We start from the raw sequence: 113,897 nt of genomic DNA on the forward strand, positions 1-113,897 counted from the left end.
AGAGAAGATCACCGTGTTCCGCTTCTCGGACTACGGCATGAAGTCCTACGGCAACGGGCTGGTGGCCAACCGCAAGAGCATGACATCCGATCCGGAGGTGATGAAGGCCTTCGTCAAGGCCTCTACCCGCGGCTGGCTCGACGCCATTGCCGATCCCGCCGCGGGCGGTGCCGCGGTCAAGGCGCGCGAGCCGCTGGCCGACCAGGCGCTGGAGACTGAGCGCCTGCGCCTGATCGTCGACGGCACCATGAAGACGCCCGACACCCGGCGCGACGGCTGGGGCGCGGCCACGCCGGCACGGCTGCAGGCAACGCTGGATGAAACCGTCGGCGCCTTCGGCATCAAGGCGCCGCTGAAGGTGGCGGACATCTGGACTGACCAGTTCCTGCCAGCGCCATCGGACCGCCGCCTCAAGGCGTAAGGAGAGCACGCCCGTCTCTATATCGTCCCTGGCCTGAGCGATGCGCCGGAGCCCCGTGGCGCGCCACCACTTCCCGCTCCCGGTGCGTAATTAAGCCCGCGGCCCGCGCGGCATGGCAACATGGCGGCATTGCCGTAACGATCGGACCCCGCGAGGGGCCCGACAGGACCCGCCATGCCATCGCCGACAGACGCCGCGTTCGCCCCCCACCGCCGCCTGCGTGCCAATTCGCTGCTGCTGTGCTGTGCGGCCCTGCTCGGCGGCTGCGCCTTGCCGCCGCTGGATCCCCGCACCGAATCCTTTGCGCTGACGCCCGCCGAATCCCAGGCCACGCCGCTGGGCCAGGCGGTGGCCGGCGAAGTGGCGCGCCATCCGGGCCTGAGCGGCATCCATCCGCTCGAGAATGCCTACGCTGCCTTTGCCGCGCGCGTGCATCTGGCGCGCACCGCGCAGCGCACGCTCGACGTCCAGTACTACATCTGGCGCGACGACCTGACCGGCACCCTGCTGCTGGAAACGTTGCATGAAGCCGCCGACCGCGGCGTGCGCGTGCGCCTGCTGCTTGACGACAACGGCATCGCCGGCATGGACGAATGGCTGGCGGCCATGGACGCGCATCCGCAGGTCGAGGTGCGGATATTCAACCCGTTCGTGATCCGCCACCCCAAGGCGCTCAATTTCCTGACTGATTTCCGGCGCCTGAACCGGCGCATGCACAACAAGTCCTTCACCGCCGACGGCGTCGCCACCATCATCGGCGGGCGCAATGTCGGCGACGAATACTTCGGCGCCGCCGATGGCGTGCTGTTTGCCGACCTCGACGTGATCGCCATCGGGCCCGCGGCCGGCGACGTGGCGCACGATTTCGACCGCTACTGGTCCAGTGCGTCGGCCTACCCGGTGGACCGGCTGGTGCCGCCGGTCAGCGTCGAACGGCTGCAGGCGCTGGTCAGCAATGCCCGCGCAGTCGAGCAGAACCCCGCTGCCGCCGCCTACCTGGCCGCGGTGCGCGACCTGCCTGACGTGCAGCGGATGCTGGACGGCACGCTGCGCTTCCAGTGGGCAAGAACGCGCATGGTCAGCGACAACCCGGCCAAGGCGCTCGGCGAGGCATCGCGCGACACCCTGGTGGCGCACCAGCTGCGTGAAATCCTGGGCGACCCGCAGCGCGAGCTTGACCTGGTCTCGCCCTACTTCGTGCCATCGACGGGCGGCACGTCCTATTTTGCCGACATGGCCAGGCGCGGCGTGGCGGTGCGCGTGCTGACCAATGCGCTGGAAGCCACCGACGTGGCCGCCGTGCATTCGGGCTATGCCAAGCGGCGCAAGGCACTGCTGGAAGCTGGCGTGGACCTGTATGAGCTGCGCCGCTCGGCCGCGCCCGGCAAGAAGGAAGAGCGCGCCGGCCCCTTTGGCAGCTCGGGCTCCAGCCTGCACGCCAAGACCTTTGCCGTCGACGGCACCCGGGTCTTCGTGGGCTCGTTCAATTTCGACCCGCGCTCGGCCACGATCAACACCGAACTGGGCTTCGTCATCGACAGCCCGGATCTGGCCGGCCGGATCGAATCCACCTTCGCCAGCGTGGTGCCGCGCGCGGCCTACCAGGTCAAGCTCGATGAAACCGGCAAGCTGTACTGGCTGGAACGGCGCGACGACGAAGTCATCCGCCACGACACCGAGCCGAACACCAGCTGGTGGCGCCGGCTTGGCATCTGGTTCCTGTCGATCCTGCCGATCGAGTCGATGCTGTAGAACGGGTTCCCGGGAGCACCGCCCCTCAGATCTGGTCGAGCAGGCTGCGCACCACATCGGCCAGCCGGCCGGCGCGCTGGCGCCCCTTGGTGTCCAGCGCCATGCCGCTGCCGCCGGCCAGCGCCTTCAGGCCAAACAAGGCATCGCCCACGTCGCGCCAGGCCGGGTAATCGGCGTGGATTTTTTCCAGCGCGGCGGCACCGGCGGCCACCTGCGCGGGTGCGGGGGTGCGGCCGGCGGCCAGGTCTTCCAGTGCCGTGGCCGCGTCCAGCAAGCCTTTGCGGTTCATCTCTGTCTCCCCCTGGTCTCTATTGTCATGGCCGCCGCATGCGGGCAGCCATGACACTGTAGCAGGCTTGCCGGGAGGGGCAACCGGGCGCCGGCAACGCAGGCCTGGCGGCGCCGGCTCAGTTGCGCCCGATATCCTGCAGGATGCGGGTCATCAGGTAAAGGCGCGGCACGATCGAGTCCAGTTCGATGTACTCGTCGCGGGCGTGATAGCCGAAGCCGGCCAGCCCGAAGCTTTCCACCACCGCGGGCTTGCCCGAGCGCGCGGCATAGCTGGCGTCAGTGGCGCCGCCGGTGCCTTCGGCCAGGGCCAGCGTGCGGCCGTCCAGCTCGGCGTAGATCTCCTGCGCGCGCTTGGCCAGCGCGCGGCCGCGCGCGTCGGCCACGAACGGCGGGCGGCCCTCTTCCATCGTCACCGTGGTCTGCGTCTCCGGCACCAGCTGGCCGGACTTGACCTTGTCCTGCAGCGCCACCTTCAGCTTCTCGGCGGCGCCGGCCGCGGTGGTGCGCACATCGCCGTAGGCGACAGCGCTTTCCGGGATCTGGTTGCGCACCGTGCCGGCCTGCGCCTGGGTCCAGTTCAGCTGCGAGCCCGGCACCAGGCTGGCGGTGTCGCGCGTCTGCTGCAGCTGGTGGGCGAGTTCGATCAGCGCATTGCGGCCGCGCTCCGGCGCGGCGCCGGCGTGGGATGCTCGGCCCTTGACCTGCATCGTGGCGGTGGCGGTGCCGGAAGCGCCCAGCAGCAGCGACTCGGCCTTGACCACGTCCTTGGCCGCGGTCGGCTCGCACGACAGCACCACGTCGTGCTGCGCGGCCAGCGCGGCGATGGCTTCGCCGGAGCCGACCGAGCCGACCTCCTCGTCCGGGTTGAACAGCACCGTGATCTGCGCATAGTCGCGCCAGCCCTGGTTCTTCAGGATCTCCAGCGAGTGCAGTATCACGGCGATGCCGCCCTTGTCGTCGGCAATGCCCGGCCCGTACAGCCGGTTGCCTTCCTCGCGGATGGGCTGCGTGGCGAGGGTGTTGTCCGGATACACCGTGTCCATGTGGGCAATCAGCATGATGCGGCGCTTGCCGGTACCGGTGAAGGTGGCCTTGACCATGGTGCCCGGACCCTTGGTGACGGGCATGCGTTCAACCTTCGCGCCCAGCGCATGCAGGCGCTTCTCGGTATAGCCGGCCATCTGCGCCAGCCCCTTCGCGTTGGCGCTGCCGGATTCGATCGACACCATCTCCTTGAGCGACTGCACCAGCGCGGGCTGGGCCGACTGCGCGGCGGACAGCAGCGCGGCATCGGGCTGGGCGGCACTGGCCAGGGTACCGGCCCCGGCAAGCGTCAGGGCGGCGGCAACGGCAACGTGGCGAACGGAAAACGGCATGGAATCTCCTCGGATTGGTCTTGTTGGTGCCATGCCCCGGCGCACGGGCGGCGCCGCGGCACAACGGCACGATGCTAGCCCTTGCCAGAACCTTAGGGGAGGATCAATATCGCCAATCCGGATGCCGATCCCGCCACGGCATCCTGCCAACTCTTCGCGCCATGCACCCGACCACGCCCCCAGGCATGCCCGCCGCCATCGCGCCGCCGTCACAGAACATCCCGCTGCATGTCCGCCTGCTATGGCTGCCGCAAGCCATGCCGGGCAGCCTGTTCACCACGCTCGACGTGCTCCGCACCGTGGCCGGCGTCGCCAGCCTGCAGCGGCCCGACGCCGCGCCCACGCTGAGCTGGCAGCTGTGCGGCAGCAACGGGCGCACGCTGGCGGCGGACCTGCCGGGGCTGGTGTCCTCCACCCGGCGCGCACGGGCCGCGGACCGCCGCACGCTGCTGGTGATCCCGGCCCTGCTGGCCAGCAATGCGCTGCAGCTGGGCGAGATCGTGAAGCGCGATGCCGCGGCGCTGCGCCTGGTGGAACGCCATGCGCAGGCCGGCGGCTGGATCGCGGCGTGTTCGTCGGGGATGGTCTTTCCGCTGCAGCTGGGGCTGCTCGACGGCGCCAGGACCGGCGCGCCGTGGATGTACCAGAGCTGGATGATGCGCCAGTATCCGCATTGCGACCTGGGCAGCGACCAGGCCATGAGCGTGCACCAGCGTGTGTTCTCGTGCGTGGCGCCGGCGCTGCAGGTGGAATTCATGCTGCGCGTGCTGGGCCACCTGCACGACCCGGACCTGGCACAGGCGGCGTCGCGGCTGATGCTGTTCCAGCCCGAGCGCCAGCGCAGCGTGCCGGCGCTGGTGTCGCAACGCTGGCTCAGCCGCACCGCCGACAGCCCGGTGTATCGCGCCATCCAATGGCTGCAGGATCATGTGTCCGAGCCCTACAAGCTGGCCGCGGTGGCCCAGGCGGCCGCGGTCAGCGAACGCACGCTGCTGCGGCATTTCCGCCAGGTCACCGGGCTGAGCCCGCTGGACTACCTGCACACCCTGCGCGTGGAGCGCGCACGCATGCTGCTGGAAGTCACGCTGCACGGCACGCAGGGCATTGCCGAAGCCTGCGGCTACAGCGACGCCGCCGCGTTCCGGCGGCTGTTCCAGCGCACCACGGGCATGTCGATGTCAGACTATCGCGCCCGCTTTGCGCTGCGGGCGCGGCGGCGCTACTGGCGCATGGAAGATGCCGCGGTACGGCGCGGCACCGGGGAGTGACCGCGCCCAGGGCAGCGCGCTCAGGTGCGCAAGGCGATGTGGTTGACCACGTTCTCAACGCCCTGCACGTACCATGCGTCGCGCTCGGCCTGGCGCCGCGTGTCCTCGCTGGCGACGCAGCCTTCCAGCGTCACCACGCGGTTCTCGGTGCGCGCGCTGACCTGGCCGGCATCGATGAAGGGATCAGTCTCCAGCACCAGCATCAGTGCCTCGGTGATTTCGTCGTCGCGGTCGGCTTCGGCGGGCGCTACCACCAGCTCATTGACCACGCAGCGGCAACCGCGCGACCACCAGGCCAGCACCCCTGCCAGGCGCATGTGCGACAGGCTGATTACCTGCCCCCACAGCGTGACCACGCCGTCGTGCACTTCCACTTCAATCCAGCCGCTGCGTTCGCCCACGGCTTCGCGCATGGCCTCGGGCTTGCCCTTGACGCGCGCGCAGATCCTGCAATTGCGGAAATCGATGGCGTTGAGCAGGCGCTCGCACACCGCGTCGCGCAGTTCGCCGTCGCCTACCTGCATGCCGCCATTGGCCACGCGCAGGTGATCAATCACGCTGGTTACACCGTCCACGCGCCGCACCGTCGCCGCGGCCCGGGTCTTGTCGACGATATCGGCCACCTCGCCTTCCAGGATCAGCGCGCCGTCGGAAAGCCGCAACTGGATGGTGGGATGGAGGACATGACCCTGATAAGGCACATGCGCCAAGGCTGCGCGCGCCTGCGTCAGCACCGCTTCGCTACTCTGCATTTTGTTCGCCTCGCCCGATTGGTCTGGAGATGGAAGACGCGCGCCCCTGCCTGCAGGCGCGCCTTGCGCGGCGCCGCAGGCTCCTTCACCCCCGGGGCCTGGCAACCGCTTCCTCATTATAGGAAGCGGTCCGGGAACGGCTCAGGCCTCAGGCAGCGGCCGCCTCGCGCGCGCGGGCCACTTCCTGGTTGCGCAGGATAAAGCGCTGGACCTTGCCGCTGGGGGTCTTGGGCAGCTCGGCGACGAACTCGATCTCGCGCGGGTAGGCATGGGCGGCCAGGCGCTTGCGCACGTGCTGGCGCAGCGCCTCGGCCAGTTCCGGCGCGGCGCGATATTGCGGGTCCAGCACGACAAAGGCCTTGATCAGTTCGGTACGCTCCGGATCGGGCTTGCCGATCACCGCGGCCTCGACCACGGCCGGGTGCTCGATCAGCGCGCTTTCCACGTCGAACGGACCCACGCGGTAGCCAGAGGTGGTGATGACGTCGTCGGCCCGGCCTATGAAGCTGATGCTGCCGTCGTCATTCAGCTCGGCGGAATCGCCGGTCAGGTAGTAGCCGCCGGCAAACCCGCTGGTGGGCGTGCCGTGATAGCCGCCGAACCAGCACATCGGCGAGCGCTTCAGGTCCAGCGCCAGCGTGCCCGGCCGGCCCGGCGGCAGTTCGCGCTGCTCATCGTCCACCACCACCACGCGGTGCCCGGGGCTGGCAAAGCCGGCCGCGCCCATGCGCACCGGATGCGCCAGCGCATGGTGGTTGCACAGCACCATGCCCAGCTCGGTCTGGCCGTAGTGGTCGTGGATGGTCACACCCAGCTCGCTGGCAAACCAGCGGATCACTTCCGGGTTGAGCGGCTCGCCCGCGCTGCTGACCGCGCGCAGCCGCCCGCGCAGCGGGCCTGACACGGCCTCGCCCGCGGCGATCAGCAGCCGGTATGCCGTGGGCGAGCCGGCCAGGTTGGTGATGCCGTACTTGCGGATCACACGGCATGTGCTCTCCACGGTGAACGGGCCATCGTAGAAGGTGGTGGGATGGCCCAGCGCCAGCGGGCCCGTGACCGCGTAATACAGGCCATAGGCCCAGCCCGGATCGGCCAGGTTCCAGAAAGCGTCTTCCGCGCGCAGGTCGACCGCGTCGCTCATATAGCCGGCAAACGCGGCAATGGCCTTGAGCGGCACCAGCAGCGGCTTGGCCGGGCCGGTGGTGCCGGAGGTGAACATCATCAGGAAGGGGTCGTCGCCCCGGCGCGGCACCGGCTCGAACGACGCCGGCTGGCGTTCCAGTTCGGCCCAGAAGCTGAAGTCGCCGCGCACCAGGCCGCGGCCCTTGTCGCCGGCCACGGTGACGATGGCGGGACAGCCATCCACGTCATCCAGCTTGGGGCGGTTGGCGCCATCGGTGACCGCCACCTTCGCGCCGGACGCATTGAGCCGGTGCTCGATGGCCTTGGGGCCGAAGGCCGTGAACAGCGGCTGGTACACCGCGCCGGCGCGCCAGGTGCCGAGAATCGTCACCAGCAGTTCCGCATTGCGCGGCAGCAGGCCCGCCACGCGGTCGCCCGGCTGCACGCCCTGCGCCTTCAGGAAGCCGGCAAACTGCGCGGACAGTGCCTGCAGCTCGGTAAAGGTCCAGCTGCGCGAATTGCCGTCTCGCCCTTCCCAGAACAGCGCGATACGGCCCGGCAGCGCGTGGCGGTCGCAGCATTCGACGCAGGCGTTCATTGCCTCCAGGCTGCCGTGCAGTTGCCGTGCCACGGCGTCGTCATAGGAAAATCCGTCGAAGGCTTGGGCGTAGTCGCGCATGATGTCTCCTGTATTCCGGCTGGTGCCTTTTGGTAGGTGGCCGCTGCGCGCGGGGTGCCGGCGCGCAACGGCTGCCGCAAGAGTGTGCGCGAGCGCCACGGGAGCAGGCAATAACCGATTCCGCCAGCGCGGCTGACGGTTTTTGCCATCCCTGCCGTGAACCCTGACGCACCTCCGGGCACCCTTGACGCGGCACCGCCCGGCGCCGACGATACGGGCATCACCGCCAGGAGACAGCGCATGTGCACCAACTACGCCCCGGTCCAGAGCCGGATCCTGCGCGAGATCTTCGGCGTGGAACCGCCGCCGGGGCTGTACAAGGCTGAAACCTATCCGGACTACGCGGCGCCGATCGTGCGCGCCGCGGACGATCGCACGCGCAGTGGCGCTCTGGCCTCGTTCGGCATGGTGCCGCGCCCGCGCATCCCGCCCGGCGCACGGCGCTTTGACACCACCAATGCCCGCAGCGAGACCGTGGGTGAACGCCCCGCCTTTGCGCGCTACTGGCGCCAGGGCCAGCTGTGCCTGGTGCCGGCCACGGCGTTCTATGAGTTTGCGTATCCCGAAGATGCAGCGCCCGGCGGCCCGCCCGGCAAGCCGGTGCGCTGGCGCGTCTGGCTGCCCGGCGAGCCGGCCTTCGGCATTGCGGGCCTGTGGCGCAGCTGGCCGGACCAGTCGCTGTCCTTCGCCATGCTGACCATCAACTCGGCCCAGCACCCGGTGATGCAGCGCTTTCACAAGCCGGGCGAGGAAAAGCGGTCAGTGGTGATCGTGCCGCGTGAACAGTGGGACGACTGGCTCGCCTGCCGCGACCCCGAGGTCGCGCGCACCTTCCTGACGCTCTGGCCCGCAGACGCCATGCGGGCCGAACCGGCGCCCAAAGTGCAGGGAGCGCCAATCCCCGACTCGGAGTAAGCGCGCCGCTATCGCCGCCCCGGCCGCAGGCGCGCTTCCCTGCAAGGCGGCTCAGAAGCGATAGGTAACGCTGCCCACCACCGTGCGGCGCGCGCCGAAGTAGCAGTCACCGCGCGCCAGGCAGGTGGTCAGGAATTGCTTGTCGAACAGGTTGCTGGCATTCAGCGAGACGCGCAGCGGGCCGTGGTCATAGGCAATCATCGCGTCGTAGAGCGTGACGCCGCCCACCCGGTTCTGGTCGGCACCGTCATAGCTGGGACCGACATAGCGCACCCCGCCGCCGGCGACAAAGCCCGGCACGCCAAACAGCTTGAAGCGATAGTTGGCCCACAGCGACGCCATGTTCGACGGCGTGCTCGCCAGCTTCTTGCCCACCTCGGCCGGCGTGCCGTCGATCACGCGCGCATCCAGGTAGGTATAGGTTGCGATCAGGTCCAGCCGGCTGGACAGCGAGGCCAGTGCCTCAACCTCGATGCCGCGCGTACGTGCCTCGCCCACCTGGACTGAATCGGGAATGCCGTTGACCACGCCGGCGGTCTTGCGGTTCTTCTCGCGCATATCGAATGCGGCAATGGTCAGCGTGGCGTTCTTGCCCGGCGGCTGGTACTTGATCCCCGCCTCCCACTGCGAACCGCGCAGCGGCTTGAAAGCCTGGTTGGCCTTGTTGAAGCCGGCCAGCCCCTGGAACGACTCGGAATAGCTGACGTACGGGTTGAGGCCGATGTCCGAGCGGTACATCAGGCCAGCACGCTTGGTCAGCTCGCTGTCGTCGCGGCTGGCCGAGGGCGTGTTGTCCTGCGCGGCGCGCGACCAGTCATAGCGCAGCCCCAGCATCAGCAGCCACTTGTTCCACGACAGCTGATCCTGCACGTACAGGCCGGTCTGCGCCTGCGTGGCGGGGTTCAGGTCGCGCGTGCCCGGCAGGGTGAAATTGCCGTAGACCGGGTTGAACACATTGAGCGGCGCGGCCGTGCCCCCCACCCCGGCGCGCCCCGTGATCTCTGAGTGCTGGTAGTCGACGCCGGTCAGCAGCGTGTGCTGGACCGGGCCGGTGCGGAAGTTGGTCTGCGCCTGGGTATCGACCGCGAACGAGTTCAGCGTGGGCTGGTTCAGGTAGACCGTGCGGCGCATCAGCGTATCGCTGCCCGGCACCCAACCGTGGCCGGCGCCGTTGAAACCGGCCGCGTAGATGCTGCGGTAGTCCACCGTGCTGTGCGAATAGCGCAGGTTCTGCCGCACCGTCACGGTGTCGTTGAACTTGTGCTGGAACTCATAGCCCACCGACGCCTGCTCGGCGTTGTAGCGGTCGAAGCCGGGCTCGCTGATAAACAGGTGATCGGGGATCTGGCCGGCCGGGTTGGCCTGCAGCGTGCCCCGCCAGGGGAAGAAGCCGACCGAGGTCCCGCTTTCATCGCGCTGGAAGTTGGCCAGCAGCGTGAGCGAGGTGTCCTGGCTCGGGCGCCACGTCAGCGAAGGCGCGATCAGGTAGCGGTTGTCCTTGACGTAGTCCACCTGCGTGTCGCTGTCGCGCGCCAGCGCCACCAGCCGGTACAGCCACTTGCCGTCCGCATCGAGCGGGCCGGTCAGGTCGGCCTGCACCTGCTTGCGGTTGTAGTTGCCGAACTGCACCCCGATCTCGCGCGCCGCCTCAGCCTGCGGGCGTTTGCTGACCAGGTTCAGGATGCCGCCGACCGCGCCCTGCCCGAACAGCATCGACGACGGCCCGCGCAGCACGTCGATGCGTTCCAGCGCGTAAACATCGGGCCGCACGTTGTTGTAGAAGCCGACCTGGTTCAGCAGGCCGTCGCGGTACTGCGTGAACTCGGTGCCCCGGAACCGGCCCCAGTCGCCGCGGGCGTCGTTGCCGAACGGCCCGGCATAGACGCCGGCGCTGTAGCCGATGGCCTGCTGCACGCTCTGCGCGCCTTGCGCCTCCATCCGGTCGCGCGTGATGACGGTGATCGACTGGGGCGTCTCCATCACCGGGGTGTCGGTCTTGGTAGCAGTGGCGCTGCGTTTTGCCACGAAGCCATGAACCGGGCCGGTGGCGGTTTCGTCGTCGCTGCCGGCGCGGATCGTGACGGCCGGCAGTTCTGCCGCGGCACTGGCCGTTGCCGGCGCAGGCACTTCGCCGGATTGGGCAAACACGCCACCGGCCTGCAGGCTCAATACAAGGGTGGTCAGCGAAAGGCCGCGCGGGGTGACAAGCGCGGGGCGGGCAAAGCGCGGCTTTGCCTGCTTGGTCGGGTGGAAATACATCACTCAGGGATCGGAAGGTAGCTACCCCGCAGGCGCGGCGTGGCAAGTGGAAAATTCTGATTACGAATGCGAATAATTCGTAATTACAACAGAATTGTAGCCTGAATGTGTCAAAAGCGAGACATTTTCTATTCGCACCGGATGCTGCCTCGGCGCTAAGCCAGACGAAGGAAGCGTTGGGCAGTCCCCGGCCTCAGTGGCCAGCCCCCCAAGCCAATCAGCCGGCCTGCAGCCGGCCCAGCAACCGCCGCCCCGCCTCGATCACCGCCGCATCCGGCTGCATCTGGTAGCGCACGATCATGCCTTCGATGCACAGCATCGCTTCCTCGGCCACCGCTTGCGGCTGGTCCAGGCCCAGGCGCGTGGCGATGTCGGCGACGAATGCGGCCAACTCGGCCTTGTGCGCCGCGGCCTGTTCGGCCGCGCGCGCGTCGCCGCCCGCCTCGGCCACCACGTTGATAAAGGCGCAGCCACGGAAGTCTCGGCCGAACCAGTCCGCCAGCGCGTCGGCAATCACGTCCAGGTGCGGGCGCGCGGCCAGCCGGGCTTCCACGTCCTGCCGGAACCACGTCATCCACTCGTCATGGCGGCGGTCCAGGAACGCCGAAATCAACTCGTTCTTGGAGGCGAAATGGCGGTAGAGCGACATCTTGGCGACGCCGGATTCGGCAATGATCTTGTCGATGCCGGTGGCGCGGTAGCCCTCCTGGTAGAACAGGCGGGCAGCGGTGTCGAGGATGCGGTCGCGGGCGGAAGGCGTGGCCATGGTGGCGGCGTAGTCGGTAAAGGTGCGCGGCCGGACAGCGCCCTGCGCCGCCCTGCCTCTCTATAGGTCGATACTATGACAGACAGACCTGTCTAGCAAACCTGGCCCGCTCAGGCCTCCAGCTTCGCCTCCGCATCACGCAGCGCCGTACGCAGGCCCTCTTCCACCACCGGGTGGTAGAAAGGCATGCCCAGCATCTGCCCGATGGTCAGGCCCTGCTGGTACGACCACGCCAGCAGGTGGGCGATGTTCTCGGCACGCGGGCCGGTCCATTCCGCGCCCAGGAAGCGGCCCGTGGCCTTGTCGGCATAGACATGCATCAGGCCGCGGTTCTTCAGCATCACGCGGCTGCGGCCCTGGTCCTCGAAGCTGACCTCGCCGGTCACGAACGTGCCTTCGGCCAGGTCGGCGTAACGCTGGCCGACCATCGCGATCTGCGGGTCCGTGAACACCACCGCGATCGGCGCGCGCCGTGCCAGCGGCTTCACTTGCGGATAGCTGGCGGCGTTCTCGCCCGCGGCCTTGCCCTCGTCCGCGGCCTCATGCAGCAGCGGCAGGATGTTGTTGGCGTCGCCGGCAATGAATACCGGTGCATTGCCGCACTGGAGCGTGCGCGCATCGAACAGCGGCACGCCGCGCGCATCCAGCGCCAGGCCGGCATTTTCCAGGCCCAGGCCGCGCACATTGGGCACGCGGCCGGTGGCGACCAGCGCATAGTCGAAGCGCTCGGTCACGCTGCGGCCTTCGCGGTCCAGGTAAGTCACCACCACCTGGTCGCCGTCGCGGGCCATGTCGGTCACCCTGGCGTCCGGATCGAGATAGAACTCGCCGTTGAAGGTCTTCGCCGCGTAGGCGCGGATCACGGGATCAGTCAGCGGCCCGAGCGAGCCGCTGACGCCGAACACGCGCACCCGCACGCCAAGGCGCGACAAGGCCTGGCCAAGCTCCAGCCCGATCACGCCGGGGCCGAACGCCACCACGCTGGCGGGCAGGTCTTCCCAAGCGAACACATCGTCATTGACGATCAGGCGGTCGCCGAACACCTGGAACGGCGCCGGCAGCATCGGCGTGGAGCCGGTGGCGATGACCACGCGGCTGGCACGCACGGTGGTGTGCCCATCCACTTCCAGCGTGGTGTTGTCGATAAAGCGGGCATAGCCGCGGACGCGGTCGGCTTCGGGGATGTTCTCCACGCCGCGCACCACGAAGCCGACAAAGCGGTCGCGCTCGCTGCGCACGCGGGCCATCACCTCGCGGCCATCGATGCGGACCTCGCCATCCACGTGCACGCCGAACGGCGCAGTGTGGCGCAGTTCGTGCGCGGCCTCGGCGGCAGCGATCAGCAGCTTGGAGGGCATGCAGCCCACCCGGGCGCAGGTGGTGCCGTACGGGCCGCCTTCGATGATCACGGCGCGCTTGCCCGCGGCAATCGCGGCACGGTAGGCGGCAAGGCCGGCGGTGCCTGCGCCGATCACGGCGACGTCGGTCTGGATGGTGGTCATGGCGGTCAATTCCTTTGTCTTGATGGCGTCAAGCTGGTGTCAATCAGCGGGCTGGATGGGGCCGCCATGCCGGGCAAGGCGACCCCATCGGGTCCGGCGACTGCCGGTCCCCGGGTGCGGGATGAAGGCAGAATCGGCTTACTTGCCCAGGTACTGCTGCAGCGCCTCGGCGCCGCCGATGAGCTTGCCGTTGATAAAGACCTGCGGTGCGGTCATCTCGCCCGACACGGCGCCCAGCACCTTGCCGCGCACCTTGTTGTCCAGCGGCACGTCGATATAGTCGAAGCCGTTGTCGTCAAGCAGTTGCTTGGCCTTGGCGCAGAACGAGCAGCCGACCTTGGAGAACACCACCACCTGGTCCGGCTTGCGCGCGTCCGGGGCGATATGGGCCAGCATGGTGTCGGCGTCGGACACCTTGAACGGGTCGCCCGGCTCTTGCGGTTCGATGAACATCTTCTGCACCACGCCGTCCTTGACCAGCATCGCATAGCGCCAGCTGCGCTTGCCGAAGCCCAGGTCGGCCTTGTCCACCAGCATGCCCATGCCTTCGGTGAATTCACCGTTGCCGTCGGGGATCATGGTGATGTTCTCGGACTCCTGGTCCTTGGCCCATTCGTTCATCACGAAGGTGTCGTTGACGGACACGCACAGGATGTCGTCCACGCCGTGCTTCGCGAACACCGGGGCCAGCTCGTTGTAGCGCGGCAGGTGGGTCGACGAGCAGGTCGGCGTGAAGGCGCCCGGCAGCGAGAACACGACCACGGTCTTGCCGTTGAACAGCTCGCCGGTGGTGACGGTCTTCCACTCGTTGTCTTCACGCATGCGGAAAGCGACATTGGGAACGCGTTGGCCTTCACGGGATTGCAGCATCAGTTCACTCCTTGGTCTGGATCGGGTTGGTTTCGGCTGCGGGTTGCAGCGAAGGCCCCATTCTGTAGACCGGGATGTGATTTGTACAATTCATCGTTTTAACCACGACGATTGCCTTACGCTATTGACTCGGCATAGCCATCCCCTAGTGCGCCGGCCCTTGCACTTCATCCGCGGGCACGCAAAAGCATATTTTTTCGGCAAATACCGGCGAGTGCCCTATCATGCGGCATCCACTCAGACTCCCGTTTTGTCCGCAATGACCCGACCTTGCCGCCTGCCGTCTCTCTGCCGATGGGCCCCGATGCTCGCGCTGTCGCTGGTGCTGGCGCACCCCGCGCAGGCGCAAACCCTGAAGAAACCGGCGCTGGATGCGCTGGTCTCCGGCACCCGAACGGCGGCCCAGGCCGACCTGCAGGCATTCATGGCCGCCGCGGCCAGGGCCGAGCCTTCCGTGGCGCCGGCCGTGGCGGCGTGGCAGGCCCGGTCGCCACTGGCCGGCGACAACCTGGTCAATATCGGCCGCCTGCTGGGCGTCTACAACCGCGTCCGCAACGAGGCCGCGGTGATCGACGCCATCGGCAGGATGGTGGCGCTGCGCACCGTGCGCGACGAGAAAATCCCGCAGCACGAGAACCCCGCCATCATCGAGTTCGGCAAGATGATCGAGGCCATGGCGCGCGACTTCGGGCTGGCCTACCGCAATGTCGACAACCGGGTCTTCGAGGTCACGCTGCCCGGCGGCGGCAAGGATACCTTCGGCATCCTGACCCACGCCGACGTGGTGCCCGCGGTGGCCGAGGAATGGGTACTGGAGGACGGCACCAGGCTGGATCCGTTCCGCATGACGCGCGTGGGCGACACGCTGTACGGGCGCGGCACCATCGACGACAAGGGCTCGATCGCCGCGGTCATGTATGCCATGAAGACCGTCAAGGAAAGCGGCGTGCCGCTGGAGCGCACCATCCGCCTGATGATCGAGACCACCGAGGAAACCGGCGGCGACGGCATGAAATACTACCGCCAGCACACCACCCTGCCCGAGTACAACGTCGTGCTCGACAGCAAATACCCCGCGGTGGTGGCGGAGAAAGGCGCGGGCACGCTGACTGTTTCCTTCGGCATCAAGGCGGCGGACGACAAGAGCGCGCAAGGCAAGTCCGACCGGAAGGGACCTGCCATCGTTGCCATGCGCGGCGCGGCCTCGGCCAACGCCATCCCCGAGACCGCCACCGCGCGCATTGCCGGCGGCGATGCTGCCGCCGTCGCTGCCGCGCTGGAACAGGCACGCGCTGAATTCCTGCGCCGCCACACCCCGCGCGGCAAGTTCTCCATCGACGTGAAGCGCGCCGGCAACGACGTGGAAGTGAAGGTCACTGGCGCCTCGGCGCACGGATCGCGCCCTGAGGAAGGGGTCAACCCGCTGCCGCGGCTGGCGCTGTTCCTGCAGGCCAGCGGCGTGCAGTTTGCCGAGAACCACTACCTGAACGCGGTCCGCTACCTGAACGACCTGTACGGGCTGGATTACCTTGGCACCAGGATGGAGGTGGCCTACCGGGACCCGTTCATGGGCCCGCTGACCATGTCGCCCACGCTGGTGCGCGAGCGCGGCGAATACGTCGACGTGGTCACCAACGTGCGCATGCCGCGTGGCCGCACGCCGGACGAGCTGGGCGGCAAGATCACCAAGCGCATCTTCGGCTGGGCCGCCACCCATGGGCCAGTCGAAATCAAGTACGACCAGGGCAACTGGATGGCGCGCGATCCCAAGGGCGCGTGGCTGTCCACGCTGCTGAATATCTTTGGCGATACCACCGGGCTGGAAGCCAAGCCGGTTTCCACCGCCGGCAGCACCACCGCCAAGCTGATGCCCAATGCCATCAACTTCGGGCCGGCCATGCCGGGCAAGAAATACACTGCGCACAACGCGCGCGAGTACAAGGAAGTGGCCGACCTGAACCTGGATATGCAGATGTTCACCGAGATGCTGGTGCGGATCGGGAACCTGGACAAGATGCAGTAACGAGGGTTTCAGGCGTGTCCCTCTACGCTTGTGTGCTCCCTCTCCCCTCATGGGGAGAGGCCCGGGGTGAGGGGTGGTCCAGCTAGGAACCACATCAAGCGGGGCCTTCGGTTTTAGGACCCAACAGCTTCACAACTCCAGTTCACTCAACCCCGCATGTTCATCCGGCCGCCGGCCCAGTGGCCAGTGGAACTTGCGGTCCGCCGCCTTGATCGGCGCATCGTTGATGCAGGCAAAACGCCTGCGCATCAGCCCCGCCTCATCGAACTCCCAGTTCTCATTGCCGTATGACCGGTACCAGTTGCCGGAATCGTCGTGCCATTCATAGGCAAAGCGCACGGCGATGCGGTTGCCGTCGTGCGCCCATAGCTCCTTGATCAGCCGGTAATCCAACTCCTTCTGCCACTTGCGCTGCAGGAAGGCGACGATGTCGGCACGGCCATTGACGAATTCCGCACGGTTGCGCCAGGCGCTGTCGACGGTATAGGCCAGCGCCACGCGCTCTGGGTCGCGGCTGTTCCAGCCATCCTCGGCGGCACGGACCTTGGCGATGGCGGATTCACGCGTGAATGGGGGCAACGGCGGACGGATTTCGGCTTGTGCGGACATGCGGAGGCTCCTTTGCTGAAACAGGGTGAATCAGATGGAAGAACAGGCTGCTCAATATGATACAGACCTGTCTCATTATTGATAGACAGATCTGTCTTGTCAAGGCAGGAGACCGGGCAGAATTCAAAAGCAAGACCCGGAGTGCCAGGTGCACGCGGGCGGCCTAAAGTTGGCACCATGCAAGCGAGAGAAAGGAGACCCGCGGTGAGCATCAGCCAGATACAGCGCCCCGAAATGGCCGTGGCAGGGCCGCGCCGGCCAATACTGCCAGCGCGCGGCACGGCGCGGGGGCATAGGCACGAAGCCGATATCGCCACCCGCGTCGATGGCACCGACTGGGCCGCCATTGCACGCGAGCTCGACGACTACGGCTGCGCCGCGATCCGCGGCCTGCTGTCGGCAGCCGAATGCGACGCGCTTGCCGCCGGCTATGCGCAGGACGCGTGGTTCCGCTCTCGCATCGAGATGCGCCGGCACGGCTTTGGCCAGGGCGAGTACAAGTACTTCCGCTACCCGCTGCCCGACACCGTGGCCGCAATGCGCACGGCGCTGTATCCGCACCTGGTGCCGGTGGCCAACCGCTGGAACGCCGCCATGGGCATCGATGTGCGTTATCCCGCCGCGCACGCCGATTATCTTGCCCGCTGCCACGACGCCGGCCAGTTGCGCCCGACGCCCCTGCTGCTGCGCTACGGCCCCGGTGACTACAACTGCCTGCACCAGGACCTGTACGGCGAGCACGTATTCCCGCTGCAGGTCGCCATCCTGCTGTCCGAGCCGGGCCGCGACTTTACCGGCGGAGAATTTGTGATGACCGAGCAGCGGCCGCGCATGCAGTCGCGGGCCGAGGTGGTGACGCTGCACCAGGGCGATGCCGTGGTCTTTGCCGTCAGCCAGCGCCCGGTGCAGGGCAGCCGCGGCAGCTACCGCGTGAACCTGCGGCATGGCGTCAGCCGGCTGCACGCGGGCCAGCGCTACACGCTGGGCATCATCTTCCACGACGCCACGTGAGGTATCCCATGACCCGTCCCACACAACAACCGGAAGTCAGCACCATCGAACGCGACCCGCGCTGGGCTCGCGTGCTGGCGCGCGATCCGGGCGCCGACGGTGCCTTTGTCTATGCGGTCAAGACCACCGGCGTGTACTGCCTGCCGAGCAGCCCGTCGCGCCTGCCGCATCCGGCCAATGTCGAGTTCTTCGACAATGCCGCCGCGGCCGAAGCCGCCGGCTACCGGCCCAGCCGACGTGCCGCCGCGCCTGCGCTGGCGGCCCGGCACGCAGCCATCGTGGCCGACGCCTGCCGCCGCATCGAGGCCGCCGACACCCTGCCCACGCTGCCCGAACTGGCCAACGCAGCGGGCGTCAGCCCCTATCACTTTCACCGCCTTTTCAAGGCCGCCACCGGCCTGACGCCGCGTGCCTATGCCGCCGCGCATCGCGCCAGGAAACTCCGCGAGCAACTGGGCACCAGCGACTCCGTGACCGAGGCAATCTACGACGCCGGCTTCGGCTCCAACAGCCGCTTCTACGAAACCTCGGACGCAGTGCTGGGCATGACCCCGTCGCGCTACCGCGCGGGCGGGGCCGACACCGAAATCCGCTTTGCCATCGGCCAGTGCTCGCTGGGCGCGATCCTGGTGGCCCAGAGCGAGCGCGGTGTCTGCGCGATCCTGCTGGGCGACGATCCCCAAACGCTGTTGCAGGACCTGCAGGACCAGTTCCCGCGCGCCAACCTGATCGGCGGCGATGCGCAGTTCGAGCAACTGGTGGCGCAAGTGGTGGGCTTTATCGAGGCACCTTCAATCGGCCTGGCGCTGCCGCTGGATGTGCGCGGCACCGCGTTCCAGCAGCGTGTATGGCAGGCCCTGCAAGAGATCCCCGCGGGCAGCACCGCCAGCTATGCCGAGATCGCGGCCCGCATCGGCGCGCCGCGTGCGGTGCGCGCGGTGGCGCAGGCCTGCGCCGCCAACCACCTGGCGGTGGCCATTCCCTGCCATCGCGTGGTGCGCAGCGACGGCAACCTGTCGGGCTACCGCTGGGGCGTGGCGCGCAAGCGCGAGTTGCTGGAGCGCGAGGCGCAAGCCTGAGTGGCCCGCGCTCAGCGCGCCACGGCTGCCTGCACCCGAGCCAGGTAGTCGTGGATCTGCGCCACCACCGCCGCGCCCTCGCCTACCGCCGCGGCGACCCGCTTGGTCGATCCCGCCCGCACGTCGCCGATGGCAAACACGCCCGGCACGTTGGTCTGCAGCGGATACGGCACCGCCGACGCGCAGCCCAGCTCGCCGCCGCCGGTGCGCACGAAGCCCTTGTCATCGACCTCGACGTTGCAGGTGCGCAGCCACGACGCATTGGGATCGGCGCCGATGAACAGGAACAGGTGCCGCACGTCCATCGTGACCGGGGCCGGGCTTTCCGCCCGGCATTCGTAGCGCACGGAACTGAGCCACCCTTCCCCCGCCAGCGCGCTGATCTGCGCGTGCGTGTGCAGCGTGATATTGGGCAGCGAACCGATGCGGTCGATCAGGTAGCGCGACATGGTGGCGGCCAGCCCCGGCCCGCGCACCAGCATATGCACGTGCGCCGCGTGCGAGGCCAGGTAGACCGCTGCCTGCCCGGCCGAATTGCCGCCGCCCACCAGCATCGCCGGCTCGTTCTTGCACAGCTTGGCCTCCACCGGCGAAGCCCAGTAGTAGACACCACGCCCTTCAAAGTGCTCCAGCGCGGCGATGTCCGGGCGACGGTACTGCGCGCCGGTGGCAATCACCACGGTGTGGGTCGGGATCATGCGGCCATCGGCCAGCTCCAGCCGGATCGGGTCCGCGCCGCAATGCAGTGCCTTGACCTCCAGCGGGATGGCGATATGCGCGCCGAACTTCAGTGCCTGCACGAACGCGCGCCCGGCCAGCGCCTGTCCGGAGATGCCGGTGGGAAAGCCAAGATAGTTCTCGATCCGCGCACTCGCACCCGCCTGCCCGCCCGGCGAGCGGCAATCGATCACCGCCACCGACAAGCCTTCGGATGCGGCATACACGGCCGTGGCCAGCCCCGCAGGCCCGGCGCCGACCACCACCACGTCATAGACATGGACCGGATCGAACTCCGGCAACAGCCCCAGGCACGAAGCCAGCTGCCCTTCGTCCGGCGCGCGCAGCACGCGGCCGTCGGCGCAGATCACCAGCGGGAAGTCGCTGGCGGGCGCGTTGGCGTAGTCGAGCAGCAATGAGCAGTCGCGTTCGGCGTCGATATCGATAACCGTATGCGGGTAGCCGTTGCGCCGCAGGAAGGCTTGCAGTGCCACCAGTTGCGGCTCGGTGCCGTGGCCGACCAGCACCGGCCCGCTGCCGAATTCGATCAGCCCCACGCGGCGCAGGATCAGCGCGCGCATGATGCGCTCGCCCAGTTCGGCCTCGGCCACCAGCAGGGCGCGCAGCCGCTCTGGCGTGATCACATAGCCCTGGGTATCGGTCACGGCCACGCCGTCGACCAGCGCCGGGCGGCCGCTGAGCGTGCCGACCTCGGCCAGGAAGTGGCCGGCGCCCTGCTCGGTGATCTGGTGCTCGCGGCCCAGCCCGTCGCGCCGCATCAGGCGCACGCGGCCGCTGCCGATCAGGTACATGCCCCGGCCCGTATCGCCGATGGCAAAGAGCTTCTCGCCCGCGCGCCAGCTCTGCGGCGTGCCAAAGCGGCGCACGCGCGCCATGTCGTCGGCGCCGAGCTGCGGGAACATCTGGTGCCAGCGTGACTCCAGCGTGGAATACGGCGCCTCCAGGCCGCCGCCGGCCTCCGGGCCGGTGTCCTCATCCGGGGCCATTGCCTCCGACTGCGAAATCGCCATGCTCCCTCCCCGTCTGGACCCGCGCCTGCCCTGGGCACATCTTCCCGGCTGCGCGCGGCCTATCGATAGTAGACGGCTGCGCGCAGAATGCGAGAATCGCACGGCGCAGTTGCGGATTGCGCTGGCTTGGGATTGAATGAGCGCCTCGGCGTGTCGGCATTCGCCGTCACCTTCAGCAAAAAACCAGTCTTGATGCAATCCAACCATGATTCCGACGCCAGCCAGGCTGGCGACCGCCCCGCCCGTCCGGCATTGCGCCCCCTGACGCCCGTCGAAGGCCGCGTGCTCGGCGTGCTGGTCGAAAAACAGCACACCGTGCCCGATACCTACCCGCTGTCGCTCAATGCGCTGGCCTCGGGCTGCAACCAGAAGACCGCCCGCGCCCCGGTGATGAACGTCAGCGAGGCCGATATCCTTGAAGCCATCGATGGCCTCAAGGGCCTGAGCCTGGTCTTTGAAGGCAGCAGCAGCCGCGTGCCGCGCTTCGAGCACAATATGCAGCGCGTGCTGGCCGTGCCCAGCCAGTCCGTCGCACTGCTGGCCATGCTGCTGCTGCGCGGCCCGCAGACCGCGGCGGAGCTGCGCCTGAACACCGCGCGCCTGCACGGCTTTGCCGATATCTCGTCGGTCGAGGCCTTCCTTGACGAACTGGCCAGCCATGCGCCGCCCTTTGTCGTCCGGCTGCCGCGCGCGCCGGGCGCACGCGAAAATCGCTGGATGCACCTGCTGAGCGGCGAAGTGAGCGCCGCGGCGGACGCCGACGATGCCGACCGCACCACCGGCGGCGCCACCGCCGCGCCGGGCGAACTCGAACAGCTGCGCGCCGAACAGCAGGCCCTGACCGAGAAGGTGGCGAAGCTGCAAAGCCTGGTCGAACACATGGCCGGCCAACTCGGCATCCCTGTCGACGAGTTTCTCGACTGACACCGCGCCTGCGTCATGGCTGACGGTACCGACCACCCTGCTGTTAGCCAGCATTGGTGGTTGGAGGATATTGCTGGCGGTTAATTGCGTTATTACCTCGCGAAGGCGAGCCACAGGCTCAGACCCCAGCGCGGCAGACGGCTTGCCGTCCGACCTGCCCGATGGCCCGGATGTCACCTATCCTTTGCTCAGGACCGCAAACTGGACAGGGAGACCGGCGCAGCCATGGACAAGACAGCCTTCGTATTTGCGGGCGGCGGCAGCCTGGGTGCGATCCAGGTCGGCATGCTGCGCGAACTGGCGGCATGGGGCGTGATGCCCGATATCGTGATCGGCGCCTCGGCCGGCGCCATCAACGGCGCCTACTTTGCCTGCAATCCGGGCGTGGCCGGCGCCGGCCGGCTTGACGCGCTGTGGCGCGGCATCCGGCGCTCGGACATCCTGCCGTGGAGCTGGCGCAGCGTCTGGAGCATGTTCGGCGGCAACCGCGGCCACCTGGTGGAGGCGGCCGGGCTGCGCCGACTGCTGGCGCAGCACTTCGGCACGCTGCGGCTGGAAGCAGCGGAACTGCAGCTGCACGTGGTGGCCACCGACATGCACAGCGGCGACGAAGTCTTGCTGTCCAGCGGCAGCATAGTCGACGCGGTGCTGGCCAGCGCGGCCATCCCCGGCGTGTTCCCGCCGGTGCAGTTCGAGGGCCGCACGCTGATCGATGGCGGCGTGGCCAACAACACCCCGGTATCCACCGCGATCGCACTTGGTGCCACGCACGTGATCGTGCTGCCCGCGGGCTTTACCTGTGCGGAGCGCCGCCCGCCGCGCGGCGCGCTGGAGCATGCGTTCAATGCGCTCTCGCTGCTGGTGGCGCGCCAGCTCGTGCACGACCTGCAGCACTTCGCCGACCGCGCGCAGATCAGCGTGGTGCCGCCGCTGTGCCCGCTCGACATCTCGCCCTACGACTACTCCAAATGCGGCGAGCTGATCGACCGCGCCGCGGCCACCACCGCGCAATGGCTGCAAGGCAAGGGGCTTGACAGCCAGCGCATACCGGGCGCGCTGGCGCCGCATTCGCACGACGAAGCGACGCCCAGCTGCAGCGCCGACATCCCGGCGGCGGCGCCCCACTGACGCCGCTCAGCGCCGGGTGGAAGTACCCGAACGGATTGTGCCGCGCCGCATGCTGGCCGCCCTGGTACCGCCCTCATCGACGCGGATCAAGGCAAGCCCACCCTGCCCGCGCGCCAGGCTGCGCTCTGGCAGCCATTGCTACAATCCGACAGATGTCCACCCAAGCCGAACGCAGCGCCAGCACCCGCCAGTCCCTGATCGACGCCGCCGTGACCTTGCTCGTCGAGCAAGGCTATGCGGCCTTTTCAGAAGCGCGCGTGTGCGAACTGGCCGGCAGCAGCCGCGGCTCGCTGCGGCACCATTTCCCCGAAGGCCGCTATGACCTGCTGCCAGCCATGCTCACCTGGCTGCTGGAGCGCGAGGCGGCGCGCCTGGCCGCGCTGGGCCCGCTCAGCCCCTCGCTGTGCCTGCACCTGATGCTGCATATCCTGGCGACCCGCCCACAGCGGCATACCTCGCTCGCCATACTGGAGGTGTGGATGGCAACGCGTGGCGACGCGCGCCTGGCCACCGCCGTGCGCGCGCCGCTGGAGGCTGTGCCGCAGATGCTGTTCGGCCAGCCGCCGGACGCGCCGCCGGAGCCGGAATGGCTGGCGCTGCGCTGTTTCCTGCACGGCGCCACGCTGCACAGCTTCGCGCCGGACTACGACGGCCAGGGCTTGTCCGAAGCGGTGCGCTGGCTGATCGCGCGCCTGCCGGCCCCGGCGGGGCTGGACGCCTTGCTGGCGCGCATGCACGCAGACTAGTTGTAGAGCGCTGGATCAGGGCAGCCGCGCCAGCAACCGGTCGCCCAGCGTGGGCGGCAGCGCCAGGCGCCCTGCCTTGCCAGGCGCCGCGGCATCGAAGACCACGGCCTGGCCGTCCCAGCTGAGCCGCACCGGCCCGCTGCTGTTGAAGGTGCGCTGGGCCAGCACGCGGTCGCGCTCCACGCCGTAGATGCGCAGCAACACCCGCTCCCGACCCAGATAGCAGTATTCCGCTGCGTAGCGCGCGGCGGCATCCAACGACGGCAGGTGCCGGCAGTTATGCGCGCCGGCGCGCTCCCAGGCGCCGTGGCCATAGGCGATGGCGGTCCAGATACCGCCGAGCGCCAGCAGCCGCCCCGCGGTCACCAGTGCCAGGCGCTGCGCGCGGGCCTTGCGCCCGTCCGGGGTCGCCATCACGTGCGACACCGCGCGATACAGCGCCAGCCCCAGCAGCAGCATGGTCACCGCCGCCAGATGGAAATAAAACGCCGACTCCGGCATTGACGCCATGATCTGACCCATGCCCGCTCCCGGAAAATATCGTCAAACTAACCGTCCTGCCGAATATCAAAATCCGGCGTCCGCGCCGTCATATAAAAACGCACCGCATTAATCGGCGTCATTAGTTCCAGAATATTGAAAATCGGCGCCCTGATATATCCGAGCATAATCAACCGACCGCACCGGGCCAATCCGGTGTATTCCCGCACCGGAGCTGCCGGCGACCGCCGCCATCTTATTTTTCCGATGGCAGCGCCGCCAGCAGGGCGAGCAGCCGCGCCACCGTCGGCGCCACGATCGCGGCCAGCGCAGCGGCGTTGGCGGCATCGCCGTCGCTGGCGGCATGCTCCAGGCGCTGGGCAAGAGCACGCAAGGCATGGCAGCCGACGTAGTGGGCAGATGCCTTGAGCCGGTGGGCGACGCTGCGCACGGTGTCCAGCGCACCGTCAGCGGCGCGCAACTGCGCCAGGTCGGCCTGCGCCGAGGTGACCAGGGCGTGCACCAGCTCAGCGGCAGAGGCGCGGTTGCCGAAGGTCTGCGACGCGATGGCTGGCCCGATTCCCGCGGCCTCGCGGGGGGACAGCGCCAGGTAGCGCTGGCGGGCCAGCATGGCGACGATGGCCGCTTCGGTCACCGGCTCGCGCAGGCAGGCGATCACACCTTCGTCCGCGCCGGGCACCGGCACCGCGTCGGCCGGCAGCACCACGGCGCAGACCGGGCCGGTGGCACGCCAGGCGCGCAACAGGCTGTCAGGGATCTCGGTGGCGGCGCCGGCTATCACCAGGCCGATGTCTGCGGCGGCGTCCGGCGCGGGCGTGTCGGTGTGCACATCAAAGCCGAGATCGCGCAGGATCGGGGCAACCCCGGCGACCCAGCGCGTGTCGCCGGGCGTGGCAAGCAGCAACGCGCCGGTCATGCGCCGCTTCTCAATGCGAGTCGAATCACGGGCAGCATGCTAGCCGATCGCGATATGGTGGCGCCGCGCAAAGTCGATGACATCGACAATCGATTTTGCCCCGAGTTTTTCCATGGCCCGGGTCTTGTGGGTGCTGACCGTCTTGTTGGAAATAAACAGGGTTTCGCCGATTTCCTTGTTCGACATGCCCTTGGCAAGCATCTGCATGACCACCAGTTCCTTGTCGGAAAGACTGGCCAGGCGCGCGGCTTCGTCGGCGTGGCCGGCGTTGTTGCCGCGGTCGGTTTCGGGCATCACCGTATAGCCGGCCAGCACGGACTCGGTGCAGCGCACGATCTCGGCCAGTTCCTGGGTCTTGCTGACAAAACCATGCGCGCCGGCCTGGCGCGCGCGCGGGGCAAACGTGTTCTGGTCCTGGCCGGAAATGACCAGGATGCGCACGGCGGGGTGGCAGGCCTTGAGGCGGGGGATCACGTCCAGCCCGTTGATCTTCGGGATGTCCAGGTCCAGGATCACCACGTCGGGGGTGTACTGCCGCACGATCTCGATGGCGGCCTGGCCATTGTCGGCCTCAAGCACATGGGTGATGCCCAGCACCTGGGAAAAGTGCGTCTTTAGCACCACCCGCACGGGCGGGTGGTCGTCGACGATCAGGATTGTGGTCAAAACTTGAACTCCATAACAGGCGCCCTGATGTCCGGGCGCCCATGCACATCATTTTGCTCAGCATTTGTGCCGGAGGGCACCGGAAATTTCCGAGCGCGGGCTTGCTTCTTCCGAAAACCCGGCTGGTTTTGCAGGCCTGGCGCAATGCGGACCATGGCAGTTGCGCAATCCAATCATAACGCTGCCGCCACGGGTGAAAAACCACGTCGCCGGACCATGGCAGGGGGTACCGGAAGGTTTTGTTTTGGACCTGCCTGCCGCCATCGGGTTTCTCGACGCTGGCGCGTGCGTGCCTGGCTGATGCCGGCGTTGGCCCCGTGAGATGCTGCCCGGCATTTGTCCTCGATATGTGACGTGAAAGGCATCAACAGCGCGTGATCCGGAAATTTCACCCCCAATCTCAGATTCGTCCTAATGAGATATCGAGGCTGAGCCCATAGAGTGAAAACTATCCAGCCACCGCTACGCCAACCGCGCGGCGGCCGCTGCCATGTTTCACTGAATTTTGCCGCCCCGCTTGTCCATTCATCAGCCCATCCATAACGAATCTCCATCGGCCACCGCTTGCCCGCACCGCTTCACGCGCGCCTGGCGGCTGGCAAGTGCCGCGTTGTTCGTCAGCGTATTGGCCTGCGCCGTTGCCCAGCGGACGGCAGATCCCGCGCCAGCGCCATCCCCGGCCGGCACGCCAGTCGCCTTGCCCGAGGCACCGGCCCTGCAACCAGCCCCGCCACCACAAGCAGCGCCACAGGCGCACTGGCAGGTGCTGGGGTGGACGACCGGGCTGCTCTGCCTGCTGACGCCATGCCTGCTGGCATGGATCTTCGTGCTGTATCGCGAGGTGCGCCGGCGCCGCGCCGCGGAGATTGCGCTGAAGGACAATATCGCGATCCAGTCGGCGCTGCTCGACGGCATTCCCCAGCCTGTCTACCTGCGCGATGCCTCGCTGCGGCTCATCACCTGCAACCGCAGCTATGAAGAACTGGTCGGCGCCACGCGCGACACCTTGCGCGGGCAGCCGCTGGACACATCGGTCCAGGTGCATCCCATCGCCATCGACATGGCCGAGGTGGAGCGCGACTACCGCAAGGTGATCAAGGACGGCATCCCGCTGCACAAGGACCGCTGCCTGCGCCTGGGCGGGCGCACCCACCACGTGCTGAACTGGCTGACACCGCTGCGCGGCGCCGATGGCACCGTCAAGGGCCTGGCCGGCGGCTGCGTCGACCTGACCGAACGCCACGACATGCTGGCCGAGCTGGCGCAGGCCAAGACAGAAGCCGAGGCCGCCAACCGCGCCAAGTCCACCTTCCTGGCCTCGGTCAGCCATGAGATCCGCACCCCGATGAACGCCATCACCGGCATGCTGGAGCTGACCCTGGCGCGCTGCCAGCTGGCCGAGCAGGAACGCCTGCAGCTGGTCACGGCGCATAAGTCGGCAGTGGGCCTGCTGGCGCTGATCGACGACATCCTGGACCTGTCCAAGATGGAGGCCGGCAAGTTCAGCATCCACCCGGCACCCGCTTCGCTGCCCGGGCTGGTCAAGGACACGCTGCTGATCTTCGGGCCGGTGGCGGCACAGAAGGGCCTGCCGCTGACCAGCGGCATCGGCGTCGCCGTTGCGCCGCTGCACCAGGTCGATGCGCTGCGTTTCCGTCAGATCCTGGCCAACCTGGTGTCCAACGCGGTGCGCTTCACCGACAGCGGCACGATCCACGTCAGGCTTGACGCCCTGGCGCCTCGCGACGGCGTGCAGCAGGTCATGCTGACCGTCTCCGACACCGGCATCGGGATACCCGCCGGCGCGCAGGCGCGCATGTTCGAACCCTTCGAACAGGTGCATGACCGCACCCGGCCCCATGCCGGCGGCACCGGGCTGGGGCTGGCAATCTGCCAGCGCCTGGCCAGCGCGATGGGAGGCCAGATCTCGCTGTCCAGCCAGCCGGGCCAGGGCACGCGCGTCATGGTGACGCTGCCGTTGGCGCTTGCCGTCGCCACGGAACTGCCCGAGCCGGTGCCGCCGCCCATGGCGGGCTGCGCACGGCGCCGGGTCAACGTCCTGGTGATCGACGACCATGCGCCCAACCGGCTGCTGCTGCAGCGCCAGCTGGAGCACCTGGGCCACCGCGTGAGCACCGCCTGTGATGGTCGCGAAGGGCTGGCCATGCTGGACCGGTCCAGCTTCGACGTGATCTTGTGCGACTGCGCCATGCCGGTCATGGACGGCATGGCATTCGCACGGGCGGTGCGCGCACGCAAGGATGCGCGCGGCAGCGTGCCGGTGATCGGTTGCACCGCAAGCGCCGTCGCGGTGGACCATGCCGCGGCGCTGGCGGCGGGCATGAATGCCGTGATCGTCAAGCCGGTTGGCCTGCAGGCGCTGGATGCGGCGGTGGCACAAGCCTGCGCCAGTGGCCACCGGGTGCGCGAGATAGCCGTGCCAGTGCGGGTCAGCGCGCCCGACAGCCAGGCCGGCACGCGTGACGAGGCCGCCCACTGCGGCGTCAAGCCCGGCTCGCGGCCATCATGGTGCGCGGTGTGCCGGGCAATGAACGTACAGTGCGACCGCCTCGACCAGCCGGAAGATTAAGAACCCGTTTCAGAATGAAAAAGGGGCGCGAAGGCTGCAGCCGGGCCGCAGGGCGTTGTTGCGGCCTCCTTGCGTGGAATAACCACGCGGCGTCGACCACGCCTAGCCCTGCGGCCCGGCAGCAGCCTTCCCTTCGGGTTCAGGCCTCCAGCGGCACCGCGCTGGTGCACTTGATCTCGTCCAGGCACACGCTGGACTTCACGCCGCTGACACCCGGGATACGCATCAGCGTATCGAGCAGGAAGTCAGACAGCGACTTCAGGTCCTTTGCGACCACCTTGAGCACGTAGTCGATATCCCCGGTCACCGAGAAGCATTCCTGGATCTGCGCCAGTTCCGCCACCAGGCGCTTGAAGTTGGACAGGTCGCGGATATGCCCGCGCTCCATCGTCACATGGATAAAGGCCACCACGCCAAAGCCCAGCGCCGCCGCGTCCAGCCGCGCCTCATAGCGTTTGACCAGCCCGGCCTCTTCCAGGCGGCGGTGGCGCCGCAAAGTCTGCGCCGGCGACAGCGCGATGGCCTCTGCCAGCTCCAGGTTGGAGGCCCGCCCCTGCTCCTGCAAAACCCCCAGCAAGCGGCGATCGGTACGGTCCAGCTCGATCGATTGCACTTTGATTTCCTCACATCAGAGATTCACGCAATCGAATTTCATAATCTAGGGTTTCCCTGCCTGTTTTACGAAATCCAATTTTGCCGTCAGGAATATACACTGCATCCCAAGCAAGCGCACTACAGGCCTGTCCTGCAACAGGTTTCCGCTGAGCCGACTGACTCCGGCGCGACCTCGTTGCCAAGTGCCGCAGCCACAATATTATTTCCCGCCCCTTTAGTGAGAAAGCCATGGCCGACCTGTTTGACAACCCGATGCAGCTGATGGGCTTCGAATTCGTGGAATTCGCCTCGCCCACCCCAAACGTGCTTGAGCCCCTGTTCGAGCAGATGGGCTTCACGCTGGTGGCAAAGCACCGCTCGAAGGACGTGGTGCTGTACCGCCAGGGCGAAGTGAACTTCATTGTCAACCGCGAGCCGCACAGCCACGCCGCCTACTTTGCCGCCGAGCACGGCCCGAGCGCCTGCGGCATGGCTTTTCGCGTCAAGGATTCGCACAAGGCCTACGCCCGTGCACTGGAGCTGGGCGCCCAGCCGGTCGAGATCCCGACCGGCCCGATGGAGCTGCGCCTGCCCGCGATCAAGGGCATCGGCGGCGCGCCGCTGTACCTGATCGACCGTTTCGAGGAAGGCAAGTCGATCTATGACATCGACTTCGAATTCATCGAAGGCGTCGACCGCCACCCGGTCGGCCACGGCCTCAAGCTGATCGACCACCTGACTCACAACGTCTACCGTGGCCGTATGGCTTACTGGGCCAATTTCTACGAAAAACTGTTCAACTTCCGCGAAATCCGTTACTTCGACATCCAGGGTGAGTACACCGGCCTGACCTCCAAGGCCATGACCGCGCCGGATGGCAAAATCCGCATCCCGCTGAACGAGGAATCGTCCAAGGGCGCCGGCCAGATCGAAGAGTTCCTGATGGCCTTCAACGGCGAGGGCATCCAGCACATCGCCTTCCTGACCGACAACCTGATCGAGGTCATCGACCGCCTGCAACTGGCAGGCGTGCCGCTGATGACTGCGCCGAACGACTACTACTATGAAGCACTGGACACGCGCCTGCCCGGCCACGGCCAGCCTGTGGAGCAACTGAAGTCGCGCGGCATCCTGCTGGACGGCACCACCGAAGGCGGCAAGCCCCGCCTGCTGCTGCAGATCTTCTCCAAGACCGCGCTCGGCCCGGTGTTCTTCGAGTTCATCCAGCGCCGCGGCGACGAAGGCTTCGGCGAAGGCAACTTCAAGGCCCTGTTCGAGTCGCTGGAACGCGACCAGATCGAACGCGGCACGCTCAAGGTCGAGGCCTGACCGGCATCGATCTTCCCTGACCGGCTCCGGCCGGTTCCGGAAACGCGCACACCTCCTTCGCGGCAGTGACCCTGCCGCGCGGGCGGTGACGTCCCCCAGGCCCAAGCGTCCGACTCGACAATAGCCAGAGGCGCGGGCCCGCATTCCATGAGAATGGGTAGAGGAAACAACTGAATGCATGCAAGCAGCAATGACGGCACGCTCAAGCGCGGCCTGAAGAACCGGCATATCCAGCTGATCGCGCTGGGTGGCGCCATCGGCACCGGCCTTTTCCTGGGCATCGCCCAGACCATCAAGATGGCGGGGCCCTCGGTCCTGCTGGGCTACGCGATCGCCGGCATCGTGGCGTTCTTCATCATGCGCCAGCTGGGCGAGATGGTTGTGGACGAGCCCGTCGCCGGCTCGTTCAGCTACTTCGCCGACAAATACTGCGGCCACTTCGCCGGCTTCCTGTCGGGCTGGAACTACTGGGTGCTGTACATCCTGGTGAGCATGGCCGAGCTTTCGGCCGTTGGCATCTACGTGCAGTACTGGTGGCCCGAGATCCCGACCTGGGTCTCGGCGCTGGCCTTCTTCGTGATCATCAACCTGATCAACCTGTCGAGCGTGAAGTCCTTCGGCGAGATGGAGTTCTGGTTCTCGATCATCAAGGTCGCGGCCATCATCGGCATGATCGGCTTCGGCGGCTACCTGCTGCTGTCCGGCAATGCCGGCCCGCAAGCGAGCGTGGCCAACCTGTGGCAGCACGGAGGCTTCTTCCCCAACGGCATGGGCGGCCTGGTAATGGCCATGGCCGTGATCATGTTCTCGTTCGGCGGGCTGGAGCTGGTGGGCATCACCGCGGCCGAGGCGGATTCTCCCGAGAAGACCATCCCCAAGGCCACCAACCAGGTGATCTACCGCATCCTGATCTTCTACGTGGGCGCGCTGGCAGTGCTGCTGTCGCTGTACCCGTGGGAGAACGTGGTCACCGGCGGCAGCCCGTTCGTGCTGATCTTCCACGCGCTGAACAGCAACTGGGTGGCCAATGTGCTGAACGTGGTGGTGCTGACCGCGGCGCTGTCGGTCTACAACAGCGGCGTGTACTGCAACAGCCGCATGCTGTACGGTCTGGCGCAGCAGGGCAACGCCCCCAAGGCGCTGCTCAAGGTCAACCAGCGCGGCATTCCGCTGACCGCGCTGGCGTTCTCGGCCGTGGCCACCGCGGCCTGCGTGGTGATCAACTACTTCATGCCCGGCAAGGCCTTTGAGATGCTGATGGGCCTGGTGGTGTCGGCGCTCATCATCAACTGGGCGATGATCAGCCTGATCCACCTGAAGTTCCGCGCCGACAAGCGCCGCGCCGGCCAGGCCACGAAGTTCCAGAGCTGGGGCTATCCGCTCACCAACTACCTGTGCCTGGTGTTCCTGGCCGGCATCCTGGTGGTGATGTACCTGACGCCTGGCCTGCGCCTCTCGGTCTACCTGATCCCGGTGTGGCTGGTGGTGCTCGGCGTGAGCTACCTGGTGCGCCAGAAGAACGCGGCCGCCGCGCTGCAAAGCGGCATCGCCGCCCAGCAACTGCGCTGAAGCGGCAAGGCGGCGCCTGCAGACTGCGGGCGCCGCCGGTTAGAATTCAGGCTGCGCGACGCCCCCTGCGCCGCGGCAGCTGCCCCCCGACCCAATTCCATCGCATCCCATGTTTGCACACATCGAGGCATTTCCCGGCGATCCGATCCTCTCGCTCAACGAGGACTTCCAGCGCGACCCGCGTACCGACAAGGTCAACCTGAGCATCGGCATCTACTTTGACGACGAGGGCCGCCTGCCGGTGATGCAGGCCGTGGCCAAGGCCGAAGCCGCGCTGCTGGCCGACATGGGCCCGCGCCCCTACCTGCCGATGTCGGGCCTGGTGGCCTACCGCAACGCGGTGCAGGCGCTGGTGTTCGGCGAAAACTCGCCGGCGCGCGCCGCCGGCCGCATCGCCACGCTGCAGACGCTGGGCGGCTCGGGCGCGCTGCGCGTGGGCGCCGATTTCCTCAAGCGCTACTACCCGCAGGCGCAGGTGTGGATCAGCGATCCCAGCTGGGAAAACCACCGCGTGGTGTTCGAGCGCGCCGGCTTCACCGTCAATACCTACCCGTACTATGACGACGCCACCGGCGGCCTGAAGTTCGACGCGATGATGGACGCGCTGCGTACCATCCCCGCGGGCAGCATCGTGCTGCTGCACGCCTGCTGCCACAACCCGACCGGCGTGGACCTGAACCAGGACCAGTGGCGCCAGCTGATCGCGCTGCTCAAGGCCAACCAGCTGCTGCCGTTCGTCGACATGGCCTACCAGGGCTTCGGCGCCGGCCTGGAAGACGACGCCTTCGCCATCCGCGAGCTGGTGGCGCAGGACGTGCCCTGCCTGGTGGCCAACTCGTTCTCGAAGAACTTCTCGCTGTACGGCGAGCGCTGCGGCGGCCTGAGCGTGTTCTGCAACACCGCCGGCGAAGCCACCAACGTGCTGGGCCAGCTGACCGGCGCGGTGCGCGCCAACTACAGCAACCCGCCCACGCACGGCGCGCGCGTGGTGTCCAAGGTGCTGACCACGCCCGAGCTGCGCCAGCTGTGGGAAGAAGAACTGGCCCAGATGTGCGGCCGCATCGCGCGCATGCGCGAGGCGATCCATCACAACCTGCGCGACCATGTCAGCGGCGAGGCCCTGTCGCGCTACCTGACCCAGCGCGGCATGTTCACCTACACCGGCCTCACCGCCGACCAGGCCGAGCGCCTGCGCGAGCAGCATGGCGTGTACCTGCTGCGCTCGGGCCGCATGTGCGTGGCCGGGCTGAACGAGCGCAATGTAGGGATCGTGGCCAAGGCCATCGGGAGTGTGCTGAAGGGCTGAGCCTGACGGCAGACGGCATCACCAGGCGGCGCCTTCGGGCGCCGTTTTTTATTTGGCGGCGCATGGGACGCGCCAGCGTAATCTCTACAAACGCCGTGGAGTTTTGACTTTCCAGCCATGGCTTCCCCTGGCTTTCCTCAGGCCCATCGCCACGGCCATCCCCGGCACTGAACTTGCAGCCTTCCTGCATCCCAGGCACCGTCCCCAACCGTGCCGGAGTTCCCACAGAAGGCCCGCAAATGTCCGAAGACAAGGCCCCCGCCCAGTGCAGCACCGCCCTGCCCCCGGCACCGCCGCCCGCCCTGTCACGCTGCACATCAACGGCAAGCCCTGCACGCTGCAGCTGGAGCCCCGCTGCACGCTGCTTGACGCGCTGCGCGAAGTGATCCACCTGACCGGCGCCAAGAAGGGCTGCGACCGCGGCCAGTGCGGCGCGCTGCATCCGATGCAGGCCGCCTTCCTCGCGCACGACGCGCTGCAGTGCGGCTTCTGCACGCCGGGCCAGATCTGCTCTGCGGTGGGCATGCTGGCCGAGGCCCAGGCTGGTGAGGCAAGTTCGGTTCAGCCGCTGCCTCGCCGCTGTCGGGCGTGCCGGCGAAAGAAGTGGAGATCAGCGACGGCTGGCTGCAACGCCGATCCGATCCGACGCAGCGCGAATCCGTGTCCGCGCCGATCACCCGCGCAGGCGGCCACGCGATTGAAGCGCGGGCCAGCGCCAGGCCCGGCAAGGAGCGGAAGCAATACGCAATGCACGCGTTTGGCGCGGTCTTTGCAGAGGTCCACGTCGATCCCGACCTGGGCGAGATCCGCGTCCACCGCATCGTCGCCAGCTACGGCGTGGGCCGGCTGCTGAACCGCAAGACCGCGCACAGCCAGCTCAAGGGCGGCATTATCTGGGGCATCGGCATGGCGCTGCATGAGAAGACCGAGCTGGATCCCGTCACCGGGCGCGTTGCCAATGCCAACCTGGCCGAGTACCACGTGCCGGTCAATGCCGACGTCGGCACCATCGACGCCGGCGCGTACGGGACCTGCCGATTACGCTGGACAAGCTGCTGGACTGAGGCCCGCTCAGGCCCCGGGTGGTTGCGCTGGCCGCCATCCAATGGAAAGATGTCGCCCACGGGCCTCGTGCCCGCAACCTGACTGCCCGCCTGGCGGGCGTGGAGGCTGCCGTGACCGAGCTCTACCCCAAGCGTCCGTTCTCGTGCATTGCCCTGCTGCTGGCCGCCGGCGCCGTCCTGGCCCCGGGCCTGGCCAGCGCCCAGACCCCGGCACCGCTGGCGGAATGGCAGTTCTCCGCCGGCATCCCGTTACAGAAGCTGTTTGAAGACACCATCCCCGACTGGCAAGTCCGGCTCGGCGCCGCGGCCATGGTGCGGCCGCGCTACGACGGCTCGTCGGAATACATCCTCATCGGCGGGCCCAGCATCGATATCCGCTACCGCGACCTGGCCTTTGCCTCGATCGGCGAAGGGCTGGGCGTGAACCTGCTGCGGGGCAAGAACTGGCGCGCGGGGATCGCGCTGTCCTACAACCTTGGGCGGCGCGCAAAGGAGGACTCGCCGCACCTGGACGGCATGGGCAATATCAACCCGGCGCCCGAAGGCAAGCTGTTCGCTGAATACGCGGTCTCGAAGGAATTCCCGCTGGTGCTGCGCATCGACGCGCGCCGCAGCCTGGGCGGCAGCGACGGCTGGGTCGGCGATATCGGCGCCTATATGCCGCTGCCGGGCAGCTCCGAGAAATTCTTCTGGTTTGCCGGCCCCACCGTGACGCTGGCCGACTCGCGCTATATGAACGCCTGGTACGGCGTCAGCGACTCGCAGGCCCGCGCCGGACGGCCCGCCTACCATGCGCGCGGCGGCATCAAGTCCTACGGCTTCGGCGTCAGTGCGGTGTGGTATTTCAACAAGCACTGGTTTGCCACCAGCGATATCGCGATCTCGCAACTGGCCGGCGATGCGGCGGACAGCCCGATCACGCGCAAGTCGACCAACGGGGTCTTCGACCTGTCGATCAACTACGAATTCTGACGCCGATAGCCGTCCGCCCAGTGCGGCTATCGCACAGTGGATGGCCCGCGCCCGCGATTTGGGCGGTACCGCCACGGTTCTTCGAAACTGCGTCCCGCATAATTGGCCGGCCGGAATATCCGGCCGCAGCACCCCCGCCAGGGGATAGTCGAAGAAGCCAAAGAAGGAGATGTAGTTGAAGTCCAGCATCAAGCACCGCGTGGCGCGCAGCGCGCGTTTCGCCGCCATGGCCATTGCCGGCCTGGCCGCCGCCCACACCGCCCCCACTGCCCTCGCCGCCGAAGCGTGGCCGGCCAAGCCGATCAAGGTGATCGTGCCTTACACACCGGGCGGGTCCACCGACACCGTCTCGCGCGTCGTGTTCGAAAGAGTCTCGCAGCGGCTGGGCCAGCCGATCATCATCGAAAACAAGCCCGGCGCCAACAGCACCCTGGGCGTCGGCGTGGCCGCGCGCTCGGCGCCGGATGGCTACACCTTCGTGTCGGTACTTGCCGCCTACAGCGCGAACATGTCGCTGTATTCCAAGCTCAGCTACAAGCCCACGGACCTGGTGCCGGTGGCGGAAATGGCCGAGCTGCCGCTGTTCCTGTTCTCCAGCAAGAAGCTGCCGGTCAAGACCGTCGCCGAACTGGTCGACTACGGCAAGAAGCACCCCGACACGCTGACCTTTGGTTCCAGCGGCGTCGGCAGCTCCGCGCACCTGACGGGCGAGCGACTGGCGATGGAATCGAAGCTCAAGCTGACCCACGTGCCGTACAACGGCAGCGCGCCGATCCTGCCCGCGCTGGTGTCCGGCGAAGTCTCGGTCGCCTTCGACCCGCTGCTGGTGCCGATGCCGCATGTGAAATCGGGCAAGATCAATGTGCTGGCCGTGGCCTCCGCCAAGCGCTGGCCAGGCGAGCCCAACATCCCGACCATGGAAGAAGCAGGTTTTCCCGGCTTCGTGATGAGTTCCTGGACCGGGCTGATGGCGCCTGCCGGCACGCCCCAACCGATCGTGGCCCGCATGGCCAGGGAAATCGCCGCGGCCACGCGCAGCCCGGAGGTCGCGAAGAAGCTGACCGATCTCGGTTTTGTGCCGGTGGGCGGTACTTCTGAAGAATTCCGCAAGCTGATCGAGCGCGATACCACGCGCTACGGGGAGATTGTTAAGGCGGGGAAAATTACGCTGGATTGAGGTTGCAGACCGCGATACAAGCCCGGGTATAAACGTGGCGAGCTACCAGGCTCGCCACGTTTTTTTTGGGATGGCGACTTGCGGGGTGAACGAAGGCCTCTTGTCGACCCTGAGCAGTCAGATGAGTCTCCCGAAAAATCGACGCCCAGTTTTCATTGTGGTGGTGGCGCCGGCACCAGCCCGTACCTAGACATGACATCGATAAGCTTCGAGCGGTCGAGCGGCCCGCCGGCGCTTACGATTGTTCCGACATCACGAAAATACAATCACTCGTCCGCAATGCGTGCGCAAGCGAACATCGCGTGTGGGTGCCCATCTGCACACTCCGGGAGGCAGGCTCCAATCCAGCCTGCAATGCCTTGAGCGCCCCGCTAGTCCCCCGGCTACGGGGTGCCTTTTTGCTACAAATTCCTGAATAGCGGATCAGCGTGGAGCGCTCGACTGGCTCCACTCGTTCAGACGCCTAGAGCTTCGATACGAACGATATGTCGATGTCCTCGAACCCTCCCTGTCCCTTGCCTGTTCACTGATTTGCCGGAGCAGGCTAAAGCACTGCATGAACTGATTTCGCAACAGCTTCTTGTGAGGCCGCAGATCACGTTCCCTTCCATCACAGCGTATTCGGTGGGCATTCGCACAAAGCATCGCTCAATAGTCCATCGTATCCAGATACACAGCAATACAATTCAGCTTCAAAGTGCGTGTGCCGCGGAATGACCTGTGTCGATATGTACGCTTGTTCCGTGGCTACGCGCGGCATGGACGGGGTATGCAAGCATTGGCCGCCGGTAGTTGGTTAATCTGCGGGCACTGCATGGCAGTGCCATGCACGTCTGCCATGAGCAAAATGAGAGGTCAGATGAAAAAGATTCTTGCGGTCGTTGCCGCATCCGTCGCAGCCAATGCCGTGTCTGCCCAGTCCGGCGTGACGCTGTTCGGTATCGCCGACGCTGGTATCGAGTTCAACAACAATGCTGGGCGCAACGGTGACAGTGTCGTGCGACTGGTTTCCGGGAACCAGTCTGGCTCGCGTTGGGGTCTGCGTGGCGTGGAGGATCTGGGCAGCGGGCTGAAGGCGGTCTTTTATCTGGAAAGCGGCTTCGACATCGATACCGGCAATTCGGCCCAGGGCGGGCGTCTGTTCGGCCGCGGCGCCTATGTGGGGCTGGATAGCCACTATGGCTCACTGCTGTTCGGGCGGCAGCAGACCGCCATGCGCGAATTCGGCAATATCTACGATCCTAATGCGATTGCTGACCGCTACGGCATCCTCTCGATTGCTCCAGAATTTGGAGCGCGCGCAGACAATGCCGTCAAATATGTCGGAAAGTTCGGGAGACTCACCGCACAGGCTTTCTACTCCTTCCAGGCTAATGGCAGCGAAGTGGCGGGCAGCAACGTATTCGGGCGCAATTTCGGCGCGTTCGTCAACTATGCCTCCGGCCCCTTCGCGCTCGGCGTGGCCTATGACGATGCGCACGTCGGCACGCCCTCAAACCAGGCGCCGGTCCTGCGACGCGTTTCCGTGGCCGGCACGTATGCGGTGAGTGATGCCAAGGTATATGTGGGCTACCGCCTGGCGAAGGCCTATGATGGGGCCATGCTGCCGGGCGCCCAGGAGGCCAATGCCGGCTCGAACCTTTACTGGCTGGGCCTGGCTTACAAGCTGACGCAGGCGTTTTCCCTGACTGGCACGGCCTACTACCAGGACTTCCGGCAGACTGGGTCTGACCCGTGGCAGTTCGTGCTGACCGGCGACTATTTGCTCAGCAAGCGCACCGACCTCTACGCGTCAGTCTCCTACGCGCTAAACAAGGATAATTCGGCACTGGGCGTCAACGGCTTCAACAGCGGCAGCGGCACGTCGGCCGTCTTCAACGTACAGCCGGGCAAGAACCAGGCGGGTGCCGTGATGGGCGTTCGCCACCGGTTCTGATGCGAATACTGGAGGCATGAAGTGACCTGACGTCTTTTCCTATGGCTACAAAGCCAACCTGCGGCGCAGGTTGACCGCCTCACTAAGCATGTCCAGCACTGCCACCGAGTCGTCCCATCCGATGCAGGCGTCCGTGATGCTCTGTCCGTATGACAACGCCGACGGACTGTGCACGCCCGGGGTGAACTTCTGCGCGCCGGGGACCAGATGGCTCTCGACCATCACCCCGAAAATGGAGTCACTGCCGCCGCTGATCTGTTGCGCCACGTCCCGCGCGACATCGACCTGCCGCAGGTGTTGCTTACTGCTGTTGGCATGGCTGCAATCCACCATCAGCGAGTTACCGAGCCCGGCCGCTTCCAGTTCCCTGCAGGCGGCCGCCACGGAATCCGCATCGTAGTTCGGGGCCTTGCCGCCGCGGAGAATGACGTGGCAGTCCGGGTTGCCCTTGGTATGCACCGTCGCCACCTGCCCGTTCTTGTGCACTCCCAGGAAGTGATGTGGACGCGATGCGGCCTGGATAGCGTCGATGGCAATCTTGATGTTGCCGTCAGTGCCATTCTTGAAGCCAATCGGTGCTGAAATGCCCGAAGCCAGCTCGCGGTGCACCTGGCTCTCGGTGGTGCGGGCACCAATCGCGCCCCAGCAGATCAGGTCACCTATGTACTGGGGCGAGATCACGTCCAGGAACTCACCGGCCGCCGGCAAACCGAGGCGATTGATATCAACCAGCAGGCTGCGCGCGATGCGCAGGCCCTCATCGATGCGATAGCTTTCGTCCAGGTAGGGGTCGTTGATCAGTCCTTTCCAGCCCACCGTGGTACGCGGCTTCTCGAAGTACACACGCATCACGATCTCCAGCGACCCGGCGTAGCGCTGCCGCTGCTCCATCAACCGCCGTGCGTACTCGAGTGCCGCCTGCGGGTCGTGGATCGAGCAAGGTCCCATGATCACAAGCAGCCGGTCATCCTTGCCGTGCAGAATGCGCGAGATTCGCTGGCGCGTCTGGGTGACCAGGGATTCGACCGGCGTGCCCCGGATCGGGAAGAAACGGATCAGGTGTTCAGGCGGAGGCAGCGGAATGATGTCTTCGACGCGGGCGTCGTCAGTCACGCCGGTGCGGTCCGGTGGCGCCTGCCAACCCTCGGCAATGGTCAACGGGGATTTCTGTGGATCATTCATGGCTAGCTCCTGGAAAACTGGGACAGGAAGACCGCCGGCGGGTGCCAGTCAGGCGCAGCAGCGGAGTCCGGGCAATATGTCGTTGCGATGCGGCAGGTAGCAATGGCGAGGGATCCTGAAGGGCGGCCCAGGCGCGCTGGTACGCGCCAGCAAACGCCGCATCCAGCCAGGACCTGGCTGTCCCCCTCCTCAGCCCTCGTCGTTATGCATCCTCCCAAGACCACTGTCGTGATTATCAGCCCGGCGCAGCGCAATGCCAACCATGGAGATTGGCGAACCGCCAATCAGCGGTCCCGGTTTTTGCGGGGGAACTACTATGTCAGGCCGCCCGCCGAATGCCCATAGCCGGGTAAGACGGCAGCCGTTCGCGCCACGAAGCTTGGCTCGAATGCCGTCTGTGTCGCGTGCTGCGATTCGCGGAAGATCAAGCCGTAGACGCCCGGGTCGGAGCGGATTATCGAATCGATCTCACGGCATGCCAACCGAAGATCCGCACTTCCTTAAAATCGCGCCCGCCCACCGGACATGTCAAAGACAGCGCCTGCATTAAAGCGGCTGGCGTCCGAACATAGCCACGCTACCAGGTGCGCAGCCTCGGCCGGATCGCCCAGGCGCCCGGCCGGGCTATCAGCAACCATGGCCGCCACCTCGTGGCTGCCGAGCCCGTGAATCATGTCGGTATCCATGGGCCCGGGCGCCACGCAATTAACGTAGATGTTGCGCTTCACCAGTTCGCGGCCGATTGCTTTGGTTAGAACGACCACGCCGCCGCTGGCCGCGGAGTATGCAGCCAGCCCGGCCAGCCCCTCCTTGCCGGCCAGCGAGCCCATATTGATGATACGGCCGCCTCCCCAGCGCAACATGTGCGGCAACATCGCCTGCACGACGTACATGGTCCCCAGGAGATTCACGGCGATGATGCGATGCCATTGTGAAGCCTCGTGATTCTCGAATGGCTGCATCGGGCCAAGGTAGCCGGCAGCGTTGACCAGGATGTCGAAGCGATATCCCGCATCGACCAGTCGCGCCAGCGCCAGCCCCACCTGCCCGGCATCGGAGACATCGACGACCTCAGTGCTGGCACCTTCCATCTGGAACGGCACGATATCCCAAGCATGCACACGCGCACCACTGTCGATCAGTTGCGCAACGATCGCCCGGCCGAGCCCCTTTGCACCGCCGGTCACCAGCGCTGCCTTCCCCGAAAGATCATAGAAATTTGACACGGCATCCCCAGCGCGCCATGGCTGCGCAGAAGCGGTAGCGCCCACGGCACACGCCGCCCCGCCTTATGACGCAGGCAACTGCCCTGAGCCTTGCCTCGTCGCGTCATCGGCGACAGGGCTTGCCATGCAGCCCACCCGCCGATCCCAACGGTACTAGCCCTCGTCAGACATGCTCTGTTCGCTTCCAGACAAATACGTGCATGGTCGAAGGCGGCCACACAGACATGGTGTTCGCCGGCCGTCAGATGTCAGCGGAGTCCCTCTCGCGGTCGTCAATCTGCGCCACCGCGAAGGCTGACGCTCAATATCGGCCCAGACCGTGACCAGCTAGCTGCCAGTCGACGTGTAGTGGCGCAGCCCGGTACGCCATGCGCCGATGGCCGCCAGGAGAAAAACGAAACCCGTCGAATTCGCCGGTACGCAAAAAGGTCTGCCCAGCACGTCGAAACCGCGCCCGATGGCATCGGCGATGGCGAACATGCAGTTCACCAGCCCGTAGAACAGCGCCACTTCGCCGATGCGCCAGCCCTGCACGTCGCCGAAGCGGTCGAACAGCGCCCAGACCGCGACCACCTCGATTCCGGTGACAAGGAACTGACCCAGCGTGAGGCATCCCGTTATCTAAGGTGAACGAAGGTCTCTTGTCGACCCGTCTGCGACGGTCAAGGTAGCCAACCCAAATGGCGGTAGACAGTCCGGTAGCGTTCGTTCGTTTTCACTAGGGCGCAGCAGCGCTATGGCTGCCAACCTCTTCCGTCTTGCGGACTCCGTTCTTGTGCGGGTCTTATCGACTTACGGCCATTGAGAACGTGAATCCGATCAGCAGCGCCAGAAGCGAAGGCACGTTGCTTTTCCCGGTCCAGCATGACACGAAGTAGCCTTCTACACGTCCTTCAGGGAAGGTCTGTGTTGTCTGGCAATTTGACGGCCTGCGTCGCGGGCAAGACGATATACTCGGCGGCCGTTCCAAGCGGACGTTGCCACTGCCCGTTCCAAATCCAGACCCGCTCACCGAGCCGGGCAGCAGACACTTCCGCACCCAATGCCTCGATGACACCGGCGCCGTCACTGTGCGGGATGATTCGGTCGCTGGTCAGGGGACGACTGCGCCGGGACTTCACGTCGGACGGGTTCACCCCTGATGTGGCGACTCTGACACGGACCTCCCCGGGGCCTGGGGTCGGAGTTGGCAGCTCTCCAGTTACCAGAACTCCACGGGCTTCGCCGTTTTTGGTGTACCAGGCGGCTCGCATGATGGCTCCCACTGTGCGCATAGCACTTGCCATTGACGGGGCACAGGCATCGGCCCTTCAGGCGCTTCGTGGCATATTAGGCCGAAAAATCGGTATCGGCTGGAAAAAGGCCGAATGGAGGCAGCAGAGCGGGCAGGCGGTGCGCAGTCGCTATGTCGCTATGTCGCTAAATGAGTAGCGCCTGGAGACCGTGCGGCACGAGTTCAATGCCTTGGTCTCGCCTCTTTCTCGGCGAGTCGTCGTCGGGTCGTGGGACGTCTTAGCGGCGCCATTTGGATTGTCACGCTTGCCTACTCCGTTCGTTCTCGTACATACAACGAGAGGCGCTGGCAAAAGACTCGCTTTAGTCGGCGGCTCAGCCGGCTCGAGGCGCCCCGAGGGACCAACACATGCTTCGCGTTTGCGAATCACTGTATATGTCTTTGCGATCGCAGTTATGGCTGCCGGTCTACGGTGCGCGGGGTTGCCGCCTATATCGCGTCACTCTGCAGGTCGCCTGCTAGCACCTTCGAAACTCCAACAAAAGTCTAAGGAGACATCATGCACTACAAGAGTTTGATCATGTTGGGCGCGGTGGCACTGGTGGCAGGTAGCGCGCTAGCGCAGAGTTCGGGCCTTACCCGTACTTTGGTAGGAAGGGCCGATGTATCTGTACCAGGTCGCGAAGCTGTTGTCGCGCGCGTGGAGGTAGCGCCAGGCACCTATGCCGGGCGTCATACGCATCCCGGCGACGAGATCAGCTACGTCATGGAAGGTGAGGTGCAACTCCTGATCGATGGTCAGTCGCCGCGCACGGTCAAGGCCGGTGAATCATTCGTAGTGCCTGCCGGCGTTGTGCATGATGCCCACAACAACAGTAGCGCGGCGGCGCGGGTTCTTGGCGTGTACGTGGTCGAGAAGGGGAAGCCGCTGGCATCGCCGGCCCCGTGACGGGCCTGGCACCCTCAGCCGCGGAGATCGTTGAATTGGTGGGCATTGGGCGCGCCACGGCTGGAGCGTTAGCCGTAGTGGTTTGCGGTCACTTCTACAAGAAGTATTGCATTCGAGATGCAGGGAGGCCTTCGCTTGTGCAGGCGAAGCGAAGTTTTCCGTAAGCTGGGGAGACGGATGCTGGCACGGGAAACATTGGTCCATGGATGCAATGATTCTGGTCTTCTCTGCGGGAGTATTCGCTGGCGCGATGAATGCGCTGGCCGGGGGCGGCTCGTTCGTCAGTTTGCCGGCGCTGATTGCAGTGGGCGTACCTCCGGTTCAAGCGAATACTTCCAGCACGGTCGCGCTATTTCCTGGCGGGCTTGCCAGTGCTTGGGCCTATCGAGATGGACTGCGCCCGGTCGGCTCCGTGGCGCTGCGCGCTCTCCTGCTGGCGACGCTATGTGGCGGCTTGGTGGGGGCCTACCTGTTGCTGCGAACTTCATCCGCGGCGTTCACGTTCGTTCTGCCCTGGCTGCTTCTGGTTGCGTCCGTTGCCCTGGCGTTCGGGCGACGCTTTGGGGAGGCAATGCGCACACGCTGGCACATTCACGCGTCTGCGGTACTGGCCGTCCAGTTCGTGCTTGGCATCTATGGCGGCTACTTCGGCGGCGCGGTTGGAATCATGATGATCGCGGTGTGGAGACTGCTCGACAACTGCGACCTAAAGTACCTCAATGCGGACCGTACGCTGCTGGTCAGTGCTGCCAACGCCGTAGCGGTGGTCGCTTTCATCGTGGCCAATGCGGTGCGCTGGCCAGAGACGTTAATCATGCTGATGGGGGCGATCATTGGTGGATACAGTGGCGCGCGGATCGGGCGCCGGGCGACGCCGGGGACTATCCGGGCCATCACGCTACTTGTTACCTTCTGCATCACGCTAGCATTCTTCGTGAAGACCTACGCGGCCACTCTGCTGATTCGGTGACTAGCCCCATGCGCGGAACGACGCTTTCCGGCGTTGGAAGCGATCTGAGGCCAAGGCGTTTCAGTACCCCCTACGAGTATTTGCAGGCTTGGGTTCGTGATGGCCTCGTGCGATAACCCGAGTGTCCGCTTTATAGCATTAGCCAAGACGCTCGAACGTCGGCTCATGGCCGACCTCGGCCCTCGGCCTACCTGTGGCAGGGCTTGCACCGGAGACGACTTCCGATCCGTCTCGGTCATTCGCGCACCCATCTGCGGACGACCGAAGTTCGGCCGAACCGGCCGGTCGCAGGCCGCGGCTAGATAACGGCCCGCTCGCAGCGTCACTCTAATGGGAGGCTTCCGCCTACCGGCAGAGAGCTAAGCTCATCATTTTTCGTGCTTGGCGATGAAGGCCTCAACAGTGTCGTGCAGTAGTTCGGGCTTTTCTAGGAAGATGAAGTGACCACTGTCCAGGATGGCAAACTCGGCTTCCGGAATCAGCTTTGCAAGTTCCGCGGAGAAGTACGGCGGGGCGCAGAAGTCGCGTTCGCCCACCAACACCAGCGTCGGCGTCGCGATCGAAGGAAGCTCATCGAATGCGTCGTGCCCCACGATCATGTCGATCCGGGCAAAGGCGATTTCCCGCTCAAATGTGCCAGCCGCCGTAGCGTTCACCCACGCCTGCACCTGCTCCGGGTGCTCGCGCATGAATCTCGGATCAAAGAGGAATAGTGCGTTGGCCTCGGTGGACGCGCGCAGGCCGGAATCGGTCAACATGCGTCGCCGCATGTCGAACTGACGACGGTAGAACGCGTCCGCCCGTGCAATCGAAGACACAATGCTTGCGCTGCGTAATAGCTCGCGGTGATGGATCGCCAGCAGTTGCGCGATGGCGCCACCGGTCGAGGAACCGACCACGTGGACCGGCCCGCATCCGACCGCCTCGATGACCCGCGCCATGTCCCGGGCGTGTTGTGAAATCGTCATGTCGCGCGCGGTGTGCTCAGACGCGCCGGTGCCGCGGTGGTCAGGGACGATCACTTGGTGATGCTCGGCAAACAATTCGATTAGGAGGCCCCACGATGCGCCGATCCCCGCAAGTCCTGCCAGAAGAAGCACAGGCGAACCTTGGCCCTTGACCTCGTAATGGATTGAAACACCGTCGGACGTTATGTTTGGCACTTTGCTTCTCCGTTTCTGCGTGAGGCGAATGAGAAGGCGAGCACGTCGTCGGGCGCTGCGGTTTCTTAATATTAGATTTGGAAATGCAGCACCTACACCTAGCCAAAGCCCTGATGCGGCCACGCCGCCAGCTTCAGTGTTCTACGGCCATTTGATGGGCGGCTGCCAAGGTTGATTGCCCTCTCCCGCCCCGGTTGTCGGCAGCCATATCAGCACCCTTGCACCGTAGCAGCTTTGTCGTAGGCGTGCAGTACGAATAAGGCAGTAGCCACGCACAGTCGGTTTCAAGTCAGAAACGTTCTCACCCATTGCCCGTGTAGTGGCAATGTCGACCTGCCACATCCACTTTCTTGTTACGACAACCTCTGTGCTCACCTGCACCACACTACGCGAAGAGTCCATGAGCTTCATGGCTAACCGTTGAATGGGTAATGGGTTCGGCGTGAAAAGTGCTGAGGCATTCAGAAGGAAGCTACTCAATTAAAATCATCATAGACAGCTCCCAATTAGGGTCATGTGAATCTTGCTCATTTCAGATTGAAACGATATCCATAACGTATCACTAATGAAACTGCCGAAGCGGCTTGAGGGGCTGCCTGACCGAACGGCCGCAGTCGCTGATGAAGACGATTGTGGAGAGCAATCAAGCGGGTCAGTCGACAGCAAGTAGCCACCACGAAGGCCGCTACTTCTTCCTCAAGGACCGAGCTCACCGCCGCCCTGGTTGGTGCATTGACCCTTCCAATTTGCTGGGCTAGAGTAAATGTGGACTTAAGCGAAATGGCATTGACTTTGCCGCTCAAGCCCCTTCACAACGGGCAGAAAGTCCAGTCAAGGGTCGAGTTTTGTGTTCTTGTACGTTTTGCTCGAAATGACCTGCTCGGTCCGCGATTCTGGGCAGCGTTTGATGTCGCTTTTTCAGGCGAAATGGGCTTTAGCAAGTGCCATTCAGACTAAAGTCACTGTCCTCGTCGACCGGATGTCATTTTCCACAGGGAGTCTTACCATGGCGAATTGGCAAGTTGGAAGCAATTGGGATATTGTTCAGGGCAATGGCTTTCGTGTCCACGTCTTCCTGACGCAGAACGAGGATAGGATTGCAGGCTCGGCGGAAACTTCCGACGGCAGTCACGTAAGCTCTCGCCTCGAAGGTTTCGTAACAGATAACGAGTTTCACCTATCCATCCTCTGGAAAAATGGCTCAGATGGAAGGTACATCGGGTCATTTAAGGGCAAAGGCTTCCCAGCCGGTCAAGGGGTACTTGAGGGTTTTACTGGCGACCTAGCGCATCCGGAGAGCAGTACAAAGTGGTTCTCGGAGAACGTCATCTTCAAACGTGCGTAGTGATCCCCGGGCGGAAGATTGGGCCCTCTGCGGGCGAAGGCTGCGAGCAAGTGGGTGTTGGCCGTCACGTTGTCCGCTCAATAGATGGCGCATCAGTACACGTTGCGCCACCTGCAGCACCGGCGTGACCAGCTCGGGCTTCGCGGCCAGCAGCAAGCGCAGCGGGATGGGCAGCGACAACACCCACTGCCGCCCCGGCACGTGTGGGATGACGTGATCGACAAGGTATGCTGCGGTCTACGACATCCGACGAGCACCGCCTGAGGTGCAAAACCGTCGGCGCTTGCAGTTGGAGGCCAGCAGCTTTTCTTGCCCGCATTCGCCGCAGCGCATGCATCAGGAGCCCGTGCGCCAGGCTCGAGGAAGGCGTCGAACTCGTCCTTGATGACCCGGGAAGTTCAATGCGGCCTCGGTGTGGGTGATGAGGCTGGTCGCCTAGCCCGGGAAACATCTCGCATCAACGTCCCTTGTTTGAGCAGAACAGTCGCTCGAGCGGCAGCGCCACCGCGATGGGAAGGACGGCTTATGGCCGACAAGCGACCTCCGCCAGAACACGGGTTCGGTAACGTTCCGGACAAACTTGCAGTCGCCCTCTGACCTGCATACCTGGCCAGTATGTCAAAATTCGTTTCCAATCGGCCAGCTTCGTTGACCGGTCATGTGCGAGCGTTTGATTCCTCGCGGCGGGCCAGCCCTCCTTGCTCCAGGGGAGTCATACTGACTAACCCGGCCCTGTGCTCGCCCCCCGGTTAGCAGCGGACTGCGAGCCTCCATCACTCACTTGGAGGTAATCATGCAAAGCAACACCCCGGCTCCCCAAGAGCCCACCCTCGCCCAAAAGCAAGCCCAACTAGCCGAGAACCTGGCCAAAATCGACCGCGCCCAGGCTCGTCACCACGCAAAGCCGCCCCCCCCCGCCCAGCAAGGCCGTCCCCCTGGAGGACCACATCCTTGAAGTCACCGACGACATCCTGCGTGTCAGCGTCGGTCTTCAGTCCTTCCTGACCTTGCTGGACCTGCAGAGCGACACCATCCCCCAGGGCATCGGCCTCCACGCCCTGCTCTTGCCGCTCAAGCAGCAACTGGACGAGAGCGCCAACCGCCTGCAGGCGCTGGTCTGACGAGGGAGCGCTGCTGTCCCGCGCACGGATGAGCAGCGCTGAAAAGCAAACGGCGCGAGCCAGTTGGTCTCGCGCTGTTTGCATCTTCCCGATGGTCGAGCGGTGCAAGCCGCAGATCCGCATCGAGATCGGGAGCTTCGAGGCGATGTGCCATCACCGCACAAAGCTGCGGTCCGGCACGCATTCCGGCCGGACCGCGGCGACCAGACGCTCAGCCCAGCCCGGTTGCCATCGCCGGGTCCGTCACGCCATGCTGGCCGGTCTCCAGGCGACCGGCGAAGCGGCGTTCGAATCCGCTTTCGGCTTCCGTGACCGTGAAGTCGTACCAGTTGCCGCTCTCCTGCAGCGGCCAGTGGTGCTCCACCTCGGCGCCGGCCGTGATATGGAGTTGCCACGGACCGTCGTTACGATAAGCATTGGGCGTCACCACCAGCGTCAGCGGCTTGCCGCCACCGTTGACTGCGCCCTTGCCGTCGTTGCGCGCCGACAGGTAGACGCTGCCCTTGCCCAGGTCGTAGCAGACGCGGACCTCAGGGGCATCGGCCATGGCGTCCGCGGGCAACTGGCCCTTGAACATGCGCACGAAGCCGTTAGGCCCGTAGACCACCAGGTCATAGCGTCCGTTGTCCGTGGCGCGCGCATCCCATTCATCGTCCAGCATCTTGCCGGGCTCGACCATGTAGCGGCGCGGAATCTGGTCCAGATGGAGCCGGTCGTAGACATGGAAGACCGCGCCCTGCTCCCCCGTATTGCTGAAGATCAGCTTCAGCTTGCCGATGGTGGGCTCGGCCAGCGCACTCGCATGGAGGACATAGGGCAGCGCGCGCGAATACTTGGTGCCAGTCTCCTGGAACAGCGACGCCGGCACGGCCGGTGCCGCCGCCTTGGGTTTCGCCAGCTGTTCCGCGATCACCTGCTTGTAGTTGCTGGTATCCGGCAGCGTCGGAAACACCTGGTCATTCGGCGTCCTGAAATCGAAGACCGAAGTCAGGTCGCCGGCCACTGCGCGGTGCCACGGGCTGATCGCGGGCACCGTGATGCCGAAGCGCTGTTCCAGGAAGCGCCCCATCGAGGTGTGGTCGAACACCTGCGAGTTGATCCAGCCGCCGCGCGTCCACGGCGAGATCACATACATCGGCACGCGCGGGCCGAACCCGTACGGGCGCAGGCGGATGGTCTCGCCGCTGGTGGTGGTGCCGTCGAGCGCCGTATTGCCGGCGGTGTCGAAGTATTCGCCGGTGACGTCGACGGTCGACTTGCCGTGCAGGACGCCATTGGCGTCGTAGGACGGCACCGCGGCCGGCGGCATATGGTCGAAGAAGCCGTCATTCTCATCGAAGGTGATGAAGAACACGGTCTTGCTCCAGACCTCCGGGTTGGCGGTCAGCGCCGTCAGCACCGTGTTGATAAAGTCCGCGCCTTCGGTTGCGCTCGACGGGCCGCCCGGATGTTCGGACTGCGCCGGCGTCGGCAGGATCCAGCTCACGGCCGGCAGCGTGTCGTCCCGCACATGCGCGGCCATCTGCTCGATGGTCCAGCTGCTCATGCCGTTGTCATAGAGCGGATTGCCCGGCTGCGCTTCACGGAAGCTCTTGAAGGCGAGCCCGCCATGCAGCAGGCCGCCCCAGTTGGCGTTGGGGTTCTGGTAGATGCGCCAGCTCACGCCCTTTGCCTGCAGCAGTTCCGGCAGCGTGGCCCACTGGAAGGCGGAACCCTTGTAGGTGTAGCCCGGCGTGGGCAGCTTGCCGCTCACGCTGCAGCGCAGGTTATTGACCTCCGCATCGTCAAGCGTGCAGTTGCGCCCCGCCTCGCGCAGCGCGGGGTTGTAGTTGGAGCCCGACATGAAAGTGATGCGGTTCGGGTCGGTGCCGCCGGCGTGGCTGCAGTGGTAGGCGTCGCAAAGCGTGAAGGCCTCGGCCAGCGCGTACTGGAACGGAATGTCTTCACGACGGTAGTAGCCCATCGAATGGTCGTTCTTGTACTTGGCCCAGAAGCCGAAACGGCCCTGGTTCCACGCATTCTGCGCATCCATGAAGCTGTGCGGCGTGCCGGAGACGCGCAGCGCGTTGACGGTCGCGCTGTCGAGGTGGAACGGCGTGATCTCGCGCGCGCCGTTCGATTCGAACCACACCGGCTTGCCTGACGGCACCGGCACCGGGAAGCGGTCGCCGAAGCCACGCACGCCGCGCATGGCGCCGAAGTAATGGTCCAGGGCGCGGTTTTCCTGCATCAGGATCACCACGTGCTGCACGTCCTGGATCGTGCCGGTATTGACCGCAGCGGGAACGGCGAGTGCGCGCGCGATGCTGGGCGGCAGCATCGACAGAACCGAAGCAGCGGCAGCGCTTTTGACGGCGCCGGAGAGGAAGGTGCGTCGATCGATTTTGGTCATGATCGGGGGAATGGTAGGAGCGGACGATAGAGGAAGGGTCGCGGGTGTGTCAGGGTGCGCAGTGCATGCCCTGCTTCGACGCTGCCGCGTCGCCGGCTGGTGCCGCCTGCATGGTTGCCTTGACGGCCTGGGGAGCGAGGGTGCTGCCATCTTCGCCACCACCGCATGCGGTGAGAGCCAGGGACAAAAGCGCCGCGAGCAGCGCGGCGCGGCCAGACCACAACGGGTTGTTCATGAGGACTCCTTATGTTCGAGGGCCAGGGGGAAGGGACTGACGCGACTCGAAGCGTAGGGGCCCGATGTGACATCCAAATGAATATTGCTCAATACAATTGTTTTTATATTTGAATTATCCTCATTTTCTGGCCGTGGAACGGCACCCGCCCCCGTCACTGACGGGAGCAAGGCAGGACGACAACTGCAGCAGGAATATGTCAGGATGCCGGCGCGGGCCGGCCGAGGCTCAATATCGCTTGAGCGACAGGACGTCGAACGTACGCCGCAGCGTTTCGACGGAGTGGTCGTAGTCCGTCAGCGCGAGGCAGGCGATCAGCACATCGATGATCGCCAGTTGCGCCAGGCGGCTGGTCATCGCCTCGGTCCGGAAGCGGGTCTCGCGCGCCATCGTGAACAGCACGACGTCGGCGAAGGCCTGGATCGGCGACTTGCCGAAATTGGTGATGCAGATGGTGCTGGCACCGCTCTCCCGGGCCAGCCGCGTGGCCGTCACGGTTTCATGCGTGCTGCCCGAATGCGAGATGGTCAGCGTGGCAACCCTGGGGCCCGCGAGCGATGCACTGATGGCCTGAATATGCGAATCCACCACCGCCTTCACGTTGAGCCCGATGCGCAGCATGCGGTACTGCGCATCCTCGGCGATCGGCGCCGCGCTGCCAATGCCATAGATCTCGATGCGTTCGGCCGCCCTGAGCAATGCGACCGCGCGCTCGATCGCGGCCACGTCGAGCACGGCGCTGGTGTCATGCAGCGTCTGGACGTTGCTCTGGAAGATCTTGCGCATGACCGCCGGGCAGGTGTCGCCGGGCTCGAGGTCTTCGTGGATGATCTGGACCCCCTGCACCAGTTCCTGCGCCAGCAGGATCTTCAGTTGCTGGAAGCCCGTCGCGCCCAGGCTCTTGCAGAAACCGACCACGCTGCCCTCGCTCGCATTGGTGCGCTCGGCCACTTCGCTGACCGACATATGGATCACGGTCTGCGGATACCGGGTCACGAAATCGGCAATGCGCTGCCCGGCCGGCCCCAGCGAGTCCCGCATGCTGTGGATGCGCGCGAGCATCGCCGACGTGGTGGGCGACGGCGGCGCTGGCTCGGCGGTCTGCGCGGGCTCCGTTCTGGCCGATGACGCCTGCGACGACGATTTCCGGGCCGGCGCCGCGCCCGCGCCGCGGCGGCCCTTTACCATGGGCCCCGCCCGCCCACGGACTGACGGTACGGCGCGAAGCCAGGGTGGCAAGACGGAATCGGCATCAATCGACCTGCAAAGTGGATAGTGAATTCAGTGTTCCGGATGAAACCGGCAAGGCACGGCACGATGATAACCGCTTGCGTTGACGGTCCGTTTTTCCGTTGCCCTGCTCGCCCTGCGGCCGCTCAAGTCCCGGCCACAAACTGCCGATATCCGCAAGGAACCGGCGCATTCCGTAGCGCACGTTGCCAAGGGCCGGCCGACCAGGAGAAGTACGACCGTGACGATGATCGAGCCGATTGCCGCGAACGCAGCGGCAGCCGTTTCCATTGACAACCCGGCAGTCACGCCGGCCGTAGCCGCCAGCGAGACCGCCGGCGACACCGCCGGTATCCGGGCGCGGCCCGCATCCAGCACCGAGATCCATATCTCGGCACCGGGGCAGGCCCTGGCCGGTGGCGGACAGGCGCCCGCGGTGCGCGACAACAGCGACGTCGACAACAGCGGCCTGCCCGACCAGGCCAAGGATGCGATCAAGCGCCTGCGCGAACTGCGCGCGCAACTGGAGCGCAAGCTGCAAGAGCTGGAGGCAGTGAAGAATGCGGCCACCGGCACCCCGGACCAGAAGCGCATCCGCATCGCGGCCCTGCAACAGGAAATCGCTGGCCTGGGCGCAGCCATCAACAGCACCACCGCGTCCCTGAACCAGGCCATCCGCAAGCTCTCCGCCGAGCAGAAACTGGTGGCGGGCAGCCTGGCGATGAACTAGCGCGACCGACAAGCTCAATACGCATCGAAGGTGCCGTGCCGCGAGAACGCGAAGGGCGTGGCGGCCGACGGCGCGTTCGGGAAGTTGACGTTCAGCGCCAGCCCTGCGGGCAGCAGCGGACCGCCGTTGGCCTTGGCACGCAGCGTGTTGACCAGCTTGATGGACAACTGCGCCACCACGCCGGACACCGGGCTTGCCAGGCCCGCATTGTCGACCGAGTCCGTACCCGCGCTCAGGGCGATGGACGGGATACCGCGCGATGCGGCGAACTGCGCATTGCTGACGGTGCCCGAGCTGTTGACGATACGGCCGACGTTCTGCCCTTCGTTGGGCCCGGACAGCACCAGGTCGGGGGCCTTGCCCCAGCGCGCCGGAGCCAGCACGTCCAGCCCGTACATGGTCGCCATCACCGGCGTGCCATGGGCGTAGTTGTAATCGCCGTTGGTGTAGCCCGGCTTCGTGAAGGGGCCCACCGCCGGCTCGCCGGTGGCCGCCGCACCGTTGTGGCAGCCGCCTTCGGCCTCGATCTGGGTCTTGTCGTTGTCGGGCACGATGACCGTGGTGCTGTACATCACGATGCCGGCGCCGCGGCCACTCTGGCGATGAATCAGGCGTGCAAGTAAACCGCTCCAGGCACAGGCATGACCTGGCTTCTGGCCGTGCGTCTCAATGAAAATCCCGGCTCCCCACCATCAACCGCCCCAGCATCGGGCTTAAATCCACCAGCTCCTTGGCCACCAGGTGGCGCACGTCGCCCTGGCGCTGCCAGGTGCCGACCACGCCCAGCAGCGTGGCGCCCAGCACCTCCTTGCGCTGGCGCTCGACCAGGTCGGGCCACAGGATCAGGTTGACGGAGCCGGTCTCGTCCTCGATGGTGGCGAAGATGGTGCCGCTGGCGGTGGATGGGCGCTGGCGCACGGTGACGATGCCGCAGGCGCGCACGCGGCGGCCGTTGGCGCAGCGCGCGAGCTGGCTGGCGGTGGCAAAGCGCATCGCCGTCAGCTTGCGCCGCAGCAACGCCAGCGGGTGCGACTTGAGCGACAGGCCCAGGCTGGCATAGTCCGCCGTCACGTCTTCGCCGAGCCGGGGCGCGGGCAGCGCCAGCGCGGCTTCGGCGGGCGGCGCTTCGTACAGCAGGTCGCGGTGCGCGGCATGCGCGGCGGCGGCGCGCGCCTGCCAGCGGGCCTGGCGGCGGTTGCCGGCCAGCGGCGCCAGTGCGTCGGCGGCGGCCAGCACGTCGATGTCGTGCCGGTCCAGGCTGGCGCGCAGTGCCAGGTCTTCGACGCTGTCGAACGGACGCTGGGCGCGCGCGGCCTCGATGCGCAGCGCGGCCGCTTCGCGCATGCCCTTGACGCGGCCCAGGCCCAGGCGCACGCGCGGATGCTGCGGCCTGGTGCGGGCCTGCGCGTCGGCGACATCGGCCTCCACCGGCTCCAGCGTGCTGTCCCAGCGGCTGATGGTCACATCCACCGGCAGCACCTGCACGCCATTGCGGCTGGCGTCCTGCACCAGTTGCGACGGTGAATAGAACCCCATCGGCTGGCTGTTCAGCAGCGCGCACAGGAAGGCGGCCGGATGATGGCACTTGAGCCAGGCGCTGATATAGACCAGCTTGGCAAAGCTGGCCGCGTGGCTCTCGGGGAAGCCATACTCGCCAAACCCCTCGATCTGCTTGCAGATCGCCAGCGCGAAGGATTCCGGGTAGCCGTTGCCGGTCAGCGCGCGCACCAGCGCATCCTGGTGCTGGCGCAGGTCGCCGCGCCGCCGCCACGCCGCCATCGACCGGCGCAGCTGGTCGGCCTGTCCCGGTGAAAAGCCGGCCGCGTCGATGGCCAACTGCATCACCTGCTCCTGGAAGATGGGCACACCCAGCGTGCGGCCCAATACCTTTTCGATGACCGGGTTGAAGTAAGTGGGCGGCTTGCCGGTGCGGCGGAAGGCCTCGCGCCGCTTCAGGTAGGGATGCACCATGCCGCCCTGGATCGGGCCGGGCCGCACGATGGCGACCTCCACCACCAGGTCGTAGTACTGGCGCGGCTGCAGCCGCGGCAGCATCGATTGCTGCGCGCGCGATTCGATCTGGAATACGCCGATGGTCTCGGCCTTGCAGATCATGTTGTAGGTGTCCGGGTCTTCCTTGGGGATGTCTTCCATCCGCGTCGGCAATGCGGCGCGCGCCGGGTCCGGGTTGGGGATCATCTCCAGCGCGCGCCGGATCGCCGACAGCATGCCCAGCGCCAGCACATCGACCTTGAGCAGGCCCAGCGACTCCAGGTCGTCCTTGTCCCACTGGATCACGCTGCGGTCGGCCATGGCCGCGTTCTCGATCGGCACCAGCCGCGACAGCTTGTGCTGCGCGATCACGAAACCGCCCACATGCTGCGACAGGTGGCGCGGAAAGCCGCGCAGCTGCGCGGTCAGGCTGGCCCACTGCTGCACCGCCGGCGATTCGGGATCGAGCCCGTAGCGGGCGATCTTCTCGACAAAGCCGCGGCCGCCGTCCCACCAGGCCTGGCCCTTGACCACCTGCTCCACCACGCTGGCGTCGATGCCCAGCGCGCGGCCCACGTCGCGCAATGCGCTGCGCGAGCGGTAGGTGATCAGCGACGCCGCCAGCGCTGCGCGGTGGCGGCCGTATTTCCTGTAGATGTACTGGATCACCTCTTCGCGCCGCTGGTGCTCGAAGTCCACGTCGATATCGGGCGGCTCATCGCGCTCGCGCGACAGGAAGCGGCCGAACAGCAGGTTGGCCTGCTCGGGACTGACCTCGGTCACATACAGGCAGAAGCACACCAGTGAATTGGCGGCCGAGCCGCGGCCCTGGCACAGGATGCCCTCCCCGCGCGCAAAGCGCACGATGTCGTGCACGGTCAGGAAGAAGGGTTCGTAGTGCTTTTCTTCGATCAACTGCAGTTCTTCTTCGAGCTGTTTCTCCCACTCCGGCTTCAGGCCGTTGGGGAAGCGTTCACGCTTGCCGCGCGTGACCTCCTTGCGCAGGTAGGAGATCGGCGTCTCGCCGGCCGGCACCAGTTCCTCGGGATATTCATAGCGCAGCATCCCCAGCGAGAAATCGCACGACTCTGCGATCTTCAGCGTCTGCGCCAGCGCCTCGCGCGGGTACAGGCGCGACAGCACCTGGCGCATGCGCAGGTGCTGCTCGGCATTGGGCGCCAGCGCCATGCCGCATTCGGCCAGCGGCTGGCCCAGCCGGATCGCGGCCAGCACATCGGACAACGGCTTGCGCGAGCGCACGTGCATGGTGACCGCGCCGGCCGCCGCCAGCGGCACGCCGGTCTGTGCCGATACCGCTTCCAGGCGCGCGCGATGCAGTGCATCGGCATGGCCCTGCAACTGCTCCAGCGCGATCCAGGCGCGCTCGCCGAAGACCGCGCGGCACCACTCGGCCTGCTCTCGCAGCAGTTCAGGATCGGCGCAATAGTCGGGCAGCAGCAGCGCCACGCAGCCGGGCACGCCGCGCAGGTGCGCTTCATCAGCAGCGGGCGCGGCCAGGTCTTCGGGATGCAGCCGGTAGCTGCCCTTCTGCGCGCGCCGCCGGCCCAGCGTGATCAGCTCGCTCAGGTTGCCGAAGCCCTCGCGGTGCTGGGCGATCAGCACCAGCCGCAGCGGCGGGCGCGCCGAGCCGTCGGCCGGGGTCAGGCTGAAGCGGCTGCCGATCAGCAGCGAGAAGGCATCGGCGGCGCGGGCCAGCGCCTGCAGCCGCTGGTGGCGGCTGGCGTGGGCATGGGGATCGTCAGCGCCGGCGTCAGGCTCTTCGTCATGGTCCAGCAGCGGCTCATCCACGCCCTCTTCGCCGCGTGCCGCGCTGCGCGCCACCGCGTCGTGCAGGCGCTTGCGCAGCGTCTCGATGGCATCGTGCGCGCGCGCGGTGCCGGCCACCGAGCATTCATCGGTCAGCGCCAGCCCGCTGTAGCCCAGGCCGAAGGCGCGCTCGATCAGCTCGCCCGGGTGCGAGGCGCCGGTCAGGAAGGTGAAGTTGGAGATGCAGTGCAACTCCACGTAATCCGGCAGCGCCGGCAGCAAACCCGGCAGCGAGGCAGGCAAGAACAGCGCGCTCATGCGAACAACCCGTGCAGGAACCAGCGGTACTCGCCGCCATCGTCCTGCGCCGCATGGCCCGGACGTTCGCGGAAGATCCAGCAGCGCAGGCCGTCGGCGCGCTCGGCGATAAAGTAGTCGCGCGTGGCCAGCGCGCCGTCCCACCAGCCGGCCTCGATGCGCTCAGGGCGGCTCAGCAGCGCCAGCGGGCCGCCGTGGCAGGGCCGGTGGCGCTGCACCGGCAGCGGCAGCGGTTGCGGCAGCAGCCACAGCGGGCGCTCCGGCTGCGGATCCGGCAGGCTGGCGGCCTTGTTGCCGCCGGGCTCGTCGACCGGGCACCAGCGGTTGGCGCGCTCGGGCCGGTGGTCGGCCAGCGGCCGCGGCTGCAGCACGTTGTCACGGCCCAGCCGCGCCATCAGCGTATCGAGCAGGCGGCCCAGGTCTTCCGGCGTGCCGCCGGGCTCGGGGAACAGCGCATCGCTGTGCGGCACGCATGCGGCCATCGCCTCAACGCGCAGCGCCAGGCCGGTCACCGGGGCGTGGAAATTGAGCTTGTCGAGCTTCTCGCGCAGCAGCCGCGACAGGTGCGCGGGGTCGCGGCTGGGCTGGGCCAGGCCCACCGGCACCTCGGTGCCGTCGGTGTCAACGCCGCGCCGGTAGCGCTCATGCTCCAGCACCAGCACGCAGCGCGTGACGCCGGCCTGCTGCACCGCCAGCCAGCCCGCCAGCGCCAGCAGCAGGCGCTGCGCGCCGGCCAGCACGCCCTCGGCGGATTCGATGCGGCCCGGCAGGTCCATGCGCTGCGCAAACGCGGGCGGCGCCACAAACCAGGCAAAGCGCGCCGGCGTGTCGCCATAAGCCTGGTCCAGCCGCGCCAGCAGCGCCGGGCCCAGCCGGCGCGTCAGGCCCGCGCGCGGCAGGCGCCGCACCTCGCCCAGCGTGCGGCAGCCGATGCCGTCCAGCCAGGCCGGATCGGCCAGCGTATGCAGCGCCTCCACCGGCAGGCGGTCCAGCAGCCGGTGCAGGCGTGCCATGCCCACCGCGCGGCGCCCGGGCCGCACCACGCCGCGCCGCGTGCGCCGCAGCGGCTGGCGCGCCAGCCACGCGGCGCCGTGCGCGGTCGGGCCTGAGCCCACCTGGGCAAAGGTGCCAAGCTGGCGCACGCAGGCACGCACCGCGCGGCACAGCGCGCGGTGGCCGCCAAACAGGCGCAGGCTGGCGGTGACGTCCAGCATCACCGTGGCCGACTCCGGTTCCTCGTCGACGGTCACGCCCGGCGTGAAATGCAGCAGCGCCAGCGCCACCGCCTCCATCAACGAAGCTTCCGCGGCCAGGTCGCGCTCCAGCTGCACGATGTCGGCCGACAGCGCCTGCACGCCGCCGCGGCGCATGCCGTAGCGCACGCCGAGCTGCATCGCCGGGCCGTTGGCCAGCACCACCTGCTCGCGCGCCATCACCGCCACCGGCAGCGCATGGTGCAGCGTGGCGGTGGCGGCAGGCGGGCTCACGGCGGGCGCCAGCTCAGGCCAGCTGGGCTGCAGGGCGTCCAGGGGCAGGCGCGGCAGGTGCACCGCGATCCAGTACGGCATCGGAAGAAGATGGAGAAGACGATTCAGACAAGGCAGGTGCTCCTGCCGGGACAGGCCAGGCGGCTGCGCGCGTGGCCGCTGCCATCCCGTCCAGGCGCAGCAGCAGCGGCGTGTCCCGCACCGGCCCGCGCCGCTTGTGGAAGGTGATCGACAGCACATTGCCGGGCAGCGGCGCCAGCAGCAGCCGCAGCACCGCCGGCGACGACTCGCGCAGCGCCGTGGCCGGGCGCAGCGCCCATGCCACCGCGTCGCCGGCCTGCGCCAGCACCTGCAGGCGGCGCAGCGCCTCGGGGCGGGCCGCGGGCAGCCAGACCAGCACGCCGCCAAAGGCCTGGCTGCGCAGCACCTGCTCGGCCGCCCACAGCATGTCGGCCTGCTGCGCGGCCTTGCCGGCGCCGGCCGGGGGACGCATCCAGTAGAGCTGGCGCGCCGGCAGGCCGGCCGCGGCCAGCCCCATCGCATTGGGCAGGTAAGGCGGCGCCACCAGCGCAATACGGCGCCCGGCCCCGGCCAGCGCGCCCAGCGCCGGCAGCAGCAGGCGCAGCTCGCCCGCTCCACCCTGCGCCGTCAGCAGCTCCGTCAGCCCGCCCGCCGGCCAGCCGCCGCCGGGCAGCTCGGCCGACAGCGCGTCATATCCGGTCGGGCATACCGCCGCACCGCCGGCACGGCCCAGCTGGCCGGCCCGCCACAGCCCGGGATAACACTGCTCGAGCGCCGACAGCGCCTGCTGGCGCGAGACCGGGGGCGCCGGCGCAGGGAAAAGAAGGCCCTCCGCCGCCATGGGCGGGGCTGCGTGCGATTGCGCAGTCATGTGGAGTTGGCGTCGCTCGCCGGGGATGGCGAGGAACTAGTAGGTTTACGATAACTGTATATTTATACAGTATCGGGTGCCAGCGCAAGGGGTAGCGGCAAGGGGTGGCCTGGGGAACACCGGGGAAGTGAGACGGGCGGGCGGCGGCCCGTCTTCATTTGCTCCACCCGGTTTCATTCCGGACGGCGGTCCGCAATAGAAAATAATTCGATAGCATTACTTTATTGAATAGAGGCTACTATCGAATGATACGCGCCTGGCTATCGGCGCGCCGATGTATCATACTAAGGCATGCATATATCAATGAAATAATGCTATGTCATTAGTTTCTCAGTGCCGCGACATGCGTGAAGCCAGAGGCAAGACCCTGACCGAGATCGGGCGGGTGCTGGGCATGGCAAGCCAGAACCTGTCGGCGATCCTGCTGGGGAAGAAGGACAGCCGCGCATCCACCCTCGAAGCCCTGGCGGCCGCCCTGGACGCAGAATGGGTCCTGGTGCCCAACGAGCGGGCACAGGAAGTCAGGCAAGTCCTGGAAGGCAAAGGCAGCGGGCCCGACCGCAGCGCCCGCAGCGCAGTCGACATCTTCCTGGACCAGGAATGAGCTACGAACTGCATCCGCGCTTTCTTGAGGTCCGGCTGTACGACCAGTTATGCGGCTACCTGTGCGAGGCCAGCGGCAATGTCCGGTTCGTGCCATCCGAAGCCTTCCGGGGCGACACGCGCCGCCCCACGCTGAGCCTGTCGATCAGCGTCCCGACCGAGGCCGGCCGCAAGGCCACCGCCGAGGTGCTGGACAACCCCTTCCATCCTGCCGTCTACAGCACGGGCCATGAACTGCCGCCCTACTTTGCCGGCCTGCTGCCCGAGGGCGAACTGCGCAAGCGGCTCGAGGCAACGCGGAGCAATCCCGATGACAAGGATGATTTCGGCATCCTGGCATCGGCCGGCAATGATCTCCCGGGGGCCGTCGTCATCGTGCCGGCGGACATCGGCGCGTTGCCGGAGTATGCGCGGACGTATGGCGTGACCGGCGGCGCGGACAACCTGGAAATTGCCGTGGTGGAGGGCGCCACCCAGGGCGCGGCCTCGGTGTCCGGCGTGCAGAACAAGCTGGCCCTGTCGACGGTGCTGCAGGACAAGCGCTACACTCTGCCAGCCAAGGGCAGGCTGTCCGACATCATCGCCAAGCTTCCTGCCAGGAACGATGATTCGCAGGTGTTCAACGAATCGATCTCGATGCAGCTCGCAGCTGCCGCCGGCGTCCATGTCGCGCCGACAAGAGTACTGCCCGTCTCGACCATCGAGGTCGAGGGACTGGTTGAATCGCTGGGCGAAAACCTGCACTACCTTGCGGTGGACAGGTTTGACCGCACCCCGGCCGGGCGTGTGCACGCCGAAGACGGCTGCCAGATGCTGGGCAGGATGCCAGCGAAGAAGTACGCCGGCATCGAGAGCTACATTCAGCTCGTTGCCGCCCTGTATCGCCTGAGCCCGAGCGGGATCGAGCATGCGCGGCAGTTCTTCCTGCGCCAGGCGGTCAACACGCTGATCGGCAACAGCGATGCGCACCTGAAGAACTTCTCGGTGACCTATCACAACGGGGTCCTGCCAGAACTGTCACCGGCGTACGACATCGTCTGCGTGGCCGCGCTTCCCGGCTTTGCGACCTATGGCCAGAACGTTGCCATCGACAGGCGGCAGCGTGAAGAAACCCTGGCAACGTACGAGACCATCGCGGAGAAGGCCGGCGTCCCGCGGCGCATTGCGACCGCCGCCGTCAAGGAAGCCGTCGCGCTGGCGCATGCCAACTGGCCGCGCATGCTGGACGACCTGGACGCGCCGCAGGCGATCCGCAATGTCGTTGCCGAGCGCCTGCAGACGCTGCCGCTTGCACGGGCCGGCAGGCCGGCCAGGTGAGGCGCCCGCCAGCCACCCTCACGGCGCCTGCATCGACACCCCGTAGCCGGCAAAGATGCGCGCCAGTTCGCCATTGCTGCGCAGCGCGCTCAACGCCTGTTCCAGCGCTTCGGCCAGTTCCCGCTCGCCTGCCTTGACCGCCATGCCGACGGCCCACCCGCGCTGCGGCAGCAGCGGCGCGCTGGGTTCCGTCGCGGCAAAGCGCGCCCCGGATTGCCCCGCGGCCTTGAGCGCGCTCTCGTATTGGGCGCGCGTCACCATCGCCGCCGCGATCTCGCCGGAGAACAGCGCGCGCAATGCCGCGTCGGCTTCGGGGTAGATCCTGACCTTGTCGCGCAAGGCGCCGCCCGCGCCGGACAGCAGCGCATTGGCCCCGGCCGAACCGGCTGCGGCGCCGGTCGGCTGCCCGGCCAGGTCTTCCAGGCCGCGCACCGCCGGCACGCGCTCGCGGTCCTGCACCAGCACGAAGGTCTCGCGGTAGTACGGCGCGAAGATCAGCGCCTTGTCGTTCTCGCGCATGAAGGCGCGGTCGACCGGCACGTGCAGCATTACGTCGGCCGGTCCGTAACCAAGGTAATGGCCGCGCCAGACCATGGCACGCAAGTCGTCAGCCATGCTTTCATCGGCATCGAACGGCATCAGCGCCACCGACAGGCCCAGCTCCTTGCCCAGTGCCCTGGCCAGGGCCACGTCGATGCCCGCGGCCTGACTGCCCGCGATCGCGGAGAACGGCGGCAAGCCTTTGTAGACCGCCACCTTGAGGGTGCCGGTCTGGCGGATCCTGGCCAGGTCGGCCTGGGCCGGTTGCGCGCAGAAGAGCGCGGCGGCAGCCAGCATGGCGCCGCACAGCCAGCGCACGGCGCCGGCCGGCGCCGCCGGCATGGGGGACACGGAATGCCTGGGGCCGCGGACAGGGCTGGCGGGCATGGGATGGCTCCTGGAAGATGCGTTGACCCGGCACTGCGGGCCGGGGCTGGACAACGTGAAGGACTGCCGGCGCAACCGCCTCTTACTCGTGGCGCGACTCCAGGTAGGTCTTGATGGCCCACACCGCCTCCTGGCTCAGCACGCCGTCGAACGGCGGCATGTAGACGCGGCCGTCGCGCGTGCGGCCCTTGCGCACGGTGGTGGTGTAGAACTGCGAGATCTCGCTCATGCATGCCTGCTTCTTCTTTGCATCCGCCAGCGAGACGCAGTCGCCGTCCAGCTTGCGCAGGTCCGGCGCGATGCCCCCTGACACCGCTTCCAGGCCATGGCAGCGCGCGCAGTTCTGGTTATAGGCCGAGCTGCCGATCCGCAGAGCCTCCTTGTGCGCATCACCGCTACGGTAGGGATTGTCCGGGCGCCATTCGTCGCCCAGTTGTGGTAACGCTTTGGTATCGACGGCCTGGGGCGTGACGTCGCCATGGGCCAGCAGGGAACCGGCCGGGAGGGCGGTCAGGGACGCGCAAAGCGCGAGCAAGGCAAGCAGGCGGCGCTGCGTTTTCATGGATGTCTCCTACAGTGGACGGGTCTTGGTTGTTTGCCCTGTTTCCGCAAGAGCCATACCAGCCAGCCGGACCAGGCCCGGAGGCGCCTGAAAGCAGGCTTCGCCGCGCCGCCATCGTTGTCTGCAACGCAGCATCGCGGCACGGGTGTCCCGGATTGCCACACCCTGGCAAGTGTTTTGCTTCATGACGCAACACTGTCGACCATGCGCCCGGCGAAGGCGCCGACAGCGACCCGCGCAAAGACCGCGGGCGGACTTTCCACAGGAGACAGAGAAATGACCTTCCAGCCGGAACCGGCCCGCCCCGCGGCGGGCGCCCCGGGTGACACAGGGCAGCCCGAGCGCGACCAACTGATTGCCCAGGCCCACCAGCGTTCCGAGTCCTATGGCCTGCGTCCCTACGAATCGCCCGACTTCTGCCCGGTGCTGCAGAGCGAGCTGAAAACGCGGATCGAGCGTAGCCAGTCGCTGTTCGCCTATGCGCTGCCGGTGATGGAAACGCTCTACGACCAGATCGTGAATACGCAGAGCATGGTCATCCTGACCGACGCCGATGGCCTGATCCTGCACTCGATGGGCGATGACGACTTTCTGGCCCGGGCCAACCAGGTCGCGCTGCGCCCGGGCGCGGAGTGGTCGGAAGCGCGCCGCGGCACCAACGCCATCGGCACGGCCCTGGCCGAGAACCGGGCCACGCTGGTACACGGCGCCGACCACTTCCTGGAGGCCAACCAGTTCCTGACCTGCTCGTGCATGACCATCCTCGACCCTTACGGCAAGACCGTGGGGGCGCTGGATGTGACCGGCGACCAGCGCGGTTTCCACAAGCACACCATGGCGCTGGTGCGGATGTCGGCGCAGATGATCGAGAACCAGCTGTTCGGCAACGCCTTCCGTGACATGGTGTGCATCCGCTTCCATTCGCGCGCGGAGTTCCTGGGCACGCTGGTCGAGGGCATCGTCTCCTTCACGCCCGGCGGGCGCTTCCTGTCAGCCAACCGCAGCGGGCAGTTCCAGCTTGGCCTGTCCAATGGCGCCCTGCATGCGCACACCTTCTCTTCGCTGTTCGGGCTGTCGATGTCGCAGCTGTTCGACACGGTGCGCGCGGCTCATGCGGGCATCGTCCAGCTGCACCTGCCGAGCGGCGTCAAGGTCAGCGCCCGGGTCGAATGGAAGTCACCCGCCGCATCGCTGCCGGGCAACACCGATGCCGGCCAAGCAGTCCAGCCTGGCACGGCCGCCGCACCGCGCAGCCTGGCCGCAGGCCCCGCCCGCTCACCCGGGCTGGACGACCTGGACACGGGCGACGCGCAGATCCGCGCGGTCATCGGCAAGCTGCGCAAGGTCATCGGCAAGGATATTCCGGTGATGGTGCTGGGCGAGACCGGCACCGGCAAGGAACTGATGGCGCGCGCCATCCACGCCGACAGCCCGCGCCATGCCGGGCCCTTCATTGCCGTGAACTGCGCCTCCATCCCGGAAACCCTGATCGAGTCCGAGCTGTTCGGCTATGAAGAAGGCGCCTTCACCGGCGCCCGCAAGAAGGGCGGCATCGGCAAGATGCTGCTGGCCAACGGCGGCACGCTGTTCCTGGACGAGATCGGGGACATGCCGCTGCATCTGCAAGGACGGCTGCTGCGCGCGCTGCAGGAACGCGCGGTGTCGCCGCTGGGCAGCAGCAAGGTCATCCATGTCGACGTCTCGGTGGTATGCGCCACCAACCGCAACCTGCGTGACCTGGTCGCCAACGGCCAGTTCCGCGAAGACCTCTACTACCGCCTCAACGGGCTGGTGGTGCGGCTGCCGGCCCTGCGCGAGCGCGGCGACCTCGACGCGGTGGCCGCCAGGCTGCTGCGCCAGGACCAGGCGGGCGTGCAACCCGGCGAGCCGCCCCGCATCCGCGAGTCGGTGATGGAGATGTTCCGCCGCTACCACTGGCCGGGCAATATCCGCCAGCTGTGCAACCTGCTGCGCACCGCGCGGCTGATGGCCGAAGGCGAAGCCGAGATCACCGAGGACCACCTGCCCGACGACTTCCTCGATGACCTGCGCGAGCGCCAGGGGCATGCGGCGGTGCCCGCGGCCCATATGTTGCCGGGCGCGCAGCCCACGCGGCTGGCCGATGTCGAGGCCATGGCCATTGTCGCCACGGTCAAGGCGCACAACGGGAACATCTCTGCGGCGGCCAAGGCGCTGGGGATCTCGCGCAATACGGTCTACCGGAAAATGGAAGAGGCCCGCGGGCTGCCCCACCAGGCCGGCTGATTCGGGCCACGCACCAGGGCAGCCCCGCGCTCAGGCCAGCGGCTCGCCCTGCATCCACAGGTCTTCCAGCTCGCGCCAGGCGCGCTGCACGTTCAGCGGGTGGCGCGGCTGGAAATGGCGCCAGTGCCGGAACGGCACCGCCGCCACGGCGTCATTGGCGCGCGAGGCATCGCTGCCCGCGGCCAGCGCGGCGCCGATTCCGTGCGCCAGCGCATCCAGGTAAGCCAGCGTCGGCGCCAGCGTCTGGGCGGGCGTGCCCGCCGCGGTGCCCACCACCGTGCGCGCCGGCAGCTCCTGCAGCCGCCGCAGCGCACGGCGCCACCCCTGCAGCGAGGCCTCGTGCATCTCCGGCACGCGCTCGCGGTAAGCCAGGCCACCCGCACACAGCAGCTGCAGCTGCGGCGCGTACAGCACCGTATCCGAGGCACTGTGCGCATTCGCATAAACCTGCACCTGCCAGGCGGTAGCGCCGGTGTGCAGCCAGCCATCGGGCTGCAGCGCGGGCTGCGGCAACACGATCACGGCGCCGCGCATGGCACCGTTCCCGAGCAGCGTCGCCATGCGGGCCAGGCAGGCCGCGCAGCGTTGCCGCATCAGCGCAGCCGTGGCGGCGGAGGCGAGGAACACGGGCCGGGGCCGCAGCCGTGCGAACGCGGCATTGGCCAGCACGTTCTCCGGGTGGGCATGCGTGTTGACCACCCAACGCACGGGCTGCGGCGTCAGCGCCCGGATGGCGCCGAGCAGCGCACCGCCCCACGCCGCCTGCGGCCCGGGGTCCACCACCAGCACGCCCGCACCGCTCAGGTGGACCAGGGTCGGCACCACTTCGGCGGCGTTGGCGCGCGCCACTTCGGCATTGCCGGCGCGGGCCACGTACACGCCTGGCTGCAGCCGCTCCAGCGTGACCCGCGTGCCGGCAGCGGCCGCCGGGCGCCAGCCGTTCATGGCCAGCGCAAGCGTGGCGCCAAGAAAGCCGCGCCGCGTCGTGGGCATCACCGCTGCCAGCCCGCGGCGCGGATCGCGGCCACCAGGGCGTCGCGCATGGCCCCTGCCGCCAGGTGTCCGCCGTCCACCCAGGCCAGCCTTGCGCCCGGCATGGCGGCCTGCAGGCGCAGCGCGTTGGCGGGACGGCAGACCTTGTCGGCGCGGCCATGCAGCAGCGTCACCGGCAGGCCATGCGCGCCGATGACCCGCGCCGCGCTGAGCAGGGCCGGCTTGCCCAGTCCGGCCCGGTTGCGCAGGTAGTGCGCCTGGATCCGGTATTTGTTCACCGCGGCCATGCGCTCAGGCCGCCGCTGCCGGCGCGAATGCGACGCAGGGGAAAGACCCAACCACGCCTGTTCGCTCGCCTGCCACGCCGCGGCAGTGTCCCGTTTTTGAACAGGCGTACCACTTTGCAACAGCCGTGACACAGTGAGCAGCCGCGCGCGCGCATCGGGCAAGCGCTCGCCCCATGCCTTGACGCAATGCAGCATGCGGCGGCCCCCATGGCGCGGTGAAAACAGCGCGAGCACATCGTCGCGGCCGGTCAGGAAGGAGCCGCGCAGGACCAGCGCCGCCACGGCGTGCGGGCATTGCGCCGCGTACGCCAGGGCAAGTGCTGCACCCCATGATCCGCCCACCACGCCCCAGCGCTCGATGCCCAGCGCGCGGCGCAGCTGCTCCAGGTCGGCCAGCAGCGCGCCCACGGTATTGCGGCGCAGGCAGCCGGCCGGCCTGGAGCGGCCGGCGCCGCGCTGGTCCGGCATCACCACGCGGTGCCGCCGCGGGTCGAACCACTGCGCCATGGCGGCAGAGCAGCCGCTGCCCGGCCCGCCATGCAGCACCAGCCACGGCTCGCCGTCCGCGGCGCCGGCCAGCCGCACATGCACGCGCTGGGCATCGGGCGTACGCAGGTGGAAGGTGGTGGCCGCGTCGGAAAAGCCGGCAGAAATCGTTGATGCGTCGGGCATGGATGTTGCCTTGAAGGGATGCGGCAGTCGGGCGGCAGCCAGGCGCCGCTGCACAACGATATTCACTAACCATGCCACCCAAGGAGAGAGACATGCGCTGGACCACCCCCGCCTACACCGAGCTGCGGCTTGGCTTTGAAATCACGATGTACATCGCCAACCGCTGAGGGTGCCGCGGTGCCGCGGCGCCTGCGACCGGCGCTGCGCCGACAGGCAAGCCGCGGACCGCAAGCACAACCAACGCAGGCAGACGCCAGGCCTGGCGCCTGCCCCGTGAAGCCATGACCCAACACCAAGCGCTCACGCCATGACAAGCATCCGGGTACTGGGGTCGGCCGCCGGCGGCGGCTTTCCGCAGTGGAACTGCAACTGCCACAACTGCGACGGCGTGCGCCGCGGCACGGTGCGCGCCACGCCGCGCACGCAATCCTCGATCGCGCTGACGGGCGACGGGCCTGATGCCATCCTGGTCAATGCCTCGCCCGATATCCTGCAGCAGCTGCGCCAGGCACCCGCGCTGCAGCCCGCGCGCGCGCCGCGCGACACCGCCATCGCCGCGGTCGTGCTGATGGATGCGCAGATCGACCACGTCACCGGCCTGCTGATGCTGCGCGAACACCGCCAGGCGCTGCCGCTCTATGCCACCGCCGCCGTGCTGGACGACCTGGGCGCCGCCTTCCCGCTGACGCGCATCCTGTCGCACTACTGCGGACTGCGGACGCATGCCCTGCCCTGCGACGGCACCGCGTTTTCAGTCCCGCCGCTGGACGGCCTGACACTGACGGCGATACCGCTGGAGAGCAAGGCCCCGCCCTACTCGCCCAACCGCCACGCGCCGCGCGCGGGCGACAACATCGGCCTGCGCATCGAAGACCGCCGCAGCGGCCGCAGCGCCTTCTATGCGCCCGGCCTGGGCCGCATCGACGACCACGTCTTTGCCGAGCTGCACAGCGCCGACATCGTGCTGGTCGACGGCACCTTCTGGCGCGACGACGAGATGCAGGCGCCTGGCTTCTCGGGCAAGAGCGCCGCCGACATGGGCCACCTGGCCCTGTCGGGACCCGGCGGCATGATCGAGGTCCTGGAGCGGCTGCCCGCCAGCCGCAAGATTCTTATCCATATCAACAATACCAACCCGGTGCTGGTGGAAGACTCGCCCGAGCGCGCAGAGCTGGCGCGGCATGGCATCGAGGTGGCGTACGACGGCATGGAAATCGCCCTATGACAACTGCCATCCTCCCCATCCCCCCCATCGCCTGGGCCGAGGCCGAGTTCGAGGCCCGCCTGCGCGCCATGGAAAGCGGCTACCACATCCACCATCCCTTCAACCAGCGCATGGCGGCAGGCCAGTGTTCGCCCGCGCAGATCCGCGCATGGGTGGCCAACCGCTTCTACTATCAGGACAACATCCCGCTGAAGGACGCCGCCATCCTGTCCAATTGCCCCGAGCGCGACACCCGCCGCGAGTGGGTGGTGCGCATCCTTGACCACGACGGCACCGACACCCAGCCCGGCGGCATCGAGGCCTGGCTGCGCCTGGGCCAGGCGGTGGGCCTGGAGCGCGAAGCACTGCTGAGCCACCGGCACGTGCTGCCCGGGGTGCGCTTTGCCGTCGATGCCTACGTCAACTTTGCGCGCCGCGCACCGTGGCAGGAAGCCGTGTGCTCGTCGCTGACGGAGATGTTCGCGCCCGCAATCCACAAGGAACGCCTGGCCGGCTGGCCCACGCATTACCCGTGGATCGAGGCCGCCGGGCTGGACTACTTCCGCTCTCGCATTCCGCTCGCGCAGCGCGACGTGGACCATGGCCTGCGCGTGACGCTGGGCCATTTCCGCAGCGCGGCGCAACAGCAGCGCGCCCTCGACATCCTGCAGTTCAAGCTCGACGTGCTCTGGTCGATGCTCGACGCCATCCAGCAAGCCAACCCATGACAGCCAGCACGCAAGACCTCGCCAGACCGACCCTGCACCGGACCTTTCGCCTGCAATGGGAAGCCTCCCAGCAAAGCTGGGTGCTGCTGTACCCGGAAGGCATGGTCACCCTCAACGACAGCGCCGCCGCGATCCTGCAGCGCTGCGACGGCAGCCACACGCTGGACATGCTGATCGACGACCTGCAGGCCGCGTTTGGCGTGCAGGGAATCGCCCCGGAGGTACATGCCTTTGTCAAACATGCGATCGAACGCGGCTGGCTGGTCTGAGGCCGCGCCCGGCCCGCCGCTGTGGCTGCTGGCCGAGCTGACCTACCGCTGCCCGCTGCATTGCGCCTTCTGCTCCAACCCGGTGGACTATGCCCGGCATACGGCCGAGCTGAGCACCGTGCAATGGTGCGACGTGTTCAGCCAGGCGCGGGCGCTGGGCGCGGTGCAGCTCGGGCTGTCCGGCGGCGAACCACTGCTGCGCAAGGACCTTGAAGTACTGGTCAGGCATGCGCATGGCCTGGGCTTCTACACCAACCTCATCACCTCGGGCGTGGGCCTGACCGACGCCCGCCTTGCCGCCCTGCGCGACGCCGGCCTGGACCATATCCAGCTGTCGTTCCAGGACTCCACCCGCGAGCTCAACGACTTCCTGTCCAGCACCCGCACCTTCGACCTGAAGCAGCGCGTGGCGCGCATGATCAAGGCGCACGGCTATCCGATGGTGATGAACTGCGTGCTGCACCGGCATAACCTGCCGCATGTCGGCACCATCATCGAGATGGCCCTGCAGATGGGCGCCGAATACCTGGAACTGGCCAACACGCAGTACTACGGCTGGGCCTGGGAGAACCGGCTGGCGCTGCTGCCCACCCATGAGCAGCTGCGCGAGGCCGAGGCCGTGGTCCGGCAGTACCGCGCGCGCATCGGCAGGCAATGCCAGATCCTGTTCGTCGTGCCTGATTACTTCGAGGCGCGGCCCAAGAAGTGCATGAACGGCTGGGGCACCACCTTCCTTGGCGTGGCGCCGGACGGCACCGCGCTGCCCTGCCACGCGGCGCGCATGCTGCCGGGCCTGGCGCTGCCCAATGTCGCCACGCAGGGGCTGCGCGAGATCTGGACCGAAAGCGATGCCTTCCGCCGTTTCCGCGGCACGCAGTGGATGCAGGAACCCTGCCGTTCCTGCGACCAGCGCGAGCAGGACTACGGCGGCTGCCGCTGCCAGGCGTTCCTGGTCACCGGCGACGCCACCGCCACGGACCCCGTGTGCGAGCGCTCCGGCGCGCACGACAAGGTCAGCGAGATCGTGCTGCAGGGCCGGCTGGCCGTGGCGCAGGCGCGCGAGCAAGCGATGGTATTTCGCAGCGATGGCAACTCGCTGCGGCTGAGCAGCGGCCAGCGCTAAGAAAGGAAAAACCCCGGCATGGCAGGCGCCAGCCGGGGTTCCTTGCCGGCATGCCGGCATCGTCAAGACAGTCGCCGGCCTCAGCTGGCACTCAACACCCACTCCGCCAGTTTCTTCGCATCGTCCTCCGCAAGGCTGCCATGCGGCGGCATCGGAATCCGCCCCCACGCGCCCTTGCCGCCTTCGCGGATCTTCTTTGCCAGCCGCTCCGCCGCCTGGCTGTCGCCCTTGTACTTGGCAGCCACCTCGGCAAACCCCGGGCCCACCAGCTTTGACTGCATGCCATGGCAGGAAAAGCAGCCGCTCTTGTCGGCCAGGGCCTGCATGTCGGCGGCCGTGCCGGCCAGCGCCGCGCCCGGCAGCAGCGCCGAAGCCACCGCCAGCGCCATCCATTCCTTCTTCATACCTGAGTCCCGTTTCATCCTGTTGCACCCGCGCCCGGCGCCCGCATCGCACCCATGATGCGATGCGGGCGCCTGGCAGTGTCATCTCCCGCCAGCTCAGCTCTTGTGCAGCTTGAACACCCACACCGAGCCGCCCTGCTCCAGGAAGTTCACGCGCTTGGCCACCTCGCCGCCCCACAGCGGCACCGCGCCGCCCCAGCCGGACACCACCGCCACGTACTGCTCGCCGTTCTCTTCCCAGGTGACCGGGGGCGCCACCACGCCGCTGCCGGTCTGGAACTGCCACAGCTCCTTGCCGGTCCTGGCGTCGGCCGCCTTCAGGTAGCCTTCCGGCGTGCCCCAGAACACCAGCCCGCCGGCGGTGGTCATCACCCCGCCCCACAGCGGCGCGCTGTTCTTGACCTCCCACATGATCTTGCCGCTCTTGGGGTTGATGGCCCGCAGCGTGCCGATATAGTCCTCGTTCAGCGGACGGATGGTGAAACCCGCGCCCAGGAAGGCAGCGCCCTTCTTGTAGCTGATGGGCTCGTTCCAGATATCCATGCCCCACTCGTTGGCGGGCACGTAGAACAGGCCGGTCTGCGGGCTGTAGGCCATCGGCTGCTGGTTCTTGCCGCCAAGGAAGCCCGGCGCGGCAAACACGGACTTGCCCTTCTTCTCGTCGCTGCCGGCGGCGGGGTCGCCGGGGCGGCCTTCGGCGATGTAGTTGGGGCGGCCGCTCTTCAGGTCGATGCCGGTGGCCCAGGTGATCTTCCTGACGAAGGGGAAGGCGTTGACCAGCTTGCCGCTGGCCGCGTCGTTGACGTAGAAGAAGCCATTGCGGTCGGCCTTGCCGCCCATGCGCTTGCCGTCCAGGTCGAAGGTCACGAACTCATTGACGCCATCGAAATCCCAGCCGTCGTTCGGGGTGTTCTGGTAGTGCCAGGCGATCTTGCCGGTGGCGGGATCCAGCGCCACCGTCGAGGCCGAGTAGAGGTTGTCGCCCTTGCGGATATGGCTGTTCCACGGCCCCGGATTGCCGGTGCCGAAGTACACCAGCCCGGTGGCCGGATCGTAGGTGCCGCCCAGCCAGGTGGCGGCGCCGCCGGTCTTCCAGGTCTCGCCCGGCCAGCTTGCGTTGGCGGTGCCGGTCACGCCGTTCTCGGTCTTGTTGCCGTCCTTGTCGTACTTGTAGCCCATATGGCCTTCGACCACCGGCCGCGACCACACCAGCTGCCCGGTCTTGGCATCGCGTGCGTCGACCCGGCCCACCACGCCGAACTCGCCGCCCGAGATGCCGGTCAGCACCATGCCCTTGACGATCATGGGCGCCGCCGTGTACGAATAGCCGGCGGCGTAGTCCTCCAGCTTCTCCTTCCACACCACCTTGCCGGTCTTCTGGTCCAGCGCCACCAGCTGCGCATCGAGCGTGCCGAAGATCACCAGGTTGTCGTAGAGTGCCGCACCGCGGTTCACCACGTCGCAGCACGGCATGATGCCTTCGGGCAGCCGGTGCTCATACTTCCAGAGCTTGCGCCCGGTCTTCAGGTCCAGCGCATAGATGCGCGAATACGAGGCCGTCACGAACATCTTGCCGTCATGGATCAGCGGCTGCGATTCCTGCCCGCGCTGCTTCTCGCCGCCAAACGAGAACGACCACGCCGGCACCAGCTGCCCGACGTTCTTCGTATTGATGCGCGACAGCGTGGAATAGCGCTGGCCTTGCGGGCCCATGCCCCACGACAACACATCGCCGGGGCTCTTTGCGTCGTTCTCGATCATGGCATCGGTCACAGCCGCCTGCGCGGCCAGACTGGCCGCGGCAGCCGCAACCGCCATCACTACTCGTAACGTCCTCATTGCCATCTCCTCTCTTGTTTTGGGTTTCCCAGGTGCGCCACTGCGCCACCCACCAGACACGCCTTTGGCAATTCCCATGCCAGTCGCATCCCCGCACCAGCACGCCGGTTGCGGCCCGGTTGCGTGATGACGGCCGTGCCAGCGCGCAACACTGCGTTGCAGTTGCTCCAGAACTGAACAGCCCGCCTCGGCTGGCCGGCGTCAGTGGCCAAGCGCGGCTTCTTCACGCGCCGGGTAGAGATGGCCGACGTTGCGCAGGTACTCCGCGGGCATCGCGGCCCAGTGCGCGTAGGGCTGCGGCACCGGCATCGCCATGACCTCGGCCAGGTCGCGCCCCTGCGCCGCGGCCTCGCGCAGGCGCGTGTCCAGCCATTGCAGGTAGCCGCGCGTCTGCGCGATGGCCTCAGCGCCGCCGCCGGCCGCAGGCACTGGCCCGTGGCTGGGGACCAGCACGCGCGCCCCGCTGTCGGCCAGCAGCGCCTGCAGCCGGCCCAGGCTGGCCAGCCAGCGGCCGATATCCGCGTGCGGCGTGGTCGGAATGCGTTGCCGGAACACCAGCCCGCCGGCAAAGACCACGCCCGCGCTGTGGTCCAGCACCACCAGGTCGTCGCCGGTATGGCCGTCCAGGCGCACCAGCTCCAGCGTATGGCGCCCGATCGTGAGCCGGCCCGGCGCCAGCGCGTGCGCAGCCGGCACGGGCTCGGTGCCGCGCATCCAGTCGCCGCACAGGCGGTAGAGGTTGTCGGCATAAGCGGCGCCCTCGCGCCGCGCCCCGTCGATGGTGCCGGCCAGGGCGCTGCCGCCCACATCGGCATAGGCCTGGTTGCCGAAGAAATAGTCGGGATGCAGGTTCAGGTTCAGCACCAGCCGCACCGGGGCGGCCGTGACCGATGCAATCGCCTTGCGCTGCTGCTCGCCATACAGCCGCGACGGGCCGGTGTTGATGACCACTACGCCGTCGCCGGTGTCGATGAACGCCGTATTGATGATGTTGCAGCCGTTGCCGGGCGCGAAGTCGGCATTGGCGCCTTCCAGCAGCCACACGCCCGCGGCGATCTCGCGCGGGGCCAGACGATAGTCAGGAGGCTGCAGCGCAGCCTCCTGGGCGAATGCCGGCGGCACGGGCTGGCCCGCCAGGCATAGCAGCAACCACAGTAGCAATCGCCGCTTCATGGTGACACCCGCGCCGCGATGCGGTTGCCGTTGTTGTCGTGGCCGGCCACCGTCATGCCCGGCGGCACGGCATCGCGCAGGTCGAAGGAGAAGATCGGATTCTCGGCAACCGGCTCATGCAGCGTCAGGCGCAGCAGCGGCTGCCGGGCCGCGTCGGCAAGAACCAGGGTCTCGATGTGGAACGCCGGGATGCCCGCTGCCAGTCCGGTATCCATCGGATGCATCACGCGCAGCCGCACGCGTGCCGCGGCCCCGCCGAAGCCCGGGAACACACGCGCGTCCACGCGATTGAGCGTGCGGCTCCAGCTGCCGTCGCGGCGGGTGGCGCCGGGCACCGTACAGCCCCCGCCGCCGGCATCGACCAGCACGCTGCCGACATGCCAGGTGCCATCGCGCGTGCGCGCCGCCACCCGCACCGGCGAAGCCTGTTCCAGCTTGAAGCGGAACGACAGCGACGGGCGCACCCGCAGCGGTTCGAACGCCAGCACCTCGCGGATCGGGTTGCGGTCGACCGCCACCACGATGCGATCCACTTCGCCCAGCGCCGAGGCATCGAAGGCGATCGGCACGCGCATGGGGTCTTCCGCAAACGCCGGCCCGGTCACCCTGACGCGGCTGTCGAACACCACCGGGCCAGACTGCAGCAGCTCCTTGTGGATCCAGGCCCATTGCGGCGACTGCAGCGGATCGCTGTGCGCGATGACGGCGCCCGCTGCCCCGGCAGCCGCTACCGCCGCACTGGCCAGGCCCAGTGCGGCCGCCATCAGCAGGAGCATGCCCCGCGTCCGGCGCCTCATGCCTGCTGCCCCCGGCGCGCCATGCCGCGCTGCGGGTCGTAGCCCTGCAGCGCCAGCGCGAAGAACACCACCGCGCTGCCCGCCACCACCGCCAGGCTCAGCGGCGCCACCTGCCCGTACAGCGCAAAGCGGATCGCCTCGACCGCGTGGGTGAAGGGATTGAAGCGGGCCAGCTGGTACACCAGCTCCGCGCCCGACTCCTGCAGCTTCCACAGTGGATACAGCGCCGAGCTGATGAAGAACATCGGGAAGATCACGAAGTTCATGGTGCCGGCAAAGTTCTCGAGCTGGCGCACATGGACCGACAGCAGCAGGCCCAGCGCACCCAGCATCAGCGCGGCCAGCGCCATGGCGCCCGTCGCCGCCAGCAGGTGCAGGGACTCGAAGCGGATGCCGAAGGCCATCGCCACCAGCAGGAACGCGGCCATCTGCAGCAGCGACAGCACCGTACCCGCCGCCAGCTTGCAAGCCAGCAGCCAGCCCCGCGGCAGCGGCGCGGTCAGCAGCAGCCGCATCACGCCCATCTCGCGGTCGTACACCATGGCCAGCGACGACTGCATGCCGTTGAACAGCGCGATCATGCCCAGCAGTCCGGGCGCCACGTAGACCTTGTATTCGATGTAGGTGTCGTAGGGCGGCGCAATGGCGACGCCCAGCGCGTTCTGGAAGCCCGCGGCAAACACCAGCAGCCACAGCAGCGGGCGCACCAGCGACGACAGCAGGCGCCCGGGCTGGCGCAGGTACTTGCGCAGCTCGCGCCCGCAAACCGCGCGCAGCGCGCGCCAGCGATGGATCAGGATGGAGGCCATGGGTGCGCTACGCGGATGGGGCCCGGCACGCCGTGTCGGCTTCATCGGCGCCCAGGGTGTCGAGGTTGTTCTTCGGATGCAACACGCCTTCCACCGGGGCCATGCCGGCCACGCCGTCGGGGTGGGCCAGCAACACCGGCTGGCGCAGCTGGCGGTCCCAGCGGCGGAACGACAGCGGCGGCCCCTTGAAGCCGTCCACCACCACCTGCCCGGCGGCAAGCGCCTGCGCCTGTCCGGCAAACCCGGCCCCGGGCAGGCGCGCCACGCTCTCGGCAATGGCCTTGACCGCCACCCAGGCAGCCCAGTCGTAGCCGGTCATCGGACGGCCCGCCGCGCGCATGAAGCGCCGGTTGAGCTGCGGCCCGCCATTGCGCTCCCAGGCCCAGTGCCACGCCTGCGCGCCCAGCCCGCCGGCGCCCACCACCGGGCGCGGCAGCAGCGTGGCGTAGGGCACGCCGCGGGCGAACTCGCCGTCGGCATCGGCCACCACCACCACGTCATAGTCCACGCCGCCGGTCAGCAGGCCGAGGTTGGCCTGGTCGCGCTCACGCGGGTCGTTGGACAGCCGGAAGGCGCGCTGCGCCGACCAGGCAATGCCAAAGCGCCGCGCCGACGCCACCAGCGCGTCGCGCTGCGCCGCATCGGCCGCGGACGGGCCGCTCAGCAGCAGGGCGCGGCGCCATTTGCGCAGTGCCAGGTACTGCATCAGCGCATCCGCGCGCATGCGCAGGCTGGGCAGCGTGTGCAGCAGCACCGGCGCGCAGCCGGCGCCGCGCAACGCGTCGTCGTCGGCCGACACGTTGAACAACAAGGCCTCGCCCGGCTTGACCGCGCCCGTGGCCGCCCTGACCGATGCCGGCGGCAGGTCCAGCAGGATATAGCGCGTGCCCTGCCGCGCCAGCGCCGCGACCAGCGGGGCCACCTCGGCTTCAGTGCGGGCTTCCTGTGCTTCCAGCCTGAGCGACTGGCCCGCGGCCCCGAGCGCCACGCGCGCTTCGGCGGCCGCCACCTGGGCGCCGTCGAGCGCACGGCCCTGCGGCTGGCCGGGATAGCGCTGCGCCAGGCGCCGGGGCGCATAGCGCGCGTCGTCGGCCTGCGACACGACCGCCACGCGCACCTCGGCAGCGTGCACCGCGGCAGGCAGCCACGCCAGCGCCACGGCGCCCAGCCCGGCACGCCACCACTGCCACCACGCACGCGAGCGCTCAGTCATCGATCGCCACCGAATGCGGCACCCGGCCCGCCTTGAGCGTGGCCACCGCCTTGCGGCTGGCGGTGTCCACCACGCTGACATCGTCGGACAGGCCGTTGGCGACATAAAGCCGCGCGTTGTCGCGGCTCAGCGCCAGCCCCCATGCGCGGCGGCCGACCAGCACATAGTCCTGCACCCGGCGCGACGCCACCTCGACCACCGCGACATGGTTGGCGCGGCCGAGCCCGATATAGGCGCGCGTGCCGTCGCCGCTGGCCGCCATGCCCACCGGGGTCACGTCCTCGGCGCGAAAGCCCCGCGGCGCGAAGGCGATGGTCTGGGCCACCTCGAAGGTATCGGTACGGATCACGCTGACGCTGGCCGAGAGCTCGTTGGATACCCACAGCTCCTTGCCGTCGCGCACCAGCAGCAGCCGCCGCGGCCGGTTGCCGACCTGGATATTGCGGATCACCTTGCGCGAGGCCACGTCGATGACATGGACCAGGTTGGCCACCTCCGAGGTCACGTACACATGCCTGCCGTCGGCGCTGACCTTGACGCCCTCCGGCTCCTCGCCCACCCTGACCGCGAACACGCGCTTGCCCGACGCCGTGTCGTAGGCCGACAGCAGCCCGTCCTCTTCATTCGAGACATAGAGCGTGCGGCCGTCCTGGCTGAGATCGAACAACTCCGGATCGTCCCCCACCGGCAGCGATGCCACGGTCTTGCGGCTGGCCACGTCGACCACATCCACCCGGTTGTCGTCGCTGCAGGCCACGTACAGGCGCGTCCGGTCGGGCGACAGTTGCAGGTGGCGCGGGCGCTTGCACTGCCGCCATACCGCGACCAGCTGCCGGCTGCGGGCATCGAAGACGGCGAGGGCATCGTCCTTCTCGCTCGAGACAAAGACCTGGTTGCCAGCCTGGCCGGCGGGTCGCGCGGCCCCGCCCTGCGCGCCTTCGGCCAGGCCGGCGGCAACCAGCAGCGTCGTGACCAGCAGCAAGGCGCCGGCAAACCAGCGGGGAGATGGCATCTTGTTCATGCGGGTACGCGCCTCGCGGCCGGGTCAGTGACAGGGGCCCGCGGCGTCATGGCCAGGAAAGCGCCCTCCAGGGTGTCGCACGCAGCGGCGCCGCGCAGTGCGGCCGGGGTGCCGTCGAAACGCACCGTGCCGCGGTCCAGCACGATCACGCGGTCGGCGTGCTCCACCTCCTGCACCAGGTGGGTGGCCCACAGCACGCCGGCCTGCGCCCGCGCCGTCAGGCGCCGCGCATCGGCCACCAGTTGCGCGCGCGAGGCCGGGTCCAGCCCCACCGTCGGCTCGTCCAGCAGCAGCATGGCCGGTTCATGCAGCAGCGCGCGCGCCAGTTCCACCTTGCGCCGGTTGCCGCCCGAAAGCTCGCGCACCGGTGCGCGCGCACGCGCCGCCAGCCCGAAGTCATCGAGCAGCCGGGCGATGCGCAGCGCCGCCACGCCGCGCGGCAGCCCGTGCAGGTCCGCGTGAAAGCGCAGGTTGGCCAGCACCGGCAGGTCCAGGTCGATGGCCGGCTGCTGGAACACGATGCCCAGCCGCGCCAGCGCGCGCACCGGATCGCGCCGCATGTCGCTGCCCATGACCGTGACCTGCCCGGTATCGGCCACGAACAGGCCGCTGAGGATCTGGAACAGCGTCGTCTTGCCCGCCCCGTTGGGGCCGAGCAGTGCCACGAACTCGCCGCGCCGCACGCTGAGCGAGACCCCATCCAGGGCCACGCGGCTGCCAAAGGCCTTGCGCACGGCATCGCAGCACAGCGCCGGCGGCGCTTGCATGGCCATCACAGCTGCCCCCTGGGCCGCGCGGTGCCCACGCGCTCGGCAAAGCTCCGCTCGGTCTCCCACGCATGGCGCAGGAAGTCATCGTATTGCGCGGTATTCAGGTAGGTCAGCTCCTGGTCGTACCTGGCCAGTTCCGCAAGGTGGCGCGGCTGCTGCATCGCGGCACGGAATGCGTCATGCAGGCGGCGGACGATTGCCGGATCGGTGCCGCGCGGCACGCCGATGCCGTAGGGCGAGTTATGAACCGCATCGGCAAAGCCCAGCTCGCTTACCGTCGGCACCTCGGGCCAGCGCGGTGAGCGCTGCGCGCTGAACACGGCCAGCAAGCGCAGCTTGCCGGTCTCGACGAAAGGCGCGAAGCCGGTGGAATTGACCCCCGCCATCAGCGAACCGTTGGCCACGGCCAGCATCTGGTCAGCGGTGCCGTGATACGGCACGTGGATATAGCGCACGCCGCTGCGCCCGAGCACGTCCTCCATCGCCAGATGGGCGGTGGTGCCGATGCCGGTGGAGCCCACGGTCAGCTCGCCCGGATGCGCGCGGCCCCAGGCGACCAGGTCGCGCAGCGAGCGTAACGGGCTGTCTGCGGGCACCACGATGCCGAAGGTATAGCCCGAGATCATCAGCACCGGCTGGATGTCGCGCAGCGGCTGCCAGGCGGTCTTCTGCTGATGCGGGAAGCGATATACCGTCAGCGGCAGCTGGCCGATGGTGTAGCCGTCCGGCCGCGCCGCGGCAAGCAAGCCGCCCACCAGCGTGCCGCCGGCGCCCGGCCGGTTCTCCACCACGACCGGCTGCCCCAGCTCGCGCCCGGCCAGCTCCGCCAGGATGCGCATGGAGATATCGGTGGCGCCGCCCGCTGGCCATGGCACCACCAGCGTGATCGGCCGCGACGGATACCCGTGCGCGCCCTCGGCCAGCGCTGCGCCCGCATGGACCAGGCCGAGGCACGGCAACAGCAGGCAGGCAAGGCAGCGACCAAGGCGGCGGAACATGGCTAAGCACCAGGCAGAGTGTTGATGCAGGTGAACAGAGCAAGGCCGATACCATGTGCAGCGCAGCATCAGGCCGCGCTCCATGCCAGCCGTTGCCTGGCCGCGCCGGACGCACTGCCGGACGCTGCAGCCAGGCCGTGCCTTGTGCGGTGCGCTGCGAACGACTGTCCCATGGTTGAGCACCGGCCCGCTGCTTGTGTCCGCAGCTGTCCTGTTTTGTGACAGGCATCGGCGCAAGGCGGGTTCGGCCAGCGCGTTCCCGGGCCGCTCACCGCGCAAGTGCCGGACTCCCGATGCACGGTACGAAACCTGCTCAGCTCCGGGCAGGCGCTACCCAATGCAGGTATCGCGCCGCTTATCCGGAGGAGACGGAACCATGCCAGCCAACCCGCGCCCCGCACCGCCAGGGCAGGCGTCGCGCGACACCGTGGCTTGCCGCCGCAGGACCAGCCGCGGCGCCGCCACCGCGATTGCCATGGCGGTCGCCCTGATGGCCCAGCGGCCCGCTGTTGCGCAGCACGACACCGCTGTCCCAAACCAGGACAGCGCCATGCTGCCGGAAGTCCTGGTGGTGGCCGCCGCGCCGCTGCCAGGCATCGGCGTCGACAGCGACCTGGTGCCCTACACCGTGCAGACCGTGCGCGGCGACGACCTGGATCGGTCGCGCGCCGGCAACCTGGCCGAGTACCTGTCCCGCAACCTGGCCGGCGTCAACGTCAACGACATCCAGGGCAGCCCGTTCCAGACCGACATCACCTACCGCGGCTTCCGTGCCTCATCCATTCCGGGCGTGCCGCAGGGACTGTCGGTCTACCTGGACGGCATCCGCGTCAACGAGCCCTTCGGCGACGTGGTCAGCTGGGACATGATCCCGGAAGCCGCGCTGGCGAGCGTGTCGCTGGTGTCCAGCGCCAACCCGGCCTACGGCCTCAATACCCTGGGCGGGGCGCTGGCCATGACCACTCGTTCGGGGCTGGACTCGCCCGGCTTCGAGGCCGACCTGTCCTACGGCAGCGGCGCCCGCAAGCGCGCCGACCTGTCCGGCGGCGTGCGCAGCGACAGCGGCTGGCACGCATTCGCGGCCGGCACCCTGTTCCAGGAGCATGGCTGGCGCGACCAGTCGGGCGGCCGGCTTGGCAATGTCTTCGCCAAGGCTGGCTATGCGGGCGACACTGACAGCGTGGACGTGTCAGTGCTGCACGGCCGCAGCACGCTGACCGGCAACGGGCTGGTGCCCAGCTTCCACGCCAGCGCCAACGGCACGCTGCCAGACCTCTACCAGGCCAACCGCCACGCCGTGTACACCTACCCCGACCAGACCCGCAACCAGGTGACCCAGGTCGCCGTCAACGGCCGCCACTGGTTCGACGACAAGACCAGCGCCGCCGCGCTGGCCTACGTGCGCACCAGCCGCCGCGACACCACCAACGGCGATGTCAACCCCGCCTACGAGGCCTATGCCGAAGACTGCGAGGACGGCTTTGCGCCCGACGGCAGCCCGCTCGGCGCCGACTGCGGCATGACCCGGGCCGAAGGCGCCGCGCTGCATCCCGCCGTGATCAACACCACCCATATGTGGCAGCAGACCGTCGGCATGGCGCTGAGCATGGCCAGGGAGACCGACCGCCACCTGCTCAACGCCGGCCTGACCCTGGACCGCAGCCGCCTGACCTATTCGCAGTACGCGCAGCCTGGCACCTTCACCGACGACCGCGGCGCCGTGGCCGACCCGGACGCCCCCAATGCCCTGTTCTCCGGCGTCGGCGGCAGCTCGCGCATGCTCGGCCTGTACCTGTCCGACACCTGGTCGCTGACCCCCAGCACCTTCCTGACCGCCTCGGCCAGGTGGAACCACGTCGAGGTAAGCAATACCCTGCGCAACAGCGACGGCAGCGAACAGCCGCGCGAAAGCTTTACCTACCGCCGCCTCAACCCCGCGCTGGGACTCTCGCAGAAGCTGGGCGGCGGCGTCACCGTGTTCGGGGGCTACGCGCAGAACAACCGCGTACCGACCGTGCTCGAACTCGGCTGCGCCGACCCGACGCGGCCCTGCCGCCTGCCGGCCGGCCTGCAGGCCGATCCCTACCTGAAGCAGGTGGTCTCACACTCCTATGAAGCAGGCGTGCGCTGGCACCGCGGCAAGGACACCGAAGTCACCGCGTCGCTCTACCGCGTCGACAATCACGACGACATCCTCTTCCTGCGCGCGCCGAACACCCAGCTCGGCTACTTCGCCAACTTCGACCGCACCCGCAACCAGGGTCTGGACCTCACCGCCCGCCAGCGCGTGGGCGATGTCACGCTGCGGCTTGCGTACAGCTATCTGCAGGCCACCTACCAGGCCGCCGGCCAGCTTGCCGCCGGCGAACGCACCATCGACATCCGGCCCGGCATGCGCATGGCGGGCCTGCCCCGCCATACGCTCAAGCTGGGCCTCGACTGGCAGGCACTGGCCGGCCTGACGCTTGGCGCCGACCTGGTGGCGGTGTCAGGCACCGTCTCCAGCGGCAACGAAGACGGCCTGCGCAGCGACCCGCAGCCGGGCGCGCCGCCGAAGACCGCCGACTGGCATGTGCCCGGCTACGCCACCCTGAACCTGCGCGCGGCGTACAAGGTGAACAAGCGGTTTGAGATCTATGCACGCTTGGCCAATGTCTTTGACCGGCGCTACGAGACCTACGGACAGATCGCGAACGATGTGTTCCCCGGCGGTAGCCTGGTGCGCCCGCACGTGGCACCGGGGGATGCCGCCAGCGCGCTGTTCGTGGCACCGGGCGCGCCGCGCAGCTTCTGGCTGGGGGCGGTGTTCCGGATGTAGCAAGCCAGGCACGCCAGATCCACACCCACGCCCTGCGCCACGGTGTCGCCCTCACTCGTTTGAGTGTATTCAACCCCTCCCCTACGGAAGAGGGGATCAGCGCCAGGGAACTGCGGCCGACATGGCGGGGAGAAGGGGGCGCGGTCCGGCAGCCGTGGCGCGCCGGAATCCATGCAAAGCAAACAAGGCATGCGCCCCCTGCCCATCGAGAATGAGGAGGAATGCCGTGCGCGACAACCAGCCCGTCACCCAGCGCGAGTTTGATTTCCCGGACAACGCCACGCTGATGTCGACCACCGACACGCAGAGCTACATCACCTACGCCAACGCCGCGTTTGTCGAGGTCAGCGGATTCACGCGGGAAGAAATCCAGGGGCAGCCGCACAACCTGGTGCGCCATCCCGACATGCCCGCCGAAGCCTTTGCCGACATGTGGGCCACCCTCAAGGGCGGAGAGCCATGGACCGCGCTGGTCAAGAACCGCCGCAAGAACGGCGACCATTACTGGGTCCGCGCCAATGCCACGCCCGTGGTGCGCAACGGCCGGCCCGCCGGCTACATGTCGGTGCGCACCAAGGCAACACGCGAGGAGATAGCGGCAGCGGAAAAGCTGTATCGCGATTTCCGCGAGGGCCAGGCCGGCAGCCGGAAATTCCACAAGGGACTGATCGTGCGCACGGGCCTGATGGCCTTTACCTCGCTGTTCCAGACCATGCCGGTACGCTGGCGCGTGCGGCTGGCGCTGGCCGCCCTGCTCCCCGTCAGTATCATCGGCGCCTGGGGCATGGGCCTTTCCGGCATGGCACTGCCAGGCTTTGCAGGGGTCATGGCGCTTGCCACGTTGCTGGCATCCTGGTGGCTGCAACGGCAGATCACCACCCCGCTGGAACAGGTCCTGCAGCAGGCGCTGCGCGTGGCGTCCGGCGAAAGCCAGAAGGCCGTGCACATGAACCGGGTCGACGAGATCGGCATGACGCTGCGCACGATCAGCCAGCTCGGCCTGATGTTCCGCTGGCTGATCGACGACGTCAGCGGCCAGGTCGTCAATGTCCAGACCGCCAGCAATGAAATCGCGCGCGGCAATATCGACCTGAGCGCGCGCACCGAACAGGCGGCGTCCAGCGTGCAGGAAACCTCCGCGTCGATGGCGCAGATGACCTCCACGGTGCAGAGCAACGCGGAGACCGCGGCGCAAGCCAACAAGCTGTCCGGCTCCGCCAGCGTCGCCGCGGAGCGCGGCGGGCAGGCGGTGTCGGAGGTCGTCAACACCATGAACGAGATCACCGAGAGCTCCAGGCGCATCGCCGATATCATCGGCGTGATCGATGGCATTGCCTTCCAGACCAATATCCTGGCGCTCAATGCGGCGGTGGAAGCCGCCCGCGCCGGCGAACAGGGCCGCGGCTTTGCCGTGGTGGCCGGCGAGGTGCGCAGCCTGGCGCAGCGCAGCGCCAATGCCGCCAAGGAAATCAAGGGACTGATCGATGTCAGCGTCCACAACGTCGCGTCCGGCGCCAAGCTGGTCGACGAAGCCGGCAAGGCCATGGACGACATCGTCTCGCAGGTCAAGCGCGTATCCGACCTGATCGCCGAGATCAGCGCCGCCACCACCGAGCAAAGCAGCGGAATATCCCAGGTAGGGGGCGCGGTCAGCGACCTTGACAACATCACCCAGCAGAACGCCGCGCTGGTCGAGCAAAGCGCGGCTGCGGCCGAAAGCCTGAAGCAGCAGGCAACACGGCTGGTGGAGGCGGTCAGCGTGTTCCGCTAAGCGCGGCGAAGCGGGCCGGCATGCAGTGGACCTGTCGGCCCGCTATCGGGGCGCGCTACTATTCGCCTGACACGGCACCTTTGCGTCGAGCGTCAGCCCTGCCCCCAACCCGTCATGACCCGCATTGTCCGCATCGCCCTCCACACCCTGGCATCCGCAAGCCTCATGTTCCTGAGCACCGCGCATGCCACCGACATCGACTGCGATCCGTCCGCCACCGCCGCCAACGCTACGCAGGCGCAGCGCCTGATCTGCGAATCCGCGCTGTTTTCCATGGGCTACCAGCGCATCTATGCCGACCAGCAGCGCCTGCTCAAGGCGCGGGCAATCACCGACGCCGACATTGCAGCATTCCGCAAAAAGCGGGACCGCTGCGATTCGGCATCGTGCCTGGACACGGTCTTCCGGGAGTGGAATGCATTCGCCAGCCAGGCGCGGGTCCCCTGACCGGAGAGCCTAAGCGGGCAGTCCCGCCCGCGCGGACTCAGAAAGCGCCGGCTGGCACAGCGTCGTTGCCGGCAGGGCCGGCCTTGCCTTTCCGGACGCCGGATGCCAGGGCACGGATGGCGGCTTCGCGGGAGTTTCCGATGCGCTTGTGCGCGGTCTCCAGGACCGCATCGATGTCCCGCCTGGTCACGGCGCGCTGCAGGGCACGCCAGGTCTTGAAGGAATTCTCCAGCGACCCGGGACGGGATGCGAGCCCCAGCCGCACATAGCGCAGGACCCGCAGCGAGATGGAATTCAGCAGCTCCCCGACCAGCCGGTTGCTCGACAGGTCTGCCATGGCCATGTTCGCCAGGAAGGTCACGCTGATATAGGCGTCCACCGATTCCTCGACGGCCTTGCCGAGCCGCGGCATGAATTGCTCGAATAACGCATCAAGCGCGTCCGCGCGTTCTTCCATCAACTGCCTGAGCAGAATCGCAAACAGTGCGTCCCGCACCACGTAGATATCCCGCAGGTCCTGGGCATTGGGCTCGGTGACAATGGCGCCGCGCCGCGCGCGGAACTCGACCAGCCGCTCCCGCTCCAGGATGCGCAAGGCCTCGCGCACAGGAGCGCGGCTGACCTCCAGGACCTCGCTGATGTCTTTCTCAAGCAGGCGTTGGCCTGCGTGGATCACGTCGATCGTAATCAGTCCCGCCAGCCGCACCGCAATCTGGTCGGCGACGGATGCCGACCAGTCGCGTCCATGCATAAGCGCCTGCTCGACCGCCAGCGTGACCGGATTCTGCGGTGTTTGCGGCGCAAGCAGCGACTGCAGTTCTGGCGTGTTGGTAGTCTTGAGTCTGCCCATGAGGGGTAAGTCCTTCCGATTATTGGGGAACCGGTCGGGTGTTGCCCTCGATCGGCGCTGCACCGCTCGCAGCGCCCAAGATCTTACCTTACGTGGCGTATCGGGCGGATGGCCGAGGGTGGCATCACGGTCGGTGCAGGCTAAGCAGTGGTCTTTCGGCGCACTGTGCCGCGCGTGGACCGGCTCTCCTTGGGGCTGCAACCAAATTGCGCGTGATACCAGCGCGAGAATCCGCTCGGCGCGGAAAACCCGAGCAGGGTCGCCACCTCGGTCAACGGACGATCGCTCTCGATGACATGACGCGCGGCAAGCTCCGTGCGGATGTCGTTGACGATCGACGAGAAGCTTTGTCCCTCTTCCGCCAGCCGGCGCTGGACCGTACGGCACACCACGCCCAGATGGTCCGCCACTTGCTCGATGCTGCAACGTCCGCTGGGCAACAGCAGCAGGACAATGCGCCGCACGTCTTCTAGCATGGTCGCGTGCTGCGACATGACAGACGCGTCGATCAGCTGCTGCGCGTAGCGCGCCATGGCCGGATCGGCAGACGGGTTGCGTGCATCGAGATCGGCCTTCGCGCAGATGATGCAGTTGAAGTCATAGTCGAACTCGACGCAAGGGCCAAAAAACCGTTGGTGCGTACCAAGGTCGCGCGGCGCCGGGTGCTCGAAGCATACGCGCCGCGGCTCCCAGTCGGGCTTGAGAAGCTGGCGTATCAGCCGCACCATTACCCCCAGCGCCAGTTCAACCCTTTGGCGCGTGGGCTGATGTGCGCTGCCAGCGATGACCGCCTCGCGAATAATGACCAGTTCGCCGCACTCCTCTACCGCCAGCGACAGCGCACCGTTGAGCAACGCCTGATAGCGCATCAGCATGCGAAGCGAGTCGCGCAGCGTCGCCTGGTCGCGGATCAGCAATCCTACGGCCCCAAGATTGGACAACAGGCGCGACTCGGCCATGCACAGTCCGAAACTCTCGTTGCCTGACATGGTTGCCGACGCCTGCAGCAGTCGTCCGACACGCTCAACCGGAATCATGAGGTCCGGCTCGCGCAGCACGCCCGGACTCAACCCCGCGTCAAGGAGCATCCGCACCGGGTCCAGTCCGGCGGCTCGGGCGACCTCGCTGTAGTTGGTGAGGGCCGCAGCGCGGACAAGTGACGACATTAGCGAGCAGAGTGGAACATTGACATGGAATGATAAATCCCGGTCATGTAGTGTCAAGCGGGAGAAACCCGCTGGATCCAGACTCGCAGGAATCGATCGGCATGTTCGAAAAATCGGAGACAACCTTCATGATCCAACGCCTCAAAGCGGCACCCGCAGTGGTCCGCGCAACCTCTCTGGGCAATTCGATCCAGGTCGAGCCAGTCACCTGCACGATCGGTGCTGAGCTCAGCAACGTCAACCTTGGCGCGGCTGCCGAAGACGAGCAGCTGATGGCTGAAATCCGCGCCCTGCTCCTCAGACATCGCGTGCTGTTCTTCCGCGACCAGGACATCACGCGCGCGCAGCACGTAGCTTTTGCGCGCCGCTTCGGCGAGCTGGAGGACCATCCGGTGGTGGGCAGCCATCCCGATTACCCGGGGCTGGTCCAGATCTACAAAACCCCGGACAGTCCTCCCGACCGCAACGAGAATTCCTGGCATACCGATGCCACCTGGCGCGAGAAGCCACCGCTAGGCTGCGTGCTGCGCTGTATCGAGTGCCCGCCCGTGGGCGGCGACACCATGTGGGTCAACATGGTCGAGGCCTACAACCAGTTGCCCGAGGATATCAAGACGAAGATCGCCACATTGCGCGCGCGCCACGGCATCGAGGCGAGCTTCGGTGCCGCCATGCCGATCGAAAAGCGTCTTGCGCTGAAGGCCCAGTACCCGGACGCCGAGCACCCGGTGGTGCGCATCCATCCCGAAACCGGAGAGAAAGTGCTGTTCGTCAATGGAAGCTTTACCACGCACTTCACCAACTACAACGTGCCGGCCAATGTGCGCTTCGGCATCGACAAGGCGCCGGGTGCCGCAAATCTGCTTAGCTACCTGGTCAGCCAGGCCACCATCCCCGAGTACCAGGTGCGTTTTCGCTGGAAGAAAAACAGTGTTGCGTTCTGGGACAACCGTTCGACCCAGCACTACGCAGTGATGGATTACCCCCCGTGCCACCGGAAGATGGAGCGCACCGCAATTATCGGTGACGCGCCTTACTGAAAGATCGACACGACCGGTCGGGCATGCCGCAACGGTAGTCACCACCCAGCCCAGTTGCGCGGCCGGGTGACTGCCGTATTATTCCGGCTGGTAGTTGATGGACTTCAGCAGCGCGGCCTGTTGCTGGTATGCCTGCTTCAGGTCCGCCATCATCTCTTCCGAGGTGGCGGCATTCCCCTGCTCCATGCCCATATCCTTGACGCGGTTCTGCACTGCGGGCTGCTTGAAATACGCCAGCGTCGCCTCGCGGATTTTTTGCTGGACCGCCGGAGCGACATCCGGGCGCGACCACACGGCGAACCAGCCCGCTTGCGCCAGCTGCGGGTAACCGAGCTCCTTGAACGTCGGCACATCCGCCAATCCGGCAATCCGGGTCGGATAGGCCACGGCAATCGCTCTGATCTTCCCCGCCTTGATCAGCGGCATTGAGGTAGTCACCCCATCGAACATCAGCGGCACATGGCCGCCCATCAGGTCGTTCAATGCCGGAGGAGAGCCCTTGTAGCCAACATGCCGCATTGGCACGTGGGTGAGTTGCCCGAGCAGTATGCCCGAGGTGTGGCCCCTCAATCCCGCAGCGTAGGAAGCGAAAACCAGGCCGTCCTTCTGCGATTTGCCGTAGTCCACCAACTGCTTGAGGTTAGAGACCGGCACATCCTTGTTGGCAACCAGCACCAACCCCGTGCGGCTGACCTGGGCCAGGGGCTTCAGGTCGGCAAAGGGCTTGTAATGGACCTTGTAGGCCAACGGCGCTTCGCTGACGACACCGCCCTGGATGACCAGAAGGGTATGGCCATCCTTGCCGGTGGCCTGCAAATCGCTGATCGCCAGCGCGCCGGCGGCACCAGGCTTGTTTTCCACGATCACCGGCTTGCTCCATGCCTTCTGCAGGCCTTCCGCCAGCAGCCGCGCCAGGGCGTCGGCGCTGCCGCCGGCAGGCCCCGCCACCACCAGGCGGATCGGCTTGCTTGGCCAACCCTCCTGGGCATGAGCCACGGGCACCCCACCGACGACACCGACTCCGATCGCCAGGGCGTATCCGCGCCACCATAGGTTATTGGTTCGCTTCCTCATGTCTGTACCTCTTGATTGCCGTCTTTTCTCAATTCTCGGATCGCCACGCGTCAACCGGCTTGACCGATCACGCCAAGTTGTTGTCGATTCGCGCAAACAGAGGGAAAACCCTGCTCGCGGTATCGGCCACACGGCAATTGAGGTCTGGGGGGTCCACGGCAGCAAGGCGAAAGAGCGGGACCCACACCGTCGCGGGTCCCGCCTTCGCCATCACATGTTGGGTCCGGGATGCCGGGCCGTCAGTTCCCCCAAGGGCTCTTTACATGCATTCGGCCTTGCGCAGGAAGCCCTGGTGGCCACCGTTACGATTGGGTGCGAAGCCATTCTTCTGAAGCGTCTCTTCCACCGTGTCGTAGAAGACCCCAAGCTGCAAGATCTCGCGGGTCTGCTGCGCCGTCGCGATGGGGCGACCAAATTCGCCGGCGATACGCACCAGTTGCTTGATCTGCTCGACGGTGCTCATCTTTCCCGTGCGGGTCTGGTTCCAGAGCACGTCCTCGATGCCACACCGCACATGCAGGCCCAAGGCCATGCCGATCATATTGATGGGAAGCACATTCAACACCGAACTCTCCACCGTTACCACGGCTCCGTCCGGCACAGCGCGCAGGATGTTTGCCAGGTTGTAGATGTTCGCCTGATCCATGCCGCCGCTGATAGCCACCCAGTTCATCACCAGCGGGCCCTTGTAGACGCCGCGGCGAATCATCCGCTCAATCGTTTCAAAGCTGTTGATGTTGTAGCACTGAAACTCACTCTGAATCCCGGCGGCTGTCAGACGCCGAACGTGCTCCTCGAACCAGCTGGGATTCGAGGGCACGACCATGTCCTTGTAGGTATCGTAGAGCTGCGCGAACCCTCGCGACAGTCCCTTGAAATCATCCACACCGGCATGCTCCGTCACATTCATCTGCGAGGTGTTGACGGTCACCGTCACCTGGTCGGGCTTAGGATCGAGTTCGGCCAGCATATGCCGCGTGTCATCGCTAAGCCATTTGGCGCCTTGGCCCTCTTCAGGCGCGAAGCTGATGGAGCCGCCCACCTGGATGACCATTTCAGGACAGGCCTTGCGCACGCCGGCGATCAGCTCATTGAACTTGGACAGGCGCTTGCTGCCCTTGCCGTCCTCTTCGCGCACGTGCAGATGCAGCACTCTCGCACCGGCTTCGTAGCAATCCACCGCCTTCTGGATCTGGTCCGCCATGGTGACCGGGATATCTTCCGGGAAGTCTGACGGGATCCAGCCCGGCGCATAGGGAGCGGCGGTGATGATCAGAGGCTGCTGGTTCTCGGGATACAGGTGGCCGTCAAGGAAGTTCATGTTGGTGGATCTCCGGGTTGAGATGTGAATCTTGAGAAGGTCGATGGATGAGACAGCTGCTTCGTGCCGTCAAATCACGAAAATGGACGAGCCGGTGGTCTTCCGCGACTCCAGGTCCCGGTGTGCCTGCACGGCATCCTCCAGGGCATAGCGCTGATTGATCCCGATGCGGATGCGGCCAGCCGCCACGTGGCCGAACAGCTCGCCGACCAGTTCCGCCTTCTCGGCAGGATCGGCGATATAGTCGGCCAGGCCCGGGCGCGTCAGGAATGCCGAGCCCTTGCGGGCCAGGATTGCCGGATCGAACCCGGTTACCGGGCCGGAGGCGAAACCCACGCACACCAGCAGGCCGCGGCGCCTGAGGGAGTCCAGCGAGGACATGAAGGTGTCCTTGCCCACGCTGTCGAAGACCACGTTCACGCCCACGCCGTCGGTCAGTTCCCGCACGCGCCTGGCCACGTCCTCATGGCTGTAGTTGATGGTGTGGTCACAGCCGTGGGCGCGCGCCACTTCGGCCTTGGCATCGGTCGAAACCGTGCCGATCACCGTCAGCCCCAACAATTTGGCCCACTGCGCAACGATCAGGCCAACACCACCTGCCGCGGCATGCAGCAGGATGGAGTCGCCCGCCTTGAAGGGGTAGATCCGGCGCATCAGGTAGGCCGCCGACAAACCGCGCATGGTCATGGCCGCCGCGACTTCGCAACTGATTGCCTGCGGCAGCCTGATCAGCGGACCGGCAGAGATCAGCCGCTCCGTGCTGTAGGCGCCCAGCGTGTTGGTAAATCCGGTGTAGGTCACACGGTCGCCGACCGCCAGATGGGTGACGCCGGCACCGACAGCCTCAATCACGCCAGCGGCCTCGTTGCCGACGCCGCTGGGCAGCGGCACCTTGTACGTGCCGCTGCGGAAGTAGGTATCGGCGAAGTTCAGGCCTGCCGCCACGTGGCGGACGCGGACCTCCCCCGCTCCGGGCTCACCAACGCTGCCGTCCTCAAGACGAAGGACGTCGGGTCCGCCGGTTTCATAGAACTTAACGATTTTCGCCATGCCGTCTCCTGTTCTCTATCGAATATGACCGTTCACCTGCGGATCGGCGGTTGAGCTCGCCGAAGGACAAACCGGTTTGGTGATGCAGTGGATGGGGTGATGTCTGGGTGTGTTTCGCGACGATCGAATCATCTGGCAGGGGGCAACGTTCCGCTTTACCTGGCACGCCTTGAACTTTCCTTCTTATGACAAGGCTTCGCTGGTGCAGGCGCACTGGATCGTTGACGGCCGGCTGCCATCATGGCGGGCAGTGAGCCGCTGGGCAGGCCGCAATGACGGGGCGCCAGCCCCTATTCGTCGACCCTGATCCCTGCGTCGCTAGCGATCTTCGACCAGACTTGCAGATCACTGCGGACGATCTCGCCCAGCTGCGCGGAGGTCTTTACCGGCGGCGGCTCGAAGTTCAGTTTCTTCATCAGCGCCGCGATCTCCGGCAATGCCTGCACCTTGTTGGCCTCATCGGACAGCCGCTTCACGATCGCCGGACTGGTTCCGGCCGGGGCGAACATGCCGAACCATCCCACCGTGTTGAACTTGTAGCCCTGTTCACTCATGGTCTTGACGTCGGCAAGCTGTGGCGAGCGCACGTTGCCGACGATGGCAATGCCACGCACCTTCCCGGAACGCAGGAACGGAACCGCGACGCTGGGATCGGTCCAGCCGATCTTCAGCACCCCTGAGGAAAGCTCGGTGAGCAGTTGACTTGTTGTCCGATATGCGACGTGCTCGGTCTTCATGCCGGTCTGCTTCTTCAGCCATTCCATGGTCAAGTGCGCGGACGAGCCGGTGGCCCAGCTGCCATAGCTGTACTTGTCCGGATTCGCCTTCACCAGCTCGATGAGTCCTGGCAAGTCGTGCACCGGCAGATCCGGGCTCACCAGCAGCAACACCCCACCCGCGGCTGTCTGCGCGATCGGCATGAGGCCCTTTCTTGCCTCCTGGGATATGGACTTCATGACGGCAGGCGCAACCACCATGTTGGATGCCGTTGTGTAGAGAATCGTGTAGCCGTCCGGCGCCGCCTTGAGAACGGCATTGGTTCCGATCACCCCGCTGCCGCCCGGCCGGTTCTCCACGACCACGGCCTGCTTCAGCGATTCGGAAAGGCGCTGCGCCATGGCCCGCGCCAGCGCGTCGGTTCCCGAGCCGGGAGACGACGGAACGATCATTTGAATCGGGCGTGCGGGCCAGGTTTCCTGTGCCTGCAGCGGCCCTGGCGCGCACAGGGCAATGATTGCCTCTGCGCACAATGTGATGGCGAGCAGCTTCTTCAGTGATGACATCGTCGTCCCCAGTTCTCTCGACTATTCCCCAGCCTGAAAAGTGCTGCCAGCCCACCATTGGGCGGCCAGCGATTGCTACCGGCTCAGGCTATCGTGCGCAAATCATAGCAGTCGCAATTTTTATTGTCGACATGAATATATTTGGCTGGGTCGCGAGGTTGCCGGGGATCGATTCAGCCCGGCTTCTTGCCCGTTGGCGCCGTGCCCTCCGTCGCGGGCGCCTCGAAGGCATCGAACAAAAAATCGGGGGCGCTGGTGTTGTGGCGCGACCGGACGGTACGGCCGAATCGCACCGCGGTTGCCTGCATTGAAGTAACTGCCATCACCGGCTTCCTGATGGCCTCACCAGCCGGCCCGGTCGTCCAGGTGACCTCGCTCGCGTCTGCGTTGTCGTCGGCAACATACATGGAGCGCAGCATCGCGAACGCGCGCTTGGCGTCATAGGCCGGCAGGAACCGGACATCGAGCGCTGTACGCATGTCGCTGATTTCAGTGATCGCGACCGTTGCCTGGCCTCCGCCAGTGAAATGCAGCGTGAAAGCCAAGGGCTGCGGCTCGATTTCTATCCGAGCGATGTTGACCACCGGGCGCCCTTCCTGCTCTATCGGCCCCAGCAGGAACGAAGAGCCATAGGCATTGACACCCAGGTGGCGGGCCGGCAACGGTTTCGCCCGCCAGTAGCCATCGGCGGGATAGAGCACCAGGACCTCGGTACGGGTCCGCCCGGATTTCCGGAACACCTGGATCAGGTGAAAACCGGCATCGGCCCTGCCCGCTACCGTGACCGGCACCCGATGTGGCCGCCAGAAGCTTGCGAACGTGATCCCGACAATGGCAATGTCCCTGCCGTCGTAAAGGGTGACCGTGCGCGGCACGAAGACATGGCGGGGATCAGTCGGGTGAGGCGTCTTGCCGAAGTTGCACCCGGAGAAATCCGGCGCGGAGCTGTCAATGCGGATGGCGTTGACGTAGGGCGGATGCAATGCCTGGATGCGGAACCTGCCAACCGCGGCGGCGGACAGCGCGAACGAGACATTGTCTTCTTCCGCGCATGGGCCTGGCGTGCTGAAGTTCTCGACCTCCACGGCCAGCCGCTGCGCGCAAGCCGGCACGGAAAGCAGCGCCAGGCACAGGGTCGCGACAAGGCGCGTTGCGCGCATGCCAGGCTCCGTGAACGGGAATGAGGCGGGATCCGATTCCCGCCTGCGTGGACCTGTTCCTACTTGGTCCTGGGCGGCACGATCGCAGTGCCGGCGTCGGTGGTGCGCTCATGCTGCATGGTCGGCATCATGTTGCTGTTCAGGTGGAACATCACCCAGAGCGAACCCGTCAGCGTGATCACCACCAGCACCAGCGTGAACATCAGCGACAGCATGTTCCAGCCGCCCTCCGACCGCGCGTTCATGTGCAGGAAGTAGATCATGTGCACCACGATCTGCACGGCCCCGATCAGCAGGATAACGATGGCGGTGGTGGACGACTTGTCGAACACCTTTCCCATCACCAGCCAGAACGGGATCGCGGTCAGGAAGACAGACAGCACGAAGCCCGTCAGGTAGCCGCCCAGCGTGGCATGCGGCCCCACGTCCTCGTCATGCCCGTGGCTGTGTCCGTGGCTGTCCAGCGTTTCGTCGTGCGCGCTCATGGCAACGCTCCCATCAGGTAGACGAAGGTAAAGACGCCGATCCAGACGACGTCAAGAAAGTGCCAGAACATCGACAGGCACATCAGCCTGCGCTTGTTGGCCGTGATCAGCCCGTGCTGCGCCACCTGGGTCATCAGCACGACCAGCCAGATGATGCCGCACGTGACATGCAGCCCGTGGGTTCCGACCAGTGCGAAGAACGAGGTCAGGAACGCGCTGCGCTGCGGCCCTGCGCCCTCATTGATCAGGTGCGCGAACTCATAAAGCTCGACCGCCAGGAACCCCGCGCCGAAGACCCCCGTGATGGCCAGCCAGATCTGGGTTCCGGCGATGCGGTTCTGCTGCATCTGCAGCATGGCAAAGCCGTAGGTAATCGAAGACAACAGCAGGAACGAGGTGTTCAGTGCCACCAGCGGCAGCTCGAACAGCTCTGCCCCGCTCGGTCCCCCCGCATACTCCCGGCCCAGCACGCCATACGCGGCGAACAGGCAAGCGAATATCAGGCAGTCGCTCATCAGGTAAAGCCAGAACCCCAGCAGCGTCCCGTTCTGCGGGTGATGGTCTTCGGGCAGGTAGAACTGGTAGCCTCCCGGCGGGGCCGCGTCCGCGGTGCCGGTGCCGCTCACATGGTTGGGAAAGGTCGTGTCAGCCATGGCCAGCCATCCGTTGTGTGCGCGCCGCTTCGGTCTGGACCACCAGGTCGGCCGGGAGGTAATAGTCGCGCTGGTAGTTGAACGTATGGATGATCGCGCCGATGATCGTCGCCGCGAACGATGCTGCCGCCAGCCACCAGATGTGCCAGATCAACGCGAAACCGCAGAGCGTGGAGAACCCCGCGAGCACGATGCCGGCCGCGGTGTTCTTCGGCATATGGATCGGAATAAAGCCCTGCTGCGGCCGCGCGTAGCCATTCTGCTTCATGTGCCACCAGGCGTCGGTGTCGTGCACTACCGGCGTAAAGGCAAAGTTGTACTGCGGCGGCGGGGATGAAGTCGACCATTCGAGCGTGCGGCCGTTCCACGGATCGCCAGTCAGGTCCCGAAGCTCCTCGCGGTGGATGAAGCTGACCACCAGCTGGACCAGGAAGCAGGCAATGCCGATGGCGATCAGCAAGGCGCCGAACGCAGCCAGCTGGAACCAGACCTGGTGCGTCGCGTCCTCGAAATGGCTCATGCGCCGGGTCACGCCATGCAGCCCCAGCCAGTACAGCGGCATGAACGCAAAGTAGAAGCCGACCAGCCAGAACCAGAACGATGCCTTGCCCCAGGACGAGACCAGGCGATAGCCGAATGCCTTCGGGAACCAGTAAGTAATGCCTGCCATCAGGCCGAACAGCACGCCGCCGATGATCACGTTGTGGAAATGCGCGATCAGGAACAGGCTGTTGTGCAAGGAGAAGTCAGCCGGCGGCACCGCCAGCAGCACGCCGGTCATGCCGCCGATCACGAACGTGACCATGAAGCCGATGGTCCAGAGCATGGGGGGCTCGAAGCGGATCTTGCCGTGGTACATCGTGAACAGCCAGTTGAAGATCTTGGCACCGGTCGGGATCGATATGATCATGGTGGTGATGCCGAAGAACGAATTGACGCTGGCGCCCGATCCCATCGTGAAGAAATGGTGCAACCAGACCAGGTACGACAGCACGGTGATCACTACCGTGGCGTAGACCATCGACGCGTACCCGAACAGGCGCTTGCGGCAGAACGTGGCGACCACTTCCGAGAACACCCCGAACACCGGAAGCACAAGGATGTACACCTCCGGATGGCCCCATATCCAGATCAGGTTCACGTACATCATGGCGCTGCCGCCCAGCTCGGTGGTGAAGAAGTTGGTGCCGACGTAGCGGTCGAGCGCAAGCAGCGCCAGCGCCGCGGTCAGCACCGGGAACGCGGCAATGATCAGCACGTTGGTGCACAGCGCGGTCCAGGTGAAGATCGGCATGCGCATCAGCGTCATGCCGGGCGCCCGCATCTTGACGATGGTCACCAGCAGGTTGATGCCGGATAGCAAGGTCCCTACCCCGGCCACCTGCAGCGCCCATATGTAATAGTCGACGCCGACGTCAGGGCTGTGGATGATGCCGGACAAGGGCGGATAGGCCAGCCAGCCGGTGCGCGCGAACTCGCCCACGAACAGCGACATCATGACCAGGATGGCACCGCCCGTGGTCATCCAGAAGCTGAAGTTGTTCAGGAACGGGAAGGCCACGTCGCGCGCGCCGATCTGCAGCGGCATGACGAAGTTCATCAACCCCGTGACCAGCGGCATGGCGACGAAGAAGATCATGATCACGCCGTGCGCGGTAAAGATCTGGTCGTAGTGGTGCGGCGGCAGGTAGCCAAGGTTGTCGCCGAACGCGATGGCCTGCTGGATGCGCATCATGATCGCGTCGGCAAAACCCCGCAGCAGCATCACGATGCCCAGGATCACATACATGATGCCGATCTTCTTGTGGTCGATGCTGGTGAACCATTCCCGCCACAGGTAGCCCCAGAGGCGATAGTAGGTGAGCGCCGCGACGATTGCGCCCCCACCGATCACCACCACGATGAAGGTGCCGAGCAGGATGGGATCGTGCAGCGGGAGGGCCTCCCACGAAAGCCGGCCGAAGATCAAATTGGCGAGTTCCGAGCGCTCGGGCATGTTTGTCACCTGGGGCCTGAATTAACCAACCATGGCCGATGGGGCTGGCCAGTACCGCAAGGGAAGATCCGGATCCGCACCCTACTGCAGCAGCACCCGGCCGTCATTGCGCGCGGACTCCGACGCGAACACGGGCGCTGTGGCCGCGGTGTTGCGCGCCGTGCAGATGCCGGCGAACGGGTCGAATTTGCCGCGGCTGCGGTCAAGCGCCATGGTGTCTGCCATGCACCGCCCGCCGCCCACGCAACGGTTCAGGATCAGGTCGTAGAGGCCTGGCGCCACACTGGCATAGCGTTGCACCGCGTCGCGCTCGCTGGGCTGCGCGAGCTTGAGGTACGTATCCGTGGACAGGCCCTGGCCCGACGACTTGACCTGCTGGATCCAGCTCTCGAAGTCCTGGTTGGACAGCCCATGGAACTTGAAACGCATGTGGGAGAAGCCCGCGCCGCTGTAGTTGGCCGAGAAGCCTTCATACACGCCGGACTTGTTGATCACGGCATGCAGCTTGGTTTCCATGCCGGGCATGGCGTAGACCATGCCCGCCAGCGACGGGACGAAGAATGCGTTCATCACCGAGGTGGCGGTGATGCGGAAAGCGATGGGCCGGTCGACCGGCGCCGCCAGCTCGTTGACGGTGGCGATGCCCTGCTCGGGATACAGGAACAGCCACTTCCAGTCCATCGCCACCACCTCCACCGTCAGCGGCTTCACGTCTGCCGGGACCGGCCGGCCTGCGTCGATCCGCGTCAGCGGCCGGTACGGATCGAGCTGGTGGGTGCTGACCCAGGTCACGGCGCCCAGCGCGATGATGATCAGCAGCGGCGCGGCCCAGATCGCCAGCTCGAGCACAGTGGAATGGTCCCAGTCGGGGTTGTAGGGCGCATCGGTCGCACTTTCCCGATAGCGCCACGCAAACAGCAGCGTGAGGATGATCACCGGAACGATGATCAGCAACATCAGGCAGGTGGCAATGATGATCAGGTCGCGCTGGCGCAGGGCCATGTCGCCGGATGGCGCAAGCAGCACTGCGTTACAACCGGCCAGGCACGCCAGCATGACTGCGGCGGCACATCGCAGCAGTAGTCTTCCCTGCACACGTCTTGGCGGCACTACAGAGTCGAAGCGGCCCATAGTCTCGGAAGTGGCGTCTGAGGAATATCGGCAAACTGCCGGCGAACTCACCTTTCGTTTTTCTATGGCAGTTTAGGCGCTATTCTTGTCAGTGCGAGACTTAAGAGCCAATTTCATCGGAATGGGGTCGGCTCCATGTGCAGTATCGACGCACTCCTGCCAGAAGGAGACTTGACGATGGCCAGCCTCACCCACCAGCATCGCGCATCGCCGACTGCACCTCCGGCGCCCGGCCACCACCAGGTGGCACCCGCCGAGATCGCCACCGGGGTGGTGATCGGACGGGCCTCGGAGTACTTTGACTTCTTCGTGTACGGCATCGCCTCCGTGCTTGTCTTCCCGGCGGTCTACTTCCCGTTTGCGAGCGAGCTGGCGGGGTTGCTCTTCAGTTTCACGATCTTCTCGTTTGCGTTTATCGGACGCCCGTTCGGCACCGCGCTGTTCATGCGCATCCAGCGGCGCTGGGGCCGCGGCATCAAGCTGACGGCGTCGCTGTTCCTGCTCGGCACGGCCACGGTGGGGATTGCGTTCCTGCCGTCGTACGCCTCGATCGGGGCCGCGTCGATCTACCTGCTGGCGCTGTTCCGCTTCCTTCAGGGCATTGCGTTCGGCGGGTCGTGGGACGGGCTGCCGTCGCTGCTGGCGCTCAACACGCCGGAGGACAAGCGCGGCTGGTATGCGATGGTGGGCCAGCTCGGCGCACCCACCGGGTTTATCGTCGCCAGTTCGCTGTACCTGTTCCTGCATGCCAGCCTGACCCCGCCTGAATTCATCGAGTGGGGCTGGCGCTATCCGTTCTACGTGGCCTTCGCCATCAACGTCGTGGCACTGTTTGCACGGCTGCGCCTGGTGGTGACCCATGAGTACACGCAACTGCTCGAAGAAGACGAGCTGGAGCCGATCAGCACCTTGCAGATGGTGAACGCGCAAGGCTTCAACATCTTCCTGGGGGCCTTTGCTGCGCTGGCCAGCTATGCGCTGTTCCACCTTGTCACGGTGTTCCCGCTGTCCTGGGTGATCCTGCACCGCTCGCAGAGCATCTCCGACGTGCTGGCCGTGCAGATCGTGGGCGGCTTCATCGCGTTCATCGGCACGCTGCTTTCCGGCTGGATCGCGGACCGCGTCGGCCGGCGCACCACGCTGTCGGCAATGGCCGTGCTGATCGGCATCTTCAGCCTGGCAACGCCGTGGCTGCTCGGTGGCGGCGCGACCGGCCAGGACATCTTCATCCTGGTCGGCTTCGGCTTGCTGGGCCTGTCGTACGGACAGGCTGCGGGCGTGGTGACGTCGAACTTCGAACGCCGCTTCCGCTACACCGGAGCCGCGCTGACCACGGACTTCGGCTGGCTGTTCGGCGCCGCCTTTGCGCCGCTGGTGGCGCTGGGCCTGTCTTCGCTGTTCGGCCTCGCGGCGGTCAGCCTCTACCTGCTGTCTGGCGTGATCGGCACGCTGGCCGCCTTGCGCATCAGCCGGGCGCTCGGGACGCCTGACATGTGACTGCGGTCATGGCCTGCGCAAGGCCATGACGATTCCCCTGCGACGGGCGGGCTGATTCGCCGCCCGATTTCCTCTTGCGCTTCCTTGCTTGCTGGCCCCTGCCCGGCTGCCTGACCCTTGGCGCCTGGCGCCCCGGCGCCGCATATGGCGGATAATGCGCTATTCGCAAGCACTTCCCTCCCCATGCCCGCAAGCAGCAACACCACTGGACGCATCGACTGGACAACGCTGTTCCTGCTTACCTTCCCGCCACTGAGCTGGGCCGGCAATGCCATCGTCGGCCGCCTGGCCGCCGGCACGGTGCCACCCATCACCTTGAACTCTGTGCGCTGGGTGCTGGCAGGGCTGCTGCTGGCACCCTTTGCCTGGCGCGGCGTGATCGAGCACCGCGCGGCACTGCGCCGGCACGCCGGCGTGATCACCGCCCTGGGCGTGCTTTCGATCGCCAGCTATAACGCCCTGCAGTACCTGGCGCTGACCACCTCGACCCCGATCAACGTGACGCTGATCGGCGCATCCACGCCGCTGTTTCTGATCGTGATCGGCGCGATCTGTTTTCGCGAACGGGTGAAGCCATGGCATGTCACCGGGGCACTGCTGTGCATGGTCGGCGTGACCTTCGTCCTGGTACGCGGCGAACTGGGCCGGCTCGCCCAGCTGGACCTGGTTGCCGGCGACCTGTTCATGCTGGCCGCCACCATCGCCTGGAGCGGCTATACCTGGCTGCTGCGCAAACAGCGGCCCGCCGTGCCCCTGCCCGTGCTGCTGTTCGCGCAGATCGTCACCGGCGTACTGGCAAGCGCTCCCGTGACGGCATGGGAGCTGATGACGCTGGACCAGCCGCTGCAATGGAGCGGCAAGGTCGCGGCCATCCTGCTCTATGTAGCAACCATTCCCTCGCTGCTCGCCTACTTTGCCTGGGACCGCGCCATCGCCCGCGCGGGCGCTCAGTTGCCGGTGTTCTTTATCACCCTGACGCCGGTATTCGCGGCGCTGCTGTCCACGCTGCTGCTGGGCGACTGGCCCCGCTGGTACCACGCGGTGGGGCTGGCCGCGATCGCGGCGGGAATCTGGCTGGCGCAGCGGCGTTGAGGGGGCCGGCCGGTCCACACCAGGGACCAGGCATGCCCCGGGCGTTTCAATCCTGAATCAGTCTCGCTGCGGCTGCACTAACCTGTTTGCACGATGGGCTCGCGCAACCTGGTGCACTACCCTCGCAGTAGAGCTCACACCACTGAAACCGGGGGGGGAATCATGGGTGAACGGAATCCGCGCGGGCGACACGCGTCGGCTGACCTTGCACGATGCGAGGCGCCAGCAAAAGACATCGAAGCTGAATCAGCGCCATCGCGGCGCACACAGCAACCCAGGATAAGGCCCACGGTGCATCCCGGCACTTCCGACCTGCATTTCATTGCTGGCCGCCGGGAGCCTCCTGCCGCAATGAGCCGGCTCACGGCTGCGGACGATCCGTTGCTGGGCTGCCTGCTGTTGCTGAACCGGGCCCTGCAACGGACGGTGCCTTCAGCGGTCCTGCTGGAAGGGCTGCCGCTGGACGGGCAGGCCCTGACGTTGCCGCTGCTCTGCACTGCGGCGGCGCGCGCCGGCTTGTCGACCCGGCTGGCGGAGCACGACCTCGACGATATCCCGGATACCTCGATACCGGCCATGCTGTTGCTGGACAAGAACAGGCCGTGCGTACTGCTGCAGCGCTGCGAGCACGGACGGTTTCTCGTCGCCCTGCCAGGCTGGGGCGGTGGGGTGCAGGAAGTCAGCCGCGAGGAACTGCTGACCCAGTACAGCGGGCACGCCGTCTTCGCGCAGCCAACGCTGCAAGCGGCCGTGTCAGCCGATACGGAGCCGGCACAGCCGTGCCCGTGGCCCGGCGACGCGATGCGGCCATCATGGCGGCGCCGTTGGGAGCGGCTGCTTGCCTCGACGCTCAGGGCACTATGCCTGCGGGGCAGGCTGCCGGCTGAGGATGTGGTCCGCGCTGGTGGCTAGTCATTGTCCGGCCAGACAGGCGCGGCTCCGATGACGCATCAGGGCGTCGGCGATGCCGACGTGTTGCCCGAACTGCTCTGCCAGGTCCCCACCGACAGGTCACGTTGAGCGGAAACCGCATCTCGTAGCGGTGGCCGACATCCTCGGTCAACCCGGCCGGGGTCATCGGCGCTCCGCACTGTCCCGGTATGCAATAGGTCAAGCCGAACGCGCTGCACGCAGTCGTTCACCATGCCAGGCGCCTTGGGGAAATGAAAAGGAGGCAGGGCAATTTGCCCTGCCTCCGCTCAGGCGCCGGTCTGCCCTCCCCGGCACAGACGCGCGCCCCCGTCCAACCGGCTTAGATGACGCAGGCAAGCTTGACGGTGAGGCCTCCCCAATCGGTGGCCTGGTTGGTGTCGACCTGTACCTGCAGCTTGTCGTTGCGGTTGACGGTTCCGGACGGCACCTCCTGGCTGCAGCTCTGCTGGCCATTGCTGATCTTGCAGCTCAGGTCCCTGACCGGCGTGATGGTCGCTGAAGCGCCGGCCCCTGTCACCGTGTGCACCGAAATGTCCAGCGTTCCCTGCACCTTGCCGAGTGTGGTGGCAGTGAGCGTGACACGGCTGCAATCGTAGGGGATCACGACGCCGAAGTCCGAAGGCAAGGGAACCGCCCCGCCGGCGCCGGTCATGGCATAGTTGCCGCGGCTGAGCGTGGCTGGCACGTTGAAGTTGCCGTTGTAGACGGTGCCTGTCCCCATGCTCACGCCCGAAGTTGGCCACTTGCCGCCCGCCTTGGGACCGTACAGCGTCGAGGTCGTGGTGTCGAAATAGAAGTCGCCATCGACGCCGATGTCGTCGGTCGGCGCACCGCTGCCGTACAGGATGTGACCGCCATTGCCTGCAGTGCCGCCACCGGTGCCGCCGGTGCCGCCGCTGCCGCCCGGCTGGGTGACCAGCGAGACCCCTGCCGGCCACACGTCATTGGCCTTGGGCCCGTACAGCGTCCAGGTGTCGGTGTCGAGGTAGTAGTCGCCATTGTTGCCAACGCTGTTGGCTGGTGCCCCCGCGCCCGTCAGGACGACGCCGCCACCGGTGCCCGACCCGGTGCCGCCACCCATCTGGACGCCCGGCGGCCACGTGCCGTTTGCCTTGGGCCCGAACAGGGTCGAGGTGGAGGTATTGATGTAGTAGTCGCCATTGTTGCCGACGCTGTCGGTCGGATCGACCGAGCCGGACAGGATGGTGTTCCCGGCCGCTCCGGTATTGCCGGTACCCGCCACCGAAACCCCTGCCGGCCACGTGCCGTTTGCCTTGGGCCCGAACAGCATCCAGGTCACGGTATTCAGGTAGAAGTCCCCGTCCTTGCCGATCTCGGGCCCGGGATCAGTGGTACCCGACAGCATGGCGCTGCTGCTGGCGGCGGTCTGCGTTGCGGGCGTTGTTGGCGTCGTGGGTGACGCTGGCGCTGACGTTCCCGTGCCTGGGGCTGTGGCGGCGGCGCTGGCAGGCGTCGATTCGCCCCCCCCGCCTCCCCCGCAACCGGCGGCCGTGATGACCAGACAGGCGAGCGGCAAAGCCACAAGTTTCAAATGGATGCGTTTCATGGATGGACCCCTTTCCCTGGCTTTTGAGCACATAGAATTCGTCAGCCTTGGCAAGCGCCAACGATGAGGTCAATCTAGCTGGCGGAATCGGAATGGAAAATCGGCTCTATGGACGAGCTTCGGTTATGCGAAATGGCGTCCCGCAGCGCGGATGAAAATGCCCGCGCGGGATAATGCCGGAGCGCTCGGCACTATTCACGGGGTACAGTCGCCGCGGGGCTGCGTAATTCCCGTGAAGCCTTGCAGGACAAGGCATTTCCGGCCATGGAAAGTGGCTTCCGGAGGCTCCGGCAGCCACCGCGGACACTGTTTTCCAGCGCCCCGAAAATGCCGCCAATCGCCACTGGAGTGGAATGCCGGCGCGAGCTGAACGGCTTAGCGAGGAAGTATTAGACAGGCCGCCAGAGCAGTCGGAAAAAGTATGTATAGCAAATGAAACGTCATGGGCGACAGAAAATTAATGGTGAAGGCAGGCCACTGTCCGAATACCCACTCGGCACGATCGGGCTGTGAGATGTCGACCCGCGGGTATCCTCGCGTGGCCCGGCGATTGTCATCGAAACGAGATAGACACCGGGCGCCAGGCTTGCTGAACTCCGGGGGCGATTCGCGCATGCGCCAACGGAGAGTCCGCCATGAACCTGAAGACACTAAGTATCGCGACGTTCAACCTGTACAACCTGAATGTGCCGGGCCTGCCTCTCTATACCGACCGCAACGGCTGGAGCGAGCAGGAATACGAGCGCAAGATCGCCTGGACGGCGAGCCAGCTGAAGCTGATCGACGCCGACGTGGTCGGATTCCAGGAGCTGTGGCATGGCGACGCGCTGCTCGCGGCAGTCGAGGCCGCCGGCCTGGCCGATGCCTATGACGTGCTGGTGCCGGACAACGCCAATGGCAAGGGCATTGTGTGCGCAGCCATCGTCCGCCGCGGGTTGCTCGCAGGCGAGGCCGAGTGGATCGCCGATTTTCCCGAGAAATTCGTGCTGAAATCGAAGGGAGACGATCCGCAGACACCGCAGATCAGCGTCAGTATTCGCGGCTTTTCCCGGCCGGTCCTGCATTTCACCATCCGGCCGCGCGAGGATGAGCCTGCCATGCACATGTACGTTTGCCATTTCAAGTCGAAGCAGCCGACCCGGATCGATGGCGAGGCCTGGTATGAAAAGGAAATCTACGCGAAACATGCCAAAGCCGTCGGCGCTGCGTTGTCGACGATCCGGCGTACCGCCGAAGCGGCCGCGCTGCGCTTCATGCTGACCGACAGCATGAAAGGCAACAACACCGCAGTGGTGGTGATGGGCGATATCAACGACGGCCAACTGAGCAATACCGCCAATATCCTGACCGAGCAGCCTGCCTATCTGGTGGGTGACTCGGTCGGTGGTGGCGATATTGCGCTCTATACCGCGCAGACATTGCAGGAATACCGGGACACGCGCGATGTCTACTACACCCATGTCTTCCAGGATTTTCGCGAATCGCTTGATCACATCCTGGTCAGCGAGCAGCTATATGACAACAGCAAGCGGCGCCGCTGGCTGTTCGACGGGCTCATTATCAACAACGATCACCTGAACTTTAGCGATCACAAGGGCCTGGGCACCAACGACCATGGCATCATCCGCGCGGTGTTCAGACACCGGCCGATCCAGGACGATCTCGGTTGAGCAGCGGCACGGCCACGCAGGCGCGGTGCCGCGCCAGCGTGGCCCTTATGCAGGGCTCACGTCAACGCCGACAGCAGGATATTCTGCGCGCCCTCGCCGTCACGCGAGGCCTGACGCTCGTATGTTCCGTCCGGCGCCATCTGCCAGGTGTCACGCCGGTCTGCCAGGTACGGTTTCAGCCCTTCCGCGATAACGCGCTCCTTCAACCCGGCATCAAGGATGGGAAAGCAGATCTCGATCCGCCGGGACAGGCTTCGCTCCATCCATTCACCGCTGGATAGCATGACCTTTTCCGCCCCGCCATCGTGAAAATAAAAGATGCGCGAGTGCTCGAGAAACCGGCCCATGACGGATTTCACCGTAATGTTCTCCGACAGGCCGGCAACGCCGGGGCGCAGCGCACAGGCGCCCCGGATGATCAGGTCGATACGGACTCCGTCGCGTGAGGCGTCGTACAGCGCCTGAATCAGGTCGGGTTCCAGCAGCGCATTCATCTTGACCACGATCCATCCCTTGCGACCGGCCCTAGCGTGCCCGGCTTCGCGCCGGATCGCTTCAAGCAACCCCGTCTTCAAGGTGAAGGGCGATTGCCAGATATGGGTCATGCAATGGGTCTGGCCACGACCAGTCAGCTGGCTGAACACTTGCGCCACATCCTGCGTCAGCGACTCATTGCAGGTGAGCAATCCAAAATCCGTATAGGTGCGCGTGGTCTGGTGGTGATAGTTCCCGGTTCCGAGATGCACATAGCGCCGGAGCTTCCCACCCTCGCGTCGCAAGACCATCACCATCTTGGCGTGCGCCTTGAAGCCGACGACCCCATAGATGACATGCGCGCCGACTTCCTCCAGTTGCGTTGCCCAACCGATATTGGCCTCTTCATCGAAGCGGGCCAGCAGTTCCACCACGACGGTGACTTCCTTGCCGTTGCGCGCGGCCTCAATCAGTGCCGAGAGCAGGACCGAGTCGTGCCCGGCCCGATACACCGTCTGGCTGATTGCCACCACATCGGGGTCCTGTGCCGCCTGCCTGACAAAGTCCACCACCGGTGTGAACGACTGGAACGGGTGATGCAGCAGGATGTCGCCCTCGCGAATGGCGCGGAAGATATCGGAATGCTCGTGCAGCACCTTCGGCAGGCCGGCCCGGAAAGGCAGGTACTTCAGTTCCGGCCGGTCCACCTGATCTGGCACCTGCATCAGGCGAACCAGGTTGACCGGTCCGTTGACGGAGAACACCTCGCTTGCCGCCAGGCCGAACTGCTGCTGCAGGAACCCAGTCATTGCCGGCGTGCAGTTGTCAGCCACTTCCAGCCGGACCGCATCACCATAATGACGGTGCGGCAGTTCGCCTTGCAGCGCCTCGCGCAGGTTCTTGACCTCTTCCTCGTCCACGAACAGTTCGCTGTTGCGGGTCACGCGGAACTGATAGCAGCCGCGCACGGTCATGCCACTGAACAGCTCGCCGACGTGGGCATGCAGGATGGAAGAAAGGAACACAAAGCCATGCTCGCATCCGGCGATCTCCGGTGGCAGGGCGATCACCCGCGGCAACGCTCGTGGCGCCTGCACGATCGCATAGCCGGAGTTGCGCCCGAACGCATCCTTGCCCTCGAGTTCAACGGCGAAATTCAGGCTTTTGTTGAGCACCCGTGGAAACGGATGCGCCGGGTCCAGGCCGATCGGCGTCAGGACTGGCATCAGTTCGGCGAAGAAGAACTCCCGGATCCATTCCGCCTGCGCGAGGTTCCACGAGGGCCGCCGCAAGAAGCGGATCTGCTGCTCGGCCATGGCCGGAATCAGCATGTCATTGAACAGGCGGTACTGCTGATCGACCAGTTCCCGGACCCGTTGGTTGACCCTGGCATAGACCGCCTGCGGCGTCAGCCCGTCCGGGCCGACCACCGGAGACTGAAGCAAGCACTGCTCCTTCAGGCCGGCCACGCGGATCTCGTAGAACTCATCCAGATTGCTGCTGAAGGTACACAGGGCACGCAGGCGCTCAAGCAGCGGCACCGCGGGATCGGCGGCCTGCTCCAGCACGCGGCCGAAGAACTCCAGCTGGCTGAGTTCGCGGTTGATATAGAGCTCATTGCCATTCAGCAGGCCATCCGGGTCGACCGGGGTGCCGAGGCGCCCCTCCTCCGCGTCAATTGGCGGCGCATTCTGCATGGGATCGGATTCGGGTTTCATGATTGGAATGTCGGTGCGGGGGAATCCTTCCCGATTCTAGCTGGCGTATTGCGCATATCGAGGCGAATCTGATCGCACTGGTCCCGCGAAATACGTACCATCTTACGAGCATTCGCTGCGTAAAATGATCTGACGCGCCCACTGGAGCCGCCAATGACACACGAAATACCATCTGCGACCGAGACCACCCCCGAAGGTCTGATGCGCTTGATCGAGCATATTGGAGGTGCTGCAGCGCAAGGTCACCTTGACCCGGAGTTTGTGCGCAAGCTGGGCAAGCGCATTGCCAACGAATTGCAGCAGATGAAAGCGACCAGGCTACCGGGTGACCGCGAGCTGGCGGGCCTGGACGACGGCATAGAGGCCCTGCTGCTGGCCGCGGACCGCAAGCACGGCGCCAGGCTGACCCGATCGCTGCAGAAGTTGCGGGAGCACGAAAGCCCCTTTCCCGGCGGGGAGTCGAATGCAAGCCAGTCGCACTAGCAGTGCTGCCTGGTGAAGTGAGTTCATTAAGCAGATGGTTCAATGACCTGGGTCGTTATTGCCACCGCAGATAACCTTGGAACCTATGTCAAAGACTGACAAGAAGCGATACCTGAAAGCACTCAACCGGCGCCTGAAGAAAGAATCGTCCGGAAAGTTCGATACGGTCTTTGTCTTCGACCCGTGCGGCTCGAAGCCGAAGAACGCCACCGGGGTGACGACCAGCGGCCCTGCCAGTGACGAGACCCTTGCAGTGATGAACGCAGTCCAGGCCAGGGTATTCGAAAAATTCGAGGGCACGGCAAAGCTCGGATAAATGGAGCGCGAACTCAAGCTCGAGTTGCTGCAGGACCAGGCCGAAGGGCTGATCGGCTTGCCCCTGGTGTCGTCCTGCTGCGTGGAGCCGCCGCACGAAGACAGGCTCGTGAGCACGTATTTCGATACGTCGGATCTTGCTTTTCGGCGTATGCACGCCTCGCTGCGCGTGCGGCAAGCAGGTGAACATTATGTACAGACGTTGAAGACCGGGGGCACGCAGCATGGGGCGCTTTACGAGCGGGAAGAGTTTGAGTCGGCAGTTCCCGGAAATACGCCAGATCTTGGTGCACTGCGAGACAAATTGCCCGAGGGCACTGCGCTGGGGACGCTGCTGCGTGAAGGCGACCTGGCGGAACGGCTGAAGCCGATCTTCATCACGGATGTCCGGCGCACGGTGCTGCTGTTGCGCTTGCCACAGGGGGACGAGGTCGAACTGGCGGTCGATCGCGGCGTTGTCCGCGCGAACGACGCCACGGAGCCGATCCGCGAGCTTGAGATGGAGATCCAGACCGGTGAGCCCGCCCATCTGTCAGCGTTTGCCCTGCGGCTGCTCGACGCAGTGCCAATGCGCCTGAGCCGCGCCAGCAAAGGCGACCGTGGCTATGCGCTGGTCGCTGACGAGGCCAATGAAGCGGTACGGGCGGAGCCCCTCAGACTGGCCGAAGCAGGGTCGGCTGAAGCCGTGTTTCAGTGCATTGCCGAGAGCTGCCTGGCGCAAATCTCGGGGAACGAACGCGGCGTGGTCAATGGCTCCAATCCGGAGAGCGTGCACCAGATGCGTGTCGGCCTGCGTCGCCTGCGCTCCGCGCTTGATATCTTCGAGCCGCTGCTGGCCTGCCCGCCGGCACTGCAATCGAACCTCAAATGGATTGCCGATGAACTGGGCCCCGCACGTGACTGGGAAGTGCTTGCCAACACCACCTTGCGTGACGCATTCGATGGGGCGCCGGAGGACGTGGGCGCGGGCGCGGTGCTTGCCGCGGCGAAGGCAGTCGCAGCCGATGCGCGGCAACGCGCGGCCCAGGCCGTGAATTCCGATCGTTACACCCGGCTGATCCTGACGCTGAGCCATTGGCTGGGCAGCGCGGACTGGCGCCATGGCCTTGACGAGGCGCAGCGCGCGGCACTCACGGGACCCGCCAGGGACTTCGCGCTGGCCACGCTGCGCAAACGGCAACGCAGGCTGCTCAAGCGGGGGCGGGGCATGGCAAAGCTCGATGAGCAGCGGCGCCATCGTGCGCGTATCGCCGCAAAGAAGCTGCGCTACGCGACCGAGTTCTTTGAATCCTTGTTTGCCGCGAATAAGGTGCGCCGCTATCGCCGGCAACTGTCGCGCCTGCAGGATGACCTGGGATGGCGCAATGATATGGCGGTTGCAGAGGGATTGTTGCTGCGCCTGGCGACAGAGCGGGAGCAGCTTGCCATTGGCTGTGGCTATGCGCGCGGCTATATCGCAAGGGCTGTCAGCATTGACCGGCAGCCGCTGCGCTGCCTCTGGAAACAATTCAAGGCGGCACGCCTGCCCGCTTAGCGCGGCTCCGGGCGTCAGTGCACGTTCATCGTCGCGGCCAGTCCTGGCGCACTGCACCGGCGATGCTTTCACTGTCGCCGGCCCCGATTCGTCGGTCGTTCTCCGTCAGCAGGGTTCGTCGCCCTCCGCGTAAACCCCAATGACATAGCCGGCACATTGACAGTTTCCTGACAGCCTTCCCCGCCTAGAATCGGGCCCCTGGTCATCCGGACCGGCGGCAAACGCCGGAATCCGCAACCGGCGCCCCCCGGCGACGAGAAACACAGCCTCCCTGGCCCGGCGCCCTGGCCGGCCAGCGAAACGCTCAATTCACGACAGGAACGCAAATGGAAAACGGTGCACGCGAACAGATCCCGGCCACGCTGATCCCAGGCGACGGGATCGGTCCCGAAGTAGTGGACGCCACCGTCAGGGTGCTGGAAGCGCTGGGCGCCCCGTTTGCCTGGGATATCCGGCGCGCGGGGATGGCCGGCGTCGAATACAGCGGCGATCCCCTGCCGCAAGACACGCTGGACAGCATCGGCCGCACCGGCCTGGCCCTGAAGGGGCCGCTGACCACGCCGGTGGGCGGTGGCTTCCGCTCGGTCAATGTGCGCCTGCGCGAGGCGTTCAACCTCTATGCCAACGTGCGCCCTGCCCGCACGCTGGTGCCGGGCCGCTTCGAGAATATCGACCTGGTGCTGGTGCGCGAGAACGTCGGCGGCTTCTATGTGGCCCATGACTACTACATCCCGGTTGGCGACGACCCGCATGCGGTGGCGGTGTCCACCGGCACCAACACGCGCGACGCGTGCCGGCGCATTGCCCGCTTCGCCTTCGAGTACGCCGTCAGGAACGGCCGCAAGAAGATCACGGTGGTGCACAAGGCCAATATCCTGAAGGCGCTCACCGGCATCTTCCTGGAAGCGGCGCGCGAGGTCGCCAGGGACTACGCGGGCCGCGTGGACATGGACGACATCATTGTCGACGCCTGCGCCATGCAGCTGGTGCTCAACCCGTGGCGCTTCGACATGCTGCTCTGTACCAACCTGTTCGGCGACATCCTGTCGGACCAGATCGCCGGCCTGGTTGGCGGGCTTGGCATGGCGCCGGGCGCCAACATCGGCGACCAGGCCGCGATCTTCGAGGCGGTGCACGGCTCGGCGCCAGACATCGCCGGCAAAGGCATTGCCAACCCGATCTCGCTGATGCTGGCCGCCGGCCTGATGCTCGACCACGTGGGCCGCCAGGACCTGGCCACGCGCCTGCGCACGGCCATCGAGCTGACGCTGGTCCAGGACCAGGTGAAGACCGGCGACCTCCACGGCACGGCCACCACGCTGCAGTTCGCGGACGCGGTAGTGAAACGCATCGCTTCCGCCAGCTGAGCCGCGCCCGCGCGGCCCGCCCGGGCCAGCGCGCAAGACTGCCACCCTCCGCGGTCATTCCATACCCGGCACGCCCTGTCGTGCCGGCGGGATCGGCCTTGCTTTTAACCTCGTGCGCCGCACGGACGCACACACACACCCGCCCGCATGCGCCCCACGCTGCAGGGCGGCAAAGAGATACAGAAAAAGATGTTGACCCTGCTCGCCTATTCGATGGTGATCGTGTTCATGGCATTGATCATGACAAAACGGCTCTCCGCCATGGTGGCGCTGATCCTGGTTCCGATTGCGTTCGCCGCGATCGGCGGTTTCGGCCCGGAACTCGGCCCGATGATGCTGGACGGCGTCAAGAAGCTGGCGCCGACCGGCGTGATGCTGATGTTCGCCATCCTGTATTTCGGCCTGATGATCGATGCCGGGCTGTTCGATCCGGTGGTGCGCGCGATCCTGAAGATAGTGGGCGGCGATCCGGTCAAGATCATCATGGGCACCTTCGTGCTGGCCGCGCTGGTGTCGCTCGACGGCGACGGCTCGACCACTTACATGATCACCTGCGCCGCCATGCTCCCGCTCTACAAGCGCCTGGGCATCAGCCGGCTGGTGCTGGCCTGCGTGATCATGATGGCCGGCGGGCTGATGAACATCCTGCCCTGGGGCGGCCCGACCGCGCGTGCCGCCAGCGCGCTGGGCGTGGACGTGGGGTCGCTGTTCGTGCCGATGATCCTGCCGATGATTGTCACCGGCATGTGGGGCCTGTTCGTGGCATTCCTGCTCGGCCGCCGCGAACGCAACCGGCTTGGCAGCATCGCACTGATGCGCACCGGGGCCGGCGATGACGGCCATGCCATGCCGGAGGCCGCCGCCGGCGATCCGCGGATCGCCAGGCCGAAGCTGCTGTGGTTCAACTTCCTGCTAACCTGCGGCCTGATGGTGCTGCTGGTTCTCGGCACCTTGCCGCTGCCTGCGCTGTTCATCATCGCATCCGCCATCGCGCTGATGGTCAACTACCCGAGCCTGCACGAACAGAAGGAGCGCATGGGCGCGCATGCCGCCAACGTCGTGCCGGTGGTGTCGCTGATTTTCGCCGCCGGCATCTTCGTCGGAATCCTGTCGGGCACCAAGATGGTCGACGCCATCGCCAACAGCGTCATCAGCGCCGTGCCGGACTGGATGGGTCCCTACATGGCCCTGGTGACCGGGGTGCTGAGCATTCCGTTCACGTTCTTTATCTCGAACGACGCGTTCTACTTCGGCATCCTGCCGATCCTGGCCAAGGCTGCCGCCGTCTATGGCATCGGCGCGGCGGAGATCGGACGCGCCTCGCTGATCGGGCAGCAGGTTCACCTGCTGAGCCCCCTGGTCGCGTCGACCTACCTGCTGGTCGGCCTGGCCGAGGTCGAATTTGGCGATCACCAGCGCTATACGCTGCTCTGGGCGCTGTCGGCGGCAGTGGTCATGATGCTGGCTACCGTTGCCTTCGGCGTGATTCCGGTCATTGGCCGGGCAGCGTGACAGCGAGGAAGCGGGACCGGGCGGGTCAACCACATCCGCCTGCCTGGCGTTTTACCCGAACGCAACTTGCAAAAATTTACAAATAGCCGAGCAGATGGCCCGGCTGCGTCCGCCCTGCTGGCAATAGAGGATCACATATCGCCTGCACATAAGGCCACATTCGCATCGAATGATCCCGCAAAGGTTCCTTCGTTGCCAAGGACGTATGCAAAGGGTTGCAATAGGGTTAGATCGAATATGTTACTGAATGTAAATGGCGTAACTTGATTGCAAGCTGTTCCGCTGGCATTGCGACGCAATGCTGGTGGCTTGAGTAGTAGGGGGGCATCATGCAGCATTCCAGCCGATTCGCGTGCGACCTGGGCCGCGCGCATCAGTCCGGCCGCAACGGCCGCCACGGCAAGACCGGAGCCTCCCGCAGCCAGTCCATTCGACATCGACGGCACCTGAGCCGCGCGCAGCACTTCTCAGTGCACCAGCGCCACCTTCCCACCTACGCACCCGCGGCAGAAGCCTGTCGCCCGCCCGCCCACCTTGCACGAAGCCGGCCATGCGGCTGTCGGGCACGCCAACAGCGCTGAAGCCCGCATTGCGCAGCACCCGGTTTGCCGGCCCCTGCGCCAGAACAACACACCAACCAATTCAAAAAGGCGGGAATCGCAATGGCGCTCTATGCTCTGCGGGAACTCACGCTGCAGTCCCTTGGCCCGCTCGGGGCGATGATCGAGGCAGGTTATCGTGCAGTCAATTTCTGGGGCGAGTCGGTCGCCTGGCTTCCGGGGCTGCGCGAGGCCGACGCCGCGCTTGAGTTGTTCACCCGGCTGACCAAGGCCTATGGCAAACCAAGCTTTGAGATCGACGAGGTCTTCGTGCGCGGCCAGCGGGTGGCCGTCACCGAGACCGCGCTCATCGAGGAGCCCTTCTGCCGGCTGCTGCATTTCAGGAAGGACATGTCCAATCCTGGCCCCCGGGTGTTGCTGGTGGCGCCGCTCTCCGGCCACTACGCCACCCTGCTGCGCCCGACGGTCGAGGCATTGCTGCCCGGGCATGATGTCTACATCACCGACTGGGCCGATGCGCGCCTGGTCCCGCTTGACGCCGGGCACTTCGATCTTGGCTGCTATGTCGATTACCTGAAAAAGTTCTTGCGATACCTCGGCGCCGGCACGCATATCGTCGCGGTTTGCCAGCCCGGGGTCCCGGTGCTTTGCGCGGTCGCCCAGATGGCCGAAGACAACGAGCAGGTGCAGCCCCGCTCCATGACCCTGATCGCCGCGCCGATCGACACGCGCGTCAGCCCGACGGCGGTCGACCAGTTCGCGCAGCAATATTCGCTGGCGTGGTTCGAGGCCAACGTCATCGAACGGGTGCCCGCCGGCTACCCGGGAAACGGGCGCCGGGTTTATCCAGGCTTCCTCCAACTGGCAGGCTTCGTATCGATGAACGTCGCACAGCACGCCGGTGCGCACCTCGACTTCTACCGCCACCTGGTCGATGGCAGGCAGACCGAGGCAGCCAGGCACCGCAAGTTCTATGACGAGTACAACGCCGTGCTCGACGTGCCGGCCGAGTACTACCTGGAAACCATCCAGAAGGTTTTCCTGGAGCATCACCTGTGCCGCGGCCGCATGGAAGTCGGCCAGCGCCGTGTCTACCCCGAGGCCATTGCCAACGTTTCATTGCTGACCATCGAAGGCAGCGAGGATGACATCACCGGCCGCGGCCAGACCGAAGCGGCTCACGCGCTCTGCGCAGGTCTTGCCGCCGACCGGAAAGAACACCTGGTCGTCGACGGCGTGGGTCACTACGGCACCTTCGCCGGCCAGCGTTTCCGGGAATCCATCCTGCCCGCCATGACGCAGTTCATTCAACGGTGCGCCGACTGAGCGCTCCGTCGCCTTGGCGAGGCCAGTTGCGCAAGCTTCCAGGCGGGGACTGGCAAACAGTACAACGCCAACGTACGCCAGCAAACAGACCTTGCCGATGGCCGTGGCACCTTTGCTCTCATGGCGATCCGGCATGCGCGAGCGCCGCCTGTAGTGACCTTCGGAAGCAGGCCGCGATGGCGGCCTTGTTGCTGGTGGTCGTGTCTGCCTCACCGCATCTCCTGTCGGGACCAGGGTCGGCTGGAGTTTTTGTGCGCCAGCGTCTATAACGGAACGCCTGCACGTCCCGCACTTGTGCTCGGAATAACAGCCGGGAGCTTTTGCCTGGCGACGTGACATCTGCCAGCTCTTCCAGGGACTTGGCGCGTTGCTTTTCTGTCATCACCGAGTTGTACAAAGAAGATAGCGGCAGGGGGGTGTCACGTCATGGAATTCATTTCCAAGCTCACACAGCATTGCAGGGTGGTGGCGTACTACGCGGTCGCCTGTATCAGCGTGGTACTTGGGGTGCTGATGCCCCCCGCGTTTGCAGGTGACAAGACTACCTACAGCTACTTCGTAACTGGTACACGGTACTTCATGACTGGCAATCCAGTGCCGGTGCAGGCCCTCCCCACACCTCAGCCACGGGCGGTACAGCCGGTGGTCATCATGGGTGGCGGGCCCGATGTCGATGGCGCGTTTCGCTGGATGATTCGGCAGGCGGGCATTACCAAAGCAACGGGCGGTCGCATGGTCGTGATTCGCGCGACCGGCACCGACGCTTACGACCCTTACTTCTACTACAGCAACAAGAAGAACGCGACCGATATCCCCGCAGTGGACGGCTATGTCGGTGGCGCGTACCTCGGCCTGACTGCGGCGGAAACGCTGGTCATTACCGACACAGCTGCGGCGAATGATCCGTTTGTAAACGCCGTTGTCGGCAGCGCGAACGCATTGTGGATTGCGGGCGGCGATCAGGCCAACTACATCAAGTTCTGGAAAGGTACGAAGCTCAACGCGACCATCGCCGCGCTCATGCAGCAGAACGTTCCTGTTGGCGGCACCAGCGCCGGGGCCAACGTCCTGGGGCAGTTCGTTTTCTCCGCCATCGAAGGGACGGTCACATCGACGCAGGCGCTGAGCGATCCATACAACAAGTACATGACATTTGACCCGAAAGGGTTTTCCGGCCCTGAATTCCTGAACACTACGGCATTGGACAATACGTTCGTCGATCCTCACTTCGACACGCGCGATCGCATGGGCAGGCTGGTCACGTTCCTGTCAAGAAGCATTGCGCCATGGTCCGGTTCGGGCTGCGAGGGCGGAGTCCTGACGAACCCGTCGGCCGCCCGAGGGATTGGCCTTGACGTCGAGACAGCGTTGCAGATTCAGAATATCTCAGGCCGCTTCGTTGCACAGCGCGTCACCAACATATCCACGACATCGCCCAGCGCTGTTCACTTCCTGAGGCCACTGACTTCGCCCGCGGTCTGCGCGCCCGGCAAGCCGCTGACCATCTACGGTGTCCATGTCCAGCGGCTGGACGAC

The 113,897-nt window shown here is 66.4% G+C and carries 97 protein-coding genes and 5 pseudogenes (2 of these 102 only partly in view); 49 read left to right on the plus strand and 53 right to left on the minus strand.

The genetic code is table 11. The annotated features are described in order from the left end of the window. Positions 1-421: the final stretch of an ABC transporter substrate-binding protein gene (locus tag AC1Q6V_RS13515; protein WP_070940808.1), read on the plus strand. The gene continues 620 nt to the left of window position 1, outside the view; only the last 421 of its 1,041 coding nucleotides appear in the window; its start codon lies beyond the left edge, outside the window; it ends in the stop codon at positions 419-421. A gap of 174 nt (positions 422-595) precedes the next feature. Further along, positions 596-2,173 (plus strand): phospholipase D family protein, encoded by a 1,578-nt coding sequence (locus tag AC1Q6V_RS13520; RefSeq protein WP_454750187.1) that lies wholly within the window; start codon positions 596-598, stop codon positions 2,171-2,173. 25 nt (positions 2,174-2,198) lie between these two features. Here AC1Q6V_RS13520 and AC1Q6V_RS13525 read toward each other — a convergent pair whose 3' ends face one another. Both AC1Q6V_RS13525 and AC1Q6V_RS13530 read right to left on the minus strand, forming a co-directional pair. After that, on the minus strand, positions 2,199-2,462 hold the full coding sequence (locus AC1Q6V_RS13525) for a hypothetical protein (protein ID WP_010812450.1): 264 nt from the start codon (positions 2,460-2,462) through the stop codon (positions 2,199-2,201). A gap of 118 nt (positions 2,463-2,580) precedes the next feature. Beyond that, positions 2,581-3,840, minus strand: coding sequence for a M20/M25/M40 family metallo-hydrolase (locus AC1Q6V_RS13530; protein ID WP_439672645.1), 1,260 nt, complete (start codon positions 3,838-3,840; stop codon positions 2,581-2,583). A gap of 185 nt (positions 3,841-4,025) precedes the next feature. On the opposite strand from AC1Q6V_RS13530, the gene AC1Q6V_RS13535 reads away from it, so the two are divergent. After that, positions 4,026-5,108, plus strand: a complete 1,083-nt coding sequence (locus AC1Q6V_RS13535) for a GlxA family transcriptional regulator (RefSeq protein ID WP_010812448.1) — start codon at positions 4,026-4,028, stop codon at positions 5,106-5,108. Between the two features lie 20 nt (positions 5,109-5,128). Here AC1Q6V_RS13535 and AC1Q6V_RS13540 read toward each other — a convergent pair whose 3' ends face one another. Together AC1Q6V_RS13540 and AC1Q6V_RS13545 are read right to left on the minus strand one after the other, a co-directional pair. After that, positions 5,129-5,860 (minus strand): BON domain-containing protein, encoded by a 732-nt coding sequence (locus AC1Q6V_RS13540; RefSeq protein ID WP_010812447.1) that lies wholly within the window; start codon positions 5,858-5,860, stop codon positions 5,129-5,131. A gap of 148 nt (positions 5,861-6,008) precedes the next feature. Beyond that, positions 6,009-7,661 (minus strand): AMP-binding protein, encoded by a 1,653-nt coding sequence (locus AC1Q6V_RS13545; protein WP_454750188.1) that lies wholly within the window; start codon positions 7,659-7,661, stop codon positions 6,009-6,011. Positions 7,662-7,901: 240 nt separating this feature from the next. Between AC1Q6V_RS13545 and AC1Q6V_RS13550 the strand changes: the two genes are divergently transcribed. Further along, entirely contained in the window at positions 7,902-8,576 is a 675-nt protein-coding gene (locus AC1Q6V_RS13550; protein WP_454750189.1) for an SOS response-associated peptidase, read from the plus strand. A 51-nt stretch (positions 8,577-8,627) separates the two neighbouring features. On the opposite strand, the gene AC1Q6V_RS13555 is transcribed toward AC1Q6V_RS13550, so the two are convergent. From AC1Q6V_RS13555 to AC1Q6V_RS13570, 4 genes are all read right to left on the minus strand, one after another. Further along, positions 8,628-10,835 carry a TonB-dependent siderophore receptor gene (locus AC1Q6V_RS13555; RefSeq protein ID WP_011617009.1) on the minus strand — a complete coding sequence of 736 codons (2,208 nt, stop codon included), beginning with the start codon at positions 10,833-10,835 and terminating at the stop codon, positions 8,628-8,630. Between the two features lie 217 nt (positions 10,836-11,052). Continuing rightward, complete coding sequence (locus AC1Q6V_RS13560; protein WP_010812443.1) at positions 11,053-11,601, minus strand: TetR/AcrR family transcriptional regulator; 549 nt, start codon at positions 11,599-11,601, stop codon at positions 11,053-11,055. Positions 11,602-11,711: 110 nt separating this feature from the next. After that, positions 11,712-13,103 carry a dihydrolipoyl dehydrogenase gene (locus AC1Q6V_RS13565; RefSeq protein WP_010812442.1) on the minus strand — a complete coding sequence of 464 codons (1,392 nt, stop codon included), beginning with the start codon at positions 13,101-13,103 and terminating at the stop codon, positions 11,712-11,714. Positions 13,104-13,241: 138 nt separating this feature from the next. Next, positions 13,242-13,973 (minus strand): glutathione peroxidase, encoded by a 732-nt coding sequence (locus tag AC1Q6V_RS13570; protein ID WP_454750190.1) that lies wholly within the window; start codon positions 13,971-13,973, stop codon positions 13,242-13,244. A 304-nt stretch (positions 13,974-14,277) separates the two neighbouring features. Between AC1Q6V_RS13570 and AC1Q6V_RS13575 the strand changes: the two genes are divergently transcribed. Continuing rightward, entirely contained in the window at positions 14,278-15,996 is a 1,719-nt protein-coding gene (locus AC1Q6V_RS13575; RefSeq protein WP_010812440.1) for a dipeptidase, read from the plus strand. 129 nt (positions 15,997-16,125) lie between these two features. On the opposite strand, the gene AC1Q6V_RS13580 is transcribed toward AC1Q6V_RS13575, so the two are convergent. Continuing rightward, positions 16,126-16,605 (minus strand): nuclear transport factor 2 family protein, encoded by a 480-nt coding sequence (locus AC1Q6V_RS13580; RefSeq protein ID WP_010812439.1) that lies wholly within the window; start codon positions 16,603-16,605, stop codon positions 16,126-16,128. 204 nt (positions 16,606-16,809) lie between these two features. Here AC1Q6V_RS13580 and AC1Q6V_RS13585 point away from each other — a divergent pair, with 204 nt between their 5' ends. Together AC1Q6V_RS13585 and ada are read left to right on the plus strand one after the other, a co-directional pair. Then, positions 16,810-17,616 (plus strand): 2OG-Fe(II) oxygenase, encoded by an 807-nt coding sequence (locus AC1Q6V_RS13585; RefSeq protein WP_081050175.1) that lies wholly within the window; start codon positions 16,810-16,812, stop codon positions 17,614-17,616. A gap of 8 nt (positions 17,617-17,624) precedes the next feature. Further along, a complete protein-coding gene (gene ada, locus AC1Q6V_RS13590; protein WP_058697022.1) occupies positions 17,625-18,695 on the plus strand; it encodes a bifunctional DNA-binding transcriptional regulator/O6-methylguanine-DNA methyltransferase Ada in 1,071 nt (356 codons plus the stop codon). Positions 18,696-18,706: 11 nt separating this feature from the next. Here the strand turns inward: ada and AC1Q6V_RS13595 are convergent, their stop codons facing one another. Further along, entirely contained in the window at positions 18,707-20,443 is a 1,737-nt protein-coding gene (locus tag AC1Q6V_RS13595) for an FAD-dependent oxidoreductase (protein ID WP_010812436.1), read from the minus strand. A gap of 192 nt (positions 20,444-20,635) precedes the next feature. Here AC1Q6V_RS13595 and AC1Q6V_RS13600 point away from each other — a divergent pair, with 192 nt between their 5' ends. From AC1Q6V_RS13600 to AC1Q6V_RS13610, 3 genes are all read left to right on the plus strand, one after another. Beyond that, positions 20,636-21,367, plus strand: coding sequence for a YceH family protein (locus AC1Q6V_RS13600; RefSeq protein ID WP_010812435.1), 732 nt, complete (start codon positions 20,636-20,638; stop codon positions 21,365-21,367). Positions 21,368-21,592: 225 nt separating this feature from the next. Further along, a complete protein-coding gene (locus tag AC1Q6V_RS13605; RefSeq protein WP_010812434.1) occupies positions 21,593-22,495 on the plus strand; it encodes a patatin-like phospholipase family protein in 903 nt (300 codons plus the stop codon). Positions 22,496-22,647: 152 nt separating this feature from the next. After that, positions 22,648-23,241: a TetR/AcrR family transcriptional regulator gene (locus AC1Q6V_RS13610; RefSeq protein ID WP_010812433.1), complete on the plus strand. Its 594-nt coding sequence runs from the start codon at positions 22,648-22,650 to the stop codon at positions 23,239-23,241. A gap of 15 nt (positions 23,242-23,256) precedes the next feature. Here the strand turns inward: AC1Q6V_RS13610 and AC1Q6V_RS13615 are convergent, their stop codons facing one another. The 3 genes from AC1Q6V_RS13615 to AC1Q6V_RS13625 all read right to left on the minus strand — a co-directional run bounded on the left by AC1Q6V_RS13615 (position 23,257) and on the right by AC1Q6V_RS13625 (position 25,324). Then, positions 23,257-23,763, minus strand: a complete 507-nt coding sequence (locus tag AC1Q6V_RS13615) for a hypothetical protein (RefSeq protein WP_010812432.1) — start codon at positions 23,761-23,763, stop codon at positions 23,257-23,259. A gap of 214 nt (positions 23,764-23,977) precedes the next feature. After that, positions 23,978-24,658: an Hpt domain-containing protein gene (locus AC1Q6V_RS13620; RefSeq protein ID WP_454750191.1), complete on the minus strand. Its 681-nt coding sequence runs from the start codon at positions 24,656-24,658 to the stop codon at positions 23,978-23,980. A 39-nt stretch (positions 24,659-24,697) separates the two neighbouring features. Then, a complete protein-coding gene (locus AC1Q6V_RS13625) occupies positions 24,698-25,324 on the minus strand; it encodes a response regulator transcription factor (protein ID WP_010812430.1) in 627 nt (208 codons plus the stop codon). Between the two features lie 763 nt (positions 25,325-26,087). Between AC1Q6V_RS13625 and AC1Q6V_RS13630 the strand changes: the two genes are divergently transcribed. After that, positions 26,088-27,914: a PAS domain-containing sensor histidine kinase gene (locus AC1Q6V_RS13630; protein ID WP_058697018.1), complete on the plus strand. Its 1,827-nt coding sequence runs from the start codon at positions 26,088-26,090 to the stop codon at positions 27,912-27,914. Positions 27,915-28,053: 139 nt separating this feature from the next. Here AC1Q6V_RS13630 and AC1Q6V_RS13635 read toward each other — a convergent pair whose 3' ends face one another. Continuing rightward, positions 28,054-28,527, minus strand: a complete 474-nt coding sequence (locus AC1Q6V_RS13635; RefSeq protein ID WP_010812428.1) for an Lrp/AsnC family transcriptional regulator — start codon at positions 28,525-28,527, stop codon at positions 28,054-28,056. A gap of 230 nt (positions 28,528-28,757) precedes the next feature. On the opposite strand from AC1Q6V_RS13635, the gene hppD reads away from it, so the two are divergent. The 9 genes and pseudogenes from hppD (at position 28,758) to AC1Q6V_RS13680 (ending at position 37,861) form a co-directional block, all read left to right on the plus strand. Beyond that, positions 28,758-29,837 carry a 4-hydroxyphenylpyruvate dioxygenase gene (gene hppD, locus AC1Q6V_RS13640; RefSeq protein WP_010812427.1) on the plus strand — a complete coding sequence of 360 codons (1,080 nt, stop codon included), beginning with the start codon at positions 28,758-28,760 and terminating at the stop codon, positions 29,835-29,837. A gap of 174 nt (positions 29,838-30,011) precedes the next feature. After that, the gene (locus AC1Q6V_RS13645; protein ID WP_010812426.1) at positions 30,012-31,406 is read left to right on the plus strand and encodes an amino acid permease; all 1,395 of its coding nucleotides are present in this window, start codon (positions 30,012-30,014) and stop codon (positions 31,404-31,406) included. Positions 31,407-31,515: 109 nt separating this feature from the next. Further along, on the plus strand, positions 31,516-32,712 hold the full coding sequence (locus AC1Q6V_RS13650; protein WP_010812425.1) for an amino acid aminotransferase: 1,197 nt from the start codon (positions 31,516-31,518) through the stop codon (positions 32,710-32,712). 445 nt (positions 32,713-33,157) lie between these two features. Then, positions 33,158-33,205, plus strand: a pseudogene (locus AC1Q6V_RS13655) (hypothetical protein); the annotation flags it as partial. A gap of 77 nt (positions 33,206-33,282) precedes the next feature. Continuing rightward, positions 33,283-33,776, plus strand: a pseudogene (locus tag AC1Q6V_RS13660) (molybdopterin cofactor-binding domain-containing protein); the annotation flags it as partial. Positions 33,777-33,887: 111 nt separating this feature from the next. Continuing rightward, positions 33,888-34,748: a MipA/OmpV family protein gene (locus AC1Q6V_RS13665; RefSeq protein ID WP_010812422.1), complete on the plus strand. Its 861-nt coding sequence runs from the start codon at positions 33,888-33,890 to the stop codon at positions 34,746-34,748. A 175-nt stretch (positions 34,749-34,923) separates the two neighbouring features. Further along, the gene (locus AC1Q6V_RS13670; RefSeq protein ID WP_010812421.1) at positions 34,924-35,925 is read left to right on the plus strand and encodes a Bug family tripartite tricarboxylate transporter substrate binding protein; all 1,002 of its coding nucleotides are present in this window, start codon (positions 34,924-34,926) and stop codon (positions 35,923-35,925) included. Between the two features lie 440 nt (positions 35,926-36,365). Beyond that, positions 36,366-36,490 (plus strand): annotated as a pseudogene (locus AC1Q6V_RS13675) (IS5/IS1182 family transposase); the annotation flags it as partial. A gap of 294 nt (positions 36,491-36,784) precedes the next feature. After that, positions 36,785-37,861, plus strand: coding sequence for a porin (locus AC1Q6V_RS13680; protein ID WP_010812420.1), 1,077 nt, complete (start codon positions 36,785-36,787; stop codon positions 37,859-37,861). 45 nt (positions 37,862-37,906) lie between these two features. On the opposite strand, the gene AC1Q6V_RS13685 is transcribed toward AC1Q6V_RS13680, so the two are convergent. The 4 genes and pseudogenes from AC1Q6V_RS13685 to AC1Q6V_RS13700 form a co-directional block, all read right to left on the minus strand. Further along, the gene (locus tag AC1Q6V_RS13685) at positions 37,907-39,043 is read right to left on the minus strand and encodes a 3-deoxy-7-phosphoheptulonate synthase (protein WP_011616998.1); all 1,137 of its coding nucleotides are present in this window, start codon (positions 39,041-39,043) and stop codon (positions 37,907-37,909) included. A gap of 500 nt (positions 39,044-39,543) precedes the next feature. After that, the gene (locus AC1Q6V_RS13690; protein WP_037025498.1) at positions 39,544-40,269 is read right to left on the minus strand and encodes an SDR family NAD(P)-dependent oxidoreductase; all 726 of its coding nucleotides are present in this window, start codon (positions 40,267-40,269) and stop codon (positions 39,544-39,546) included. A 319-nt stretch (positions 40,270-40,588) separates the two neighbouring features. Then, positions 40,589-40,878 (minus strand): annotated as a pseudogene (locus AC1Q6V_RS13695) (hypothetical protein); the annotation flags it as partial. Positions 40,879-41,162: 284 nt separating this feature from the next. Continuing rightward, positions 41,163-41,555, minus strand: a complete 393-nt coding sequence (locus AC1Q6V_RS13700; RefSeq protein ID WP_454750192.1) for an alcohol dehydrogenase catalytic domain-containing protein — start codon at positions 41,553-41,555, stop codon at positions 41,163-41,165. 507 nt (positions 41,556-42,062) lie between these two features. Here AC1Q6V_RS13700 and AC1Q6V_RS13705 point away from each other — a divergent pair. Both AC1Q6V_RS13705 and AC1Q6V_RS13710 read left to right on the plus strand, forming a co-directional pair. Continuing rightward, entirely contained in the window at positions 42,063-42,452 is a 390-nt protein-coding gene (locus tag AC1Q6V_RS13705) for a cupin domain-containing protein (protein ID WP_011616995.1), read from the plus strand. Positions 42,453-42,654: 202 nt separating this feature from the next. After that, positions 42,655-43,422, plus strand: a complete 768-nt coding sequence (locus AC1Q6V_RS13710; protein WP_010812414.1) for a sulfite exporter TauE/SafE family protein — start codon at positions 42,655-42,657, stop codon at positions 43,420-43,422. 368 nt (positions 43,423-43,790) lie between these two features. Here AC1Q6V_RS13710 and AC1Q6V_RS13715 read toward each other — a convergent pair whose 3' ends face one another. Further along, positions 43,791-44,585, minus strand: a complete 795-nt coding sequence (locus AC1Q6V_RS13715; RefSeq protein ID WP_010812413.1) for an alpha/beta fold hydrolase — start codon at positions 44,583-44,585, stop codon at positions 43,791-43,793. An 853-nt stretch (positions 44,586-45,438) separates the two neighbouring features. On the opposite strand from AC1Q6V_RS13715, the gene AC1Q6V_RS13720 reads away from it, so the two are divergent. Beyond that, entirely contained in the window at positions 45,439-45,930 is a 492-nt protein-coding gene (locus AC1Q6V_RS13720) for a hypothetical protein (RefSeq protein WP_143010660.1), read from the plus strand. 971 nt (positions 45,931-46,901) lie between these two features. Further along, entirely contained in the window at positions 46,902-47,051 is a 150-nt protein-coding gene (locus tag AC1Q6V_RS13725; RefSeq protein WP_492318689.1) for a DUF1484 family protein, read from the plus strand. Between the two features lie 211 nt (positions 47,052-47,262). Here AC1Q6V_RS13725 and AC1Q6V_RS13730 read toward each other — a convergent pair whose 3' ends face one another. The 3 genes from AC1Q6V_RS13730 to AC1Q6V_RS13740 all read right to left on the minus strand — a co-directional run bounded on the left by AC1Q6V_RS13730 (position 47,263) and on the right by AC1Q6V_RS13740 (position 50,866). Beyond that, complete coding sequence (locus AC1Q6V_RS13730) at positions 47,263-49,443, minus strand: phosphocholine-specific phospholipase C (protein ID WP_454750650.1); 2,181 nt, start codon at positions 49,441-49,443, stop codon at positions 47,263-47,265. 49 nt (positions 49,444-49,492) lie between these two features. Next, positions 49,493-49,678, minus strand: coding sequence for a hypothetical protein (locus AC1Q6V_RS13735; protein WP_010812410.1), 186 nt, complete (start codon positions 49,676-49,678; stop codon positions 49,493-49,495). Positions 49,679-49,906: 228 nt separating this feature from the next. Next, positions 49,907-50,866: a MurR/RpiR family transcriptional regulator gene (locus AC1Q6V_RS13740; RefSeq protein WP_439672637.1), complete on the minus strand. Its 960-nt coding sequence runs from the start codon at positions 50,864-50,866 to the stop codon at positions 49,907-49,909. A gap of 289 nt (positions 50,867-51,155) precedes the next feature. Between AC1Q6V_RS13740 and AC1Q6V_RS13745 the strand changes: the two genes are divergently transcribed. Beyond that, positions 51,156-51,638 (plus strand): hypothetical protein, encoded by a 483-nt coding sequence (locus AC1Q6V_RS13745; RefSeq protein ID WP_454750653.1) that lies wholly within the window; start codon positions 51,156-51,158, stop codon positions 51,636-51,638. Between the two features lie 14 nt (positions 51,639-51,652). Here AC1Q6V_RS13745 and AC1Q6V_RS13750 read toward each other — a convergent pair whose 3' ends face one another. The 4 genes from AC1Q6V_RS13750 to imuA form a co-directional block, all read right to left on the minus strand. Continuing rightward, positions 51,653-52,210: a 5'/3'-nucleotidase SurE gene (locus tag AC1Q6V_RS13750; protein ID WP_454750652.1), complete on the minus strand. Its 558-nt coding sequence runs from the start codon at positions 52,208-52,210 to the stop codon at positions 51,653-51,655. Positions 52,211-52,304: 94 nt separating this feature from the next. Then, positions 52,305-55,715, minus strand: a complete 3,411-nt coding sequence (locus tag AC1Q6V_RS13755) for an error-prone DNA polymerase (protein WP_439672635.1) — start codon at positions 55,713-55,715, stop codon at positions 52,305-52,307. After that, the gene (locus AC1Q6V_RS13760) at positions 55,712-57,283 is read right to left on the minus strand and encodes a Y-family DNA polymerase (protein ID WP_439669922.1); all 1,572 of its coding nucleotides are present in this window, start codon (positions 57,281-57,283) and stop codon (positions 55,712-55,714) included. The genes AC1Q6V_RS13755 and AC1Q6V_RS13760 overlap by 4 nt, the downstream gene beginning before the upstream one ends. Continuing rightward, positions 57,216-58,094, minus strand: coding sequence for a translesion DNA synthesis-associated protein ImuA (gene imuA / locus AC1Q6V_RS13765; RefSeq protein ID WP_454750568.1), 879 nt, complete (start codon positions 58,092-58,094; stop codon positions 57,216-57,218). The genes AC1Q6V_RS13760 and imuA overlap by 68 nt, the downstream gene beginning before the upstream one ends. A 343-nt stretch (positions 58,095-58,437) precedes the next feature. Here imuA and AC1Q6V_RS13770 point away from each other — a divergent pair, with 343 nt between their 5' ends. Beyond that, positions 58,438-58,698: a helix-turn-helix domain-containing protein gene (locus AC1Q6V_RS13770; protein ID WP_010809785.1), complete on the plus strand. Its 261-nt coding sequence runs from the start codon at positions 58,438-58,440 to the stop codon at positions 58,696-58,698. After that, positions 58,695-60,014: a type II toxin-antitoxin system HipA family toxin gene (locus AC1Q6V_RS13775; protein WP_454750569.1), complete on the plus strand. Its 1,320-nt coding sequence runs from the start codon at positions 58,695-58,697 to the stop codon at positions 60,012-60,014. Before AC1Q6V_RS13770 ends, AC1Q6V_RS13775 begins: the two co-directional genes overlap by 4 nt. Positions 60,015-60,032: 18 nt before the next feature. Here AC1Q6V_RS13775 and AC1Q6V_RS13780 read toward each other — a convergent pair whose 3' ends face one another. Continuing rightward, entirely contained in the window at positions 60,033-60,941 is a 909-nt protein-coding gene (locus AC1Q6V_RS13780) for a substrate-binding periplasmic protein (protein ID WP_454750570.1), read from the minus strand. Between the two features lie 82 nt (positions 60,942-61,023). Continuing rightward, positions 61,024-61,503: a cytochrome c-550 PedF gene (gene pedF, locus AC1Q6V_RS13785; RefSeq protein ID WP_454750571.1), complete on the minus strand. Its 480-nt coding sequence runs from the start codon at positions 61,501-61,503 to the stop codon at positions 61,024-61,026. A gap of 276 nt (positions 61,504-61,779) precedes the next feature. Here pedF and AC1Q6V_RS13790 point away from each other — a divergent pair, with 276 nt between their 5' ends. Beyond that, the gene (locus tag AC1Q6V_RS13790; RefSeq protein WP_010809781.1) at positions 61,780-63,768 is read left to right on the plus strand and encodes a sigma-54-dependent Fis family transcriptional regulator; all 1,989 of its coding nucleotides are present in this window, start codon (positions 61,780-61,782) and stop codon (positions 63,766-63,768) included. 30 nt (positions 63,769-63,798) lie between these two features. On the opposite strand, the gene AC1Q6V_RS13795 is transcribed toward AC1Q6V_RS13790, so the two are convergent. Both AC1Q6V_RS13795 and AC1Q6V_RS13800 read right to left on the minus strand, forming a co-directional pair. Beyond that, entirely contained in the window at positions 63,799-64,761 is a 963-nt protein-coding gene (locus AC1Q6V_RS13795) for an MBL fold metallo-hydrolase (RefSeq protein ID WP_454750572.1), read from the minus strand. Then, positions 64,761-65,720 (minus strand): alpha/beta fold hydrolase, encoded by a 960-nt coding sequence (locus AC1Q6V_RS13800; RefSeq protein ID WP_010809779.1) that lies wholly within the window; start codon positions 65,718-65,720, stop codon positions 64,761-64,763. Before AC1Q6V_RS13800 ends, AC1Q6V_RS13795 begins: the two co-directional genes overlap by 1 nt. A gap of 92 nt (positions 65,721-65,812) precedes the next feature. Between AC1Q6V_RS13800 and pqqA the strand changes: the two genes are divergently transcribed. The 5 genes from pqqA to pqqE all read left to right on the plus strand — a co-directional run bounded on the left by pqqA (position 65,813) and on the right by pqqE (position 69,044). After that, on the plus strand, positions 65,813-65,887 hold the full coding sequence (gene pqqA, locus AC1Q6V_RS13805) for a pyrroloquinoline quinone precursor peptide PqqA (protein WP_010809778.1): 75 nt from the start codon (positions 65,813-65,815) through the stop codon (positions 65,885-65,887). A 140-nt stretch (positions 65,888-66,027) separates the two neighbouring features. Beyond that, a complete protein-coding gene (pqqB, locus tag AC1Q6V_RS13810) occupies positions 66,028-66,945 on the plus strand; it encodes a pyrroloquinoline quinone biosynthesis protein PqqB (RefSeq protein ID WP_010809777.1) in 918 nt (305 codons plus the stop codon). Continuing rightward, positions 66,942-67,652, plus strand: coding sequence for a pyrroloquinoline-quinone synthase PqqC (gene pqqC, locus AC1Q6V_RS13815; RefSeq protein ID WP_454750573.1), 711 nt, complete (start codon positions 66,942-66,944; stop codon positions 67,650-67,652). The genes pqqB and pqqC overlap by 4 nt, the downstream gene beginning before the upstream one ends. Further along, a complete protein-coding gene (gene pqqD, locus AC1Q6V_RS13820; RefSeq protein ID WP_010809775.1) occupies positions 67,649-67,921 on the plus strand; it encodes a pyrroloquinoline quinone biosynthesis peptide chaperone PqqD in 273 nt (90 codons plus the stop codon). The genes pqqC and pqqD overlap by 4 nt, the downstream gene beginning before the upstream one ends. Continuing rightward, complete coding sequence (pqqE, locus tag AC1Q6V_RS13825) at positions 67,893-69,044, plus strand: pyrroloquinoline quinone biosynthesis protein PqqE (RefSeq protein ID WP_010809774.1); 1,152 nt, start codon at positions 67,893-67,895, stop codon at positions 69,042-69,044. Before pqqD ends, pqqE begins: the two co-directional genes overlap by 29 nt. An 80-nt stretch (positions 69,045-69,124) precedes the next feature. Here the strand turns inward: pqqE and AC1Q6V_RS13830 are convergent, their stop codons facing one another. The 9 genes from AC1Q6V_RS13830 to AC1Q6V_RS13870 form a co-directional block, all read right to left on the minus strand. Then, positions 69,125-69,448, minus strand: a complete 324-nt coding sequence (locus AC1Q6V_RS13830) for a c-type cytochrome (RefSeq protein WP_010809773.1) — start codon at positions 69,446-69,448, stop codon at positions 69,125-69,127. A 96-nt stretch (positions 69,449-69,544) separates the two neighbouring features. Then, positions 69,545-71,287: a PQQ-dependent methanol/ethanol family dehydrogenase gene (locus tag AC1Q6V_RS13835; RefSeq protein WP_010809772.1), complete on the minus strand. Its 1,743-nt coding sequence runs from the start codon at positions 71,285-71,287 to the stop codon at positions 69,545-69,547. A gap of 201 nt (positions 71,288-71,488) precedes the next feature. Then, positions 71,489-72,460, minus strand: a complete 972-nt coding sequence (locus AC1Q6V_RS13840; protein ID WP_454750574.1) for a quinoprotein relay system zinc metallohydrolase 1 — start codon at positions 72,458-72,460, stop codon at positions 71,489-71,491. Then, on the minus strand, positions 72,457-73,236 hold the full coding sequence (locus tag AC1Q6V_RS13845) for a quinoprotein dehydrogenase-associated SoxYZ-like carrier (protein ID WP_234788133.1): 780 nt from the start codon (positions 73,234-73,236) through the stop codon (positions 72,457-72,459). Before AC1Q6V_RS13845 ends, AC1Q6V_RS13840 begins: the two co-directional genes overlap by 4 nt. A gap of 17 nt (positions 73,237-73,253) precedes the next feature. After that, positions 73,254-74,066: an ABC transporter permease gene (locus AC1Q6V_RS13850; RefSeq protein ID WP_010809769.1), complete on the minus strand. Its 813-nt coding sequence runs from the start codon at positions 74,064-74,066 to the stop codon at positions 73,254-73,256. Positions 74,067-74,073: 7 nt separating this feature from the next. Further along, positions 74,074-75,279, minus strand: a complete 1,206-nt coding sequence (locus AC1Q6V_RS13855; RefSeq protein WP_010809768.1) for a type 1 periplasmic-binding domain-containing protein — start codon at positions 75,277-75,279, stop codon at positions 74,074-74,076. Then, complete coding sequence (locus AC1Q6V_RS13860) at positions 75,272-76,300, minus strand: PQQ-dependent catabolism-associated beta-propeller protein (protein WP_010809767.1); 1,029 nt, start codon at positions 76,298-76,300, stop codon at positions 75,272-75,274. The genes AC1Q6V_RS13855 and AC1Q6V_RS13860 overlap by 8 nt, the downstream gene beginning before the upstream one ends. After that, entirely contained in the window at positions 76,297-77,073 is a 777-nt protein-coding gene (locus AC1Q6V_RS13865) for an ABC transporter ATP-binding protein (protein WP_439669915.1), read from the minus strand. Before AC1Q6V_RS13865 ends, AC1Q6V_RS13860 begins: the two co-directional genes overlap by 4 nt. Further along, complete coding sequence (locus tag AC1Q6V_RS13870) at positions 77,073-78,068, minus strand: tripartite tricarboxylate transporter substrate binding protein (RefSeq protein ID WP_010809765.1); 996 nt, start codon at positions 78,066-78,068, stop codon at positions 77,073-77,075. Before AC1Q6V_RS13870 ends, AC1Q6V_RS13865 begins: the two co-directional genes overlap by 1 nt. 376 nt (positions 78,069-78,444) lie before the next feature. Here AC1Q6V_RS13870 and AC1Q6V_RS13875 point away from each other — a divergent pair, with 376 nt between their 5' ends. From AC1Q6V_RS13875 to AC1Q6V_RS13885, 3 genes are all read left to right on the plus strand, one after another. Then, complete coding sequence (locus tag AC1Q6V_RS13875; RefSeq protein ID WP_439669914.1) at positions 78,445-80,886, plus strand: TonB-dependent receptor; 2,442 nt, start codon at positions 78,445-78,447, stop codon at positions 80,884-80,886. Between the two features lie 226 nt (positions 80,887-81,112). Further along, positions 81,113-82,657, plus strand: coding sequence for a methyl-accepting chemotaxis protein (locus tag AC1Q6V_RS13880; protein ID WP_011616969.1), 1,545 nt, complete (start codon positions 81,113-81,115; stop codon positions 82,655-82,657). Positions 82,658-82,771: 114 nt separating this feature from the next. After that, complete coding sequence (locus AC1Q6V_RS13885; protein ID WP_439672625.1) at positions 82,772-83,104, plus strand: hypothetical protein; 333 nt, start codon at positions 82,772-82,774, stop codon at positions 83,102-83,104. 37 nt (positions 83,105-83,141) lie between these two features. Here the strand turns inward: AC1Q6V_RS13885 and AC1Q6V_RS13890 are convergent, their stop codons facing one another. Together AC1Q6V_RS13890 and AC1Q6V_RS13895 are read right to left on the minus strand one after the other, a co-directional pair. Beyond that, complete coding sequence (locus AC1Q6V_RS13890) at positions 83,142-84,017, minus strand: GntR family transcriptional regulator (RefSeq protein WP_231881498.1); 876 nt, start codon at positions 84,015-84,017, stop codon at positions 83,142-83,144. 77 nt (positions 84,018-84,094) lie between these two features. After that, positions 84,095-85,120, minus strand: a complete 1,026-nt coding sequence (locus tag AC1Q6V_RS13895; RefSeq protein ID WP_439669912.1) for an AraC family transcriptional regulator — start codon at positions 85,118-85,120, stop codon at positions 84,095-84,097. 128 nt (positions 85,121-85,248) lie between these two features. Here AC1Q6V_RS13895 and AC1Q6V_RS13900 point away from each other — a divergent pair, with 128 nt between their 5' ends. Then, positions 85,249-86,160, plus strand: coding sequence for a TauD/TfdA dioxygenase family protein (locus tag AC1Q6V_RS13900; RefSeq protein ID WP_439672624.1), 912 nt, complete (start codon positions 85,249-85,251; stop codon positions 86,158-86,160). A 78-nt stretch (positions 86,161-86,238) separates the two neighbouring features. On the opposite strand, the gene AC1Q6V_RS13905 is transcribed toward AC1Q6V_RS13900, so the two are convergent. The 9 genes from AC1Q6V_RS13905 to cyoA form a co-directional block, all read right to left on the minus strand. Continuing rightward, on the minus strand, positions 86,239-87,234 hold the full coding sequence (locus AC1Q6V_RS13905) for a Bug family tripartite tricarboxylate transporter substrate binding protein (RefSeq protein WP_439672623.1): 996 nt from the start codon (positions 87,232-87,234) through the stop codon (positions 86,239-86,241). Between the two features lie 259 nt (positions 87,235-87,493). Continuing rightward, a complete protein-coding gene (locus tag AC1Q6V_RS13910) occupies positions 87,494-88,555 on the minus strand; it encodes a beta-keto acid cleavage family enzyme (protein ID WP_058698523.1) in 1,062 nt (353 codons plus the stop codon). Between the two features lie 69 nt (positions 88,556-88,624). Next, the gene (locus AC1Q6V_RS13915; protein WP_439669910.1) at positions 88,625-89,605 is read right to left on the minus strand and encodes a quinone oxidoreductase family protein; all 981 of its coding nucleotides are present in this window, start codon (positions 89,603-89,605) and stop codon (positions 88,625-88,627) included. A gap of 290 nt (positions 89,606-89,895) precedes the next feature. Next, complete coding sequence (locus AC1Q6V_RS13920; protein WP_058698524.1) at positions 89,896-90,888, minus strand: Bug family tripartite tricarboxylate transporter substrate binding protein; 993 nt, start codon at positions 90,886-90,888, stop codon at positions 89,896-89,898. A 173-nt stretch (positions 90,889-91,061) separates the two neighbouring features. Beyond that, positions 91,062-92,048 (minus strand): hypothetical protein, encoded by a 987-nt coding sequence (locus AC1Q6V_RS13925; RefSeq protein WP_011616963.1) that lies wholly within the window; start codon positions 92,046-92,048, stop codon positions 91,062-91,064. 59 nt (positions 92,049-92,107) lie between these two features. Next, a complete protein-coding gene (gene cyoD / locus AC1Q6V_RS13930; RefSeq protein WP_010809754.1) occupies positions 92,108-92,533 on the minus strand; it encodes a cytochrome o ubiquinol oxidase subunit IV in 426 nt (141 codons plus the stop codon). Continuing rightward, the gene (gene cyoC / locus AC1Q6V_RS13935; protein WP_010809753.1) at positions 92,530-93,186 is read right to left on the minus strand and encodes a cytochrome o ubiquinol oxidase subunit III; all 657 of its coding nucleotides are present in this window, start codon (positions 93,184-93,186) and stop codon (positions 92,530-92,532) included. Before cyoC ends, cyoD begins: the two co-directional genes overlap by 4 nt. Continuing rightward, positions 93,179-95,182: a cytochrome o ubiquinol oxidase subunit I gene (gene cyoB / locus AC1Q6V_RS13940; RefSeq protein ID WP_011616962.1), complete on the minus strand. Its 2,004-nt coding sequence runs from the start codon at positions 95,180-95,182 to the stop codon at positions 93,179-93,181. The genes cyoC and cyoB overlap by 8 nt, the downstream gene beginning before the upstream one ends. Before the next feature lie 81 nt (positions 95,183-95,263). Further along, positions 95,264-96,313, minus strand: a complete 1,050-nt coding sequence (gene cyoA, locus AC1Q6V_RS13945) for a ubiquinol oxidase subunit II (protein WP_011616961.1) — start codon at positions 96,311-96,313, stop codon at positions 95,264-95,266. A gap of 177 nt (positions 96,314-96,490) precedes the next feature. Between cyoA and AC1Q6V_RS13950 the strand changes: the two genes are divergently transcribed. The 4 genes and pseudogenes from AC1Q6V_RS13950 to AC1Q6V_RS13965 all read left to right on the plus strand — a co-directional run. Continuing rightward, on the plus strand, positions 96,491-97,810 hold the full coding sequence (locus AC1Q6V_RS13950; RefSeq protein ID WP_011616960.1) for an MFS transporter: 1,320 nt from the start codon (positions 96,491-96,493) through the stop codon (positions 97,808-97,810). Positions 97,811-97,993: 183 nt separating this feature from the next. Continuing rightward, entirely contained in the window at positions 97,994-98,902 is a 909-nt protein-coding gene (locus AC1Q6V_RS13955) for a DMT family transporter (RefSeq protein ID WP_010809749.1), read from the plus strand. A gap of 351 nt (positions 98,903-99,253) precedes the next feature. Further along, positions 99,254-99,814, plus strand: a complete 561-nt coding sequence (locus tag AC1Q6V_RS13960; RefSeq protein WP_010809748.1) for a cysteine peptidase family C39 domain-containing protein — start codon at positions 99,254-99,256, stop codon at positions 99,812-99,814. Between the two features lie 6 nt (positions 99,815-99,820). Further along, positions 99,821-99,916, plus strand: a pseudogene (locus AC1Q6V_RS13965) (IS5/IS1182 family transposase); the annotation flags it as partial. Positions 99,917-100,154: 238 nt separating this feature from the next. Here the strand turns inward: AC1Q6V_RS13965 and AC1Q6V_RS13970 are convergent. Then, complete coding sequence (locus AC1Q6V_RS13970) at positions 100,155-101,402, minus strand: hypothetical protein (protein ID WP_037024008.1); 1,248 nt, start codon at positions 101,400-101,402, stop codon at positions 100,155-100,157. 635 nt (positions 101,403-102,037) lie between these two features. On the opposite strand from AC1Q6V_RS13970, the gene AC1Q6V_RS13975 reads away from it, so the two are divergent. Then, the gene (locus AC1Q6V_RS13975; RefSeq protein WP_010809746.1) at positions 102,038-103,072 is read left to right on the plus strand and encodes an endonuclease/exonuclease/phosphatase family protein; all 1,035 of its coding nucleotides are present in this window, start codon (positions 102,038-102,040) and stop codon (positions 103,070-103,072) included. A 56-nt stretch (positions 103,073-103,128) separates the two neighbouring features. Here AC1Q6V_RS13975 and ppk1 read toward each other — a convergent pair whose 3' ends face one another. Beyond that, entirely contained in the window at positions 103,129-105,264 is a 2,136-nt protein-coding gene (ppk1, locus tag AC1Q6V_RS13980; protein ID WP_439672618.1) for a polyphosphate kinase 1, read from the minus strand. 201 nt (positions 105,265-105,465) lie between these two features. Here ppk1 and AC1Q6V_RS13985 point away from each other — a divergent pair, with 201 nt between their 5' ends. The 5 genes from AC1Q6V_RS13985 (at position 105,466) to AC1Q6V_RS14005 (ending at position 110,475) form a co-directional block, all read left to right on the plus strand. Further along, the gene (locus AC1Q6V_RS13985) at positions 105,466-105,747 is read left to right on the plus strand and encodes a hypothetical protein (protein WP_010809744.1); all 282 of its coding nucleotides are present in this window, start codon (positions 105,466-105,468) and stop codon (positions 105,745-105,747) included. Positions 105,748-105,832: 85 nt separating this feature from the next. Then, positions 105,833-106,063 (plus strand): hypothetical protein, encoded by a 231-nt coding sequence (locus tag AC1Q6V_RS13990; RefSeq protein WP_041688054.1) that lies wholly within the window; start codon positions 105,833-105,835, stop codon positions 106,061-106,063. Continuing rightward, positions 106,064-107,596: a CYTH and CHAD domain-containing protein gene (locus AC1Q6V_RS13995; protein ID WP_454750575.1), complete on the plus strand. Its 1,533-nt coding sequence runs from the start codon at positions 106,064-106,066 to the stop codon at positions 107,594-107,596. It abuts the gene before it with no gap. Positions 107,597-107,922: 326 nt separating this feature from the next. After that, the gene (locus AC1Q6V_RS14000; protein ID WP_010809741.1) at positions 107,923-108,963 is read left to right on the plus strand and encodes an isocitrate/isopropylmalate dehydrogenase family protein; all 1,041 of its coding nucleotides are present in this window, start codon (positions 107,923-107,925) and stop codon (positions 108,961-108,963) included. Between the two features lie 189 nt (positions 108,964-109,152). Next, positions 109,153-110,475 (plus strand): CitMHS family transporter, encoded by a 1,323-nt coding sequence (locus AC1Q6V_RS14005; RefSeq protein WP_439672615.1) that lies wholly within the window; start codon positions 109,153-109,155, stop codon positions 110,473-110,475. A gap of 131 nt (positions 110,476-110,606) precedes the next feature. On the opposite strand, the gene AC1Q6V_RS14010 is transcribed toward AC1Q6V_RS14005, so the two are convergent. Further along, on the minus strand, positions 110,607-110,912 hold the full coding sequence (locus AC1Q6V_RS14010) for a hypothetical protein (protein WP_136227858.1): 306 nt from the start codon (positions 110,910-110,912) through the stop codon (positions 110,607-110,609). Between the two features lie 225 nt (positions 110,913-111,137). Between AC1Q6V_RS14010 and AC1Q6V_RS14015 the strand changes: the two genes are divergently transcribed. After that, complete coding sequence (locus tag AC1Q6V_RS14015) at positions 111,138-112,361, plus strand: polyhydroxyalkanoate depolymerase (RefSeq protein WP_010809739.1); 1,224 nt, start codon at positions 111,138-111,140, stop codon at positions 112,359-112,361. 426 nt (positions 112,362-112,787) lie between these two features. Further along, a protein-coding gene (locus AC1Q6V_RS14020; RefSeq protein WP_010809738.1) for a cyanophycinase crosses the window boundary here: on the plus strand, positions 112,788-113,897 show its 5' portion. 111 nt of this gene lie beyond the right edge of the window; the window shows 1,110 of its 1,221 coding nt (coding positions 1-1,110); its start codon is at positions 112,788-112,790; its stop codon lies off the right edge, out of view.

The organism is Cupriavidus sp. GW823-FHT07B10 (assembly GCF_058794355.1).

Bases quoted from the DNA above. Each gene is read 5' to 3' on its own strand.
- AC1Q6V_RS13790 (WP_010809781.1), top strand. From the start codon at position 61,780: ATGACCTTCCAGCCGGAACCGGCCCGCCCCGCGGCGGGCGCCCCGGGT.
- AC1Q6V_RS13995 (WP_454750575.1), top strand. From the start codon at position 106,064: ATGGAGCGCGAACTCAAGCTCGAGTTGCTGCAGGACCAGGCCGAAGGG.
- AC1Q6V_RS13650 (WP_010812425.1), top strand. From the start codon at position 31,516: ATGTTTGCACACATCGAGGCATTTCCCGGCGATCCGATCCTCTCGCTC.
- AC1Q6V_RS13780 (WP_454750570.1), bottom strand. From the start codon at position 60,941: ATGCCCGCCAGCCCTGTCCGCGGCCCCAGGCATTCCGTGTCCCCCATG.
- AC1Q6V_RS13990 (WP_041688054.1), top strand. From the start codon at position 105,833: ATGTCAAAGACTGACAAGAAGCGATACCTGAAAGCACTCAACCGGCGC.
- AC1Q6V_RS13760 (WP_439669922.1), bottom strand. From the start codon at position 57,283: ATGCCGTACTGGATCGCGGTGCACCTGCCGCGCCTGCCCCTGGACGCC.
- AC1Q6V_RS13680 (WP_010812420.1), top strand. From the start codon at position 36,785: ATGAAAAAGATTCTTGCGGTCGTTGCCGCATCCGTCGCAGCCAATGCC.
- AC1Q6V_RS13565 (WP_010812442.1), bottom strand. From the start codon at position 13,103: ATGACCACCATCCAGACCGACGTCGCCGTGATCGGCGCAGGCACCGCC.
- AC1Q6V_RS13525 (WP_010812450.1), bottom strand. From the start codon at position 2,462: ATGAACCGCAAAGGCTTGCTGGACGCGGCCACGGCACTGGAAGACCTG.
- pqqD (WP_010809775.1), top strand. From the start codon at position 67,649: ATGACAGCCAGCACGCAAGACCTCGCCAGACCGACCCTGCACCGGACC.
- AC1Q6V_RS13755 (WP_439672635.1), bottom strand. From the start codon at position 55,715: ATGAGCGCGCTGTTCTTGCCTGCCTCGCTGCCGGGTTTGCTGCCGGCG.
- AC1Q6V_RS13745 (WP_454750653.1), top strand. From the start codon at position 51,156: ATGATCGAGCCGATTGCCGCGAACGCAGCGGCAGCCGTTTCCATTGAC.
- AC1Q6V_RS13960 (WP_010809748.1), top strand. From the start codon at position 99,254: ATGAGCCGGCTCACGGCTGCGGACGATCCGTTGCTGGGCTGCCTGCTG.
- AC1Q6V_RS13615 (WP_010812432.1), bottom strand. From the start codon at position 23,763: ATGGGTCAGATCATGGCGTCAATGCCGGAGTCGGCGTTTTATTTCCAT.
- AC1Q6V_RS13925 (WP_011616963.1), bottom strand. From the start codon at position 92,048: ATGCGCGCAACGCGCCTTGTCGCGACCCTGTGCCTGGCGCTGCTTTCC.
- AC1Q6V_RS13770 (WP_010809785.1), top strand. From the start codon at position 58,438: ATGCGTGAAGCCAGAGGCAAGACCCTGACCGAGATCGGGCGGGTGCTG.
- AC1Q6V_RS13795 (WP_454750572.1), bottom strand. From the start codon at position 64,761: ATGCCCACGACGCGGCGCGGCTTTCTTGGCGCCACGCTTGCGCTGGCC.
- AC1Q6V_RS13840 (WP_454750574.1), bottom strand. From the start codon at position 72,460: ATGAAGCGGCGATTGCTACTGTGGTTGCTGCTATGCCTGGCGGGCCAG.
- hppD (WP_010812427.1), top strand. From the start codon at position 28,758: ATGGCCGACCTGTTTGACAACCCGATGCAGCTGATGGGCTTCGAATTC.
- AC1Q6V_RS13705 (WP_011616995.1), top strand. From the start codon at position 42,063: ATGCACTACAAGAGTTTGATCATGTTGGGCGCGGTGGCACTGGTGGCA.
- AC1Q6V_RS13955 (WP_010809749.1), top strand. From the start codon at position 97,994: ATGCCCGCAAGCAGCAACACCACTGGACGCATCGACTGGACAACGCTG.
- AC1Q6V_RS13900 (WP_439672624.1), top strand. From the start codon at position 85,249: ATGATCCAACGCCTCAAAGCGGCACCCGCAGTGGTCCGCGCAACCTCT.
- AC1Q6V_RS13520 (WP_454750187.1), top strand. From the start codon at position 596: ATGCCATCGCCGACAGACGCCGCGTTCGCCCCCCACCGCCGCCTGCGT.
- AC1Q6V_RS13975 (WP_010809746.1), top strand. From the start codon at position 102,038: ATGAACCTGAAGACACTAAGTATCGCGACGTTCAACCTGTACAACCTG.
- AC1Q6V_RS13580 (WP_010812439.1), bottom strand. From the start codon at position 16,605: ATGTCCGCACAAGCCGAAATCCGTCCGCCGTTGCCCCCATTCACGCGT.
- AC1Q6V_RS13645 (WP_010812426.1), top strand. From the start codon at position 30,012: ATGCATGCAAGCAGCAATGACGGCACGCTCAAGCGCGGCCTGAAGAAC.
- AC1Q6V_RS13735 (WP_010812410.1), bottom strand. From the start codon at position 49,678: ATGAACAACCCGTTGTGGTCTGGCCGCGCCGCGCTGCTCGCGGCGCTT.
- AC1Q6V_RS14000 (WP_010809741.1), top strand. From the start codon at position 107,923: ATGGAAAACGGTGCACGCGAACAGATCCCGGCCACGCTGATCCCAGGC.
- AC1Q6V_RS13865 (WP_439669915.1), bottom strand. From the start codon at position 77,073: ATGGCCATGCAAGCGCCGCCGGCGCTGTGCTGCGATGCCGTGCGCAAG.
- AC1Q6V_RS13895 (WP_439669912.1), bottom strand. From the start codon at position 85,120: ATGTCGTCACTTGTCCGCGCTGCGGCCCTCACCAACTACAGCGAGGTC.
- AC1Q6V_RS13855 (WP_010809768.1), bottom strand. From the start codon at position 75,279: ATGACTGAGCGCTCGCGTGCGTGGTGGCAGTGGTGGCGTGCCGGGCTG.
- AC1Q6V_RS13535 (WP_010812448.1), top strand. From the start codon at position 4,026: ATGCCCGCCGCCATCGCGCCGCCGTCACAGAACATCCCGCTGCATGTC.
- AC1Q6V_RS13845 (WP_234788133.1), bottom strand. From the start codon at position 73,236: ATGCTCCTGCTGATGGCGGCCGCACTGGGCCTGGCCAGTGCGGCGGTA.
- AC1Q6V_RS13870 (WP_010809765.1), bottom strand. From the start codon at position 78,068: ATGTTCCGCCGCCTTGGTCGCTGCCTTGCCTGCCTGCTGTTGCCGTGC.
- AC1Q6V_RS13885 (WP_439672625.1), top strand. From the start codon at position 82,772: ATGACCCGCATTGTCCGCATCGCCCTCCACACCCTGGCATCCGCAAGC.
- AC1Q6V_RS13570 (WP_454750190.1), bottom strand. From the start codon at position 13,973: ATGCTGCAATCCCGTGAAGGCCAACGCGTTCCCAATGTCGCTTTCCGC.
- imuA (WP_454750568.1), bottom strand. From the start codon at position 58,094: ATGACTGCGCAATCGCACGCAGCCCCGCCCATGGCGGCGGAGGGCCTT.
- AC1Q6V_RS13600 (WP_010812435.1), top strand. From the start codon at position 20,636: ATGCAATCCAACCATGATTCCGACGCCAGCCAGGCTGGCGACCGCCCC.
- AC1Q6V_RS13850 (WP_010809769.1), bottom strand. From the start codon at position 74,066: ATGGCCTCCATCCTGATCCATCGCTGGCGCGCGCTGCGCGCGGTTTGC.
- AC1Q6V_RS13740 (WP_439672637.1), bottom strand. From the start codon at position 50,866: ATGGTAAAGGGCCGCCGCGGCGCGGGCGCGGCGCCGGCCCGGAAATCG.
- AC1Q6V_RS13860 (WP_010809767.1), bottom strand. From the start codon at position 76,300: ATGAACAAGATGCCATCTCCCCGCTGGTTTGCCGGCGCCTTGCTGCTG.
- AC1Q6V_RS13700 (WP_454750192.1), bottom strand. From the start codon at position 41,555: ATGGCAAGTGCTATGCGCACAGTGGGAGCCATCATGCGAGCCGCCTGG.
- AC1Q6V_RS13985 (WP_010809744.1), top strand. From the start codon at position 105,466: ATGCGCTTGATCGAGCATATTGGAGGTGCTGCAGCGCAAGGTCACCTT.
- AC1Q6V_RS13800 (WP_010809779.1), bottom strand. From the start codon at position 65,720: ATGCCCGACGCATCAACGATTTCTGCCGGCTTTTCCGACGCGGCCACC.
- pqqB (WP_010809777.1), top strand. From the start codon at position 66,028: ATGACAAGCATCCGGGTACTGGGGTCGGCCGCCGGCGGCGGCTTTCCG.
- AC1Q6V_RS13750 (WP_454750652.1), bottom strand. From the start codon at position 52,210: ATGTACAGCACCACGGTCATCGTGCCCGACAACGACAAGACCCAGATC.
- AC1Q6V_RS13950 (WP_011616960.1), top strand. From the start codon at position 96,491: ATGGCCAGCCTCACCCACCAGCATCGCGCATCGCCGACTGCACCTCCG.
- AC1Q6V_RS13830 (WP_010809773.1), bottom strand. From the start codon at position 69,448: ATGAAGAAGGAATGGATGGCGCTGGCGGTGGCTTCGGCGCTGCTGCCG.
- AC1Q6V_RS13910 (WP_058698523.1), bottom strand. From the start codon at position 88,555: ATGAACTTCCTTGACGGCCACCTGTATCCCGAGAACCAGCAGCCTCTG.
- AC1Q6V_RS13595 (WP_010812436.1), bottom strand. From the start codon at position 20,443: ATGGCGATTTCGCAGTCGGAGGCAATGGCCCCGGATGAGGACACCGGC.
- AC1Q6V_RS13575 (WP_010812440.1), top strand. From the start codon at position 14,278: ATGCTCGCGCTGTCGCTGGTGCTGGCGCACCCCGCGCAGGCGCAAACC.
- AC1Q6V_RS13550 (WP_454750189.1), top strand. From the start codon at position 7,902: ATGTGCACCAACTACGCCCCGGTCCAGAGCCGGATCCTGCGCGAGATC.
- cyoC (WP_010809753.1), bottom strand. From the start codon at position 93,186: ATGGCTGACACGACCTTTCCCAACCATGTGAGCGGCACCGGCACCGCG.
- ppk1 (WP_439672618.1), bottom strand. From the start codon at position 105,264: ATGAAACCCGAATCCGATCCCATGCAGAATGCGCCGCCAATTGACGCG.
- AC1Q6V_RS13620 (WP_454750191.1), bottom strand. From the start codon at position 24,658: ATGACCGGCGCGTTGCTGCTTGCCACGCCCGGCGACACGCGCTGGGTC.
- AC1Q6V_RS13685 (WP_011616998.1), bottom strand. From the start codon at position 39,043: ATGAATGATCCACAGAAATCCCCGTTGACCATTGCCGAGGGTTGGCAG.
- cyoA (WP_011616961.1), bottom strand. From the start codon at position 96,313: ATGGGCCGCTTCGACTCTGTAGTGCCGCCAAGACGTGTGCAGGGAAGA.
- ada (WP_058697022.1), top strand. From the start codon at position 17,625: ATGACCCGTCCCACACAACAACCGGAAGTCAGCACCATCGAACGCGAC.
- cyoD (WP_010809754.1), bottom strand. From the start codon at position 92,533: ATGAGCGCGCACGACGAAACGCTGGACAGCCACGGACACAGCCACGGG.
- AC1Q6V_RS13710 (WP_010812414.1), top strand. From the start codon at position 42,655: ATGGATGCAATGATTCTGGTCTTCTCTGCGGGAGTATTCGCTGGCGCG.
- AC1Q6V_RS13605 (WP_010812434.1), top strand. From the start codon at position 21,593: ATGGACAAGACAGCCTTCGTATTTGCGGGCGGCGGCAGCCTGGGTGCG.
- AC1Q6V_RS13905 (WP_439672623.1), bottom strand. From the start codon at position 87,234: ATGAGGAAGCGAACCAATAACCTATGGTGGCGCGGATACGCCCTGGCG.
- AC1Q6V_RS13970 (WP_037024008.1), bottom strand. From the start codon at position 101,402: ATGAAACGCATCCATTTGAAACTTGTGGCTTTGCCGCTCGCCTGTCTG.
- AC1Q6V_RS13545 (WP_454750188.1), bottom strand. From the start codon at position 7,661: ATGCGCGACTACGCCCAAGCCTTCGACGGATTTTCCTATGACGACGCC.
- AC1Q6V_RS14005 (WP_439672615.1), top strand. From the start codon at position 109,153: ATGTTGACCCTGCTCGCCTATTCGATGGTGATCGTGTTCATGGCATTG.
- AC1Q6V_RS13530 (WP_439672645.1), bottom strand. From the start codon at position 3,840: ATGCCGTTTTCCGTTCGCCACGTTGCCGTTGCCGCCGCCCTGACGCTT.
- AC1Q6V_RS13555 (WP_011617009.1), bottom strand. From the start codon at position 10,835: ATGTATTTCCACCCGACCAAGCAGGCAAAGCCGCGCTTTGCCCGCCCC.
- pqqE (WP_010809774.1), top strand. From the start codon at position 67,893: ATGCGATCGAACGCGGCTGGCTGGTCTGAGGCCGCGCCCGGCCCGCCG.
- cyoB (WP_011616962.1), bottom strand. From the start codon at position 95,182: ATGCCCGAGCGCTCGGAACTCGCCAATTTGATCTTCGGCCGGCTTTCG.
- AC1Q6V_RS13875 (WP_439669914.1), top strand. From the start codon at position 78,445: ATGCCAGCCAACCCGCGCCCCGCACCGCCAGGGCAGGCGTCGCGCGAC.
- AC1Q6V_RS14015 (WP_010809739.1), top strand. From the start codon at position 111,138: ATGGCGCTCTATGCTCTGCGGGAACTCACGCTGCAGTCCCTTGGCCCG.
- AC1Q6V_RS14010 (WP_136227858.1), bottom strand. From the start codon at position 110,912: ATGTCGAATGGACTGGCTGCGGGAGGCTCCGGTCTTGCCGTGGCGGCC.
- pqqC (WP_454750573.1), top strand. From the start codon at position 66,942: ATGACAACTGCCATCCTCCCCATCCCCCCCATCGCCTGGGCCGAGGCC.
- AC1Q6V_RS13835 (WP_010809772.1), bottom strand. From the start codon at position 71,287: ATGAGGACGTTACGAGTAGTGATGGCGGTTGCGGCTGCCGCGGCCAGT.
- AC1Q6V_RS13610 (WP_010812433.1), top strand. From the start codon at position 22,648: ATGTCCACCCAAGCCGAACGCAGCGCCAGCACCCGCCAGTCCCTGATC.
- AC1Q6V_RS13775 (WP_454750569.1), top strand. From the start codon at position 58,695: ATGAGCTACGAACTGCATCCGCGCTTTCTTGAGGTCCGGCTGTACGAC.
- AC1Q6V_RS13920 (WP_058698524.1), bottom strand. From the start codon at position 90,888: ATGTCATCACTGAAGAAGCTGCTCGCCATCACATTGTGCGCAGAGGCA.
- AC1Q6V_RS13560 (WP_010812443.1), bottom strand. From the start codon at position 11,601: ATGGCCACGCCTTCCGCCCGCGACCGCATCCTCGACACCGCTGCCCGC.
- AC1Q6V_RS13540 (WP_010812447.1), bottom strand. From the start codon at position 5,860: ATGCAGAGTAGCGAAGCGGTGCTGACGCAGGCGCGCGCAGCCTTGGCG.
- AC1Q6V_RS13915 (WP_439669910.1), bottom strand. From the start codon at position 89,605: ATGGCGAAAATCGTTAAGTTCTATGAAACCGGCGGACCCGACGTCCTT.
- AC1Q6V_RS13730 (WP_454750650.1), bottom strand. From the start codon at position 49,443: ATGACCAAAATCGATCGACGCACCTTCCTCTCCGGCGCCGTCAAAAGC.
- pedF (WP_454750571.1), bottom strand. From the start codon at position 61,503: ATGAAAACGCAGCGCCGCCTGCTTGCCTTGCTCGCGCTTTGCGCGTCC.